This window comes from Streptomyces sp. NPDC058371 (assembly GCF_042723265.1).
In the GTDB taxonomy this organism is placed as follows: Bacteria; Actinomycetota; Actinomycetes; order Streptomycetales; family Streptomycetaceae; genus Streptomyces.
The window spans coordinates 1-115,343 of record NZ_JBHXJC010000011.1; the positions used below are offsets into that span (position 1 = coordinate 1).

General features: G+C 70.4%; 92 protein-coding genes and 1 pseudogene (1 of these 93 running past the window's edge). 58 read left to right on the top strand and 35 right to left on the bottom strand.

The window, feature by feature from the left end; genetic code table 11:
• Positions 1-108 (top strand): annotated as a pseudogene (locus tag ACFWM2_RS27560) (alpha/beta hydrolase); the annotation flags it as partial.
• A 34-nt stretch (positions 109-142) separates the two neighbouring features.
• Positions 143-874, top strand: coding sequence for a PIG-L deacetylase family protein (locus ACFWM2_RS27565; protein ID WP_383285384.1), 732 nt, complete (start codon positions 143-145; stop codon positions 872-874).
• A gap of 6 nt (positions 875-880) precedes the next feature.
• Here ACFWM2_RS27565 and ACFWM2_RS27570 read toward each other — a convergent pair whose 3' ends face one another.
• The 5 genes from ACFWM2_RS27570 to ACFWM2_RS27590 form a co-directional block, all read right to left on the bottom strand.
• On the bottom strand, positions 881-1,549 hold the full coding sequence (locus tag ACFWM2_RS27570) for a DNA methyltransferase (RefSeq protein ID WP_383285387.1): 669 nt from the start codon (positions 1,547-1,549) through the stop codon (positions 881-883).
• Positions 1,550-1,638: 89 nt separating this feature from the next.
• Positions 1,639-2,172: a DUF6879 family protein gene (locus ACFWM2_RS27575; protein ID WP_383285390.1), complete on the bottom strand. Its 534-nt coding sequence runs from the start codon at positions 2,170-2,172 to the stop codon at positions 1,639-1,641.
• A gap of 302 nt (positions 2,173-2,474) precedes the next feature.
• Positions 2,475-2,723, bottom strand: a complete 249-nt coding sequence (locus ACFWM2_RS27580; protein WP_383285393.1) for an acyl carrier protein — start codon at positions 2,721-2,723, stop codon at positions 2,475-2,477.
• 139 nt (positions 2,724-2,862) lie between these two features.
• Positions 2,863-3,318, bottom strand: a complete 456-nt coding sequence (locus ACFWM2_RS27585; RefSeq protein WP_383285396.1) for a Zn-ribbon domain-containing OB-fold protein — start codon at positions 3,316-3,318, stop codon at positions 2,863-2,865.
• A gap of 131 nt (positions 3,319-3,449) precedes the next feature.
• Positions 3,450-4,127, bottom strand: coding sequence for a TetR family transcriptional regulator (locus ACFWM2_RS27590; protein ID WP_383285977.1), 678 nt, complete (start codon positions 4,125-4,127; stop codon positions 3,450-3,452).
• 238 nt (positions 4,128-4,365) lie between these two features.
• Here ACFWM2_RS27590 and ACFWM2_RS27595 point away from each other — a divergent pair, with 238 nt between their 5' ends.
• The 6 genes from ACFWM2_RS27595 to ACFWM2_RS27620 all read left to right on the top strand — a co-directional run bounded on the left by ACFWM2_RS27595 (position 4,366) and on the right by ACFWM2_RS27620 (position 8,895).
• Positions 4,366-5,037 carry a hypothetical protein gene (locus tag ACFWM2_RS27595; RefSeq protein WP_383285399.1) on the top strand — a complete coding sequence of 224 codons (672 nt, stop codon included), beginning with the start codon at positions 4,366-4,368 and terminating at the stop codon, positions 5,035-5,037.
• 35 nt (positions 5,038-5,072) lie between these two features.
• Positions 5,073-5,828 carry a YcnI family protein gene (locus ACFWM2_RS27600; protein WP_383285402.1) on the top strand — a complete coding sequence of 252 codons (756 nt, stop codon included), beginning with the start codon at positions 5,073-5,075 and terminating at the stop codon, positions 5,826-5,828.
• Positions 5,829-6,057: 229 nt separating this feature from the next.
• A complete protein-coding gene (locus ACFWM2_RS27605; protein WP_383285405.1) occupies positions 6,058-6,447 on the top strand; it encodes a cell division protein SepF in 390 nt (129 codons plus the stop codon).
• 107 nt (positions 6,448-6,554) lie between these two features.
• The gene (locus ACFWM2_RS27610) at positions 6,555-7,760 is read left to right on the top strand and encodes an AAA family ATPase (RefSeq protein ID WP_383285408.1); all 1,206 of its coding nucleotides are present in this window, start codon (positions 6,555-6,557) and stop codon (positions 7,758-7,760) included.
• Between the two features lie 86 nt (positions 7,761-7,846).
• Positions 7,847-8,230: a nucleotide pyrophosphohydrolase gene (locus tag ACFWM2_RS27615; RefSeq protein WP_383285978.1), complete on the top strand. Its 384-nt coding sequence runs from the start codon at positions 7,847-7,849 to the stop codon at positions 8,228-8,230.
• A 182-nt stretch (positions 8,231-8,412) separates the two neighbouring features.
• The gene (locus ACFWM2_RS27620) at positions 8,413-8,895 is read left to right on the top strand and encodes a DUF6099 family protein (RefSeq protein ID WP_383285411.1); all 483 of its coding nucleotides are present in this window, start codon (positions 8,413-8,415) and stop codon (positions 8,893-8,895) included.
• 335 nt (positions 8,896-9,230) lie between these two features.
• On the opposite strand, the gene ACFWM2_RS27625 is transcribed toward ACFWM2_RS27620, so the two are convergent.
• Positions 9,231-9,899: a TetR/AcrR family transcriptional regulator gene (locus tag ACFWM2_RS27625; protein WP_383285414.1), complete on the bottom strand. Its 669-nt coding sequence runs from the start codon at positions 9,897-9,899 to the stop codon at positions 9,231-9,233.
• A 56-nt stretch (positions 9,900-9,955) separates the two neighbouring features.
• On the opposite strand from ACFWM2_RS27625, the gene ACFWM2_RS27630 reads away from it, so the two are divergent.
• Complete coding sequence (locus ACFWM2_RS27630) at positions 9,956-11,404, top strand: MFS transporter (protein WP_383285417.1); 1,449 nt, start codon at positions 9,956-9,958, stop codon at positions 11,402-11,404.
• Positions 11,401-11,796: a cupin gene (locus ACFWM2_RS27635; RefSeq protein ID WP_383285420.1), complete on the top strand. Its 396-nt coding sequence runs from the start codon at positions 11,401-11,403 to the stop codon at positions 11,794-11,796. Before ACFWM2_RS27630 ends, ACFWM2_RS27635 begins: the two co-directional genes overlap by 4 nt.
• A 636-nt stretch (positions 11,797-12,432) precedes the next feature.
• Here ACFWM2_RS27635 and ACFWM2_RS27640 read toward each other — a convergent pair.
• Positions 12,433-12,621 carry a hypothetical protein gene (locus ACFWM2_RS27640; RefSeq protein WP_383285423.1) on the bottom strand — a complete coding sequence of 63 codons (189 nt, stop codon included), beginning with the start codon at positions 12,619-12,621 and terminating at the stop codon, positions 12,433-12,435.
• Positions 12,622-12,856: 235 nt separating this feature from the next.
• Here ACFWM2_RS27640 and ACFWM2_RS27645 point away from each other — a divergent pair, with 235 nt between their 5' ends.
• From ACFWM2_RS27645 to ACFWM2_RS27655, 3 genes are all read left to right on the top strand, one after another.
• Positions 12,857-13,780: an LLM class F420-dependent oxidoreductase gene (locus ACFWM2_RS27645; RefSeq protein WP_383285427.1), complete on the top strand. Its 924-nt coding sequence runs from the start codon at positions 12,857-12,859 to the stop codon at positions 13,778-13,780.
• A gap of 94 nt (positions 13,781-13,874) precedes the next feature.
• A complete protein-coding gene (locus ACFWM2_RS27650; protein WP_383285430.1) occupies positions 13,875-15,506 on the top strand; it encodes a 3' terminal RNA ribose 2'-O-methyltransferase Hen1 in 1,632 nt (543 codons plus the stop codon).
• Entirely contained in the window at positions 15,503-18,100 is a 2,598-nt protein-coding gene (locus tag ACFWM2_RS27655) for a polynucleotide kinase-phosphatase (protein ID WP_383285433.1), read from the top strand. The genes ACFWM2_RS27650 and ACFWM2_RS27655 overlap by 4 nt, the downstream gene beginning before the upstream one ends.
• 48 nt (positions 18,101-18,148) lie before the next feature.
• Here ACFWM2_RS27655 and ACFWM2_RS27660 read toward each other — a convergent pair whose 3' ends face one another.
• On the bottom strand, positions 18,149-19,048 hold the full coding sequence (locus ACFWM2_RS27660) for a hypothetical protein (RefSeq protein ID WP_383285436.1): 900 nt from the start codon (positions 19,046-19,048) through the stop codon (positions 18,149-18,151).
• Complete coding sequence (locus ACFWM2_RS27665) at positions 19,045-20,118, bottom strand: SPFH domain-containing protein (protein ID WP_383285439.1); 1,074 nt, start codon at positions 20,116-20,118, stop codon at positions 19,045-19,047. Before ACFWM2_RS27665 ends, ACFWM2_RS27660 begins: the two co-directional genes overlap by 4 nt.
• A 211-nt stretch (positions 20,119-20,329) precedes the next feature.
• Here ACFWM2_RS27665 and ACFWM2_RS27670 point away from each other — a divergent pair, with 211 nt between their 5' ends.
• The 3 genes from ACFWM2_RS27670 to ACFWM2_RS27680 all read left to right on the top strand — a co-directional run bounded on the left by ACFWM2_RS27670 (position 20,330) and on the right by ACFWM2_RS27680 (position 24,388).
• Positions 20,330-21,553, top strand: coding sequence for an arginine deiminase (locus tag ACFWM2_RS27670; RefSeq protein ID WP_383285442.1), 1,224 nt, complete (start codon positions 20,330-20,332; stop codon positions 21,551-21,553).
• A gap of 151 nt (positions 21,554-21,704) precedes the next feature.
• Positions 21,705-22,712 carry an ornithine carbamoyltransferase gene (gene argF, locus ACFWM2_RS27675; protein ID WP_383285445.1) on the top strand — a complete coding sequence of 336 codons (1,008 nt, stop codon included), beginning with the start codon at positions 21,705-21,707 and terminating at the stop codon, positions 22,710-22,712.
• 200 nt (positions 22,713-22,912) lie between these two features.
• Positions 22,913-24,388, top strand: a complete 1,476-nt coding sequence (locus ACFWM2_RS27680) for an amino acid permease (RefSeq protein ID WP_383285448.1) — start codon at positions 22,913-22,915, stop codon at positions 24,386-24,388.
• On the opposite strand, the gene ACFWM2_RS27685 is transcribed toward ACFWM2_RS27680, so the two are convergent.
• The gene (locus ACFWM2_RS27685) at positions 24,348-24,800 is read right to left on the bottom strand and encodes an ATP-binding protein (RefSeq protein WP_383285451.1); all 453 of its coding nucleotides are present in this window, start codon (positions 24,798-24,800) and stop codon (positions 24,348-24,350) included. The two genes, ACFWM2_RS27680 and ACFWM2_RS27685, sit on opposite strands and share 41 nt — an antisense overlap.
• A gap of 275 nt (positions 24,801-25,075) precedes the next feature.
• Between ACFWM2_RS27685 and ACFWM2_RS27690 the strand changes: the two genes are divergently transcribed.
• Together ACFWM2_RS27690 and ACFWM2_RS27695 are read left to right on the top strand one after the other, a co-directional pair.
• Positions 25,076-25,903: an enoyl-CoA hydratase family protein gene (locus ACFWM2_RS27690; protein WP_383285454.1), complete on the top strand. Its 828-nt coding sequence runs from the start codon at positions 25,076-25,078 to the stop codon at positions 25,901-25,903.
• Positions 25,888-28,233 carry a bifunctional salicylyl-CoA 5-hydroxylase/oxidoreductase gene (locus ACFWM2_RS27695; protein ID WP_383285457.1) on the top strand — a complete coding sequence of 782 codons (2,346 nt, stop codon included), beginning with the start codon at positions 25,888-25,890 and terminating at the stop codon, positions 28,231-28,233. Before ACFWM2_RS27690 ends, ACFWM2_RS27695 begins: the two co-directional genes overlap by 16 nt.
• A gap of 27 nt (positions 28,234-28,260) precedes the next feature.
• On the opposite strand, the gene cysC is transcribed toward ACFWM2_RS27695, so the two are convergent.
• From cysC to ACFWM2_RS27725, 6 genes are all read right to left on the bottom strand, one after another.
• Positions 28,261-28,812, bottom strand: coding sequence for an adenylyl-sulfate kinase (gene cysC, locus ACFWM2_RS27700; protein WP_383285460.1), 552 nt, complete (start codon positions 28,810-28,812; stop codon positions 28,261-28,263).
• The gene (locus ACFWM2_RS27705; RefSeq protein WP_383285463.1) at positions 28,809-30,038 is read right to left on the bottom strand and encodes a glycosyltransferase family 4 protein; all 1,230 of its coding nucleotides are present in this window, start codon (positions 30,036-30,038) and stop codon (positions 28,809-28,811) included. Before ACFWM2_RS27705 ends, cysC begins: the two co-directional genes overlap by 4 nt.
• Complete coding sequence (locus ACFWM2_RS27710; RefSeq protein ID WP_383285466.1) at positions 30,035-30,451, bottom strand: hypothetical protein; 417 nt, start codon at positions 30,449-30,451, stop codon at positions 30,035-30,037. Before ACFWM2_RS27710 ends, ACFWM2_RS27705 begins: the two co-directional genes overlap by 4 nt.
• Positions 30,448-31,332: a sulfotransferase family protein gene (locus ACFWM2_RS27715; RefSeq protein WP_383285469.1), complete on the bottom strand. Its 885-nt coding sequence runs from the start codon at positions 31,330-31,332 to the stop codon at positions 30,448-30,450. Before ACFWM2_RS27715 ends, ACFWM2_RS27710 begins: the two co-directional genes overlap by 4 nt.
• A gap of 225 nt (positions 31,333-31,557) precedes the next feature.
• Positions 31,558-32,382, bottom strand: a complete 825-nt coding sequence (locus ACFWM2_RS27720; RefSeq protein WP_383285472.1) for a PaaX family transcriptional regulator C-terminal domain-containing protein — start codon at positions 32,380-32,382, stop codon at positions 31,558-31,560.
• A gap of 15 nt (positions 32,383-32,397) precedes the next feature.
• A complete protein-coding gene (locus tag ACFWM2_RS27725; RefSeq protein WP_383285474.1) occupies positions 32,398-34,221 on the bottom strand; it encodes an AMP-binding protein in 1,824 nt (607 codons plus the stop codon).
• A 187-nt stretch (positions 34,222-34,408) separates the two neighbouring features.
• Between ACFWM2_RS27725 and ACFWM2_RS27730 the strand changes: the two genes are divergently transcribed.
• The 3 genes from ACFWM2_RS27730 (at position 34,409) to dnaN (ending at position 37,536) form a co-directional block, all read left to right on the top strand.
• The gene (locus tag ACFWM2_RS27730) at positions 34,409-35,560 is read left to right on the top strand and encodes an acyl-CoA dehydrogenase family protein (protein ID WP_383285477.1); all 1,152 of its coding nucleotides are present in this window, start codon (positions 34,409-34,411) and stop codon (positions 35,558-35,560) included.
• Positions 35,557-35,955, top strand: coding sequence for a RidA family protein (locus ACFWM2_RS27735; RefSeq protein WP_383285480.1), 399 nt, complete (start codon positions 35,557-35,559; stop codon positions 35,953-35,955). The genes ACFWM2_RS27730 and ACFWM2_RS27735 overlap by 4 nt, the downstream gene beginning before the upstream one ends.
• A gap of 441 nt (positions 35,956-36,396) precedes the next feature.
• Entirely contained in the window at positions 36,397-37,536 is a 1,140-nt protein-coding gene (gene dnaN, locus ACFWM2_RS27740) for a DNA polymerase III subunit beta (protein WP_383285483.1), read from the top strand.
• Positions 37,537-37,644: 108 nt separating this feature from the next.
• Here the strand turns inward: dnaN and ACFWM2_RS27745 are convergent, their stop codons facing one another.
• A complete protein-coding gene (locus ACFWM2_RS27745; RefSeq protein ID WP_383285486.1) occupies positions 37,645-37,836 on the bottom strand; it encodes a DUF5999 family protein in 192 nt (63 codons plus the stop codon).
• Positions 37,837-38,359: 523 nt separating this feature from the next.
• On the opposite strand from ACFWM2_RS27745, the gene ACFWM2_RS27750 reads away from it, so the two are divergent.
• Complete coding sequence (locus ACFWM2_RS27750) at positions 38,360-38,824, top strand: DUF6299 family protein (protein ID WP_383285489.1); 465 nt, start codon at positions 38,360-38,362, stop codon at positions 38,822-38,824.
• A gap of 53 nt (positions 38,825-38,877) precedes the next feature.
• Here the strand turns inward: ACFWM2_RS27750 and ACFWM2_RS27755 are convergent, their stop codons facing one another.
• A complete protein-coding gene (locus tag ACFWM2_RS27755; protein ID WP_383285492.1) occupies positions 38,878-40,605 on the bottom strand; it encodes a glycosyl hydrolase family 28-related protein in 1,728 nt (575 codons plus the stop codon).
• Positions 40,606-41,303: 698 nt separating this feature from the next.
• Here ACFWM2_RS27755 and ACFWM2_RS27760 point away from each other — a divergent pair.
• The 10 genes from ACFWM2_RS27760 (at position 41,304) to ACFWM2_RS27805 (ending at position 56,468) form a co-directional block, all read left to right on the top strand.
• Positions 41,304-41,438 carry a hypothetical protein gene (locus ACFWM2_RS27760; RefSeq protein WP_383285495.1) on the top strand — a complete coding sequence of 45 codons (135 nt, stop codon included), beginning with the start codon at positions 41,304-41,306 and terminating at the stop codon, positions 41,436-41,438.
• A complete protein-coding gene (locus ACFWM2_RS27765; protein WP_383285498.1) occupies positions 41,423-42,520 on the top strand; it encodes a Gfo/Idh/MocA family protein in 1,098 nt (365 codons plus the stop codon). Before ACFWM2_RS27760 ends, ACFWM2_RS27765 begins: the two co-directional genes overlap by 16 nt.
• Before the next feature lie 86 nt (positions 42,521-42,606).
• Positions 42,607-45,633 (top strand): alpha-mannosidase, encoded by a 3,027-nt coding sequence (locus tag ACFWM2_RS27770; protein WP_383285501.1) that lies wholly within the window; start codon positions 42,607-42,609, stop codon positions 45,631-45,633.
• A 177-nt stretch (positions 45,634-45,810) separates the two neighbouring features.
• Positions 45,811-46,080, top strand: coding sequence for a hypothetical protein (locus ACFWM2_RS27775; protein WP_383285504.1), 270 nt, complete (start codon positions 45,811-45,813; stop codon positions 46,078-46,080).
• A gap of 312 nt (positions 46,081-46,392) precedes the next feature.
• Positions 46,393-47,370, top strand: a complete 978-nt coding sequence (locus ACFWM2_RS27780; protein ID WP_383285507.1) for an ABC transporter permease — start codon at positions 46,393-46,395, stop codon at positions 47,368-47,370.
• The gene (locus ACFWM2_RS27785) at positions 47,367-48,308 is read left to right on the top strand and encodes a carbohydrate ABC transporter permease (RefSeq protein WP_383285510.1); all 942 of its coding nucleotides are present in this window, start codon (positions 47,367-47,369) and stop codon (positions 48,306-48,308) included. The genes ACFWM2_RS27780 and ACFWM2_RS27785 overlap by 4 nt, the downstream gene beginning before the upstream one ends.
• Positions 48,309-48,316: 8 nt before the next feature.
• Positions 48,317-49,984, top strand: a complete 1,668-nt coding sequence (locus tag ACFWM2_RS27790) for an ABC transporter substrate-binding protein (RefSeq protein ID WP_383285513.1) — start codon at positions 48,317-48,319, stop codon at positions 49,982-49,984.
• Positions 49,981-52,032, top strand: a complete 2,052-nt coding sequence (locus ACFWM2_RS27795) for a DUF2264 domain-containing protein (protein WP_383285516.1) — start codon at positions 49,981-49,983, stop codon at positions 52,030-52,032. Before ACFWM2_RS27790 ends, ACFWM2_RS27795 begins: the two co-directional genes overlap by 4 nt.
• A complete protein-coding gene (locus ACFWM2_RS27800; RefSeq protein ID WP_383285519.1) occupies positions 52,025-55,126 on the top strand; it encodes an alpha-mannosidase in 3,102 nt (1,033 codons plus the stop codon). Before ACFWM2_RS27795 ends, ACFWM2_RS27800 begins: the two co-directional genes overlap by 8 nt.
• Before the next feature lie 139 nt (positions 55,127-55,265).
• On the top strand, positions 55,266-56,468 hold the full coding sequence (locus ACFWM2_RS27805) for an ROK family transcriptional regulator (RefSeq protein ID WP_383285980.1): 1,203 nt from the start codon (positions 55,266-55,268) through the stop codon (positions 56,466-56,468).
• A 192-nt stretch (positions 56,469-56,660) separates the two neighbouring features.
• Here ACFWM2_RS27805 and ACFWM2_RS27810 read toward each other — a convergent pair whose 3' ends face one another.
• The 3 genes from ACFWM2_RS27810 to ACFWM2_RS27820 form a co-directional block, all read right to left on the bottom strand.
• On the bottom strand, positions 56,661-57,662 hold the full coding sequence (locus ACFWM2_RS27810; RefSeq protein WP_383285522.1) for a methyltransferase: 1,002 nt from the start codon (positions 57,660-57,662) through the stop codon (positions 56,661-56,663).
• Positions 57,663-57,877: 215 nt separating this feature from the next.
• On the bottom strand, positions 57,878-58,471 hold the full coding sequence (locus tag ACFWM2_RS27815; protein WP_383285525.1) for an ester cyclase: 594 nt from the start codon (positions 58,469-58,471) through the stop codon (positions 57,878-57,880).
• 135 nt (positions 58,472-58,606) lie between these two features.
• On the bottom strand, positions 58,607-59,167 hold the full coding sequence (locus ACFWM2_RS27820) for an NADPH-dependent FMN reductase (protein ID WP_383285528.1): 561 nt from the start codon (positions 59,165-59,167) through the stop codon (positions 58,607-58,609).
• A gap of 120 nt (positions 59,168-59,287) precedes the next feature.
• Between ACFWM2_RS27820 and ACFWM2_RS27825 the strand changes: the two genes are divergently transcribed.
• The 3 genes from ACFWM2_RS27825 to ACFWM2_RS27835 all read left to right on the top strand — a co-directional run bounded on the left by ACFWM2_RS27825 (position 59,288) and on the right by ACFWM2_RS27835 (position 61,136).
• On the top strand, positions 59,288-59,743 hold the full coding sequence (locus ACFWM2_RS27825) for a MarR family winged helix-turn-helix transcriptional regulator (RefSeq protein WP_383285531.1): 456 nt from the start codon (positions 59,288-59,290) through the stop codon (positions 59,741-59,743).
• A gap of 28 nt (positions 59,744-59,771) precedes the next feature.
• Positions 59,772-60,809 carry an LLM class flavin-dependent oxidoreductase gene (locus tag ACFWM2_RS27830; protein ID WP_383285534.1) on the top strand — a complete coding sequence of 346 codons (1,038 nt, stop codon included), beginning with the start codon at positions 59,772-59,774 and terminating at the stop codon, positions 60,807-60,809.
• A gap of 111 nt (positions 60,810-60,920) precedes the next feature.
• Positions 60,921-61,136, top strand: coding sequence for an NUDIX domain-containing protein (locus ACFWM2_RS27835; protein WP_383285537.1), 216 nt, complete (start codon positions 60,921-60,923; stop codon positions 61,134-61,136).
• Here ACFWM2_RS27835 and ACFWM2_RS27840 read toward each other — a convergent pair.
• Positions 61,093-62,622: a helix-turn-helix domain-containing protein gene (locus ACFWM2_RS27840; RefSeq protein ID WP_383285540.1), complete on the bottom strand. Its 1,530-nt coding sequence runs from the start codon at positions 62,620-62,622 to the stop codon at positions 61,093-61,095. The two genes, ACFWM2_RS27835 and ACFWM2_RS27840, sit on opposite strands and share 44 nt — an antisense overlap.
• Before the next feature lie 117 nt (positions 62,623-62,739).
• Positions 62,740-62,937 carry a DUF4236 domain-containing protein gene (locus ACFWM2_RS27845; RefSeq protein WP_383285542.1) on the bottom strand — a complete coding sequence of 66 codons (198 nt, stop codon included), beginning with the start codon at positions 62,935-62,937 and terminating at the stop codon, positions 62,740-62,742.
• 245 nt (positions 62,938-63,182) lie between these two features.
• On the opposite strand from ACFWM2_RS27845, the gene acnA reads away from it, so the two are divergent.
• Together acnA and ACFWM2_RS27855 are read left to right on the top strand one after the other, a co-directional pair.
• On the top strand, positions 63,183-65,897 hold the full coding sequence (gene acnA / locus ACFWM2_RS27850; RefSeq protein WP_383285545.1) for an aconitate hydratase AcnA: 2,715 nt from the start codon (positions 63,183-63,185) through the stop codon (positions 65,895-65,897).
• A gap of 181 nt (positions 65,898-66,078) precedes the next feature.
• Entirely contained in the window at positions 66,079-66,339 is a 261-nt protein-coding gene (locus ACFWM2_RS27855; protein WP_383285547.1) for a hypothetical protein, read from the top strand.
• A gap of 31 nt (positions 66,340-66,370) precedes the next feature.
• On the opposite strand, the gene ACFWM2_RS27860 is transcribed toward ACFWM2_RS27855, so the two are convergent.
• A complete protein-coding gene (locus ACFWM2_RS27860; protein WP_383285550.1) occupies positions 66,371-66,703 on the bottom strand; it encodes a hypothetical protein in 333 nt (110 codons plus the stop codon).
• Between ACFWM2_RS27860 and ACFWM2_RS27865 the strand changes: the two genes are divergently transcribed.
• A complete protein-coding gene (locus tag ACFWM2_RS27865; RefSeq protein ID WP_383285982.1) occupies positions 66,702-68,171 on the top strand; it encodes an ATP-binding protein in 1,470 nt (489 codons plus the stop codon). The genes ACFWM2_RS27860 and ACFWM2_RS27865 overlap by 2 nt on opposite strands.
• A 364-nt stretch (positions 68,172-68,535) precedes the next feature.
• Entirely contained in the window at positions 68,536-71,814 is a 3,279-nt protein-coding gene (locus ACFWM2_RS27870; protein ID WP_383285553.1) for a GH92 family glycosyl hydrolase, read from the top strand.
• A 103-nt stretch (positions 71,815-71,917) separates the two neighbouring features.
• Here the strand turns inward: ACFWM2_RS27870 and ACFWM2_RS27875 are convergent, their stop codons facing one another.
• Positions 71,918-72,916: an alpha/beta fold hydrolase gene (locus ACFWM2_RS27875; protein ID WP_383285556.1), complete on the bottom strand. Its 999-nt coding sequence runs from the start codon at positions 72,914-72,916 to the stop codon at positions 71,918-71,920.
• Positions 72,917-73,095: 179 nt separating this feature from the next.
• Positions 73,096-76,896 carry a GH92 family glycosyl hydrolase gene (locus ACFWM2_RS27880; protein ID WP_383285559.1) on the bottom strand — a complete coding sequence of 1,267 codons (3,801 nt, stop codon included), beginning with the start codon at positions 76,894-76,896 and terminating at the stop codon, positions 73,096-73,098.
• 440 nt (positions 76,897-77,336) lie between these two features.
• Between ACFWM2_RS27880 and ngcE the strand changes: the two genes are divergently transcribed.
• The 10 genes from ngcE to ACFWM2_RS27930 all read left to right on the top strand — a co-directional run bounded on the left by ngcE (position 77,337) and on the right by ACFWM2_RS27930 (position 91,064).
• Positions 77,337-78,785, top strand: a complete 1,449-nt coding sequence (gene ngcE / locus ACFWM2_RS27885) for an N-acetylglucosamine/diacetylchitobiose ABC transporter substrate-binding protein (protein WP_383285562.1) — start codon at positions 77,337-77,339, stop codon at positions 78,783-78,785.
• A 62-nt stretch (positions 78,786-78,847) separates the two neighbouring features.
• Positions 78,848-79,771: a carbohydrate ABC transporter permease gene (locus ACFWM2_RS27890; protein ID WP_383285564.1), complete on the top strand. Its 924-nt coding sequence runs from the start codon at positions 78,848-78,850 to the stop codon at positions 79,769-79,771.
• The gene (locus ACFWM2_RS27895; protein WP_383285567.1) at positions 79,772-80,695 is read left to right on the top strand and encodes a carbohydrate ABC transporter permease; all 924 of its coding nucleotides are present in this window, start codon (positions 79,772-79,774) and stop codon (positions 80,693-80,695) included.
• A 293-nt stretch (positions 80,696-80,988) separates the two neighbouring features.
• Positions 80,989-82,188, top strand: a complete 1,200-nt coding sequence (locus ACFWM2_RS27900) for an ROK family transcriptional regulator (RefSeq protein ID WP_383285570.1) — start codon at positions 80,989-80,991, stop codon at positions 82,186-82,188.
• Positions 82,189-82,321: 133 nt separating this feature from the next.
• Complete coding sequence (locus ACFWM2_RS27905) at positions 82,322-83,419, top strand: substrate-binding domain-containing protein (RefSeq protein ID WP_383285984.1); 1,098 nt, start codon at positions 82,322-82,324, stop codon at positions 83,417-83,419.
• A 182-nt stretch (positions 83,420-83,601) separates the two neighbouring features.
• Positions 83,602-84,390, top strand: a complete 789-nt coding sequence (locus ACFWM2_RS27910) for an ATP-binding cassette domain-containing protein (protein WP_383285573.1) — start codon at positions 83,602-83,604, stop codon at positions 84,388-84,390.
• On the top strand, positions 84,387-85,679 hold the full coding sequence (locus ACFWM2_RS27915) for a sugar ABC transporter permease (RefSeq protein ID WP_383285576.1): 1,293 nt from the start codon (positions 84,387-84,389) through the stop codon (positions 85,677-85,679). Before ACFWM2_RS27910 ends, ACFWM2_RS27915 begins: the two co-directional genes overlap by 4 nt.
• Before the next feature lie 201 nt (positions 85,680-85,880).
• Entirely contained in the window at positions 85,881-87,812 is a 1,932-nt protein-coding gene (dxs, locus tag ACFWM2_RS27920; protein ID WP_383285579.1) for a 1-deoxy-D-xylulose-5-phosphate synthase, read from the top strand.
• Positions 87,813-87,960: 148 nt separating this feature from the next.
• Positions 87,961-89,484 carry an amino acid permease gene (locus tag ACFWM2_RS27925; RefSeq protein WP_383285582.1) on the top strand — a complete coding sequence of 508 codons (1,524 nt, stop codon included), beginning with the start codon at positions 87,961-87,963 and terminating at the stop codon, positions 89,482-89,484.
• Between the two features lie 74 nt (positions 89,485-89,558).
• Entirely contained in the window at positions 89,559-91,064 is a 1,506-nt protein-coding gene (locus ACFWM2_RS27930) for an ArnT family glycosyltransferase (RefSeq protein WP_383285585.1), read from the top strand.
• Between the two features lie 123 nt (positions 91,065-91,187).
• On the opposite strand, the gene ACFWM2_RS27935 is transcribed toward ACFWM2_RS27930, so the two are convergent.
• Positions 91,188-91,559: an NTP pyrophosphohydrolase gene (locus ACFWM2_RS27935; protein WP_383285588.1), complete on the bottom strand. Its 372-nt coding sequence runs from the start codon at positions 91,557-91,559 to the stop codon at positions 91,188-91,190.
• Positions 91,560-91,703: 144 nt separating this feature from the next.
• Here ACFWM2_RS27935 and ACFWM2_RS27940 point away from each other — a divergent pair, with 144 nt between their 5' ends.
• Complete coding sequence (locus ACFWM2_RS27940; protein ID WP_383285591.1) at positions 91,704-92,822, top strand: hypothetical protein; 1,119 nt, start codon at positions 91,704-91,706, stop codon at positions 92,820-92,822.
• A 199-nt stretch (positions 92,823-93,021) separates the two neighbouring features.
• Here the strand turns inward: ACFWM2_RS27940 and ACFWM2_RS27945 are convergent, their stop codons facing one another.
• Positions 93,022-94,122 (bottom strand): LCP family protein, encoded by a 1,101-nt coding sequence (locus tag ACFWM2_RS27945; RefSeq protein ID WP_383285594.1) that lies wholly within the window; start codon positions 94,120-94,122, stop codon positions 93,022-93,024.
• A 452-nt stretch (positions 94,123-94,574) separates the two neighbouring features.
• On the opposite strand from ACFWM2_RS27945, the gene ACFWM2_RS27950 reads away from it, so the two are divergent.
• The 6 genes from ACFWM2_RS27950 to ACFWM2_RS27975 are packed head-to-tail and all read left to right on the top strand — an operon-like array spanning position 94,575 to position 104,545.
• A complete protein-coding gene (locus tag ACFWM2_RS27950) occupies positions 94,575-96,209 on the top strand; it encodes a stealth family protein (protein ID WP_383285597.1) in 1,635 nt (544 codons plus the stop codon).
• 15 nt (positions 96,210-96,224) lie between these two features.
• Entirely contained in the window at positions 96,225-97,838 is a 1,614-nt protein-coding gene (locus ACFWM2_RS27955; RefSeq protein ID WP_383285600.1) for a sugar phosphotransferase, read from the top strand.
• Positions 97,835-99,598, top strand: a complete 1,764-nt coding sequence (locus ACFWM2_RS27960) for a stealth family protein (protein ID WP_383285603.1) — start codon at positions 97,835-97,837, stop codon at positions 99,596-99,598. The genes ACFWM2_RS27955 and ACFWM2_RS27960 overlap by 4 nt, the downstream gene beginning before the upstream one ends.
• Positions 99,595-101,691 (top strand): glycosyltransferase family 4 protein, encoded by a 2,097-nt coding sequence (locus ACFWM2_RS27965; RefSeq protein ID WP_383285606.1) that lies wholly within the window; start codon positions 99,595-99,597, stop codon positions 101,689-101,691. Before ACFWM2_RS27960 ends, ACFWM2_RS27965 begins: the two co-directional genes overlap by 4 nt.
• Positions 101,688-103,655, top strand: coding sequence for a PIG-L family deacetylase (locus tag ACFWM2_RS27970; RefSeq protein ID WP_383285610.1), 1,968 nt, complete (start codon positions 101,688-101,690; stop codon positions 103,653-103,655). Before ACFWM2_RS27965 ends, ACFWM2_RS27970 begins: the two co-directional genes overlap by 4 nt.
• A 23-nt stretch (positions 103,656-103,678) precedes the next feature.
• Positions 103,679-104,545: an endonuclease/exonuclease/phosphatase family protein gene (locus tag ACFWM2_RS27975; protein WP_383285613.1), complete on the top strand. Its 867-nt coding sequence runs from the start codon at positions 103,679-103,681 to the stop codon at positions 104,543-104,545.
• An 83-nt stretch (positions 104,546-104,628) separates the two neighbouring features.
• Here ACFWM2_RS27975 and ACFWM2_RS27980 read toward each other — a convergent pair whose 3' ends face one another.
• The 5 genes from ACFWM2_RS27980 to ACFWM2_RS28000 form a co-directional block, all read right to left on the bottom strand.
• Positions 104,629-106,755 carry a 3-hydroxyacyl-CoA dehydrogenase NAD-binding domain-containing protein gene (locus tag ACFWM2_RS27980; protein WP_383285616.1) on the bottom strand — a complete coding sequence of 709 codons (2,127 nt, stop codon included), beginning with the start codon at positions 106,753-106,755 and terminating at the stop codon, positions 104,629-104,631.
• On the bottom strand, positions 106,752-107,978 hold the full coding sequence (locus ACFWM2_RS27985) for a thiolase family protein (RefSeq protein ID WP_383285619.1): 1,227 nt from the start codon (positions 107,976-107,978) through the stop codon (positions 106,752-106,754). Before ACFWM2_RS27985 ends, ACFWM2_RS27980 begins: the two co-directional genes overlap by 4 nt.
• 392 nt (positions 107,979-108,370) lie before the next feature.
• Complete coding sequence (locus ACFWM2_RS27990) at positions 108,371-109,651, bottom strand: HRDC domain-containing protein (protein ID WP_383285621.1); 1,281 nt, start codon at positions 109,649-109,651, stop codon at positions 108,371-108,373.
• Between the two features lie 152 nt (positions 109,652-109,803).
• Entirely contained in the window at positions 109,804-110,463 is a 660-nt protein-coding gene (locus tag ACFWM2_RS27995; protein WP_383285626.1) for a LuxR C-terminal-related transcriptional regulator, read from the bottom strand.
• A gap of 390 nt (positions 110,464-110,853) precedes the next feature.
• Complete coding sequence (locus tag ACFWM2_RS28000) at positions 110,854-111,480, bottom strand: DUF3000 domain-containing protein (RefSeq protein WP_383285986.1); 627 nt, start codon at positions 111,478-111,480, stop codon at positions 110,854-110,856.
• Between the two features lie 211 nt (positions 111,481-111,691).
• Between ACFWM2_RS28000 and hemE the strand changes: the two genes are divergently transcribed.
• On the top strand, positions 111,692-112,762 hold the full coding sequence (hemE, locus tag ACFWM2_RS28005) for a uroporphyrinogen decarboxylase (RefSeq protein ID WP_383285629.1): 1,071 nt from the start codon (positions 111,692-111,694) through the stop codon (positions 112,760-112,762).
• 10 nt (positions 112,763-112,772) lie between these two features.
• Here hemE and ACFWM2_RS28010 read toward each other — a convergent pair whose 3' ends face one another.
• Positions 112,773-113,591, bottom strand: a complete 819-nt coding sequence (locus ACFWM2_RS28010; RefSeq protein ID WP_383285633.1) for a rhomboid family intramembrane serine protease — start codon at positions 113,589-113,591, stop codon at positions 112,773-112,775.
• Between the two features lie 126 nt (positions 113,592-113,717).
• Between ACFWM2_RS28010 and ACFWM2_RS28015 the strand changes: the two genes are divergently transcribed.
• Positions 113,718-114,050, top strand: coding sequence for a hypothetical protein (locus tag ACFWM2_RS28015; protein ID WP_383285636.1), 333 nt, complete (start codon positions 113,718-113,720; stop codon positions 114,048-114,050).
• A gap of 188 nt (positions 114,051-114,238) precedes the next feature.
• Here ACFWM2_RS28015 and ACFWM2_RS28020 read toward each other — a convergent pair whose 3' ends face one another.
• Positions 114,239-115,343 carry the 3' portion of an FAD-dependent oxidoreductase gene (locus tag ACFWM2_RS28020; RefSeq protein WP_383285988.1) on the bottom strand. Its footprint extends 266 nt past the window's final position, so 1,105 of the gene's 1,371 nt are visible here — the last part of the coding sequence; its start codon lies off the right edge, out of view; it ends in the stop codon at positions 114,239-114,241.

Below are 115,343 nucleotides of genomic sequence, written 5' to 3' on the forward strand. Positions count from 1 at the left end.
GGCGCGGGCCACAACATCAGCCTCGGCCAGGCCGCCCGCTCCTACCACCTGCGCGCACTCGCCTTCTTCGAGGAGTGCCTGCAATCCGCCCAGGAGACCACTCCGTGAAGGCTCGGCCGACGCGCACCCTTGGAGAGGCACCATGACCAAGCCGTACGAACCGATGCCCGAGGACTGGCAGCGCGCGCTGTGCGTCGTCGCGCACCCCGACGACCTGGAGTACGGGCCCGCTTGCGCGATCGCCAGGTGGACCGCACAGGGCAAGTTCGTCGCCTATGCCGTGGTGAGCCGCGGCGAAGCCGGGATCGCCACCATGGACCCGGAGGCCACCGGCGCGATGCGCGCCGAGGAACAACTGCGGGCAGCGGCCGCGGTCGGGGTGCGGGACGTGGACTTCCTCGGCCACCCGGACGGCATCATCGAGTACGGCCTGCCGCTGCGCCGTGACATCGCGCGTGCGATCCGCAAGTACCGCCCGGACGTGCTGGTCACCATCAACTTCTACGAACGGTGGCGCAGCGGCGACTGGAACACCGCCGACCACCGCAACGTCGGCGTCGCACTGCTCGACGCGGCAAGCGACGCCGGCAATCCCTGGGTCTTCCCCGAACTCGTCGGCGAGGGCTTCAAGCCGTGGGCCGGCGTGCGCTTCCTGGCGGTCGGCGGTTCCCCGGAGTCCGGGCACGCCCTCGACGTCACCGATGGCATGGACGCCGGTATCGAGGCGCTGGCCGCTCACGCCGGCTACCTGGCGTCGCTGCCGCCGGACAACCCGATGGCCGACGTCGCCGGCTACCTCACCACCAAGCTCACGCGCTTCGGCGAGCGCTTCGACAACGTGCCGACCATGCCGTTCGAGATCATCGGTGTCTGATCCGCATCAGGCGTCAGGAGCGGAGAACAGCAGGCAGTAGTCGCCGGTGAGGCTCTCCGAGGGCGTACTCCAGTCGAAGTAGATCTCGCCCTCGAACTCGAGCACCGCGGACAGCGCATGCCCGATGTCGAACGCCAGCGGGGTGACCTTGCCGCTGGAATCACGGAAGTTGCCGACGCAGACGCCGATCCGGCCGCCCGGGCGCAGATGCTTGCCGATGGTGCCGAAGATGTCCGCCAGCTCGGCGAGGTAGTGCCCGTACGAGCCGTCCATGGTGCGGAACGCGGTGAGCGGGTTCTCCGGGTGGTCGTGCCGCGCCATGTACGGCGGGCTGGTCAGGCACAGATCGAACTCGCCGAGCCCGAGCCGGTCCCAGTCGCGCACGTCGCCCGCGAGGAAGCGGCTCGCCGAACCCGCCGGCAGCCGGGCGTTGCTCGACGCGACGCGCTGTTCCTGCAGCTCGATCCCGGTGCCGACGCGGCCGAGCCGGTCGGCGACGACGATGGTGGTCCCATAGCCGGAGAACGGGTCGAGCACCCGGCCGCCCGGCGGACTGAACGCCTCCACGACCGGCCGGATCTGCGCCTCGGTGAAGTGGATGTCGTTGCGCGCACCCGGCGGCCGCTCACGTACCTTGTCCGCGCTGTCCAGGTGGAGCAGCCGGTGTGCCGTCATGATGTCCTCCTACGACGAAGACGACCCGTCTCCCGTCACCGCGGACGATGCCCGCGGTGACGGGGGAGGGGTCGTCGGGCGTGGTGAGCTCAGGCCGCGTCCTGCTCCTTGCGCGGCGGCGTGTAGTCGGCGTGGTCGATGGCGCGCTCCCACACGCTTTCGAACGCCTCTTTGCACTGCTTGATCAGCTTCGGGTCCTCGGAGAACTCGTGCGGGCCCCACGAGCCGTCGCCGTGGAAGTTGGTGAAGCGCACCAGGCTGTCGTCGAACACCCAGAAGTCGTTGCCCGGCAGCAGCAGGTCCGAGGCGCGCTCCCTCGGCAGCCAGCGCACCTTCTCGCCGGCGGGCACGTTGACGATCGTGGTGGTCTCCCACTCGTACTGGATGAAGTCGGTCACCGGCTCGGACACGATCCGCGCCCGTCGCCAGTCGACGCCGCGCTTCGTGACCTCCTGCACCAGGTCGACCCAGTCGGTGTGCCGGTCGTACTCGATCGGGATGCCCTTCTGCCAGTCCACGAAGACCGGCCCCTTCGGGGTGTAGATGTCGCGCGTCTCCAGGTGGAGGGCGGAGTGCTTGGCCTGCGAGATCAACTCGGCGAAGGCCGGGAAGTTGCTCGACATGGGAATCTCCAATCCAAGGTCTTGCGTGGGTGACGTCGAACCGACTGGCGAGCGCCTCGACCGGCAGCTCCACCTGCCGCAGCTCGGCGGAGCGCGACGCGGGCACCGGATCGCCGGCGCCCGTCAGCACCTGCGCGGGCGCAGCCGATTGGCGGCCGCCGGCGATGCTCCCCGTAAGCGGTCGGTCGCCTGCTCGACTTCCGGGGCGCGGTCATCCGAATGCACCGCCCTTCGCCAGTGCCCGCGGTGGGAGGCGAGCCCATGGCCTTGACCCCAGTTGACAGGTTCGGCCTCGAACCGGGCTAGAGGACTGGTCCGGTCCCGAGCCCGAGGAGCAGGCGGTCGGCGAAGGGCGCCATCAACGACTGGAGGCGCCGGCCAGGACGCGGTCCGCCAGCTCGCCGATGGTGACACCGGCCGGTTCGGCGCCGGATGTCCACCCCGTACTCCCGCTTGACCGTGGCCATCAGGTCGGCGACGACGAGCGAGTCGATCTCCAGCGTGTCGATGGTGGTCTCCGCGGAGATGGTCTCCTCCGGTATCACCGGCACCGGCACCGGCACCGGCACCGGCACGGCCGTCCGGACGCGCGACGGCCTCCTGCTGCGGGCGGTGGAGCGGCCGCAGCCCGTGCTCGTGCTCCGGACAGGTATGCGGAGTTCGCTGTGCTCTGCGCGGTGTGGGGGCCGGTCAGTGGCCGAGCCCGAGTCCGTACGGATCGTCGGACAGTTCGAACACAGGCTCGCCGCGTACGGGGTCCTCGGCGACGGTGAGATGGACGCGGCCGCCGGGGTGGATGGCGATGAACGGGCCCTTGACCCGGCCGCGGACGGTGAAGCCCTCGGCCAACTCGATGAGGGAGACGTTGCGGGCGGCCGGGGTGTTGCGGCGGACCACCGAGGTGCTGCGGACGATGCCCGTGCCGCGGCTCTGCTCGGTGCGCAGGTCGCTCGACGCGCAGACCGGACACAGCAGCCGGTGGAACATGGTGGTTCCGCACCAACGGCACCGCTGAAAGGCGAGGGTCTCCTCGTGCCGCGCACCGGGCCGCGTGAAGGTGCTGTTCTCGACGGTGGCGAGGGCGTCGCCCTCGGGGGCGTCGGCGTCCAGTACGTCCGTCGTGATCCCTGTTCCCGGGTGGAACACGATGCCATCTCCCTGCACTCGGCCGGAATCTGAGGTGCCCGGATCGCCGTGCACAAGCGTCAGGTTATGGCACTCAGTGCCAGGCGTAAAGACACTCGGTACCCTTTGATGGGCCGCCGCCAAGCAGGGAGTCAGTCGCCGGCCCAGGCGGACTCGATCTCCTGGACGACCCGCCACATCGGAGCCCCGCGCCGGGAGATGACGACGACCACGTCCTCCCCGTCCGCCGGCTCCTGGGATGCGCCGTCCGGATCGTCCGCGCCGAAGATGCGCCGTACATGGCGCAGTGCCTGGTCGACCTCCACCTCGGCCTCGCCCTTGCCGGCCGAACGCAGCCACGAGCGCAGGGCGTTGTTGTGCGCCGCGACCACGGCGGCGGCGATCACGTCGGCGCGCAGGGAGCCGTCGCGCCGGCCCGAGAAGCGGGCGCGCAGGTGGGCGGCGAGCGCACGTTCGTACCGCCAGACCACGGAGAGCTCGTAGGCGCGCAGGCCCGGGACCTGCTTGGTGAGGCGGTAGCGCTGCACGGAGAACGTCGGGTTCTCGGCGTACATCCGCAGCACGAGCCGGGCCGCGTCGCAGACCCGCTCGATCGGATCGCCTTGGTCGGAGGCGGAGTTCAGGAACGCGGTCATGTCGGCGAGACAGCGCTCGTGGTCGGGGAAGACCACGTCCTCCTTCGACGGGAAGTACCGGAAGAAGGACCTCCGTCCCACTCCGGCCAGCGCCACGATGTCGTCGACCGTGGTCTGTTCGTACCCCCGCTCCAGGAACAGCTGGAACGCGGCCGCGACCAGCGCGTCGCGCATCGGCGGCTTCGGCGCCGGCGCCCCGGCCGACGGGCCCCGGCGGGATGTCTCGCTCATGCGGGGAAACTAGCACCGAAGTCCGCAAATGACACTCAGTGCACCCTGAGCAGGGAACTCAGTGCCATGAGGGTGGCGGATCTGGCTCTCCGTGCTCGCCCGTTCTCCCTGCGTTTCCCCTCCTCTCGTGGATGGGGGAAACGTGCGTGGTGCTCACGGGCGCATGGCAGGATCCGTCGCCATGAGTGTGTCCCTGGTGGTGCGGAGCGTGCGCGCGGCGGTGTTCGCCGTGGTGTGCGTACTGCTCGCGGTCGGGGGACACGCGCTGGCCACGGGCGGTCCGCCGCCGGTGTGGGTGGACGCGGCCTGCTTCCTCCCGGTCTTCGCCGCCAGCTGTGCGCTGGCCGGCCGGGAACGCTCGCTCGCCGCAATAGGCGCGGCGATGCTCGCCGCGCAGAGTGCGCTGCATCTCGCCTTCGACGCCGTCCAGTCGAGGGCGATCGCGTCTCCGCCGCCCGACGGCGGCCCGGGCTCGGCCGGCCCGCCGGGCATGGGGTCCGCCATGGGGCACGGGACGGCCCACGGCGCGGGCATGTCCCCAGGGCACGGCATGCGGATGGCGATGGCGCACACACCGCACGCCATGACCTCCCACGCGGTCGCCGCGCACCTCGTGGCCGCCCTGCTCGCGTCCTGGTGTCTGCGGCGCGGTGAGGCCGCCCTCTGGTCGCTGCTGCGCCGGGCGGGCGCGCTGGTGCCGGGACTGGTCGCCTGGTGGCGACCGCGAACGCTGCCCGTCCGCTCCGCCGCGCGCCGCACGTACGCACCCCCGCCGCTCCCTGCGTGCCGCCTCCTGCTGCGGCACGCCCTGTCCCGCCGCGGCCCACCGGCCCGAATCCCGTATGCGACCTGACCCCCCTCATCCACCAGTACGGAGATTCCCCAGCCATGTCCCCGACACGCACCGCCCCCGGCCGCACCGCCCCCGGCCGCACCGCCCGGCGCCGCGCGACCACCGTCGCCGCACTCGCCACTGCCGGTGTGCTGACCGCCGCGGGCGCCGCCTTCGCCCACGTCACCGTCCACCCGGAGAGCTACCCGAAGGGCGCCACGGACGGCGTCCTGACCTTCCGTGTCCCCAACGAGGAGGACACCGCCAGCACCACCAAGGTGCAGGTCTTCCTGCCCACCGACCACCCGGTCCTCGGGGTGCTCGTCACGCCCCAGGACGGCTGGACCGCGAAGGTGACGACCACGAAGCTCAAGACGCCGGTCAAGACGGACGACGGCACCATCACGGACGCCGTCTCCGAGATCACCTGGACCGGCGGCCGGATCCGGCACGGCCAGTACCAGGACTTCAATGTCGCTTTCGGTCAACTGCCCGACAACACCTCCCAGTTGACCTTCAAGACGCTGCAGAGCTACTCGGACGGAAAGGTCGCCCGCTGGATCGAGGGGGCGCCCGAGGGCGGCGCGGAGCCGGAGAACCCCGCCCCGGTCCTCACGCTCACGGCCAAGTCGGCGGGGGAGGGCGGCACCCCGGCCTCCTCGCCGGCGGACAAGCCGAGCTCCAAGTCCGAGGCGTCGTCCAGTGATTCGACGGCCCGAGGCCTCGGCACCGCGGGCCTCGTCGTCGGCGTCCTCGGTCTGATCGCGGCCGGAGTCGCCCTGACCCGCGGCCGGTCCGCCCGCTCCTCGTAGCCCGAGCCGTCACCATCCCGCCGGCGTCGGCTTCCGTCGGCGGGACGGTGGCCGCTCACCGTTGCTGTCCCTCGGGGAGCGGAGCACCGGCGGACGCGGTGAGTCGCAAAAGTCGACAGAAGTGACAACGGTGCTGTCGCCGACCGTGTCGCTGTTGGGCCGAACGGGTGACCATGCGTAAGAATCGAGCGGTGCAGACAACCAGTGCGAGCCAGGACGGGGATGGCCAGTGAACAGCCACGACGTCACCGATGAACAGTGGGAAGGGCTCGCCCAGGTCGTTCCGTTGCGCGGCCGGAACGCCTGGCCCTCGTCCGTCGACCACCGGTCGATACCCGAGGCGCAGACCGAGGCGCGCCGCCGCTTCGTCGTCCTGCGGGTCAACGTGTTCTCGGACGCCCGCGAGGTCGCCGAGACACTGATGGCCGGCATCCCGGTCCTGCTGGACCTGACGAGCGCGGAGAGCGATGTCGCCAAGCGGGTGCTGGACTTCAGCACGGGCGTCGTATTCGGCCTGGCGAGCGGGATGCACCGGGTCGACCGGAACGTGTTTCTGCTGACACCGCCGGGCACCGAGGTGAGCGGGCTGATGGAGGGAGCGGGGCTGCACGGGACGTGACGTGCGGCGGTCCCGCGGGGCGCGTCGACCCGGGGCTCGTCCCTCGATCGTAGGAAGGTGGCCCCGGCGGAACGGTTCGCCTGCCGACGGAGCCCTACCGTCCGGATATGACCGCGCCATCTTTTGTGCCGTATACGCCAGTTGCCCCTGACGCCGGACCGGTCGGGGCGGATCCCGCCGCGCCCCGACCGGGACGGCCGAGCGTCACGCACCTGCGGCTCTCCGCGTTCGCGGGACACCGAGGGGCCGGATTCGAGCTGGGGCCGCTGACGCTCTTCGCGGGCCCCAGCGGCAGCGGCAAGTCCACAGCGCTACGGGCGTACGAGGCGCTCGCACGGCTCGGCGGCGGAGCCGAACTCGCCGAGGTGTTCCCGGACCCGGCCGCCTGCGTCCCCGAACGGGCCCGCCCGGACGCCCAGCACCGGCGGGGCTTCCGCATCGGCTGTACGGCCGACGGGCCCCAGGGACCCGTACGGCTGGACCTCGCCGTACAGGCCGAGCCCGAACTGCGCATCGTCGGCGAGCGATTGACCGCGGGTGGACTCGTCCTGCTCGAGACCGCCCTGCGGGATCCGAGCCGCCCCGCCGTCCAGGCCGCCTGGTACACCGGCGGAGCCTCCCCGGTGACCCGCGGCCCGCTCCCCGACGACCGCCTCGGCACCGCACTGCTGCCGCTGCGCGTCGCGGGCAGGACGGACGGCCAGCGCCAAGTGCTCGCCGCCGCCGAGCAGATGGTGGTCGCACTGCGGTCCGTCTTCGCCTGCGACCCCCGGCCCCGCCGTATGCGGGCGCCCGTGCCCGTCGGCGGCGGACGGCTGCTGCGTGGCTGCGACAACGTCGCCGACGTACTGTGGCGCACCCGCTCGGAGTGCGGACGGCGGCACGGGCTGCTGGTCGCGGCGGTCCGCGCCGGCTGCACGGGTCCGGTCGCCGATCTGCTGTCCGAGCCGAGCGTCGACGGCAGGATCCGCGGACTGCTCGACCGGGGCGACGGCCGCCGTACGGATCTGCGGCTGCTGGGGGACGGCGAGTTGCGGTATCTCGCCCTGGCCCTGGTGCTGCTCACCGGCCCCGGAGTGCTGGAGGTGGACCCGGCCGGCGAGGTCCCGGCGGCGCTCCAGACCCTGACGGTCCTGGCGGACGGCTTCGACCGCGGTATGGACCCCCGTCAGACCGGAGAACTGCTGCGGCTCGCGGCCCGGATGTGCGAACGGGGCCACATCCGCATGGTGGCCGCGGTGAGCGACACCTCGGCGGTCCCGGGGGCGACAGTGGTGAGCCTGGGGTCGGCGGACGGGGCGGAGGAGGGATGAGGCGGCGACGGCGCGGTGACGGGGTGCCCCCAGTGGGGGTGCCGGATGCCGAGCCGCCGGGCGCGGGCGGCAACTCTGCGACCCCCATGGGGGTGCCCAAGGCAGCGACGAGTGCCACCAATGGTAGATCTGGGAGCGTGAAGGAACTGGACGTAGCGCATCTGCAGCACCGCCTGGCCGAGTTCGCGGCATCGCGGAACTGGGGTCGCTACCACACCCCCAAGAACCTGGTCGCCGCGCTCAGCGTGGAGGCGTCCGAACTCGTGGAGATCTTCCAGTGGTTGACCCCGGAGGAATCGGCGCGGGTGATGGAGAACCCCGATACGGCGCACCGCGTGACCGACGAAGTCGCGGACGTACTCGCCTATTTGCTCCAGCTGTGCGAGGTGCTCGGCATCGACCCGCTCGCGGCACTGGACGCGAAGATCGACCGCAACGAGCGGAGGTTTCCGGCGCCGGAGGGGCCCTGAGCGGGAGCGGGCGCATCCATTTGTCACTCTCCGGAGTCATCGAGTTGTCCACAGCCAACTCTGTGTCCACAGATTTCGGGCTTCCTCTGGCTTTTCGTCCCGTCGACCCTCACTCTGGGTAGTGGACAACGGAGTTCGGGCGGACGTGCGAATTCAGCGCGTCGGACAGACGGGGGCAGCGCATGGACGCTGTGCGGCTCATCGCGGCGAGCAGACGTGCGCTGGCGAGGAGCGGCGAGATACCGGAGACCATGACGGAGGTGTGGCAGGCGCAGGCTCTGGCGCAGGCGATCGGCAGCCGCCTGGCAGTGTCGGGACCACCCGAATTACGGGGCGAGGCGCTGGGTTTGACCGAGCTGGCCGGCAGAGGCTGTGGCGTCCTGGACGTTCCGTCCATCGACGTCGGAGACTTACGCGCCGCCCAGCTCACCGACCTCGGCGACGCCCGCCGGACCCTCCTCGACCTCGGCGGCCTCCTCGGTGAGGTCGGCATCGCCCTCGTCGGCATCGCCTGCGCGGCGGATGACGAGAGCACGTACTGGCAGTGCATGGAGGCCATCGACGCCGCGGACGAGTCCCGCGACCGCGTCCTCGAAATGCTCCGCCGCTTGGCAGCCCGCGACCAGAACCAGGGGGTGGCGGAACGGGATCCAGCACCGGGTTGAGCACCGAGCGAGCCCCAACTGCCCGGCGGGTGGCACGGAGGCCTCAATTATCGCTGGGCACAAATCTGCCGCTCGGGTGTTGCCGGGGCATGGATCAGCCCCTCGGGTGTTGCCGGGGCAAACATCAGCGCATCCGGTGCCGCCGGGGTGAATATCAGACCCTCGGGTGTTGGGCTGTCGTCAACGAGTGGCGAACCAAGTGACAAGTAACCTGCCGGCAGCTTTCAGGGCTTCGCCGCGGCGGTCGTTTTGCCGACACTCGCGGACGCATGAGATCCAGTGCGGAGCGCGTCCGGCCAAGGGGCAGGCGTACACCGCCGAGCGGCGGAGGACCGTCAGCGGACGGTGAGGAGGCCGGCCACCAGAGCCCGGAGCCCGTCCAGGTAAGTGTCCTCGCCGGTCAGCGGTGCCCAGCGGTCCGCGACCTGCGCCAACCGTGGCAGCTCACCCGGGTCGAGATTGCCGAAGACTTGCTCCCTGTAGGTCGCACGGTCATCGTCTGCGCGGCGCCGGGCCGCCGTCGCCCGGACCACGATCTCTCCAGCGGTGTAGTACCAGATCGCGCGGTAACCGTGCACGGCCCGGTCGGGGGACAGTCCGCATTCGACCAGGCCGTCGACGATCTGCTCGACAAACCACAGCGCTGACGTGGACATCAGGTCATCGGCGGTCAGCACTTCCACGATCCAGGGACAGGCGGCGAGCGCCTCGTGGATCGCGGCGGCGGCAACGACGATCCGCTCGCAAGGGTGGGCAGGCAGTTCGGGTCGGCGCAGCGCCCGCGCGGCGTAGTCGTCCAGCAGCAGGACGAGCAGTTCTTCCTTGTTGCGGACGTGGTGGTAGAGCGCCATCGGCGTACTGCCGATCTCCGTGGCCAGCCGCCGCATGGTCAGCCGGTCCACGCCTTCCTCGGTCACGATCCGGCGGGCCGTCCCGATGACCTCCTCGCGGGAGATGCGGGGAGGTCGGCCAGGGGATTTGCGCGGTGCGGACGGCTGCGGCATGCGCCCATCATTCCCCAGGTGTCGACAACGCCGATCCCTGAAGCTAGTTTTCTTACATGTATAAAAACTCGCGTGGGCGACCCGGAGTGGTCCTGGCGGCGGCGGCCGTCGCCCAGTTCGTCTTCGCCCTGGACATGTCGGTGGTCAACGTCGCACTGCCCGCGATCCGCACCGCGTTGGGATTCGCGCCGCTCGACCTGTCGTGGATCGTGCACGTGTACGCGCTCACGTTCGGCGGACTCTTGCTACTGGGCGGCCGGGCTTGTGACTTATACGGCCACCGTCGACTGTTCCTGGCGGGCTTGGCCGTCTTCGGGCTGTGCTCCCTGGTGGGCGGACTGGCCCAGGCGCCCTGGCAACTGATCGCCGCCCGGGCCGGTCAGGGGGTGGGTGCTGCCGCGGCCGCCCCGGCCGCGCTGGGGATGCTCACGACCACTTTCCCGGAGGGCCCTCGGCGCGTCCGGGCGCTCGGGGTATGGAGCGCGGTGAACGCCGCAGGGGGAGCGTTGGGGGTATTGGCAGGTGGTCTGCTGACCGAGTACGCGGGGTGGCGCTGGGTGATGCTGGTCAACCTGCCCGTTGTCGTGGCGGCTGTCGCGCTGGTTCTGGCGGGTGTGGCCGCCGGGGCGCAGCCCGCCCGGGGCGAGAAGGTGGACGTGCTCGGCGCTGTCCTGGCGACCGGAGGAGTCGGGCTGCTGATGTTCGGTGTCGTCCGCACCGACGCCCGAGGATGGGGGTCCCCGGCCACTGTGGCGACCCTTGCCGCCGCGGCCGTGCTCCTGGGCGCCTTCACCTTCGCCGAATCCAGGGCCCCCGCACCGCTGTTGCGCCTCGGCCTGTTGCGCAGTCGCTGGGTGGCCGGCGCCAACGTGCTGGTCTTCTTGGCCGCGGCCGGGCAGTTCACGGCGTTCTACTTCGCGTCCCTTTACATGCAGCAGGTCCTGGGCATGGGTTCGGCGGCGACGGGCGCCGCGTTCCTGCCGTTCTCCGTGAGCCTGGTCGTGGGCACCGTCATCGCGACCCGCGTCACCACGACACGCACCTCCCGAGCCGCCCTGGTTCCCGGCGCTCTGCTGGCCGCCGCGGGCTTGGCCTGGTTCGCCTTCATCAGTCCGCGAGGCGGATTCCTCACCGACGTGCTAGGTCCCTGCGTCATCACTGGTATCGGCGTCGGACTGGTTCTGGCCCCGGTCGCCGCCGCCGCGACCACCGGCGTCGCCTCCCGCGAGGCCGGCATGGCCTCCGGCCTTTTCAACAGCTCCCGCCAACTCGGCGGCTGCGTCGGCCTGGCCGTCCTGGCCACCATCGCCGCACTCCGCACCGGCACGGCCACCGACCCCGCCGCCCTCAACGACGGCTATGCCCTGGGCCTGGCCGTCACCGCCGGCCTCTTCGTACTCGCGGCAGCCGTGGCGATCGGGGTGTTGCCCCGACATCAGGCCGCCATGTCTGCCCCGCAACCCTCCGCCCCCACAAAGAACCGACTGGAAGGAACGCCATCATGACGACGGCCCCCATCGACCTGTTCGTCTCTGCGCTGCAGTTCCACCCCGACGGCGATGTCCGAGCCGCCGACCGGCAGATGACGAGCAGCGACTCCGGCGCCTGGCAGATCGCGACCTTCCACGTGGAGACCGACGTCGACGTCCACGCCGACCACTGGGAGATGCACCCGGAGGCCGAAGAGGCAGTGTGCTGCCTGGCTGGCGGCGTCCGCCTCTACTTCCGTGCCACCACGCCCGGCGGCGCCGAGGACATGGTGCAGTTGGAGGCAGGCACCGCAGTGATCGTCCCCCGCGGCCGCTGGCACCGCCTGGAGCTGAACACCCCCAGCGACCTGATGTCGATCACCCTTCGCCACGGCACTCGCCTCGAAAAGTGCACCAACACTCACTGACCGGGAGGTGGCCCGACAGATTCGCTGCCGGGCCACCACGAGCCTCGCCCAGTCCTCATGCGTTCCAACAGCGCTCCGTTTGACAGCCCTCGTCGACTGCACCGGGATTCCACACTGATGAGCTCGCGAATTCAACTGTCGCCAGTTCCCCTGTCTGGTGGACCTGGACATGACCGCCATGCGCAGGGGTGCCACGGGGCAGGCCGCTTGGCATCCAGCCGTCGCCTGAACTGATCGTCCGACGCCGCTACCAGGCCCGTCCACCCCGCCGGACTGCTTCGCCGATGGTTCGTGCGCCGCGTACAGCTGTGCATCTACCGTCCAGCCCGAATACCGATCACGGGGGCATGCGGAAGGGGCTGTCAGTGGGGCGGAGCCCCAGGTCGGGACGGGGGAAGGGGCGGAGCCCCAGGTCGGGGCGGGAAGGGGCGGAGGGGGCGAGAAGCCCGCCGCAGGCGCGACCCGTTGGCCGGGATACGAGCCGTCGGCCGGGGATGCGACGCGTTGGCCGGGGGTGCGACCCGTCGGCAGGGGATGCGCCCCGCCAGCCGGGACGCGAACCGGGCGCTGGACACGCCCCGTCGGCCGGAGGCGCCCCGTCGGCCACAGGCGCCCGTCGGCCGGAAGGCCGTCGCGTCAGGCGGACTCGGAGTCCTCCGTGGCCACACCCTGGGCCGCCCCGGAAGACTGAAACTGCGCGTCCAACTGGGACAGATCCGCGTTCAACGCCGCCATCAGCTCCTCCATCTGCTGCAACAGCCCCTTCGGCTGCTCAGTACGGGGCTGTTCAGGAACCCCCTGCTGCGGCACGGCTTCCTGGGACATGACGGCCTCCTCGGCCTCGGCCTCGCAAGAGGACCGGCGCGGGTGACGCCCCGGCGACGCCGGCGACGGGTGCCGGGCGGCCCGGCTCCGCCCGAGCCAACGATCACCCCTGAGCCGGGTCACTGGCACGGCCCCGCACCACACCCGGCGTGGACGGATATTCACCCGACCGTGGCAGGCGGCGACCGGCGGGACCGATGGGGTTGACCGGCGTTCGACCGTGCAGGATGGAGGTATGGATCTTCGCATCTTCACCGAGCCCCAGCAGGGCGCCACCTACGACACCCTTCTCACGGTTGCCAAGGCCACCGAAGACCTCGGCTTCGACGCGTTCTTCCGCTCCGATCATTACCTCCGCATGGGCTCGGCCGACGGCCTCCCCGGCCCCACGGACGCGTGGATCACCCTCGCCGGACTCGCCCGTGAGACCCGGCGCATCCGGCTCGGCACGCTGATGACCGCAGGGACCTTCCGGCTGCCCGGCGTGCTCGCCATCCAGGTCGCGCAGGTCGACCAGATGTCGGGTGGCCGGGTCGAACTGGGCCTGGGCGCGGGCTGGTTCGAGGAGGAGCACAAGGCGTACGGCATCCCGTTCCCGAAGGAGAAGTTCGCGCGTCTGGAGGAGCAGCTGGCCATCGTCACGGGCCTGTGGGCGACCGAGGCCGGCGAGACCTTCAGTCACCACGGCACGCATTACGACCTGACCGACTCGCCCGCGCTGCCCAAGCCGGCGCAGGCGAAGATCCCGGTTCTCATTGGCGGCCACGGCGCGACCCGTACGCCGCGGCTCGCGGGCCGGTACGCCGATGAGTTCAACATGCCGTTCGCCTCGATCGAGGACAGCGAGCGCCAGTTCGGCCGGGTCCGCGCCACGGCCGAGGAAGCCGGACGCAAGGGCGACGACCTGGTGTACTCCAACGCGCTGGTGGCCTGCGTCGGCAAGGACGACCACGAGGTGGCCCGCCGTGCCGCGGCGATCGGCCGCGAGGTCGACGAGCTGAAGGCCAACGGCCTGGCCGGCTCGCCCGCCGAGGTCGTCGAGAAGATCGGCCGGTACGCGGAGATCGGCTCCCGGCGCGTCTACCTCCAGATCTTCGACCTCGACGACCTGGACCACCTCGACCTGATCTCGGCCCAGGTCCAGTCGCAGCTGGGGTAGCCGCCTCGGTGGCGCGTCGCAGGTTCGTCCCAGGCCCTCGGGAAGGACGGAAATTCCCTGGTGGGGGCCTGGCGGACCGCACATACTCGGACACGTGTTCCTGACGATCAGTACCACCGGCACCCCAGAGCGCCCCGCGACCGACCTCGGTTTTCTGCTGCACAAACATCCGGACAAAGCGCAGGCGTTCTCCACCTCCTACGGCAAGGCGCACGTCCTCTATCCCGAGGCGTCCGTCGAGCGGTGCACGGCCGCGCTGTTGCTCGAGGTGGATACGGTGGCGCTGGTCCGGCGCGGCAAGGGCAAGGGCCGTGGCGGCGCCCCCGACGCGGCGCTCGCCCAGTACGTCAACGACCGTCCGTATGCGGCGTCGTCGCTGCTCGCCGTGGCGCTGAGCGCCGTGTTCTCCAGCGCGATGAAGGGCCAGTGCAACGCGAAGCCCGACCTGCCGGGTCGGCCGCTGCCCCTGCGGATCGAGGTGCCGGCCCTGCCCGCCCGCGGCGGCGCCGACCTCGTACGCAAGCTGTTCGAGCCGCTCGGGTGGACGGTGAGTGTCGAGGCGGTGGCGCTGGACACCGAGTTCCCCGCGTGGGGCGACTCCCGATACGTACGCCTGGTTCTGGAGGCGGCAGGAAAGCTGACGCTGGCCGAGGCGCTGCGGCACCTCTATGTCCTGCTTCCGGTGCTCGACGACACCAAGCACTACTGGGTGGCCTCCGACGAGGTCGACAAGTTGCTGCGGGCCGGCGAGGGCTGGCTGCCGGATCACCCCGAGCAGACGCTGATCACCAGCCGGTACCTCGCGCGCCGCTGGTCGCTGACGCGTGAGGCGATGGAGCGGCTGGAGCTCGTACGGCTGGCCGAGGCCGACGACAGCGAGGTCGAGGAGATCGACAACGCGGTGGAGGACGTGCCGTACACCGACCTGCCCGAGGAATCCGAGGGCCCCGGCCACGGAAGCGGCTCCGAAGGCACCGTCCGTCCTGCGGACACCGGTCGCGGAGACGCCCCCGAAGGCGCCACTCACAGCACTGACCTTTCCGACGGCGCTGATGCCACCGCCGAACCCGGCAACCCCGGAGAGCCCGAAAGCAAGCCCGTCTCGCTCGCCGTCCGCCGCCGGGACGAGATCCTCGTCGCGCTGCGTGCCGCCGGTGCGGCGCGCGTCCTCGACCTCGGCTGCGGTCAGGGCCAGTTGGTGCAGGCGCTGCTCAAGGACCCCCGGTACACGGAGATCGTCGGGGTCGACGTGTCGATGCGCGCGCTCACCATCGCCTCGCGGCGGCTCAAGCTGGACCGCATGGGCGAGCGGCAGGCCGCGCGCGTCAAGCTCTTCCAGGGTTCGCTCGCGTACACCGACAACCGGCTCAAGGGGTACGACGCGGCCGTGCTGAGCGAGGTCATCGAACACCTCGACCTGCCCCGGCTGCCGGCCCTGGAGTACGCGGTGTTCGGCTCCGCCCGCCCGAAGACCGTGCTCGTGACGACGCCGAACGTCGAGTACAACGTCCGCTGGGAGACGCTCGCGGCCGGGCACTCCCGCCACGGCGACCACCGCTTTGAGTGGACGCGTGAGGAATTCCGTACCTGGTCCCACGAGGTCGCCCGACGGTACGGCTACGACGTGCGGTTCACGCCCGTCGGACCCGACGACCCCGAGGTGGGCCCGCCCACGCAGATGGCCGTGTTCACGCTGACCGCCGCGAAGGAGGAGAAGGCCGCATGACGAACGAGACGCACGCGAAGACCCGCACCCTGCCCGTGACCGACCTCTCCCTCGTGGTCCTGATCGGCGCGTCCGGCTCGGGCAAGTCCACCTTCGCCCGCAGGCACTTCAAGCCGACCGAGATCATCTCCAGCGACTTCTGCCGGGGCCTGGTCGCCGACGACGAGAACGACCAGAGCGCCAGTGGCGACGCCTTCGACGTGCTGCACTACATCGCGGGCAAACGCCTCGCGGCCGGCCGGCGCACCGTCGTCGACGCGACCAGCGTGCAGGAGGAGAGCCGCCGTCAGCTGATCGACCTGGCGAAGCAGTACGACGTCCTGCCCATCGCCATCGTCCTGGACGTGCCGGAGGAGGTGTGCGCCGAGCGCAACGCCTCGCGTACCGACCGCGCCGACATGCCGCGCCGCGTCATTCAGCGCCACACCCGTGAACTCCGCCGTTCGCTGCGGCACTTGGAGCGCGAGGGCTTCCGCAAGGTGCACGTCCTGCGGGGTGTGGCGGAGATCGAGAGCGCCGAGGTCCGCACCGAGAAGCGGTTCAACGACCTGACCCACCTCACCGGCCCCTTCGACATCGTCGGCGACATCCACGGCTGCGCCACGGAACTGGAGTCCCTGCTCGGCAAGCTCGGTTACATCGACGGGGTGCATCCGGAAGGCCGTACGGCCGTCTTCGTCGGCGACCTCGTCGACCGCGGCCCGGACACCCCCGGCGTCCTGCGCCGCGTGATGTCCATGGTCGCGTCCGGCGACGCCCTCTGCGTGCCCGGCAACCACGAGAACAAGCTCGGCCGCCACCTCAAGGGCCGCAAGGTCCAGCACACCCACGGCCTCGCCGAGACCATCGAGCAGCTGGCGGGGGAGAGCGACGAATTCCGGGAGCGGGTGCGGGAGTTCGTCGACGGGCTCGTCAGTCACTACGTCCTCGACAGCGGACGGCTCGTCGTCTGCCACGCCGGGCTGCCGGAGAAGTACCACGGCCGTACGTCGGGGCGGGTGCGCTCGCACGCGCTGTACGGCGACACGACCGGGGAGACCGACGAGTTCGGCCTGCCGGTGCGCTACCCGTGGGCGGAGGACTACCGGGGCCGCGCGGCGGTTGTCTACGGTCACACTCCGGTGCCGCAGGCCACGTGGTTGAACAACACCATCTGCCTGGACACGGGTGCCGTCTTCGGCGGCAAGCTCACCGCGCTGCGCTGGCCGGAGCGCGAACTGGTCGACGTACCGGCCGAACGGGTCTGGTACGAGCCGGCCAGGCCGCTCGCCTCCGAGGCGCCCGGCGGACACGAGGGGCGGCCGCTCGACCTCGCGGACGTGCACGGGCGGCGGGTCGTCGAGACCCGGCACGCGGGCCGGGTGTCCGTCCGTGAGGAGAACGCGGCCGCGGCACTGGAGGTCATGAGCCGTTTCGCCGTGGACCCGCGGCTGCTGCCGTATCTGCCGCCGACCATGGCGCCGACCGCGACCTCGCATCTCGACGGCTATCTGGAGCACCCCGTCGAGGCCTTCGCGCAGTACCGGGAGGACGGGGTCGCGCGGGTCGTGTGCGAGGAGAAGCACATGGGCTCGCGGGCGGTGGCGCTGGTCTGCCGGGACGCGGACGCCGCGCGTGAGCACTTCGGCGTCGGGGAAGGGCCCACCGGCGCGCTGTACACGCGCACCGGCCGTCCCTTCTTCGACGACCCCGCGGTGACCGAGGAGATCCTCGGCCGGCTGCGGGACGCCGCCACCGAGGCGGGACTGTGGAGGGACCTGGCCGCGTCCGCCGGCGCCTCCGCCAGTGCTTCCGACAGCGCCTCCGGCGAGGTCGACTGGCTGCTGCTCGACGCCGAGTTGATGCCGTGGTCGCTGAAGGCGTCCGGGCTGCTGCGCTCGCAGTACGCGGCGGTCGGCGCCGCCTCGGGGGCCGTGTTCCCGGGCGCTCTCGCCGCGCTCGAAGGGGCGGCGGCACGCGGTGTCGACGTCCAGGAATTGCTGGCCAAGCAGCGGGAACGGGCAGCCGACGCGGCCGCGTTCACCGACGCGTACCGCAGGTACTGCTGGACGACGGACGGTCTGGAAGGGGTCCGGCTGGCCCCGTTCCAGATCCTCGCCGTCCAGGGGCGCAGTTTCGCCGCCCTCCCGCACGACGAGCAGCTCGCGCTGATCGACCGGCTCGTGGAGCACGACGGGAGCGGGCTGCTGCAGACGACCCGGCGGTTGTACGTGGACACCGGGGACGCGGAGTCCGTGCAGGCCGGAGTCGACTGGTGGCTGGAGATGACCGGGCGCGGCGGCGAGGGCATGGTCGTCAAGCCGGTCGGCGCGGTGGTGCGGAGCGCCCAGGGACGCCTCGTGCAGCCCGGCATCAAGTGCCGGGGCCGCGAGTACCTGCGGATCATCTACGGCGCCGACTACACGCGGCCGGAGAACCTCGCGCGGCTGCGCGGCCGTTTCCTCAACCACAAGCGGTCGCTGGCCATCCGCGAGTACGCCCTGGGCCTAGAGGCCCTCGACCGGCTGACCGAGGGCGAGCCCCTGTGGCGGGTGCACGAGGCCGTGTTCGGCGTACTGGCCCTGGAGTCGGAGCCGGTGGACCCGCGGCTGTGAGGTGGGGGCCGGGCGGACCGCGGAGGGGGTGAGGGGCTGCCGCGCCCCTCACCCCACCAACCGCAGTCGGACCTCCGCCACCCCCACCCGTACCGTCTGTCCCCACACCAGTTCCACCGCGTCCTTTTCCATCCCGTCGCCGAAGGCGATGAGGCGGTCGGACTCGACGGTGAGCCGGAGGTGGCCGGTGCGGGTGAGGCCGCCGCCGACGAGCGAGGTGCCGGTGGCCGGCGACGGCCAGGCCTCGCGGACGAACCACAGCAGCCGGTCCTCGGTGGGCCCCGGCAGGGGGAACGGCCCGCCCCGCTCCTGCCACACCGACCGGAGCCACCCGCTCGCCCCGGTCCCCGTGCCCACGAGGACCCCGGAGGAGGCTTGGGGCTCGACGACACCCCTGTCGTCGTCGAGCCCCAGCCGGTATCGGGCCGTCTGGTGCCCCGCCGCCCCCAGGTAGATCTCGTTGAGCGCGAGCAGCCGCTGGGTGTCGTCCGCGACCGCCTCGACCATGGTGAGTTCGTCGGCCTGCCCGCCCCGGGCCACCGCGGAGGCGATCAACGCGCCCGCGTCGCCGGCCCGATGGCGTACCAGCACGCCGGGATTGCGGCCCGGGTCGGTGTCGATGCCGACCACGGGCTGTCCGGCCAGGTACTTCGCCACGTTGGCGACCAGACCGTCCTGCCCCACGACGACCACCACGTCCTCGGGGGCGAAGAGGAAACGGTCCAAGTCACCGCGTTCGACCCGGGCCTGACGCCAGGTCAGGGGCACCGCGGAGGCGATGTCGGAGAGCGCCCGCCGGGTCCTGCGGGAGCGCTCCGCGACCTCCTCGATGTCCCGTCCCCGGGAGGACAGGAAGAACGCCGCCTGGCCGTGCGTGCCGTGCCGGGCCACCAACTCCTCGTACTCCGTGGTGCGGTGGACCAGCACGACCCGGGGCGCGAGACTCACGCGGACTCCCTCCCCGAGGGGCAGTCGAGTGTCGATTCGACGGTTCCCGCGCCCAGTTGGGCGAGCAGCCCGGTCAGGACGTCGGGCGAGACCGTGACGCTTCCGATCCGCGGCAGGTTCTCCGCGAGCCGGGTGCCCGTCAGGGCGTTCAACGTGCCCACCGGCACCTCGGCGTGCACCCGCAGCCAGGCGTCCTGGGCCGCGGCCCGCGCCTCGCCGACCTCCCGTGCGGCCTGCGCCTCGGCCCCGGCGAGCCGGACGGTACGGGCCGCCTCGGCGTCGGCGAGCCGGACCGTCCGCGCTGCCTCGGCGCCGGCCCGCACCGCGTCCGCTGCGGCATGCTCCTCCGCCTCGCGGCGCGCGTTCGTACCGCGCTGGTCGACCAACTGCTCCTCGCGCCGGGCGAGTTCGATCTGGCTGGCGAGTTCGTTCTCGGCGATCGCGCGTTCCCGCTCGACGGCCACGGCACGCCGCTCGTACGTCGCCTTGTCCGCGTCCTGCTGGATCTGCTCCCGCGCCGGGGTGCGCAGCGCCCGCTCCACCTCGGGCTCGGGGCGCAGTGCCACCACGCGGGCGGCGACCACCTCGATGCCCGTCGCCGGCAGTCGTGGCTCCGCCGCGAGTCCGCCCGCGATCCGTTCGCGCACCGCCGCGACCCCGTCCACCAGGGCCGCCGCGAGCGACGTCCGGGCCAGCACGTCCAGCGCGTGCTGCTGGGCCGTCTCGGTCAGCAGGGTCCCGAGCTGTTCGAGGGGTGCCCCGCGCCAGACGCCGGTGTCGGGGTCGATGGAGAAGTCGAGACGGCCGGCCGCGAGAGCGGTGTCGCTGATCCGGTAGGTGACGGTCGCCTGCACCGACACGTCCTGGAAGTCGGAGGTGCGGGCGTGGAACGTCATGGCCAGTTCGCGGTCGTCGACCGGGACTTCGGAGAGTGCGGCGCTCAGCGCGCGGTACCAGAAGCTGAGCCCCGGTCCGTCGTGCAGCAGCCGGCCCGACCGGTGGTGCCGTACATGGGCGGTCGGCGCACCGCGCAGATGGCGCCAGCCGAAACGCCTGGTGATGTCGGCCATGGAACAACCCCCTTGCCACTGAGCGGACTCAGCGGCCCCTCGCTCATTGTCGTCAGTGCGACGATAATCGTTCGACCTCGTTATCGTCAAGAGGACGAGATCGGTTGTCGGGGCCGGGGCGGCGATCGACGGGTGCGCGCCGGGCGGATCCGCGCGGGCCGGTCCCGCCGATCAGCGGGTGAACGGGCGTCCCGATGGTCAGGATGGAGACATGGGATTCCATGTCGACTCCGAGGCCGGGCGGCTGCGCCGCGTCATCCTGCACCGGCCGGACCTAGAGCTCAAAAGGCTCACGCCCAGCAACAAGGACGCTCTCCTCTTCGACGACGTGCTGTGGGTGCGCCGGGCGCGCGCGGAGCACGACGGTTTCGCGGACGTCCTGCGCGACCGCGGTGTCGCCGTCCATCTCTTCGGCGACCTGCTCACCGAGGCCCTGGAGATCCCGGCGGCCAGATCGCTCGTCCTTGACCGGGTGTTCGACGAGAAGGAGTACGGACCGCTCGCCACCGACCACCTCCGCGACGCCTTCGAGACCATGTCCGCCCCCGAGCTGGCCGCCGCGCTGGTCGGCGGCATGACCAAGCGGGAGTTCCTGGACGCGCACCTGGAGCCGACGTCCGTGCGCTTCCACGTCATGGACCTCGACGACTTCCTGCTCGGTCCGCTGCCCAACCACCTCTTCACCCGGGACACCTCCGCGTGGATCTACGACGGTGTCTCCATCAACGCCATGCGCTGGCCCGCCCGTCAGCGGGAGACCGTGCACTTCGAGGCGATCTACCGCCACCACCCGCTCTTCCGCGACGAGACCTTCCACCTCTGGTCGGAAGGTCAGGCGGACTACCCGTCCACCATCGAGGGCGGGGACGTGCTGGTCATCGGAAACGGCGCGGTGCTCATCGGCATGAGCGAGCGGACGACCCCCCAGGCCGTCGAGATGCTCGCGCACAAGCTGTTCGAGGCCGGCTCGGCGCGCACGATCGTGGCGCTCGACATGCCCAAGCGGCGGGCCTTCATGCACCTCGACACCGTGATGACGATGGTCGACGGCGACATCTTCACGCAGTACGCGGGGCTCGGCATGCTCCGCTCGTACACCATCGAACCGGGCGTGGGGGACAAGGAGCTGAAGGTCACCGACCATCCGCCGGAGCACATGCACCGCGCGATCGCCGCCGCCCTGGGGCTCAACGAGATCCGCGTGCTGACCGCCACGCAGGACGTGCACGCGGCCGAGCGGGAGCAGTGGGACGACGGCTGCAACGTCCTCGCGGTCGAGCCGGGTGTCGTCGTCGCGTACGAGCGGAACTCGACCACCAACACCCATCTGCGCAAGCAGGGCATCGAGGTCATAGAGATCCCGGGCAGTGAGCTGGGCCGGGGGAGGGGCGGGCCCCGATGTATGAGCTGCCCCGTCCAGCGGGACGCCGTGTAGGAGGCACCGCGCGGGCGGACCCCGTGCGGAGCGGGGCGCCCGGTGCGGTCGTACGGTCGTACAGGGCCGGCAGAGGTCTTCGTATAGAAATGTTGAGCGTCGTATAGAATTCCAAGGGTCCCCCCGTCTTTCGTCACCCTGGAGCGCCCTCATGGCGACAGTCCCGACCGCCCTCGCCGGCCGCCACTTCCTCAAGGAGCTGGACTTCACCGCCGAGGAGTTCCGCGGTCTGATCGAGCTGGCCGCGGAGCTGAAGGCGGCCAAGAAGGCGGGGTCCGAGACGCAGTACCTGCGGGGGCGGAACATCGCGCTGATCTTCGAGAAGACCTCGACGCGGACCCGCTGCGCGTTCGAGGTCGCCGCCGCGGACCAGGGCGCGTCGACCACGTATCTCGACCCGTCCGGTTCGCAGATAGGCCACAAGGAGTCCGTGAAGGACACCGCGCGCGTACTCGGGCGGATGTTCGACGCGATCGAGTACCGGGGCGACAGCCAGGCCGGCGTCGAGGAACTCGCCGCATTCGCCGGGGTGCCCGTCTACAACGGGCTGACCGACGACTGGCACCCCACCCAGATGCTCGCCGACGTGCTCACGATGACCGAGCACAGCGACAAGCCGCTCGGTTCGATCGGCCTCGCCTACCTCGGCGACGCCCGCTTCAACATGGGCAACTCGTATCTGATCACCGGCGCGCTGCTCGGGATGGACGTCAGGATCGTCGCCCCGAAGGCGTACTGGCCGGCCGACGACATCGTCGCCCGGGCCCGTGAGCTGGCCGAGCGCAGCGGGGGCCGGGTCACGCTCACCGAGGAGGTCGCCGACGGCGTCCGCGGCGCCGACTTCGTCGCGACCGACGTCTGGGTCTCGATGGGCGAGCCCAAGGAGGTCTGGGACGAGCGCATCGGCGCGCTGTCCCCGTACGCCGTGACGATGGACGTGCTGCGGGCCACCGGCAACCCGGACGTCAGGTTCCTGCACTGTCTGCCGGCCTTCCACGACCTGGGCTCGAAGGTCGGGCGGGAGATCCACGAGAGCCACGGCCTGGAGTCGCTCGAGGTCACCGACGAGGTCTTCGAGTCGACGTACTCGGTCGTCTTCGACGAGGCCGAGAACCGGCTGCACACCATCAAGGCCGTCCTGGTCGCGACGCTGGCCTGACCGGCCCTCTCGTGGGACGGGGGCATCCCCGCCCCGAGCTGCGGTCACGCCCCCCGCCCGTTCTCCCGTACGATCCTCGGCGGGCCCGGAACCACCCCTTCCGCGGCCCGTCACGCGACCCTCCCCAGCGCTCGGCTCCGCCCGGGCGGGAGGACACCCTCTCGTCGCGCCCCGCACCACCGGAAATGAGCACCACCCGCATGCCCGCTCCACGGAGTCCTCGACTCAAGTCCTCCGAGCTCCTGATCGCCGAATCCGGCGCGGACCTCGAAGGCCATGGCCTCAAGCGCACCATGGGCCTGTTCCAGCTCGTCTGCTTCGGCGTCGGCGCGATCGTCGGCACCGGCATCTTCGTCGGCCTCTCCGACTCGGTCGCCCAGGCCGGCCCCGCCGTCGTGGTCTCCTTCGCCCTCGCCGCGATCACCTGTGTCTTCACCGCGTTCTCCTTCGCCGAGCTCGGCGGCGCGATCCCGGTCTCCGGATCCTCGTACTCCTTCGCCTACGCGGGCCTCGGCGAGGGCACGGCCTTCCTCGTCGGCTGGTGTCTGCTCCTGGAGTACGGCGTCTCCGTGTCGGCCGTCGCGGTCGGCTGGAGCCAGTACGTGAACGAGCTGCTCGGCAGCCTCATCGGCGTGCACCTGCCCGCCGCACTCTCCTCGGGACCGGCCGACGGCGGCGTGGTCAACCTCCCCGCGATCGTCGTGATCGCACTGGCCGCGCTCCTCCTGATGCGCGGAGTGCGCGAGAGCGCCCGGGCGACCGCCGCCATGGCCGTCCTGAAGCTGGCCGTGCTCGTGCTCTTCTGCGTCATCGGGTACAGCGCTTTCGAGGACGGCAACCTCACGCCGTTCTCCCCGGCCGGGCTCGGCGGCATCGGGGCCGGCACCACGGCCGCGTTCTTCTCGTACATCGGGTTCGACGCGATCACCACGGCCGGCGAGGAGGCCAAGAACCCGCGCCGCAACATCCCGATCGCGATCCTGATCTGCATCGGTGTGGTCACCCTGCTGTACTGCGCCGTGGCCGTCGCCGCGATCGGTGCCATCGGCGCGGGAGAGGTCGGCGGCCGGCCCGCCGCGCTGTCCTATGTCGTCAACGAGGTCACCGGCTCCGCCGTCGGCGGCGGGATCGTCGCGTTCGGCGCGGTCGTCGCCATCGCCTCGGTCGTCCTCGCGGTGATGTACGGGCAGACCCGCGTCCTCATGTCGATGGCTCGGGACGGGCTCGTCCCGCGCGTCTTCGAGCGGGTCTCGCCGAAGAGCTCGACACCCGTCACGGGCACGCTCATCGTTGCGGTGGTCTTCGCGGTCCCGGCGGCCTTCGCGCCGCTCGACGCGGTCGTCGATCTGACCACCATCGGGACCCTGGCCACCATGGCCGCGGTCAATGTCGCGGTGATCGCGCTGCGGCGCCGGGAACCGGCCCTCGCGCGTACCTTCCGGGTGCCGCTCTACCCCGTCGTACCGGTGCTCGGCGTCGGCTTCTGTCTCTACCTGATGTACGAGACGGGCTGGACGACCTGGATCCAGTTCGGGGCGTTCCTGCTGGCCGGATTCGTGCTCTACGTGGTCTACGGGCGCCGTCATTCGCGGCTCGCGGCGACGGCGGCACCGGATGCGGAAGCCGCTGCGGAACCTACACGTACCGGCGCTGAGGCGGCACGGCAGGCAGTCTGAACCAGACCGCCTTGCCGGACTCGGTGGGGCGGTGGCCGCAGGACGAGCTGAGGGTGCGGATGAGCAGCAGGCCGCGTCCGTGCTCCTGCCAGGGGTCGGGCGGGCCGAACAGGTGCGGGACGGTGAGGTCGCCGGGCGGCGCGGGGTCGGGGTCGTGGACCTCGACCTGACAGCCCGACGGCAGCAGCTCCACCACCAGCTCTATCGGGCCGGTCCCCGCGGTGTGCTCCACGGCGTTCGCGACCAGCTCCGCCGTCAGCAGTTCGGCCGTGTCGCTGTCGGCCGCGTGCTTCAGCTCGGCCAGCGCCGTACGGACCAGCGCGCGAGCGACGGGCACGGCCGCAGCGGTGTGCGGCAGCGCGATGCGCCAGGAGGCGGGAGCGGGGGGCTCGTGCAACGTGGGTCCGTTCATCAGCAGGCTGTCCTGCTTTCAACATAGGAATGGTACGGCGTTCCGGAACAGAGGCGCTCGGCGGGCGCCGGCCGGGACGTTCGTCCCGGGTACCGGCCGTCGTACCCACGAGAACGGCCCGCCTCGCACGGATGATCCGGTCGTTACGGGGCTATCGACGATCCGTGACTCGGTGACGGGAGCGTCGCTTTCCGGGCAGGGCTATTGCGCACTCATGACGACAGTCACGGATGAGTGATAAATTCGGGGAACAGTGCCCGAGGAGGCCGCACGTCATGAGTCCCTTCACCGGCTCCGCCGCCCGCACCCCCGACTGGCAGCACGTGAGGTGCCGGGTCAGCGACGGGGTCGCGACGGTCACCCTCGCCCGCCCCGAGAAACTCAACGCGCTCACCTTCGGCGCCTACGCCGACCTGCGGGACCTGCTGGCCGAGCTGTCCCGCGAGAAATCCGTCCGCGCCCTGGTGCTGGCGGGGGAGGGGCGCGGCTTCTGCTCCGGCGGTGACGTCGACGAGATCATCGGCGCGACCCTGGCGATGGACACCGCCCAGCTCCTGGACTTCAACCGGATGACCGGGCAGGTCGTGCGGGCCGTACGGGAGTGTCCGTTCCCGGTGATCGCCGCCGTGCACGGGGTGGCCGCGGGTGCCGGGGCCGTGCTCGCCCTGGCGGCCGACTTCCGGGTCGCCGACCCCTCGGCCCGGTTCGCCTTCCTCTTCACCCGCGTCGGACTGTCCGGCGGCGACATGGGCGCCGCGTATCTGCTGCCCCGGGTCGTCGGGCTCGGGCACGCCACCCGGCTGCTGATGCTCGGCGAACCCGTCCGGGCGCCCGAGGCCGAGCGGATCGGCCTGATCAGCGAACTTGCCGACGAGGGCCGCTCCGACCAGGCCGCCCAGGCGCTGGCCCGCCGACTCGCGGAAGGCCCGGCGCTCGCATACGCCCAGACGAAGGCCCTGCTCACCGCGGAACTGGACATGCCGCTCGCCGCCTCGGTGGAGCTGGACGCCGCCACCCAGGCGCTGCTCATGAACGGCGAGGACTACGCGGAGTTCCATGCGGCGTTCACGGAGAAGCGGCCGCCGAAGTGGCGGGGGCGGTGACCGTGGCCCTGCGTGTGGCCGTGATCGGCGGCGGACCCGGCGGGCTCTACACCGCCGCGCTGCTCAAGCGTCTCGATCCGGAGCGGGAGATCACCGTCTGGGAGCGCAACGCGCCCGACGACACCTTCGGCTTCGGCGTGGTCCTCTCCGACGAGACCCTCGGCGGGATCGAGCACGCCGACCCCGTCGTCTACGCGGCGCTGAGCGAGGAGTTCGTCCGCTGGGACGACATCGACATCGTGCACCGCGGAGTGCGCCACACCTCCGGCGGCCACGGCTTCGCCGCACTCGGCCGGCGCCGGCTCCTGGAGATCCTGCACGAGCGCTGCCGCTCACTCGGCGTCGACCTGCGCTTCCGGACCGAGGCCCCGTCGACCGCCCGGCTGACCACGGAGTACGACCTCGTGGTGGCCGCCGACGGTGTGCGCAGCCTCACCCGCGGCGCGCACGCCGAGGCGTTCGGACCGTCCGTCGAGGAACACCGCTGCCGCTACATCTGGCTCGCCGCCGACTTCGCCTTCGACGCCTTCCGCTTCGAGATCGCCGAGACCGAGCACGGCGTGATGCAACTGCACGGCTACCCCTACTCCCGCTCGTCGCCCGACCACACCCCCTCAACGAGGTCCTCCGGGCCACCGAACCAATGCGGCGCGTCGACCGTCATCGTGGAGATGCGCGAAGAGGTCTGGCGGGCGGCGGGCTTCGCCGAGCTGGACGAGCGGGAGTCCGCCGAGCGCTGCGCCAAGATCTTCACGGACGCGCTCGGCGGCCGCGCCCTGCGCTCCCACAGGTCCGCCTGGACCACCTTCCGTACGGTCGTCAACGACCGCTGGTCGCACGGGAATCTGGTGCTCCTCGGCGACGCCGCCCACACCGCGCACTTCTCCATCGGGTCCGGTACGAAGCTGGCGGTGGAGGACGCCCTGGCGCTGGCCGCCTGTCTGGAGGAACAGCCGACGCTCCAGGAGGCGCTGCTCGCGTACGAGGCGGAGCGGCGGCCGGTCGTCGCGTCCACGCAGCGGGCCGCCCGCGCCAGCCTGGAGTGGTTCGAGAACATCGGGCTCTATCTCGACCAGCCCGCCCGCCAGTTCGCCTTCAACCTCCTCACCCGCAGCCGCCGGGTCACGCACGACAACCTGCGGCTGCGCGACCCGCACTTCGCCGAGACCGTGGAGCGCGAGTTCGGCTGCCCGGCCGGCACACCACCGATGTTCACGCCCTTCCGGCTGCGCGAACTGACCCTGCGCAACCGGGTCGTCGTCTCGCCCATGGACATGTACTCGGCGGCGGACGGAGTCCCCGGCGACTTCCACCTCGTGCACCTCGGCGCGCGGGCGCTGGGCGGCGCCGGGCTGGTGATGACCGAGATGGTGTGCGTCAGCGCCGAGGGCCGCATCACCCCGGGCTGCGCGGGGCTCTACACCTCCGGTCAGGCCGACGCGTGGCGGCGGATCACCGACTTCGTGCACGCCCAGGCGCCGGGCACGGCGATCGGTGTGCAGCTCGGCCACTCCGGGCGCAAGGGCTCCACCAAGCTGATGTGGGAAGGCATCGACGAGCCCCTGGAGGACGGCAACTGGCCGGTGGTGGCCGCCTCCCCGATCCCGTACACGGCGAACAACCAGACACCCGGTGAGCTCGACCGCGCCCAACTCGCCGAGCTCCGCGAGCAGTTCACCGCCGCTGCCCGGCGGGCCGCGGACTGCGGCTTCGACCTGCTCGAACTGCACTGCGCGCACGGCTATCTGCTCTCCGGCTTCCTCTCGCCGCTCACCAACCGCAGGACCGACGCCTACGGCGGCTCACTCGCCGGCCGGCTGCGCTTCCCGCTCGAAGTCTTCGACGCGGTACGGGCCGTGTGGCCGAAGGAGCGGCCGATGACCGTACGGATCTCGGCCACCGACTGGGCCGAGGGCGGCAACGGCGCGGACGAGGCGGTCGAGATCGCCCGCGCGTTCGCCGCGCACGGTGCCGACGCCGTCGACGTGTCGACCGGGCAGGTCGTCGCGGACGAACGCCCCGACTACGGACGCTCGTACCAGACGCCGTTCGCCGACCGGATCCGCAACGAGACGGGGATCCCGGTGATCGCCGTTGGCGCGATCTCCTCCTGGGACGACGTCAACTCCCTGATCCTGGCCGGGCGTACGGACCTGTGCGCGCTCGCCCGCCCTCATCTCTACGACCCGCACTGGACGCTGCACGCGGCCGCCGAGCAGGGGTACTCCGGGCCGGGCGTCGCCTGGCCGAAGCCGTACGGTGCGGGCAGCCGGCCCCCGCGGACCGGCCGCACCGACGCCCCCAAACCCCGGCTCACGCTGGGGACTTGATGGGTCTTGGGGTGCAGGGGAGGTCCGTCACGCGAGCCCCTTTGCCGCCAGCAGAGCGTGGACCGAGTCCGCCGACTCCTCGGGTGTCTGCAGCTGCGTCTCCAGGCTGAGCGCGGGGTCGAGCGGTGGCTCGTACGGGTCGTCCACTCCGGTGAGCCCGGTCAGCATGCCCGCTGCCTGACGCGCGTACAGGCCCTTCACGTCCCGCTCGCTGCACACCTCGACAGGGGTCGCCACATGCACTTCGAAATACGGCGTGCCGCTCGCCTCGTGGCGCTTGCGCACCGCCTCGCGGCTGTCGGCGTACGGCGCGATGACGGGCACCACGGCCAGCACCCCGTTGCGCGCGAGCACCTCGGCGACCAGGCCGATGCGCTGCACGTTCGTGTGGCGGTCCGCGCGGGAGAAGCCGAGACCGGCGGAGAGGAACCGGCGGATCTCGTCGCCGTCGAGGACCTCGACACGGTGTCCCTCGGACCTCAGCCGGCCGGCGAGGACACGGGCGATCGTGGTCTTGCCCGCACTCGGCAGCCCGGTGAGCCAGATCGTGGCTCCCTGCGCCCTGGACGTGGTGGTCATGCGTGCTGTCCTTTCGCGGTGCCGCCCGGGCGCCGTTGTGCGTGGAGTTCACGGAAGAGGGCTTCCCACCGGGGATGCACGGCGTCGGGGCCGTACGAGGAGGCCGTCAGGACCGCCGCGACGCCCATGTCCGCCCGCAGTCGCCGGTCGGCCATCAGCCGTCCCATGGCGTCGGCGAGCGCGTCCGGGTCCTCCGGCGGGACGAGCAGGCCGTCGACTCCGTGCGTGAGCACGTCCGCCGGGCCGGTCGGACAGTCGAAGCTCACCACCGGCAGCGAGTGGCTCATCGCCTCGATCATCACCATCGGCAGCCCCTCGAAGCGCGAACTCAGCACATAGAACGACGCCTTGGCGAGCTCGTCGTCGAGGCGGTCGGTGTGGCCCATCAGGAAGACGTGGTTGTAGAGATGGTGCTCCTCGACGAGGGCACGCAGCTCGGCCTTCTTCTCGCCGCTGCCGTAGATCCGCAACTGCCAGTCGGGGTGCGTCTCGACGAGCTTCGCCCAGGCCGGGATCAGCAGGTCGAAGCCCTTCTGCGGGAAGAGCCGGCCGGCCGCGACCGCGATCTTCGACTGGTGGCGGGAGGGCACCTGGTCGAGCGAGTGCACGGCGTTGGGGATGCGGACCACCCGAGTGCCGGGAAGCAGTCGTGCGTACTCCTCGCGGTCGCGTTCCGTCAGGACGGCGACCGTGTCGAAGCGCGGATAGGTCTCCCGGATCCGCCGCCGCACATCGGGTTTGTGCGTCCCGTGGTTCATGTGCTCCTGCGCGACCCGGACCACCCCGCCGGTGGCGTGCTCGGCGGCGAGGAAGTTGAGCGCGGGCCGCGTGGTCACCAGGACGCCGTCGGTCAGCGTGCGCAGATACGCGATGAGCCGCTGCTCGACGTACCGGTTGAAGTACCGGTAGCCGAACTCGCCCGGGGGAACGTGTCTCGCCGGCCGGTCGAGCAGCCGGCCCCGGCGCCACTCGCGCCAACGGCCGACGAGCCCGGTGGCCGGGGTGTGGGCCGCCTCGCGCAGATCGACGACGGTGGAGACCCGCACCCGGGGGTCCAGCGGGAACTGGACGTCGTCCCGGCGGCGCACCGCACTGACCAGTTCGACCTGCCAGCCCGCCGCCACAAGGGAGTTGGCCTGGTTCATCACCGTACGGATGGTGCCGCCGCGGCCGTAGGCGTGCAGCAGCAGATAGCGGACCCGGGGGAGTGACTGACGTCCCGTCATAGGTCGTTCCCTGTACGGCACTTCAGCGACAGGTTGTCCTTGACCGTGTAGTACGGGCGGACCCGCAGGCCGTCCACACACTGTTCCGGAAACACCATGATCTTCTTCTTGTCGCGGATGTCGTCGAGCTGTCGTCCGGCGCGCAACTGCGCCTCGCCGTCGGTGAGATGGATGTCCCACTCCTCGACCTCGGCCTGGCCGTCGGTCGACAGGTCGGCGACGGGCAGCTCGCTCTCGAACCGGTCGCCCGCCAGCCGCACCTTGTACCGCAGACGCTGGTCGGTGCGGGCCCGGCGCACGAGCAGCAGCCGCCAGTCGTCCGTGTCACGCACGGGCCGTCCGTGGAGGTGTCCGACGAGACGTATGTAGCCGTCGCGCGGCCAGACCTCCGCTATCTCGGCGTGCGGCTTCACGAGCTGTAGCCCCAGGCCCGGCACATCGGCCGCAGCAGCGGGGGTATCTCCTCCTCGGCGGGCAGCGCGCGCCCGGACTGCACGCTGCCGCTGCGGATCTTGTCCCGCCAGTCACCGAGGCCCTTGACCAGCCGGCTGGCATCGCGGGTGCCGTAGTCGAGCATGGCCGGCTCGAAGTCCAGGTCCAGGAAGGCGCAGAGCCCGCGCAGTTCCTTCTCGGGGGCGGCGGTGATGTCCTCGTAGCGCACGGTGTGGCCGCCGGTGATGGCCTCGCGCGCGGTGTCGACGGCCGTCATGTAGCGCAGCGCGTCGGCGGCCGCCTCGGCGTAGGTGCGCTTGTCCGGGTCGCCCTCGTGCCACGACTGCGCGATGGAGACGGGGTGGCGCAGCAGGAAGACGAAGCGGGCATCGGGCCAGCAGTCTCTGATGCGTTCGTGGACGAACGCGTTGCTGGGTGTCTTCTCGACGATGAAGTCCTTGCCCGAGCGCGTCAGTTCGCGGTGCATGACCCGGTCCCACAGCAGGTGTTCCAGGTCGCCGCGCTCCAGGTCGAGGGCGCTCATCGCGCGCTGCGAGAGCTTGCTCCCGTAGTCGACCTCCAGACGGCGGATGTGCAACTCGTGCGGGGAGTGCAGCCGTGAGTGGGCGTTGAGCAGCATGCGCAGCAGGGTCGAACCGGAACGCACCGGAGACATGATGAAGACCGGCTGCCGCAGCAACCGGTCCGTGGCGAGCTCCTCGGGGGCCGGACATCGGTACACCGGCGTGGGCCGCCTCGCCGGTCTGGCCGCCGAGACCTTCTGTCCGGGCGGCGCGGCCCGGCGCACCTGGAGGCCCGTGGTGGCGGTGAGCGCCCGGTTCAGACTGCGCAGGAGAGTCATGCGCCCCGACGCTAGGTAAGAAGTCTGAGAGGAGAGACGGAGGAACCTGAGGGTTCCCTTAGCGCGCCGGATTGTTACCGAGGGCACGGTTCCGGGGGGCTCGGGGCCTGTCGGACGGGGTGCGCGTCCGCGTTCCCGGGGTGTCCGGCGTGGCTCGGTCGGGCCGCGCCGGACCACGTTCCCGGGGTGCCCCGCGCATCCGGGCAGCGACGGACCGGCCGCCGCTCAGGCAGCCCGGCGCACGCCCGCGAACTCCGCCCCCGCGTCCCGCAGTCGCTCGTGCAGCGCACCGAAGACGGCGGCCGAGCGGACGCCCGGCCAGTCCTGGGGCAGCAACTCGGCGGGCAGCCCGGGATCGGTGTACGGCAGATGACGCCAGGAGTCCAGGGCGAGCAGATAGTCGCGATACGCCTCCTCGGGCGGGGTGTCCGCGCGCCCCTCCCAGTCGTGCAGCACGCGCGCGTGGCGGTCCAGGAACGCCTCGTGCTCCTTGGCGATCGCGGCCAGGTCCCACCAGCGCGCGACCGCCTCGGCGGTCGCCGCGAATCCCAGGTGCTCGCCGCGGAACAGGTCCACGTACGGGTCGAGCCGCAGCCGTTCCAGGGTGTGCCGCGTCTCCTCGTAGAGGCGGGCCGGCGCGATCCACACGCCCGGGGCCGCCGTCCCGAAGCCGAGGCCGGCCAGCCGGGAGCGCAGCACGTGCCGTTTCTGCCGTTCCGACTCCGGGACGGAGAAGACCGCGAGCACCCACCCCTCGTTCCGCGGGGGCACCGCCGCGTACACGCGCCGGTCGCCGTCGTCGAGCAGTTGGCGCGCGTCGGGCGACAGCGCGTATCCGGCCGCGCCCGCCGGTGTGCGCTCCGGCGCGAGCAGCCCGCGCCGTTTGAGCCGCGAGACCGAGGACCGTACGGAGGGGGCGTCGACGCCGACCGCGGCGAGGAGCCGGATCAGCTCGGCCACCGGCACCGGGCCGGGCGCATGGCGGCCGTACGCGCCGTAGAAAGTGACGATGAGGGACCGGGGGGCGTGCTGCTCGGACACGTTGATCACTCTAGAGGCCGTAGATCATTCCGGCTTACCTTCCACGGGTACGGGACCGCCGGGCGGGGCCGCGCGAGGGCCGGCCGCGGAAGGGTCGGCTGCGGGAGCACCGGCTGGGGAAGGGCCGGCTCCGGGAGCACCGCCGCCGTCCGCCGCCGGGCGGGGGCCTGCCACGGATGCGCGCCCGCCCTCCGCGGGGCCCCGCTCGGCATCGGCCCGCAGCCGGAACCGCTGGAGCTTCCCGGTCGCCGTGCGCGGCAGCGCGTCCAGAAAGACGATCTCGCGCGGGCATTTGTACGGCGCCAGTTCCGACTTGAGGAAGACGCGCAGCTCCTCCGCGTCCCGGTGCGCGCCCGCCCGCAGTACGGCGTACGCCACCACCACCTGACCGCGCGCCGCGTCGGTGCGCCCCACGACGGCCGTCTCCACCACGTCGGGATGGCGCAGCAGCGCGTCCTCCACCTCCGGCCCGGCGATGTTGTAGCCGGCCGAGATGATCATGTCGTCGGCGCGGGCGACATAGCTGAAGTAGCCGTCGGGGTCCCGCACATAGGTGTCACCGGTGATGTTCCAGCCGCCGCGCACGTACTCCTGTTGCCGCGGGTCGGCGAGGTAGCGGCAGCCGACCGGGCCGCGCACCGCGAGCAGCCCCGGCTCGCCGTCGGGCACGGGCTCACCGGACTCGTCCACCACGCGCGCGTGCCACCCCGGCACGGGCACACCCGTCGTACCGGGCCGGACGGCCTCGTCGGCCGCGGAGATGAAGATGTGCAACAACTCGGTCGCGCCGATGCCGTTGATGATCCGCAGCCCGGTGCGCTCGTGCCAGGCCCGCCAGGTGGCCGCCGGCAGGTTCTCGCCCGCCGAGACACAGCGCCGCAGGGACGAGACGTCGTACGAGTCCAGCTCGTCGAGCATCGCCCGGTACGCGGTCGGCGCGGTGAACAGGACCGACACCCGGTGCTCCGCGATCGCGGGCAACAGCTGCCTGGGGCCGGCCTGTTCGAGGAGCAGGGAGCTGGCGCCGGCCCGCATCGGGAAGACGACGAGCCCGCCGAGGCCGAAGGTGAAGCCCAGCGGGGGGCTGCCGGTGAAGACGTCGTCCCGGTGCGGCCGCAGCACATGCTTCGAGAAGGTGTCCGCTGTCGCCAGCACATCGCGATGGAAGTGCAGGCACCCCTTGGGGCGGCCGGTGGTGCCGGACGTGAACGCGATCAGTGCGATGTCGTCGGAGGCGGTGGCCGCGGCCGGGTAGGGCTCGTCGGGCGCGCCCGTGATCCGCAGCAGCAGGTCGTCGGGTGCGTCCCCGCCGTACGTCGTCACCCGCAGTCCGGGGATCTCGGCCTTCACCAGGTCGTCCACGGACCGGATGTCGCACAGCGCATGCGTCACCCGGGCGATGCCGCACATGGTGGTCAGCTCGTGCGGCCGCTGCTGGGCCAGTACGGTGACGGCGACCGCGCCCGTCTTCAGCACCGCCAGCCAGCACGCGGCCAGCCACGGGGTGGTGGGCCCGCGCAGCAGCACGCGGTTGCCGGGTACGACGCCCAGTTCCGCGCTCAGCACATGCGCGATCCGGTCGACACGGGCGAGCAGCTGGCCGTACGTCCACATGTCCCCGGACGGCGTACGGAACACCGGGCGCTCCGCACCGAACCGCTCCACCGTCCGGTCCAGCAGCTCGACGGCACAGTTCAGCCGCTCGGGGTAGCGCAGCTCGGGCAGCTCGAAGCGGAGCTCCGGCCACTGCTCGGGGGGCGGGAGATGGTCGCGCGCGAAGGTGTCGACGTGCGCCGAGACCGATGGCCGTACGGCGTCGGCGGTGTCCGTGGGGTCCCTGGGGTCCATGGCCGTTCGCCCCCTTGTCGTGGTGGGCTCGCACTGGGAGCGTATCGTGTTGGTGACGACAGTCAACAGTTCGCGATACCGTCGCAGGGGCGGCCGCCGGTTCCGGCCGGCTCGCGGAGCCGTGGGGCCGGCCGGCTCGTACGCTTCAGCGGTCCGTGCGGCCGCCCGGCAGGAGAGGGGACCGGCAATGACCGCATTCTCGCTCGATCCGGCACAAACCGCCTGGTGCGCCGAGCTGCGCACCCTGGCCGTGGAGCGGCTGCGCCCCCTCGTGGACAAGACCGAGCCGGGCCGTGTGAACCGCCCGCTCGTCTCGGAACTGGGCCGACTCGGTCTGCTCTCCCGCCTGTTCACCTCGGGCGCGCTCGACCTGTGTCTGATGCGCGAGTCCCTGGCGCAGGTCTGCACGGAGGCCGAGACGGCACTCGCGTTGCAGGGCCTGGGCGCGCACCCGGTGCACGCGTACGGCACCGGGGCCCAGCGGGACCGGTGGCTGCCGCGGGTGAGCGAGGGCAGCGCGGTCGCGGCCTTCGCCCTCAGCGAGCCCGGCGCGGGCTCGGACGCGGCTGCGCTGGCCCTGCGGGCCGACCCGGACGGCTCCGGCGGATGGCGGCTCACCGGTCAGAAGTGCTGGATCTCCAACGCCCCCGAGGCCGACTTCGCCACCGTGTTCGCCCGCACCACCCCGGACGCCGGCGCCCGTGGCGTCACCGCCTTCCTCGTCCCCGCCGACCGCCCCGGGCTCACCGGCACCCCGCTCGACCTGCTCTCGCCGCACCCCATCGGGACCCTCGACTTCGACGCCGTCCGGGTGACGGCCGACGACGTGCTCGGCGAACCCGACCGCGGCTTCCGGGTGGCCATGGGCACCCTCAACCTCTTCCGGCCGAGCGTGGGCGCCTTCGCGGTCGGCATGGCACAGGCGGCACTCGACGCGACGCTCACCCACACGGCTCAACGCCAGGCGTTCGGCGGCACGTTGAGCGCTCTGCAGACGGTGGCCCACCAGGTCGCCGAGATGGCCCTGCGCACGGAGGCCGCCCGCCTCATGGTCTACGCGGCCGCGGCGGCGTACGACGCCGGAGCCCCGGACGTTCCCCAGCGGGCCGCGATGGCCAAACTGCTGGCCACGGAGACCGCCCAGTACGTCGTCGACGCGGCCGTCCAGCTCCACGGCGCCCGCGCCCTGCGCCGCGGCCATCTGCTCGAACACCTCTACCGGGAGGTGCGCGCACCCCGGATCTACGAAGGAGCGAGCGAGGTCCAACGGGCCGTCATCGCCAAGGAGTTGTACAAGAAGCCCATTGCCGACGCCTACCGGGAGGTGGAGGTCCCATGACCGCCGAGCGCATCAATCCGCCGGAACTCTCGCCACCCACCGGCTTCTCGCACGCCGTCGTCGCCACCGGCAGCCGCGTCGTCTTCCTGGCCGGCCAGACCGCGCTCGACACCGACGGCAAGGTGGTCGGGGAGACCCTCCCGGAACAGTTCGAGACGGCTCTCACCGGTCTGCTGACCGCCCTCCGGGCCGCCGGCGGCACCCCCGCCGACCTGGCCCGCGTCACCGTCTACGCCACCGACGTCGCGGACTATCGCGCCCGCGCCGCCGAACTCGGCCGCATCTGGCGGACGTTGGCGGGCCGTGACTTCCCCGCGATGGCCGTCATCGGCGTCGTACGCCTCTGGGACGAACAGGCGCTGGTCGAGCTCGACGGGTTCGCGGTGTTGCCGTAGATGACCGATTCCAAAGGGTCGGTGAGCGAAGGCGATCAGTGAGCGTAGGACGGGTTGTCGCGTGTGGTCGTTGTGCCGGATCGCGGCGGTCAATTCGAGGATCCGCTGCATCATCCGGTGATGACGCCGCGGGGTGTGCGGCCGCGGTGATGTTCGAGATCGAGCTGTAGTTCTTGTCGCCGATCAGCGTCTGACCGGGCAGGGCGGCGGCGATTCCGGGTTCGGCCGTGAGCAGGTCGAGCAGATTCTCGCGCTCGTCGGCCTCGCTCCGGCGCAGGTCGTCGGTTTTCCCATCGAGCGCGGTCGCGAGGAAGTCCAAGTCGGGCGTCACCACGGGATCGTGGGCACCCTCGCCTGGCGTGCCGGGACGGACCGAGCGTTGTCAGTGGCGACATATAGCGTGCGCGGACCAACTGGTGTGACGCGATGGGGGATGTACGGATGGAGTTCCGGATCGAGCGAGGCGCTCTCGCCGAGGCCGTGGCCTGGGCGGCCAAGTCGTTGCCCGCACGTTCGCCCGTACCTGTGCTGGGTGGCTTGATACTGGACGCGGCGGACGGACGGCTGCGTATCTCGGGCTTCGACTACGAGGCGTCCGCGACCATCGAGGTCCCGGCGGAGACGCTGACGGCCGGTCGGGTGCTCGTGCTCGGGCGCAGACTGCTGGACATCTGCCGGGTATTGCCCGATGCGATGGTGACGTGCGCGCTGGAAGGAGCGCGCTTCACGATGGAAGGGGGCGGTACGCGCTTTGGGCTGTCGACCTTGCCCATGCAGGAGTATCCCGCGCTTCCCGCGCTTCCCGCCTTTCGCGGAACGTTGGATGCGGCAGAGTTCGCGGCGGCGGTCGCACAAGTGGTGATAGCCGCCGGTCGTGACGACTACCTCCCGGTGCTCACGGGGATCCAGCTCCGGCTGGATGGCGAGTCCCTGACGTTGGCCGCTACGGACCGATACCGGTATGCCGTGCGTGTGGTGCCGTGGAAGCCGCAGGGGGCGGGTTCCGATGCGGTGGAGGTAGTGGTTCCCGGCCGCAGGCTGGCCGAGATCTCTCGTGCGCTGACGAAGTCGGGGCTGATCCGCATCGGGCTGAGCGGCACGGGTGACTCGGGTGGTGGCTTGATCGCCTTCGAGGGAACCGGGATGCGTACGACACTGCGGTTGCTGGAAGGGCGGCTGCCGCGCTACGACAAGTTGTTCACACTGGACGGTCCGGCAGTCGCGGTCACGGAGCGGGAGGCGCTCGCCGACGCGGTCCGCCGTGTCGCGGTCGTCGCGGAGCCGAACAGCCCGATCCGGCTCGACTTCTCCGCCCAGGGAACCGTCCTCCTGCAGGCGGGGTACGAAGACGACATTGCTTCGCAGCAGCTCGCGGCCACGTTGACCGACGCCGATGACCTGGAGGTCGCCTTCAACCCCGCGTACTTGATGGAAGCCCTCAACTCCTTCGACGCCCCTCAAGTGCGCTTTGAACTTCTGGGCCCCGGCCGGCGGGCACTACTCAGTGGCGTACGGGACGAGGATGACGCGGCACGCGAAGACCACCGCCATCTACTCATATCAGTACGGCAACTGAGCTGACGAACAGCCGGAGCCGCCCCTTGGAATCGATCATCCAGGGCCTGTCCGACGATGCCCGTCGTCGCCCGGAGGGCGGCCTCGTGAGGTGGACGGGAGGATCGCTGAGGATCAGGCGGCGGCGGCGAGCTGTCCGACGGGCAGCCGGCGCGGGGCGACCACACTGCCGTCGGGCAGCAGCTCGCCGGTGTCGTCGAAGACGATCGCCCCGTCGCACCGCAGGCTCCAGCCCTGCTCGGGGTGGGCGGCGACGATGTGCGCGGCCTCGCGGCCGGGACGGTCCGAAGTCTGGTGGGAACACATGGCGCACCTCCACGTCGGATGCGATAGGTGGTCGGCGGCGCTGTCGCCACCTCGCATGGATAGACCATCCTCCCGCCGCGAACTCATCGGAACACCCGGCCCTTGAGCGTGACAACACGCGGACATCACGCGGACGCCGCCAAGACGGTCGCGGCGGATCCGCGCCGAAATCCGTCCGTGGATCTCCCCCGAGCGGCCTCGGGGCCCACTGCCGTCCGAGCCGAGCCGAGCCGGAGCTCACCGTCCCGACCGCCGCGCACGTACGATCCCGGTCCCGCGGAGTCGCGGGCTCCTGGTCCCGCGGGCTCGTGGACCCCGGGCTCACGAGCCCCCGTGCTCGCAGACCCCGGGCTAGCAGGCCCTTGGACGCACAGACCCCCGAGTCCACAGCCCCTTGGACGCACAGACCCCCGGACTCGCCACCGAAGGAGTGACGGTCACCGTCCGCGGTGCGGTGGCCCGGTACCTGTGGAACCTCTGTTCCCCGTCTCCCGTTCCGGGCCCCGTTCCAGGAGGTACTTCCATGTCCTTGCGCCAGGTCGTCGGCGCGGCCACCGGTGTCGCGCTGCTGCTGCTCACCGCCCCCGCCGCCCATGCGCTCATCGACCCCTTCGAGTCGGTCACCGTCGACCCGACCGGCACCGTCGCCCCGGACGGCACGATCACCCTCTCCGGCACCTACCGCTGCACGGACGGCACCGGCGCGGTCTTCGTGAGCTCGTCCCTGCGCCAGGGCGACAGCAACGTGCGGCACGGCATTGGCGGCACCAGCGCGGTCTGTGACGGCGCGGAGCACCGCTGGACGAACTCGGACCGCCCCGAACTCGGCCGCTTCAAGGCCGGGGCGGCCGATGTCGAGGCCACGCTGATGGAGCTGCGCCCCACCTCCAGCGGCCTCCCGCTGCCGCGCTTCCACGCGGCCCGGCAGCAGCAGGTCACCCTCGTACCGGCCTGGGGGCAGGGGATCGCCGCGCCCGCCCAGCCCTGAGAGACCGTCACACCGGAGCCGCCGTCCCCTGCGGGGGCGGTGGCTCCGCGCGCTCAGCCGGTGATCTTGAACGTGGCCGGTGAGTCGTTCTGGGTCGCGACTTGGCCCGGGAACAGATTCGTGACCGTGTTGCCCGTGAAGGTCCCTGTGCCGGTGACTCCCGAGGGGATCCAGATGCCCTGCTTGGCCGGCCGGTCGATCGTGTTGTTCTTCAGCGTCGCGTTGACGCGCGTTTTGTCGATGTAGATGCCCGAACGGAGAGCACCTCGCAGGACGTTGTCGGTCATGGTGACGTTCGAGTACGCGGTCGGGAACAGCGAGGTGCTGGACGGAGAACTGATCCGCGCACCGTGCCGGGTGCCGTTCCAGCCTCCGCCGCCGTTCAGGACGTTTCCGCTGACCGTGACGGACGTCAGGGGGTTCCCCGTGTCGCCGAACACGCCGAGGTCCAGTGCGCTGTTCGACGACACGCTGTTCACCAGGTTGTTCTTCACCTCGATGTTCTGCCCGCCGGCCACCCGGATGCCGTTGGCCCACCAGGGTGCGATCGCGGTGTTGTTCAGGATCTTTGTACCGTTGACCTGCGGGTTCGTGCCGCCGGCGCCGGCGTCGGAGTACGTCGCGAAGGAATCGTCACCGGTGTTCCGGGCGAAGTTGTTCTGCACCGTGATGTTCTTGCCGAGCTTGTCCGGATTCGGCGTGTTGCCGTTGTTGACGTTGAAACCGTCACCGTAGGTGTCCGCTGTCCGGCTGTTGCGCACGATGCCGTTGGTGCCGGACAGCCAGTTGGCGTCGACGTGTCGCGTCCAGATCCGGTCGACCAGCCAGCCACCGGCGCCGCTGGCGTTGATTCCGTAGTCCGAACCGCCGTTGCCGCCGACACCGCGCCAGGTGGCGTTGGCGTCGATCTGGAGATCCGTCAGTGTGGTGCCCGAGCCCACCAGGATCTGCGAACGCCATCCGGCGGGGGTCGGCAGAGGAACCTTGCGATAGATGGTGGTGTGCCACATGCCGGCGCCCTGCACCTTCACGCCGGTGAAGTTCAACGTCGTGGACGTCAGGCTGTTCGTCAGGTACTTGCCCGGCGGGATCCACACGGACTTTCCCTGTGTCTTGGCGGCGTTCACCGTGTTCTGGATCGCGACCGTCGAATCCTTCACGAAGCTGGGATCCGCTCCGTAGCTGACGACGGAGAGCGAGTTGGCCGGCTGGGCCAGGGCGCCCCCGACGTTCTCCAGATCGACGGAATCGATGTCGTAGACGGCTGCCGTGTTGGCAGCGTCCTTCTGGAGTTTGATCGTGCTGCCCGCCGCGATGGGAGCACCCGTGACCCAGACGGGGAATTCGTTGTAGAAGCGGTAGGGCGACCCGCCGGCCTTGGGGTCGTCCGGATTGGTGGTCGCATCGCGGTAGTTCCACGCCTGCTTGGAGCTGAGCGAGATCGCCTGGCGGTACACGCCGTTCACGTACAGGTTCAGCGACGCGGTGATGCCGCCACCTGCCGCCGCGTCCGGAATCGAGGCGCGGACCACGAGGGTATTGGCGCTCTTGCCCGTGTTGTTCGACATCGACACCGAAGAGCCGGTGGCCTTCAGCTCGACCAGGGAGTAGCCCGAGGCTTCGGTCTCCAGCGAGGCCGCGGTCGGTGCAGCCGCTCCCGGGGTGAGGGAGCGGAGGGCGGCGCCGCCGCCACGCGTCCCGGTTTCGGCTTCGACCGTGGTGAAGGGTGTGGTGGCACCAGCCGCTGCGGCAACCGCCTCGGCATCGGTCCCCGAAGTCACTTCCGCGTGACCTTTGGTGCCCGGAAGAGCGAACAGAGTGCCGGCGACAAGCATGGCGATGCCAGGAAGCCATATGGAGGCTCGTCGGACTTTTCTGTGCATGTTTCACCTCGTGGTGGGGTCAGCGACAGGGCGGGATCAGCGCGCCGCGAGCAAGAGGACTCATCTGCCGGAGGTCTGACACGTTGTCGATGAAGGTGCTCGAAGTCGTTGTGCCGCGCCAAGTCCTGCGATGTGCGGGCATGTTGGGGTATGCCGAGCAGCTGGTTCAGGGGTGGGGGGAGAGCAGGTGCGACGGGCGGCGCGGCCGCGCCGTCATGTAAATCCATCAAGTTGCTTTAGTCAATGTGTCTGACGGTTCGAATGCGGGGCGCAGCAGGGAGCGGGTCTTGGGGTTCGCTACGAACGGGACGGTTCACCGGCCGATGTCCCTTTCCGGGTGCGGACTGACGTGGAGCTGCGGGACAGGGGTCGCGGTGGGGCCCGGTGGTAGGGCTCGGGGGAGGGTCGACGGCCTCGCTTCAGAGTTCATCCAACGTATTGACAAACTCCGGCGCCGGTTCATAAGTTCGGATGGCCACCTGTGCGACATCGTCCGAGCAGCGGTAATTCCAGGGTCGGCCGACCTGTTGGCCGACACCACTCACCCCGAACCGCCACGCGCTGCCGCGCGGCGTCGATGGGAGCGTGCAATCACCTTGACCACTGGTATCCCGCGGGCGCTCGTCGTCCGCGGAGGTCGGGACGGGCATCAGCCCGCGGCGATCAGCGACTTCGACGTGCCGGAGGTCCGCACGTCGACCGAAAGGGGACTGCTGTGGGCGAGCCGCTGAAGCCTTTGAACATCGGCATCGTGGGCGCGGGAAAGATCAGCGGTGCCTACCTCTCGACCCTGGCGCGTCTGACGTCCGTGCGGTTGACCGCGGTCACCGACCTCGACCTGAGCCGCGCGCGGTCCGTCGCGGCGCAGGCCGGGGCGGAGGTGGCCGTGGCGCCGTCCGCGGCCGCCCTGGTGACCAGGGACGACGTGGACGTCGTCCTCAACCTGACGATCCCGGCCGCGCACGCGGAGGTCGCCCTGGCGGCGCTCGCCGCGGGCAAGCACGTGTACGGCGAGAAGCCCCTCGCGGCCAACCGCAAGGAGGCCGAAGCCGTACTGGCGGCGGCGCACGAGGCGGGGCTGCGGGTCGGCTGCGCACCCGACACCGTCCTCGGCACCGGAACCCAGACCGCGCGCAAGGCGGTCGACGACGGTCTGATCGGCACCCCGGTCGCGGCCACCGCCTTCATGACCAGCGCGGGCCACGAGAAGTGGCACCCGGATCCGGAGTTCTACTACCGGCCGGGCGGCGGCCCGTTGCTCGACATGGGGCCCTACTACCTCTCGGCCCTGGTCCATCTGCTGGGCCCGGTGGTCCGGGTGACCGGAGCGTCCTCCCGGCCGCGTGCGCAGCGGACGATCGGCAGCGGCGCCCGCGCGGGGCACACCTTCCCGGTGGAGGTGGACACCCACATCACCGGGATCCTGGAGCACGCGGGCGGAGCTCTGTCCACCCTGGTCATGAGCTTCGACATCCGCGCCGCGCGGCTGCCGCGCATCGAGGTGCACGGCACCTCCGCCTCGCTGTCCGTGCCCGACCCGAACGGCTTCGACGGTCCCGTCGAGATCCACCGCGGTGACGGCTGGGAAACCCTGCCGGTGTCGGCCGGCTGTCCGGACGCGGGGCGCGGCGCAGGCCTCGCCGATCTGGCCGAGGCCCTGTCGGCGGGGCGTCCGCACCGTGCGTCGGCCGAACTCGCCGCGCACGTCCTGGACATCATGCTCACCCTCATGGACGCGGCGGACCAGGGCCGCGCGCTCCCGGTGACCACCATCTGCGAGCGACCCGACCCGGTCTCCGGCGCCGACCGCTGACCGACCCCGTCCGACATCCCCGCCGATCCTCCACCCGAGCATGCTCTCGGGAACGCGCATGCTCGCGGGAACAGGAGAAGTACCTCATGCACGACGACCGGAACCTGGTCGAAGCCCGCCTGGAGCGGGTCCTCAGGGAACGCATCCGCCCGTCCGTCCACCCCGAGTCGACACCGCTGTCCGTGGAGATCTGGTCCACCCCGGGCGAACCCGTCCCCGTGGCCGAGGGACTGGCAGCGCCGACCCGCCCCATCGCCCCCGGGACTCCGTGGGGCACGCCGTGGGGGACCAGCTGGTTCAAGGTCACGGGCACGGTTCCGGCCGAGTGGTCGGGCCGTACCGTCGAGGCCGTACTCGACCTCGGCTTCACCCCGCGCACCCCGGGCTTCCAGTGCGAGGGCCTCGTCCACCGACCCGACGGCACCCCGGTCAAGGGACTCCACCCGCGCAACGCGTACGTCCGTGTCGGGTCGCCGGTGGCCGGCGGGGAGCAGGTGCACTGGCGCATCGAGGCCGCCTCCAACCCCGATCTCGACGCGAGCGGAGTGCCGTTCCAGCCGACCCCGATGGGCGACAGGGCGACCGCCGGCGACGCGCCCCAATACGTGCTGGGACAGATGCGGTTGGCCGTCTTCGACGAGACGGTGTGGAACCTCGCCATGGACCTGGAAGTGCTCGGCGAGCTGATGCCCGAACTGCCCCTGGACGGCAGTCGCCGCTGGGAGATCCTGCGTGCGGTCGGCCGGGCGCTGGACGCACTGGACCTCCAGGACGTGAACGGCACGGCACAGGCCGCACGGGACGCACTGGCCGGCGTGCTCGCCACACCCGCCGCCTCCGCCGCGCACCGCATCAGCGCCGTCGGCCACGCCCACATCGACTCGGCGTGGCTGTGGCCGCTGCGCGAGACGGTCCGCAAGGTCGCCCGGACCGCGTCGAACATGACGGCCCTGCTGGAGGAGGAGCCCGACTTCGTCTTCGCCATGTCGCAGGCCCAGCAGTACGCGTGGCTCAAGGAGCACCGGCCCGAGGTGTACGCCCGGGTCAAGAAGGCGGTCGCGGACGGCAGGTTCGTACCCGTGGGCGGGATGTGGGTGGAGTCCGACACCAACATGCCGGGCTCGGAGGCGATGGCCCGTCAGTTCGTGTTCGGCAAGCGGTTCTTCCTGGAAGAGTTCGGCATCGAGAGCGACGAGGCCTGGCTGCCCGACACCTTCGGCTTCGCCGCCGGGCTGCCGCAGATCATCAGGGCGGCCGGAGCCAAACGGCTGCTCACCCAGAAGATCTCGTGGAGCCGGACCAACAAGTTCCCGCACCACACGTTCAACTGGGAGGGCATCGACGGCACCCGCGTCTTCACCCACTTCCCGCCCGTCGACTCGTACAACTGCGAAATGACGGGGCATCAGATTGCGCACGCGGCACGGAACTTCAAGGAGAAGGGCGTCGCAACCCGATCCCTCGTGCCGACCGGCTACGGCGACGGCGGGGGCGGTACCACGCGCGAGATGGTCGCCAAAGCGGCCCGGATGCGCAGTCTGGAGGGTGCGCCGACCGTCGCGTGGGAGGCCCCGGCCGACTTCTTCGCCAAGGCCGAGGCCGAATACCCCGACCCGCCCGTGTGGGTCGGCGAGCTCTACCTCGAACTGCACCGCGCCACGCTCACCAGCCAGGCGGGGACCAAGCGCGGCAACCGGCGCAGCGAGTCCCTGCTGACGGAGGCCGAGCTCTGGGCCGCCACGGCGGCGGTGCGCACCGGCGCCTCCTACCCCTACGAGGAGCTCGACCGGATCTGGAAGACGGTGCTGCTGCACCAGTTCCACGACATCCTGCCCGGCTCCTCCATCGCCTGGGTGCACCGCGAGGCACGCGAGACCTACGCACGGCTGGCCGAAGAACTGGAGGCCATCATCGCGGGTGCGCAGCGTGTCCTGGCGGGGGAGGGGACGCGGGAACTGGTCTTCAACTCGGCCCCGCACGCCCGCGGTGGCATCCCGGCCGGCGGTGCCTCGGCCGAGGCCGCTCGGGGCGGCGGGGTGGTTCCCGTCCCGCGCGAAGGCGGCGGGTACGTCCTGGACAACGGCCTGCTGCGGGTCGAGATCGACGGACGAGGCCTGGTGGTCTCCGCGTACGACATCGCCGCGGGCCGGGAGGCGATCGCGCCGGGGCAGGCAGCCAACCTCCTCCAGCTCCACCCCGACTTCCCCAACCAGTGGGACGCGTGGGACGTCGACGCCTTCTACCGGAACGTGCGCACCGACCTCACCGACGTCGCCGAACTGGCTGTCGAGGGGCCTTCGGTGCGGGTTGAGCGGACGTTCGGCAGCTCCCGGGTCAGCCAGCTTCTGTCACTGCCGACGGACGCCAAGCGGCTCGACATCGACACCGAGGTGGACTGGCACGAGCGGGAGCGCTTCCTGAAGCTGGCCTTCCCGCTGGACGTGAAGGCCGACCGGTACGCCGCCGAGACGCAGTTCGGGCATGCGTACCGGCCCACTCACCAGAACACGAGCTGGGAGTGGGCCAAGTTCGAGGCGTGCAACCACCGCTTCGTGCACGTCGACGAGCCGGGCTGGGGCGTCGCGGTCGTCAACGACGCGACCTACGGTCATGACGTGACCCGCTCGGTACGGACCGGTCCCGACGCCGGCACGACGACCACCGTACGGGCGTCGCTGCTGCGCGCGCCCCGCTACCCGGATCCGGAGACCGACCAGGGTGTCCACCGGTTCCGGCACGCGCTGGTGCCGGGCGCGACGATCGGCGACGCGGTCCGCGAGGGTCACCGGGCGAACCTGCCCGAGCGCCGGGTCGACGGGGCCGCAGGCGAGGTGGCGCCGCTGGTGACCGTGGACAACGACGCCGTCGTGGTGAGCGCGGTCAAGCTGGCCGACGATCGCAGCGGCGACCTGGTGGTGCGCGTCTACGAGGCGCACGGCGGACGCGCCCGCGCCACGGTCCGCGCCGACGGATTCGCCGCCGGGCGGGCCGTCCTGACGGATCTGCTGGAGCGCCCGTCGCCGGGCGTCGAGCGGCCCGGGGAGGTGGACGCTGGTGTCGCGCTGACCCTGCGGCCCTTCCAGATGGTGACTCTGCGCCTGCCGCGAGCCTGAGGTCACGTCATGTCACGACGTGAACGACGCGACGTGACGTGCGCGGTCGGTGCCGGGCTCCGCGCGCATGCCGGATCTTGGTCAGCGGCTGGGGCTGCCCGCGCGGCACGGCCGACGTCCTGGCGCGCGCACCCCGCCTGCGCACCGTGATGCACTGCCGGCAGCGGCAAGTCGCTGATGAGCGAAGCGGCGTGGGAACGCGGCATCCTCGTGTCGTCGGCGGCCGATGCCCATGCCGGCCCCGTCGTCTCCTACTCGCCGGCCCTCATCACGCTCGCCGCGCGGCGCACCCTGACCCTGGCGGCCGGCTATGCGACGGTCGGCCGACGTGCCACGGCCGTTCGGGCGCCGACGGCAACACGGTGGGCATCGCGGGCGCCCCGGGTGTCGGTCGCGGTGCGCCGGCCGGACTGCGCCGGTCCGACGCGGGCCACCGACTGCTGCTGAGCGACCCGTACGTGACCGACGAGGAGGCGCGCCGACTGGCGCGGAACGGGTGCAACTCGCCGAACTGTGCCGTCGATCGGCGGTGGTGAGCGTCCATGCGCCGCTTCTGCCGGAGACGACCGGCCCCACTCGCCGGTCCGCACAAGCGCTTGCTGTCGGCCGAGGCGGACCCCGGCCGCACAGGAAAGCCGCCGCATGAATTTACGTGTCGGAAGCATTGACGTTAGCCAATCGATTGGATTTACATACTCGTGCCGGTGCCCGGGGGGATGGCCGGACAACGCCCGTCTCACGGCGAAAGGGCTTCTCGTCATGACAACGCTGCAACATCCGGCCGCCCGACCGGCCGAGGAGGGTGGGGCACCGGACAAGGGCCGTCTGCGGCGACTGCGTCCGCGCCGCCGTCGGGACATGGCTCTCTTCTGGTTCCTGATACCCGGCCTCGTGGTGCTGCTGCTGTTCCAGTACGTCCCGCTGCTCGGCAACGTCATCGCGTTCCAGGACTACCAGCCCTACATCGGCATCATGCACAGCCCGTGGAGCGGGCTCGACAACTTCGACGTCATCTTCAACGGAGACCAGCAGTTCCTGCACGCACTGGTCAACACCCTCGAACTGACCCTGATCCAGGTCGTGTTCGTCTTCCCGGCGCCGATCCTCCTCGCACTCGCCCTCAACAGCCTGGTCAGCGAACACGTCAAGAAGTGGGTACAGAACGTGCTGTACCTGCCGCACTTCCTGTCCTGGGTGGTGGTCGTCTCCCTGTTCCAGCAGCTGTTGGGCGGCAGCGGCATGGTCAACCTGTTCCTGCAGGCCCACGACATGGGCACCTGGAACATCATCGGCAACCCCGAGCTGTTCAAGTCCTTGCTGACCTCGCAGGTCATCTGGAAGGACACCGGCTGGGGCACGATCCTCTTCCTCGCCGCCCTCTCCCGCGTCGACAACAACCTCTACGAGGCCGCCGCCATGGACGGCGCCAGCCGCCTGCGGCAGACCTGGCACGTGACCCTGCCGGCGCTGCGCGGACTGGTGATCCTGCTGCTGATCCTCCGGCTCGGTGACGCGCTGTCCGTCGGCTTCGAGCAGATCCTGCTCCAGCAGACCGGCGTCGGCCTGGACAACAGCGAGGTGCTGGACACCTACGTCTACAACCACGGCCTGATCGCCGGGGACTGGGGCGTCAGCGCCGCCGTCGGTCTCGTCAAGGGCCTGGTCGGTGTGGTGCTCGTACTGGGCGCCAACAAGATCGCCCATCTCTTCGGGGAAGAAGGTGTCTACCGGTCATGACAACGCTCTCGCCGGCCCGTCCCGGGCGCCGCGCACCGCGCCGCGCCTACAGCGCCGTCCCCGGGGAGACCCCGGGCTCGCTGCCCTGGCGCTCCGTCAAGTCGCTGATCCTGCTGATCTGCGTGACCCTGGTCGTGCTGCCGTTCGTGGCGATCCTCTCGACCTCGCTCGCCGACTCCGCCGAGGTCACCAAGGCGGGCGGCTACGTCCTGTGGCCCGACCACCCCACCTTCACCGCGTACCAGGCACTGCTCAACGGCGGGATCGTCTCCAAGGCCATGCTCGTCAGCGTCGGGATCACCGTCGTCGGCACCGCCCTCAGCCTGGTCTCGTCCATCATGCTGGCTTACGGCCTCAGCCGGCCCGGGTCCTTCGGGCACAAGCCCGTACTGCTCCTGCTGCTGATGTCCATGCTGTTCGTGCCGGGTGTCATCCCCAGCTATCTGATGGTCAAGCAGCTGGGTCTGATCAACAGTTACTGGTCGTTGATCCTGCCCACCATGATCAACGCGTTCAACGTGATCGTGCTGCGTTCCTTCTTCATGAGCGTGCCCAAGGAGCTCATCGACGCGGCCCGCATCGACGGCGCGTCCGAGCCGAACATCCTCATGAGGATCGTGCTTCCGCTGTCCAGGGCCTCGGTCGCCGTCATCGGCCTGTTCTACGCGGTGACGTACTGGAACGCGTTCTTCAACGCCCTGCTGTACATCAACGACGCGTCGAAGTGGCCCATGCAGCTGGTGCTGCGGACCTACGTCGTCAACAACGCGCAGCTCGGCGGCGGTCAGGTGGATGTCGCGGCCGGGGCGCCGCTGCCGCCGGCCCAGTCGCTGCAGGCGGCGATCCTGGTTCTGTCGATCGTGCCCATCGTGGTCATCTACCCCTTCCTCCAACGGCACATGAACAAGGGCGTCATGATCGGGGCGGTGAAGGGATGAGCAGCCCTATGAAGCCACTGCAGCCACTGCAGCCACTGCAGCCACTGCCACGCCCAGCACTGAGCCGTCGCGGCTTCCTCGCCTCCGCCGTCGGCGTCACGGCGGGCCTGACCCTGGCCGGCTGCGGGGACTACCGCCTTGCCACCGGGCGGGACGCCAACGCCCAGGCCCAGCTGCCCGCTTACATCCCTTACAAGGGCGTGACGACGTCGATGCCGGCCACCGCGGACGGTGTCGCGCCCGGCTATCTGAACTACCCGGCCGACCCCGTCAAGGCCTTCCCGGACGGCCCGCCCGCCAAGGGGCCCGGCATCGACATCATGACGCTGATATTCAACCCGGTGCCGCCGCCGGAGGGACGCAACGTCCTGTGGCAGAACCTGAACGACAGCGTGGGCTGCGACCTCAACTTCGCGATCACACCGGTCGGTGACTACCCGGCCAAGTTCGCCGTGACGATCGCGGGCGGCGATCTGCCCGACGCGATGCTGATGCTCAGGCCGGACCAGAATTCGGCGGCCACGCCGGACATGCTGGACACCCTTTTCGAGGACCTCACCCCGCATCTGTCCGGCGACAACATCCGGGACTACCCGTACCTGGCCAACATCCCCTCCGCCTCCTGGGCGCCCTGCGTGCGCAACGGCGGCATCTACGCGCTGCCCATGCCCCGCCCGCTCTCCGGCGGCCCCACCTACACCCGGCTCGACCTGATCAAGAAGCGGGGGCTCGACCCGAATCCGAGGAGCTGGGACGAGTTCGTCCAGCTGTGCAAGGACGTCACGGACCCGAAGGCCAACCAGTACGCCCTGGGCGACAGCGTCACCGCGTGGGAATTCGTCATGAAGATGCTGAAGGCCCCCAACAACTGGCGTGAGGAAAACGGCAGGTTCACCTGGTACTACGAGACCGAGGAGGCCAAGCAGTCCCTGGACGCGGTCAACCGGCTCACCAAGGCCGGCGTGATGCACCCGGACACGTACAGCGTGCTCGGCAAGGCGAAGGAGTGGTTCGGCAGCGGACAGACCGTCATGAACCCCGATGCCCCGGCCGCCTGGAACGACTACTACACCAACTTCGGCCCGGCCACGGAGGGTTTCGATCTCGGCTACATGATGGCGCCGGGCTTCGACGGCGGCGAGGGCGGCCAGTGGCAGGGCTCGGCGAACTACGCCACGCTCATCATCAAGAAGGCGTCCAAGTCCCGTATCCAGCAGATCCTGCGCGCGATGAACGCGCTCGCCGCCCCCTTCGGGACCGACGCCTACCTGCTGCGCAAGTACGGGGTCCAGGGCCCGGACCACACCCTGAAGGGCACCGACCCCGTCCTCACCCCGCAGGGCCAGGCCGAGGCCACGCTGCCGACCATCTTCGCGACGGACGCGCCGTTCACGCTGTACTACCCGGCCAAGCCGGACATCGTGCACGACCAGTACGCCTTCCAGAAGGAAGCCGTCAAGGTGCTGATCCCCAACCCCGCCGAGCCGCTGTACTCGCCGACCGACTCCAAGAAGTCCAAGCTGTTCGGCACCCTCCTGGACGACACCCGCAAAGGCATCATGCAGGGCCGCCTCCCGCTCAAGGAGTGGGACGACGCGATGAAGAACTGGCGCAAGGAAGCCGGCGACCAGATCCGCCGCGAGTTCGAACAGGCATGGGAGACCCGGAACTCATGACCCGCACCCCCGCCGAGGACCGTGCCCACTGGGAGCGGACCGCGGACCAACTGCTGCTCGCCGTACGGCCGTACGGCACCGACGGGCACGCCCTGATCAACCTGCCCGGCGTGCCCAGCAGCAGCGGCGCGCGCAGCGACGGACTGGAGGGCTTCGCCCGCACCTTCCTGCTGGCCGGCTTCCGGCTGGCGGGGGCGGGCGGGGCCGATCCGCACGACCTCGCCGGCTGGTACGCGGCGGGCCTGGCCGCCGGCACCGACCCGAAGAACCCGGACCGCTGGCCGACGTTCGCCGAATGCAACCAGGCCAAGGTCGAGGCCGCGTCCATCGCGCTCGCGCTGCACGAGACGCGGCCGTGGATCTGGGACCGTCTCGACGACAGGGCCAGACAGCACGTCCTCGACTGGCTCGCCCCGATGGTCGGCGACCCGATGCCCGGCAACAACTGGATCTGGTTCCAGGGCGTCACCGAGGCGTTCGCCCGCACCGCCGGAGGGGAGTGGCGCCAGCAGGACCTCGACCGCACCATCGCGCTCACCGACGGCTGGTACGCGGGCGACGGCTGGTACTCCGACGGGCTCACCGGCGGCGAGCACCGCAACTTCGACCACTACAACGGCTGGGCGATGCACCTGTACCCGTTGTGGTTCTGCCGGATCCTCGGCGACGCCGCACCCAGCGGGCTCCTCGACCGCTACCGGGCCCGGCTGCGCCGCTTCCTGGGGGACCAGCGGCTCCTGGTCGGGGCGAACGGCTCGCCGCTCGTCCAGGGCCGCTCGCTCACCTACCGGCACGCCGCGCTCGCCTCGCTGTGGACCGGCGCCCTGTTCGACGCCACACCCCTTTCGCCGGGGGAGACCCGGGCGATCGCGAGCCGGATGCTCGACCACTTCACCGGCCACGGGGCCACCGACGGAGCGGGCCTGCTCACCCTGGGCTGGCACCGGCCCTTCCGCGGCATCCTCCAGGTGTACTCGGGGCCCGCCTCGCCGTACTGGGCGAGCAAGGGCTTCATCGGTCTCGCCCTGCCGCCCGAACACCCGGTGTGGACCGAGGAGGAGACCCCCCTCGCCGTCGAACGGACCGACTTCACGCGCACCCTGGCCGCGCCCGGCTGGCTCGTCTCCGGCACCGTCGCCGACGGTGTCGTCCGCGTCGTCAACCACGGCGGGGACCACGCCGACCCGGCCCGCCCGCACGCGGACGACCCCTGCTACGCGCGCTTCGCCTACTCGACGCACACCGCTCCCGAGACCCCCGGCGACCCCACCTTCGACACCGGCGGCAGCGCGGACGCCGACCCGCTCGACAATGCGGTCGTCCTGCTCGACGCGGCGGGACGCGCCTCCCACCGGCGTCCGGCAACCCGGATCTCCGTGGACGGCGCCACGGCCGTCTCGCGCTCCCGAGCGCACTGGCCCCAGGACGCGACCTGGGACCCGTTCGGCGGCCCCGACACCCGGTACGCGCTCGGCCCCTGGATCACCGTCGGTTCCGCACTGCGCGGATCGATCGAGGTACGGGCCGTACGCGTCGACCCCGCCCTCGACCTCGCTGCCCCCGCACCTGCCCCCGCACCCGCCCCAGCTTCCGCTTCCGGCGACGACGCGGCAGGGGCCGGGACCGGATACGTCCTGCGGATCGGCGGCTGGGCTCTGGCCGTCGATCCGCGGTCCGCCCCCGCTCCCGGCCCGGTGGACGGCGACACCGCCCGGGTCGCGGGCGCCGACGGCCTGGTCTCCGTCATCGTCGGCGCGCACCAACTGCCCAGTGCCTCCTTGGTACTTGGAACCGACAGCAATGCCCTCGGTGCCGCATCCGCGACCCCCGTCGTGGAAACGGACGGCCCTGTCGCGCACGGCACCGCCCACGTCGCCCTGATCCACCTCGGCGGCACCGACCCCATCGCCCTGCCCCAGGTCACCACCCGCGCCCAGGGCGCCACCCTGCTCGCGGACGTGACCTGGCCCGACGGCGTACGGGACACGATCCGACTGCCCGCACCCGACTCCGCGTACGACCCGTGGAAGGACCAGCACCGTGCATGACGACCGCCGGATCATCGAGGCACGGATCCGCAAGCTGCTGGACCGGGTCGTCCGCCCCGCCCTCTACAGCGCCGTGCACCCTCTCACCCTGAGCGCCTGGCGCGTCGACGGCGAACCCGTTCCCGTGGCCGACGCTCTGCACGCCGACTACGAGCCGTTCACGCTCGGCTCCACCTGGGGCGGCCCCTGGGCGACGACCTGGCTACGGGCGAGCGCTGAGATCCCGGCGGAGTGGTCGGGGCGCCGCGTCGAGGCCGTCTTCGACCTCGGCTTCGACCTGACCAAGGGACCGGGCGGCCAGGCGGAGGGCCTGGTCCACGACGCCCAGGGCTCGCCGATGCAGGGCCTGCACCCGTACAGCCGCAGCGCGCTCCTCACCGACTCCGCCACCGGCGGCGACCGGGTCGACCTGCTGATCGAACTGGCCGCCAACCCGCCCATCGTCGCCAGCGCCGCCCTGCACATCCACCACGGCTCGCTGGAGACCGCGGGCACCGCGGACCTCTACCGGCTCGAACAGGCCGAGATCGCGGTGCGCGACGACGACGTATGGCACCTCATCCACGACATCGAGGTGCTCGACGAGTTGATGCACGAGCTTCCGCTGGGCTCCTCCCGACGCCACGAGATCCTCCATGCCCTGCGCCGAGCCGCCGCCGCCGTCGACCCGACCGACGTGGCGGCATCCGCGGCGGCGGCCCGGGACCGGCTGGCCGATGTGCTGTCCCGGCCCGCGCACGCCTCCGCGCACACGATCGCCGCGGTCGGCCACGCCCACATCGACTCGGCCTGGCTGTGGCCGGTGCGGGAGACCGTCCGCAAGTGCGCGCGCACCTTCACCAACATGACCACCCTGGCGCAGGAGTACCCCGAGCTCGTCTTCGCCTGCTCCTCGGCCCAGCAGTACGCGTGGATGAAGGAGCAGCGGCCGGAGATCTTCGCCCGTATGAAGAAGGCGGCGGCCGACGGGAACTGGGTGCCGGTCGGCGGCATGTGGGTCGAGGCCGACGGCAATCTCCCCGGCGGCGAGGCCCTGGCCCGCCAACTCGTGTACGGGCGGCGGTTCTTCGCCGAGGAGTTCGGCGTCGAGCAGCACGGCGTGTGGCTGCCCGACTCGTTCGGGTACACCGCCGCTTACCCCCAGCTCGCCAGGCTGGCCGGCGCCAAGTGGTTCCTCACCCAGAAGCTCTCGTGGAACGAGACGAACCGGCTGCCGCACCACACCTTCGACTGGGAAGGCATCGACGGAACACGGATCTTCACCCACTTCCCGCCCGTCGACAGCTACGTCGCGTCCCTCACCGCAGGTGAACTCGCCCACGCGGAAAGCAACTTCGCGGACAAGGGGGTGGCCACCCGCTCGCTGGCCCCGTTCGGCCACGGCGACGGCGGTGGCGGTCCCACCCGCTCGATGCTGGAGAAGGCGCGCCGCCTGCGCGACCTCGAAGGCTCGCCCAAGGTCGTGATCGAGTCGCCCGACACGTTCTTCGCGAAGGCCCGTGCCGAGTGTGACCAACTACCCGTTTGGCGCGGCGAGTTGTACCTGGAGAACCATCGCGGCACCTACACCAGCCAGGCCCGCACCAAGCGCGGCAACCGGCGCAGCGAGGCGCTGCTGCGCGAGGCCGAACTCTGGGCGGCCACCGCTGCCGTCCAGGCCGGCGCACCGTACCCGTACGAGCGGCTGGAATCGCTGTGGCGGCGAGTCCTGCTCAACCAGTTCCACGACATCCTGCCGGGCTCGTCCATCGCCTGGGTGCACCGGCAGGCCGAGCGCGAGTACGCGGAGATCCACGCCGAACTCGAAACGGTGATCGCCGACGCGGTCGGCCATCTCCCCGGACGTCCCGCGCTCCTCAACGCCGGACCGTGCGCACGCCGTGAGGTCGCCGTGCTCGACGACGCCGAATTCCCCGGTGGGCAGCGCCTGTCGGGCGGCCGTACCGCGGTCCTCGCCGAGGTCGCTCCCCTCGCCTCGGGCGGCACCGTGGACACGCCCCGGGCCGCTGTCACCGCCGATGCGAAGGACGGTGGGTTCGTCCTCGGCAACGGGGTACTGACGGTCGTCGTGGACCGGCGCGGGCTGCTCACCTCCGTGTACGACCACACCGCCGAGCGGGAGGCGATCGCTCCGGGCGCCGTCGGCAACCTCCTCCAACTCCATCCCGACGACCCCAATCTGTGGTCGGCGTGGAACCTCGACTCGTACTACCGCGACGTCGTGCGCGACCTGGACCGGGCCGAGTCGGTGACGCTCGTGGACGAAGGACCCCTGCTGGCGTCGGTGCGGGTCGAGCGAGCCCACGGATCCTCCCGGTTCGTCCAGTACGTCGAACTCGCCGCCGAGAGCCGGCAGGTGACCGTCCGCAACGACATCGACTGGCAGGAGCGCGACACCGTACTGAAGGCGGCCTGGCCGCTCGACGTGCACGCGGAACGGGAGAGCGCCGAGATCCAGTTCGGCCATGTGCAGCGGCCCACACACGAGAACACCAGTTGGGACGCGGCGCGCTTCGAACTGTGGGCGCACCGCTGGGTGCACGTGGGCGAGCGGCGCTGGGGCGCGGCCCTGCTCACCGACTCCACCTACGGTCACGACGTACGCCGCGACACGCGGGAGGACGGCGGCACCACCACGACGGTGCGGCTCTCCCTGCTCCGGGCGCCGCACAGCCCCGACCCGGAGGCCGACCGCGGCCGCCACAGCTTCGGCTACGCGCTGCTCGCCGGCGCCGGGATCGAGGAGGCCATCGCCGGGGGCTACGCGCTGAATCTGCCCCTGCGCCCCGCCCCGGCCACGGCTCGGGCCCTGGTCGCACTCGACACCACCGATGTGCTGGTCGAGTCGGTCAAGCTCTCGGACGACCGCAGCGGCGATGTCGTGGTCCGCCTGTACGAAGCGTGCGGGGGAGCGGCCTCGGCGCGGCTGTCGGCGGGGTTCGCGCTTGCCGCCGTATTCGACTGCGACCTGCTGGAGCAGCCGGAACGGGAGGTGACACTCGCGTCCGACGAGACGGCCGACCTCAGGCTCAGGCCCTTCCAGATCCGCACGCTGCGCCTGCGCCCGGCAGGCGAAAGGACAGAAAGCGTCTGATCCGTAGCGCCGCTGCCCGGAACGGGCAAGATCCACCCAGGGCTGCACAGCTGTGTCATAGGATTCTACTAATGGGATGCGTCGGAGGAGCGGATGCAGGGTGCCGCCGCCCGAGGCTGGGAGAAGAACGTTGACGAGTATGACGGCGGGCACCGGGAAGTCCACGATCCGGCGCGGTACCAACCTGCCGCGCGTGGGTGACTTCAACGAGTCGGTGATCCTGGACGCCATTCGCCGGCACTCCGCGGGGCTGAGCCGGGTCGAACTAGCCCACGCCACCGGCCTGTCCGCGCAGACCGTCTCGAACATCACCCGTCGGCTGCTCGACCAGGGCGTGGCGCGGGAATCGGGGAAGCGGAGCACGGGCAGCGGGAAACCTCGCACCCTCCTCGAAATCGTCCCCGCATCCCGTTACGCGGTGGGAGTGCACCTCGACCCGGCGGTCATCACCTGCGTACTGGTGGACCTGCTCGGCACGGTCGTGGCGCAGCGCAGCGAAGGCACCCCGAGCGGCGGCGACACCGACGGGGTCGTCGCGGACATGGCCGCTTCGGTGGCCGCGATCGTGGCGGAGTCGGGCGCCGACCGTGACCGGATACTGGGCCTGGGGATCGCCGCACCGGGGCCCATCGACGCGGCCGCCGGCTGGGTCGTGGACCCTCCCGAGCTGCGCGGCTGGGGCCGTTACCCGCTGCGCGACAAGCTCAGCGAGGCGACCGGATTCCCGGCCCTCCTCGACAAGGACGTCACGGCCGCCGTCGTCGCCGAGCGCTGGACCGGAGCGGCCAACGACAGCCGCAACCTGCTCTTCTTCTACCTCGGCACCGGATCCGGGATGGGACTCGTGGTGGAGGACACCGTGCTGCGCGGCGTCTCCGGGAACGCGGGCGAGGTCGGCGGACTCGGCGCGGCCTGCTCGACACGGACGCTCGTCGAGGAGGCCATCGCCCTGGGCGTGCTCGGCGCCGAGTACACGGTGACGAATCCGGCCGACGCCCAGCGCGGTCTGGAGCGGCTGGCGGCGCTCGCCGCCGACGGCGAGAGACAGGCGGACGGCATCATCGAGCGCCTGGCGATCCGGATCGGCCGGGGCGTCTGCGCGGCGGCGACGCTCCTGGACGTGGACACCGTCGTCTTCGGCGGACCGACCTGGCAGCTGCTCGCCGACCGCCTCCTGGCGACCATCGAGCCGATGGTCGCACGGTCCCCGTTCGTGCGGGCCACCCATCCGACCACCGTCGTCTCGACCACGCTGGGCGAGAAAGTCGCCGCCGTGGGAGCGGCATCCCTGGTCCTCGACCGGGCGCTCTCCGCGCAGCCCAGGTCACTGCTGCTGGGCTGAAAGCCCCGAGGTCAGGTGGCGGTCGGCCCGTTTCGGGTCGGCCCCGTCGGTGCCACCGTCGCTGGATCCGTGCTGGATGTCCTGACGTGCCGTCACCTGTGGTCATCCCGGTGTACGTCCGAACTACGGCGACTGGTCTCGATTTTGCTCCTCGCGGCTAAGCGAACTCCCGCGTTCTGTCGGGCGGCCTCGTCAGCTCCGCGTTGCCTCAATGAGCCAGACGGGGGACGGCCGTTCGATGATGCGGTCCAGGGTGAAGCCGCCGGCGTGCAGCAGGGCGGACCATTCCTTGGCAGTACGCTCACGGCCGCCGAACAGGGCCATCATTGCCACATCAAGCACCTTGGCAGGATGGGGGGAGCTGTCCTCGGGAATCACCATTTCCGCGAGTACCAGACGGGCTCCACCGGGTGCGGCCTTGGCGATGTTGCGGAGGATCTGCACGCTCTTGTCATCGTCCCAGTCGTGCAGGACCACCGACATGAAGTAGACGTCGGCTGCAGGGACGCCGTCGAAGAAGTCGCCTCCTGCTACCCCTATCCGTTCTGACAGGCCGGCGGCGGCGATACGGGTGTGGGCTGCGGCGGCCACTTCCGGTAGGTCGAACACGATGCCACCGCGGTTGGGCGTGGCGTCGTCGCTGAGCAGTTGCACCAGATGGCTTCCGTCAGCTCCGCCGATGTCAGCGACCGTACCTGTGCCCGGAAGTTGGTAGCCGTCCAGCGCAGCGCCGCGCAGTCCGACCGATGACATCGCCGCGTTCTGGATCTCGACCCGCTGCGGGTCCTCGGCGATCCAGTCGAAGAAGGGCTTGCCGAAGAAGTGAGTTGCAGCGTTCTCTCCTGTCTTGACGTTGTGCAGGAGGTCGTTGAAGGGCGCGTAATGTGTGTGCATCCAAAAGCGCGCGATCGCCCGGACCGAGTGAGAAGGCCCGTCGGCCAGCGTGGTGCCCAGTTCAGTGACCTCGACCGTGTCCTCATCCATCCGGAACACGCCGAGGGGCTCCAGGGAACGGATGACTCGCCGCAGCGCGTCGGTGTTGGCGTCTGTGGCCTCTGCCAGCTGCTGGACCGTGAGGGGCCCCTGCAGCAGGAGCGTGGGGACATTGAGCTCTGCCATCGTGTACAGAGCTTGTGAGACCTGATAGCCCGAAAGTAACTGCAGCATTTTCACGGACGGGGGAAGGTCGCTCATTGGGAGTCCTTAACGTGGTCAATAGTCGAAGACAGTTCTGAATGACGCCCCAGTGGAATGCGTAAGGAGAGCATTCCGGCAGGCGTGAGACGCACTTCCGCACTTCCGTTCTCGGCCTGCGAAATGCAACGCTGCGACGGCCCGTCCACGGGAGCAGCCGCTCGGATGCGGAAAAAGATTCGGGGCCTCGGGCGGATGCGTGAGTGTCGTGCAACTCAGAGAGCGTCAGGTGCTGCGTTCCTGTGCGACGCATCCTGCAGGAGAGCGGCCGCCTCGGCCGCCTGCGCCGAGACCCGGGCGGCCGCGCGAGCGGCTCGCCCGGAGACCCGCCAGGCGAGCATGCGTAGAGCCGTGGCCGGGGCCGGCGGGAAAACGCCGAGCTGGCCGAGCATGGTGATGTCGTCCCGTACCGCCTCGTGCTTGACCACCTTGCCGTCACGCACATCGAGCACGTGTGTTTGCTCGAAGTCGATCTCGCGGTGGGTCGGGGGTACGGCTTGGTCGAGCGCACCGTCCCGGAAGCGTACGAAAGGGCCGGTGTGCCGCCCCTGCATGCGCAGTCGCACCCATACCTGGTCATCGTTGCGGGCAATGCCGAGGATGGGGAAGCGCAGGTCGCTGAAGGCAGAACGCATCCATGCAGCCGAGGCCAGAACTCCTGCCGGTCCTGGGATCGCGCAGGCCGGGGGTGAGACAGACGCTTCGCGGTTGTGGAAGTCCTCGCCCACCGTGTCGGCGGCCAGAGACGGATCGCCAGTCTCAAGTACCCGGAAAAGCCCGTGGGCCAGATCCGTTGCATCTATTCCCATTGCGCACCTTTCGCGGGTTCCGTTGCGTACCTTCGCGGGTCCTGTTGCGTACCTTTCGCGGCCGGCGGCGGAGGGGGCGAAGCAGCCTTCCCGCGCTCCCTTAAGCAGCCTTCCCGCGCCCCCCTCAAGCGGCCCTCAGGCAGCCCTCAGCGGCGCCAACGCCTGGCTCCAGGCCACGACCTGGTCAAGCGTGGTGCCCAGTGATTCCCGCTGAAAGTCGCTGGGCTTGAACACACTGAAGTTCTCGAAGTCCGTGAACAGCGACAGCGCGACCTGGGCCCGCACATCGGCCATCTGCAGCTCGCCGGCTATCAGCCGCAGGTGTTCCACCGCGCGCGTACCACCGGCCGAGCCGTAGCTGACGAACCCGACGGCCTTGTTGTTCCACTCGGCATAGAGGAAGTCGATGGCGTTCTTCAGCGCGCCGGAGGTGGAGTGGTTGTACTCCGGCGTCACCATCACGAAGCCGTCGAACGAGGCGATCTTGCGCGCCCAGTTCAGGGTGTGCGGCTGCGTGTACTGGCCCAGTGACGGCGGGTACGCCTCGTCGAGGTGCGGGAGCTTGTAGTCGAGCAGATCGACCAGCTCGAACTCCGCGTCGGTGCGCTGCGTGGCGACCTCATGCACCCAGCGGCCGACGGCCTCCCCGTTGCGTCCCGGACGGGTACTGCCGAGGATGATCCCGATCTTGGTCATGACTGTTCCTCCATGAACCGTTGCTGATCCATCCGCGCATACTGACTCCATCCGCGGATCTGCTTGTCGCGTCAAGTAAATCCTGTGATACTTGTTGCGTCAAGGAAGTAATATGAAGGCATGCCGAGCGCCGAACAGCCACTGCACCCCCTGAGCCCGTACGAGGAAGCGCTGTTGCGTGAACTCGGCAGGGTGATGATCGTCCTGCCCCGAGTGATCGACACCGACATGATGCGTGAGCAGCGCCTGCCGCTCTCCGAGTACACGACGCTCATGCATCTGTCCGAGGCCCCGGACCGGCGGATGCGCATGAGCGAGCTCGCCGCCATCGCCAACCTCTCGCTGAGCGGGATGACCCGCATCGTCACCCGACTGGAGAACCAGGGCCTGATCGAACGCGCCAGGTGTGACGAGGACGCCCGCGGGTGGAACGCCGTCCTCACCGACGCCGGCCTCGCCCGCTTGCAGGAGGCATGGCCCGCCCACCTGGCCAGCGCCCGACGCCACGTCTTCGACCATCTCGAAGGCACCGACCTCACCCAGCTCATCCACGCACTGAGGCGCATCGCGACCTGAGGCCCGGTGCAGACCCGAGGAGTACGACATGGCCAGAGACATCACGCTCGGGCTCGACACCTTCGGCGACGTGACACATGACGCCGAGGGCACACCGCTGACGCACGGCGAGACCCTCCGCGGACTGGTCGAGGAAGGCGTCCTCGCCGACCAGGTCGGCTTGGACCACTTCGCGATCGGCGAGCACCACACCGAGACGATGCCGCTCTCCGCCGCCGACGTCGTGCTCGCGGCCGTCGCGGCCCGCACCTCGCGCATCCGTCTCGGCTCCGCGGTGACGGTGATCAGCTCCGACGATCCCGTCCGGGTGTTCCAGCGATACGCCACGCTCGACGGTGTGTCCGGTGGCCGCGCCGAGGTGATCCTCGGCAGGGGATCGAGCACCGAGTCCTTCCCGATCTTCGGCTATGACCTGAACGACTACGAGGAACTGTTCGAGGAGAAGCTCGACCTGTTCGCCGAGTTGCTGCGGGAGAAGCCCGTCACCTGGTCGGGCAAGACCCGCGCATCGCTCGACGGCCTCTCCGTCTACCCGCGCAGCGAGTCGGGGGCGATCCCGACCTGGGTCGGCGTCGGCGGCAGCCCCCAGTCGGTCGTCCGGACCGCCCGTTACGGGTTCTCGCTGATGCTCGCGATCATCGGGGGCGACACGGCCCGTTTCGCGCCGTTCTCCCAGCTGTTCCAGCAGTCGCTGGAGAAGTTCGGACAGCCCCGGCGGCCTGTGGGCGTTCATGCGCCCGGCCATGTAGCTGCCACCGACGAGCAAGCGGTGGAGGAGTTTCTGCCCGCGTTCGAAGCAGTGATTCGCGGCGTGGCCAAGCAGCGTGGTTTCCGTACCCCCACCCGCGAGAGCCTCATGCGTGATGTGGGCCCGGGTGGCGCGCTGCACGTGGGATCACCCGAAACCGTGGCCCGCAAGATCACCGCGACACTCAAGGAACTCGACGCGACCCGCTTCGACCTCAAGTACGCGATGACCGGCATGCCGCACAGCGCGCTCCTCACCAACATCGAGTTGTACGGCACCAAGGTGGCACCCCTGGTACGCGAGATGACCGGCGGCTGACGCGACCGCCCCGGCCCGAGCCTCTGAGCGGTTGGCTCCGGAAGTCCTTCGGGGGTTGATCAGGCCGTCGCCGTCGGAGGCTCGTCGTACTCGCACCGCCGGCGTGGGCGGGTGGCGCCGGGCGGCAGGGTGGATCCGGGAGGGACGCCACGAGAGGCGGCCAGGCGGGAGCTGTTCGAAGAGACCGGGCCGACGGTAGACCAGAGAAGTCCCCCGGACACCGCCGCACCCTCCCCTGAAGCGTCTCACCGCATGTCAGGCGGGGTGCGGCGGCATTCGCCCATCAGATGTCGCGGAAGATCTCGATCTGCGCGCCGATCGTGTTGAGGCGCTCCGCCAGATCCTCGTACCCGCGGTTGATGACGTACACGTTCCGCAGCACGGACGTGCCCTCGGCCGCCATCATCGCGAGCAGGACGACCACGGCCGGCCGCAGCGCGGGCGGGCACATCATCTCGGCGGCGCGCCAGCGGGTGGGGCCCTCGACCAGCACCCGGTGCGGGTCGAGGAGTTGGAGCCGGCCACCGAGGCGGTTCAGGTCCGTCAGGTAGATCGCGCGGTTGTCGTAGACCCAGTCGTGGATCAGCGTCTTGCCCTGCGCGGAGGCCGCGATGGCCGCGAAGAACGGGACGTTGTCGATGTTCAGGCCCGGGAACGGCATCGGGTGGATCTTGTCGATCGGCGCCTCCAGCTTGGAGGGCCGCACCGTCAGGTCCACCAGCCGCGTACGGCCGTTGTCGGCGAAGTACTCGGCCGTGCGGTCGTGGTCGAGGCCCATCTCCTCCAGGACCGCGAGCTCGATCTCCAGGAACTCGATCGGCACCCGGCACACCGTCAGCTCGGACTCGGTGACCACCGCGGCGGCCAGCAGGCTCATCGCCTCGACCGGGTCCTCGGAGGGGGAGTAGTCCACGTCGACGTCGATGTTCGGCACGCCGTGCACGGTGAGCGTGGTGGTGCCGATGCCCTCGACCCGGACGCCCAGCGCCTCCAGGAAGAAGCAGAGGTCCTGGACCATGTAGTTGGAGGACGCGTTGCGGATGACGGTCACGCCCTCGTGGCGGGCGGCGGCCAGCAGCGCGTTCTCGGTCACGGTGTCGCCGCGCTCGGTCAGCACGATCGGGCGGTCGGGCGAGACCGAGCGGTCGACCTGGGCGTGGTAGAGCCCTTCGGTCGCCGCGATGTCCAGACCGAAGCGGCGCAGCGCGATCATGTGCGGCTCGATCGTGCGCGTGCCGAGGTCGCAACCGCCCGCGTACGGCAGCTTGAAGCGGTCCAGGCGGTGCAGCAGCGGCCCCAGGAACATGATGATCGAACGGGTGCGGCGGGCCGCGTCCGCGTCGATGGTGCCCATGTCGAGGTCGGCCGGGGGCACGATCTCCAGGTCGACGCCGTCGTTGATCCAGCGGGTGCGTACGCCGATCGAGCCCAGCACCTCCAGAAGGCGGTACACCTCCTCGATGCGGGCGACCCGGCGCAGCACGGTGCGGCCCTTGTTGAGCAGCGTCGCGCACAGCAGCGCGACACAGGCGTTCTTGCTGGTCTTGACGTCGATCGAGCCGGACAGACGACGTCCGCCGACGACCCGGAGATGCATGGGACCCGCGTACCCCAGCGACACGATCTCGCTGTCCAGGGCTTCACCGATTCGAGCGATCATCTCAAGGCTGATGTTTTGGTTGCCGCGCTCGATGCGATTGACGGCGCTCTGGCTGGTGCCGAGTGCCTCGGCAAGTTGCGACTGTGTCCAGCCCCGGTGCTGCCGGGCGTCGCGAATGAGCTTGCCGATACGTACGAGGTAGTCGTCTGCCATGGAGGTGAGGCTATCTCAGATATGAGATGGCACATCCCAGGGGGTCCGTACGAGTGACGGGCCGTCAGTGGCGCCTCGGGGTACGCGGGTCGGGGGTGCGCCGAGTGGTGCGGCCGGTCAGCGGCGCTTCGCGCTGCGCGTCCGGCGCCAGCCGAAGGGGCCGGGCAGGTCCATCGACGTCGTACGGCGTCCGGTGCTGCTGCGGGTGTGCCGCGGCCCGTGCTCGCCGCCGGTCGAGATGGACCAGGAGCGGCGGTTGATGTTCAGGCGCACCCCGGGAAGGATGCGGAAACTCTTGCGGAACGTGAGCGCCATGGGTTCCCCCTCTGCGGTTACCCCGGGTGGTTCCCGGTGGACTCCGGGTACCCCGAAGAAGGCCGCGCATGACCAGGCGGCCCCCATGTACTAGAGTTATCTCGACATCGAGATATCTGCCGAGGCGCGCCGCAGCCGCCACCCCGGTAAGGGTTACCTAACTTAGCCTTACCTTAGCGGATAGGGCAATCGTCGTGGCGGCAGGATTCTGCGGTGGGTACGCGCAATCAATGAAGGAGACTGTCGTGTCGGCGAACAGCTTCGACGCCCGCAGCACGCTGCAGGTGGGCGACGAGTCGTACGAGATCTTCCGGCTGGACAAGGTGGAAGGCTCGGCTCGCCTTCCGTACAGCCTGAAGGTGCTGCTGGAGAACCTGCTCCGTACCGAGGACGGCGCGAACATCACCGCCGACCACATCCGGGCGCTCGGCGGCTGGGACTCCCAGGCGCAGCCGTCGCAGGAGATCCAGTTCACGCCGGCCCGCGTGATCATGCAGGACTTCACCGGCGTGCCCTGCGTCGTGGACCTTGCCACGATGCGTGAGGCCGTGAAGGAGCTCGGCGGCGACCCGGCGAAGATCAACCCGCTGGCCCCGGCCGAGCTGGTCATCGACCACTCCGTCATCGCCGACAAGTTCGGCACGCACGAGGCCTTCGCGCAGAACGTCGAGCTGGAGTACGGCCGCAACAAGGAGCGCTACCAGTTCCTGCGCTGGGGCCAGACCGCCTTCGACGAGTTCAAGGTCGTCCCCCCGGGCACCGGCATCGTCCACCAGGTCAACATCGAGCACCTGGCCCGTACGGTCATGGTCCGCAAGGGCCAGGCCTACCCCGACACGCTGGTCGGCACCGACTCGCACACCACCATGGTCAACGGCCTCGGTGTCCTCGGCTGGGGCGTCGGCGGTATCGAGGCCGAGGCCGCGATGCTCGGCCAGCCCGTCTCGATGCTCATCCCGCGCGTCGTCGGCTTCAAGCTGACCGGGGAGCTGCCGGCCGGCACCACCGCCACCGACCTGGTGCTGACCATCACCGAGATGCTCCGCAAGCACGGTGTCGTCGGCAAGTTCGTCGAGTTCTACGGCGAGGGTGTGGCGGCCACGAGCCTCGCCAACCGCGCCACCATCGGCAACATGTCGCCCGAGTTCGGCTCCACCGCCGCGATCTTCCCGATCGACGACGAGACGCTGAAGTACCTGCGCCTGACCGGCCGTGACGAGCAGCAGGTCGCGCTCGTCGAGGCGTACGCCAAGGAGCAGGGCCTCTGGCTCGACCCGGCCGCCGAGCCCGACTTCTCCGAGAAGCTGGAGCTCGACCTCTCCACGGTCGTCCCGTCGATCGCCGGCCCGAAGCGCCCGCAGGACCGCATCGTCCTCGCGAACGCCGCCGAGCAGTTCAAGGCGGACGTCCGCAACTACGTCGAGGACGACGACGAGGCCGGCAAGGAGTCCTTCCCCGCCTCCGACGCCCCCGCCGCCGCCAACGGCGTGCCGACCCGCCCCACGCTGGTCACGGCCCCCGACGGCTCGACGTACGAGATCGACCACGGCGCCGTCACCGTCGCCGCGATCACCTCCTGCACCAACACCTCGAACCCGTACGTCATGGTCGCGGCCGCGCTGGTCGCCAAGAAGGCGGTCGAGAAGGGCCTGACCCGCAAGCCGTGGGTCAAGACCACGCTCGCCCCGGGCTCCAAGGTCGTCACCGACTACTTCGACAAGGCGGGCCTGACCCCGTACCTCGACAAGGTCGGCTTCAACCTCGTCGGCTACGGCTGCACCACCTGCATCGGCAACTCCGGCCCGCTGCCGGAGGAGGTCTCCAAGGCCGTCAACGACCACGACCTCGCGGTCACTTCGGTCCTCTCCGGCAACCGGAACTTCGAGGGCCGTATCAACCCCGACGTCAAGATGAACTACCTGGCCTCCCCGCCGCTGGTCGTCGCGTACGCCCTCGCGGGTTCCATGAAGGTGGACATCACGAAGGACGCGCTGGGCCTGGACCAGGACGGCAAGCCGGTCTACCTCGAGGACATCTGGCCGACCGAGGCCGAGGTCAACGACGTGGTGGCGAACGCCATCGGCGAGGACATGTTCAACAAGTCCTACCAGGACGTCTTCGCGGGCGACGCCCAGTGGCAGGCGCTGTCGATCCCCGAGGGCAACACCTTCGAGTGGGACCCGCAGTCGACGTACGTCCGCAAGCCCCCTTACTTCGAGGGCATGACGATGGAGACCACCCCGGTCTCGGACATCGCCGGCGCGCGCGTCCTCGCCAAGCTCGGCGACTCGGTCACCACCGACCACATCTCCCCGGCCGGTGCGATCAAGGCCGACACCCCCGGAGGCAAGTACCTCACGGAGCACGGTGTCGAGCGTCGTGACTTCAACAGCTACGGCTCGCGCCGCGGCAACCACGAGGTCATGATCCGCGGCACGTTCGCCAACATCCGCCTGCGCAACCAGATCGCGCCGGGCACCGAGGGCGGCTACACCCGCGACTTCACCCAGCCGGACGCGCCGGTGTCGTTCATCTACGACGCCTCGCGCAACTACATCGAGCAGGGCATCCCGCTGGTCGTCCTGGCCGGCAAGGAGTACGGCTCCGGCTCGTCCCGCGACTGGGCCGCCAAGGGCACCGCGCTCCTCGGCGTGAAGGCCGTCATCGCCGAGTCGTACGAGCGCATCCACCGTTCGAACCTCATCGGCATGGGCGTCCTGCCGCTCCAGTACCCGGAGGGCGCCTCGGCCGAGGCCCTCGGCCTGACCGGTGAGGAGACCTTCTCCTTCACCGGTGTCGAGGAGCTGAACAACGGCACCACGCCGCGCACGGTCAAGGTCACCACCGACACGGGTGTCGAGTTCGACGCGGTCGTCCGCATCGACACCCCCGGCGAGGCGGACTACTACCGCAACGGCGGCATCATGCAGTACGTGCTGCGCAGCCTGATCCGCAAGTAGGCGGTCCGGCAGGTGCGGTGACGCACCTGCGGCGTACGGCAGTCGAGGGCCGCATTCCCGGAGACGGGGGTGCGGCCCTCGGGCTTGTCCCTGGCGCGGCTCTTCGCCGTTCATTTACGGACATGGGTGGGCCTCAGACGGAACACAGGGTTCTGCCAGGTGCGGGCGACACCCTCTTCTCATGTCTGGCACCCGAAGTGACCGCGTCCGTGTGGTGAACGTCGTCGACGAGCCGGGCCGCACCGACGGGCTGCGCCGCCTGCGGTACGGGCATCCGGGGCGGCCCGTCCGCACGCTCACCGTCCGGGACGCGTCCGGGCGTCCCGCCGACGGGCTCGCCGCGGGTGCCCAAGGCGCTGTGCCGAAACCTTTCTCCTCGGAGGAGCTCCACGCGGCGCGTGGAGCGGGGTACGCCACCAGGCCGGCGGGGGAGGGGAGATGACAGGGATATGGGCGCGGGAGCGGCTGCACGGTCAGCCGGACGGGCGGAGGCCGCGGACGCGGCCGCACGGTCGCCCGTCGGCGCCGGAGACGTCGCCGGAGGAGCGGTCCCCGTCGGCCCGTGGGACGGAGCACGCGCCGACGAGGCAGCGGCAGAACCGCTCGCTGCCGCAGGACCGGCCGGGGGAGGCGCGCTCGCTGCCCGGGCCGCTGAAGCGGCGGTTGCTGCCGAGGAGGCCGACGCGGTGGTTGCCGTCGGGGCGGCTGAAGCGGTGGTCGCTGCCCACGCGTCCGGCAGGGCGCTCGCTGAGGACCCGCCTCCTGGTGTTCATCGCCGTCGCGCTCGCGGCCGTCTGCGCGACCATGGCGCTCACCTCGGTGTTCGCCCAACGCGCCTACCTCCTCGGCAACCTGGACCACCGGGTCACCGACGCCGCCGAACGCAGCCAGGGCGGACTCCAGACCCGGGCGGGGCAGGAGCGGGACACCGGTCTCGGCTTCCTCGACGAGCGGGGGCAGGCCGTCGGGACGCTCGCCGCCCGCGTCGACGACCAGGGCACCGTCACCGCCGCCGAGGTCGTGACCCAGGACGGCGGTCAGCGGACGCTCACGGCCGCGCAACGGGCCGCCCTCGACGGCATCACGGCCGACGGCACCCTGCACACCCGCACCGTCCCGGGCGTCGGCACCTACCGGGTGACCGTCCTCGGCGGCGACGGCATCCCTGTCCTCACCGGGCTTCCGACGAGCGAGGTCCAGGACATGATCCGCCGGCTGGTCATGATCGAGTCCTTGGTGGCCGGCGCGGGGCTGGCCGTCGCGGGCTGTGTCTGCGCGGTCGTCATCCGGCGCCAGCTCCGCCCCCTCGGACGGGTCGCCGCCACCGCCGTCGAGGTGTCGCGCGCGCCGCTGGGGCACGGGGAGGTCACCGGGCTCGTCCGTGTGCCCGACCGGGACACCGACCCGGCCAGCGAGGCCGGCCAGGTCGGCGCCGCGCTCAACCGCATGATCGACCACGTCGAGTCCTCGCTCGCCCAACGCCTGCGCGGCGAGGAGCAGTTGCGCCGCAGCGAGGAACGCATGCGCCGCTTCGTCGCCGACGCCAGCCATGAACTCCGTACGCCGCTCGCCTCCATCGCCGGATACGCGGAACTCATGAACCGTGGTGCCGGGAAGATCGAACCGACGCTCGCCTGGCGCCGGGTGTCCGCCGAGTCGGCGCGGATGACCGGTCTCGTAGAGGATCTGCTCCTGCTCGCCCGGTTGGACGAAGGGCGGCCCCTGCAGTCCGGCGAGGTCGATCTCGCGGCCGTGGTCACCGAGGCCGTGTGGGACGCGCGGGCCGGCGGGGACGGGCACAACTGGCAACTGGCGCTGCTGCTGGACGCCCCGGCCCTGGTCCTCGGCGACCAGGCACGACTGCAACAGGTGGTGGCCAACCTGTTGGCCAACGCGCGTATGCACACACCTGTTGGCACGACGGTCGTCACCTCGGTGGAGGCCACGGGCGCCCACTGCGTCGTCCGTGTGATCGACGACGGCCCCGGCATCCCCCAGCACCTGCTGCCCACGGTCTTCGAACGCTTCACCCGGGGGGACACGTCCCGCTCGCGCGGCGACCCCGCCCAGGGCGGCTCCGGCCTCGGCCTCGCCATCGTCGCGGCCATCTCGGCGGCGCACGGCGGCCGTGTCCAGGCCGAAAGCGTCCCCGGCCGCACGGAGTTCAGGATCGAGCTGCCGGCGGCGCAGGGCGCGACCGCCGAGCACGCCGGAGCGGCCGAGCCGGCCGCTCGGTTCCGGGCCGCGGACGCGACGGGGCCGGCGGGCAGATGACAGGGCTGTGCTGTCGGCTCAGGGCGGACCGGGTGAATGCTGGAGGACTCACCCGGTCCGCGAGCCCGGGAGGCTGAGGGGGGAAGGCCGCCCGGGATGGTGCGTGGCTTGTGACGACCGTGGCGTGCGACAACGTTGTCTCATGGTCTTCTCATGACTCTATCGCTTCAACCGACAACGATGTCAAGCCAGTTGGTACGGCAACTGCGGGGCCCCGGTGGGCCGGCGGAGTGCGCGGTACGAGGGCCCTGCGCGCCGCCCGCGGCGTATGCGCTCTTCCGTGGTACGGGTGGCGCACGCTACTGTCCCTGCGGCTTGTGCGACCTGTGGTGCGCGACCCGTCCGAAGGAGGAGGGGCCGCGTCATGCGTTTCCGTCCGTCATCCGTGCTGCTCGCCGTCGCCCTGACGGTCGGCGGTGCCACTCCGGCCCTTGCCGCGCCCGCGTCCGGTCCGCCGGACCTCGTCAAGGACCCCACCGCGTACGTCGATCCGCTCATCGGCACCAAGAACGGCGGCAATGTCTTCCCCGGCGCCGTCACGCCCTTCGGCATGCTCTCCTGGAGCCCCGAGAACACCAGAGGGAGCGCGACCAGCACGGCCGCGCCCGGTGGCTACCAGTACGACGCCACCCGCATCCGCGGCTTCAGCCTCACGCACATGTCCGGCACGGGCTGCGCGGGCGGCAGCGGCGACATCCCCTTCTTCCCGTACGCCGGCGAGGTCACCTCCTCCCCGGCGAGCGACACCAAGGACGCGGTGTACGCGTCCGACTTCAAGCACACCGACGAGACCGCAGAGCCCGGTCACTACAAGGTCGGTCTCGCCTCCGGCGTCACCGCCGACCTCACCGCGACCACGCGCACCGGCTCGGGCCGCTTCACCTTCCCCGCGGACAAGCCCGCCTCGCTGCTGATCCGCACCGCCAACTCCGAGATCGGGTCGACGGCTTCGGACGTACGCATCGACCCGGCCACCCGTACGGTCTCGGGCTCCGTCACGTCCGGCAACTTCTGCGGATATCTCGACCCCGAAGGCCAACGCAGCTACTACACGCTGTACTTCACCGCCCGCTTCGACCGGGACTTCAAGACCACCGGCACCTGGCAGGACGACAAGCTGAGCCCGGGGTCCACCGAGGCGAACGGCGGCACGGGCGGCTTCTCCAACGGAGGCCGGCCCGTCGCGGGCAAGGGCGCCGGCGGCTATGTGGAGTTCGCACCCGGCGCCGGCCCGGTGAACGTCAAGGTCGGCATCTCGTACGTCAGCCGGGCGGGCGCGACGGCCAACCTCGCCGAGGAGAACCCGCCGTCGCGGTCCTTCGCGGCCGTGCGGGACGCGGCCGGGCGTGCCTGGCGGGAGCGGCTCGGCGCGATCAGGGTCGGCGGCGGCACCGACACCGACCGCACCACGTTCTACACCGCGCTCTACCACGCCCTCCTGCACCCGAACGTCATCAGTGACGCCGACCGCAGATACCGGGGCAGTGACGACAAGGTCCATGTCGTCGGGCGCGGCCACCAGGCCCAGTACGGCACCTTCTCCGGCTGGGACGTCTACCGCTCCCAGGTCCAGCTGCTGACCCTCCTCAACCCGGACGTGGGCTCCGACATCGCGCAGTCGCTGCTCGAACTCGCCCGGCAGAACGGGGGAGTGTGGGACCGCTGGCTGCACGGCGCGAGCGGGACGCACGTCATGAACGGCGACCCGTCGCCGGCCGCACTCGCGGGCATCCGCGCCTTCGGCGGCACCGACTTCGATCTGCGCGGCGCGCTCGACTCGCTGGTCAAGGCGGCGACCGTGCCGACGGAGCAGGACAAGTCGTCGGCGGGCAAGCCGGTGCTGTCGGTGGGCCAGCGGCCCTCCCTCGACAAGTACCTCGACCAGCACTACATGCCGTCCGTCTCCAACGCGTGGGGCGGCGCGGCCGAGACGCTGGAGATGTCGGGAGCGGACTTCGCGATCTCCCAACTGGCCACCGCCGCCGGGCAGAAGAAGACGGCGACGGACTTCGCCGGACGTTCCCAGTGGTGGCAGAACAACTTCAACCTCGCGGCCGACCCGACCGGCGGCTACATCGCCAACCGCAAGGCGGACGGCAGCTGGGTCACCGGCTTCACCCCCGGGACCGGCAACGGATTCGTCGAGGGTACGGCGGCCCAGTACACCTGGATGGTGCAGCACAACCCGGCCGGCCTCTTCGCCGCGATGGGCGGCCGTGACAAGGCGCTCGACCGCCTCGACACCTTCTTCCACAACGCCGACGGCAGCTGGGCCTTCACGGGCAGCGGCGGCGACAAGTCCGAGCTGGACAACGAGCCGTCGATCAACGTCCCCTACCTGTACGCCTACGCGGGCACGCCCTACAAGACGCAGGACACGGTCCGCGCTGCCATGCAGCAGCTCTGGTCGACGCAGCCGGGCGGCATCCCCGGCAACGACGACCTGGGGGAGATGTCCTCCTGGTACGTCTTCTCGTCCCTCGGCATGTACCCCCAGGTGCCCTCCCGCGGCGAACTGGTGCTGTCCTCACCGCTGTTCCCCCGGGTGGAGATCTCGCGCCCGGGCGGCAACGACATCAGGATCCGCGCGGCCGGAGCGGCGGCGGACGCGCCCTACGTGCAGTCGTTGAAGGTCAACGGCCGTTCCAGTGACCGTCCTTGGCTCCCGGCCTCCTTCGTCCGCAAGGGCGGCACGCTCGACTACACGCTGAGCGGCACCCCGGACAAGACGTGGGGCAGCGCCGAGGCCGACGCCCCGCCGTCCTTCCGGACCGGCGAGCAGCCGTACCAGATCGGTGTCGGCCCGACCACGGCGACGCTCGCGCCGGGCGGCAGCACGAAGCTCGACATCCGCGCCCTCGCGCTGAGCGGCGGCGCGGGACCGGAGGTCCGTTTCCATGTGGACGTGCCGGACGGCGTCACGGCCAGTCCCGCCGAGGGGACGGTGACGGACGGCGCGCAGCAGATCGTCCTGACGGCGGCCGACAGCGCCCGGCAGGGCTTCTACGACGTCAAGGTGTCGGTGACGTCCGCCGACTCGTCGTACGAGCAGCCAGTGGCCCTGACGGTGGCGGCGCCCGGCTCGCTCCTCGCCGCCTACAACAGCACGGGTGTCTCGGACGACGCGGGCGACCACGACGAGGCCGACTACGACGGCGGCGGCTGGAGCTACTCCCGCCAGGCGCTGGCCACCGCGGGCCTGACCCCCGGCAAGCAGGGCACGGTACCCGGCGGGCTCGCCTTCACCTGGCCGGACTCCCCGTCGGGCCGCCCCGACAACGCCTCGGCCGCGTCCCAGACGATCGATCTGCCCACCCCGTCGGCCAAGTTGAGCTTCGTCGGCAGCGCGGTCAACGGCAATCAGCAGACCAAGGCGACCGTCACCTACACCGACGGCAGCACCGACACCGTCGACCTCTCCTTCACGGACTGGACCGTCGGCGGCGGAGGCGGCACCGTCCAGTACGGCAACGAGGTCGTCGCCAAGGCCCTGTACCGCAATGTCGCGGGCGCCGACAAGGACCCGGTGGTGACGTACGTCTTCGCCACCAAGCCCTTCGAGGCCCCGGCCGGCAAGACCATCAGGAGCGTGAAACTGCCCGACAACGGGGATCTGCACGTCTTCACCCTCGCGGTGAGCTGACCTGCCCCCGCGGGCCGGCCCTGTCACTCGCCGAGGACAGTGCCGGCCCGCTCGGGCGGTCGCATCCGGCCCGGCGAGCCGTGGCGGCCATGCGCCGTGGTGGCTACGCGCCGATGAGCCGCAGCCAGTCGGTCAGGAGCCGGTTGACCTCGTCGGGGCGTTCCTGCTGGATCCAGTGGCCGCAGCCTTCGAGGATGTGCGAGGCGGTCAGCCCCGGCAGGGTCGTCGGGAAGGCCGCGACGGCATCGGCCAGCCAGGTCGTGGTGGAGTCCAGTTCGCCGCCGAGGAACAGTGACGGCTGGGTGATCGGCGCGCCGTCCCAGGGGGCGAGGTCCGCCCAGTCCCGGTCGACGTTGCGGTAGCGGTTGAGCGCCCCGGCCATTCCGGTGCGCTCGAACTCGCCCGCGTAGACGTCGAGTTCTTCCTCGGTGAGCCACGACGGCAGCCTGCCGGCGTCGAAGCGGTCGCGCAGCCGCGCCCCCTTCGGCACGAAGAAGAGACTGCTCGCGCCGGCCGCCGGCATGGTGTCGCCGGAGAGCCCGGCGTAGAAGCCGGCCAGCCAGCCGCGCACATCGGGTTCGATCTCGGCCTCGGCCCGGCCGGGCTCCTGGAAGTAGCTGACGTAGAACTCCTCGTCCCCGCCGATCCGCGCGAAGACCTCGCTGGGGCGGGGGCCCGAGCGCGGGCTGTAGGGCACCCCGAGCAGTCCCACGGCCGTGAAGACGTCCGGCTGGAGCAGCGCGCACTGGGCGGCGATGGTCGCGCCCCAGTCATGGCCCACGACGACCGCCGACGACTCGCCGAGGGCGCGGACGACGGCGGTGTGGTCGTCGACGAGCTCCAGCATCCGGTAGGCCGCCACCTCGCGCGGCTTCGACGAGCGCCCGTAGCCGCGTACGTCCACGGCCACCGCCCGGAAGCCCGCCGCGGCGAGGGCCGGCAGCTGGTGGCGCCAGGAGTACCAGGACTCGGGAAAGCCGTGCACGAGCAGGACCAGGGGGCCGGTGCCCTGCTCCACGAGGTGAACGCGGCCGCCGGGCACGCGCACCAGGCGGTGCCCGGCGGTCTGCGTCGGGGCGGGCGGCTGGGTGGGCTGTGACATGGGTACTCCCGCTGGCTCCGTCGGCTGTCCCGACCAACATCGCAGCAGCCCATGGCAGTCGACGAGGAAGTTGCCGGTCCGGCAAAACGGCGGCCGGAACACCACGCGGACGGGCCCCCGAAACGACGAAGCGGGCGCGGAGAATGCTCCGCGCCCGCTCCGTTCCCGTGGGGGGAAGATCAGGACAGCAGTTCCACCTCCGCCAGCGTCGCCTCGCCGGTGAGGACCAGGCGGTAGTGCGTGAACGACCGCGGAGCCGGCACGGAGAACGCCCGGGTCTGCTTGTCCCAGGTGAACGACTCACCGGAGCGCTTGTCGAGCGACGACCAGGTGGTGCCGTCCGAGGAACCCTGCAGGGTCCAGCCGGTCGGCGCCTTGGTGTGGTCGGCGGAGGTCAGCGTGTACTGAACTCCCTTGGTGCGCGCGGCGACCGGCAGGTCCACCGACGTCACGCTCGCGTTCGTCGCCGAGGTGTTGTCGAAGAGCGCGCCGTCACCCTTGAGGGCGTCCGAGCGGGGAGCGGGCACCTTGTCGTCGTCGGTGATCGACACGGGCGCCGCGTTCTTGCCGGTGCCCCACGAGGACGGCTTCGCGCCCATGTCGAACTCCAGGACACCGCCCTTGGCGATCAGCGAGTGCGGCAGGGAGGTCGACGTCCACTTCTTGCCGTTGACCTTCAGCCCCTGCACGTACACGTTCTTCGTGCTGTTCTTCGGCGCCTTGACCACCAGGTCCTTGCCGTTCTCCAGGTGGACGGTCGCCTTGGTGAAGAGCGGGGAGCCGACGGCGTACTCGCCGCTGCCCATCACCAGCGGGTAGAAGCCCAGCGACGAGAAGAGGTACCAGGCCGACTGCTCGCCGTTGTCCTCGTCGCCGTGGTAGCCCTGGCCGATCTCGCTGCCCGTGTAGAGGCGGGAGAGGACCTCGCGGACGTTCTTCTGCGTCTTCCAGGGCTGGCCCGCCGCGTCGTACATGTAGTTGACGTGGTGCGCCACCTGGTTGGAGTGCCCGTACATGCCCATCCGTACGTCGCGGGCCTCCGTCATCTCGTGGATGACCCCGCCGTACGAGCCGACGAACTCCGGAGAGGCCGTCTCGGGCGTGGCGAAGTACGTGTCGAGCTTGTCGGCGAGACCGCTGCGGCCGCCGTACAGGTTCGCCAGGCCACGGCTGTCCTGCGGGGCCGTGAAGGCGTACCCCCAGCCGTTCGTCTCGGTGTAGTCGTAGCCCCACACGCGCGGGTCGTACTTCGAGGACTCGACCCGCCAGTTGCCCTTCTCGTCCCGGCCCTGGAAGAAGCCGGCCTTGGAGTCGAAGAGGTTGACGTAGTCCTGGGCACGGTTGAGGAAGTAGGCGGCCTCTTCCTTGTAGTGCTTCTTGCCGGTCTTCTTGTAGAGCGCCTGGCCCATCTCGGCGATGCCGTAGTCGTTGAGGTAGCCCTCCAGCGCCCACGACAGGCCCTCGTGCGTGTCGGTGCTCGTGTAGCCGAGGAACGGTGAGGTCGTCATGCCCTTGCGGCCCACGCCGGAGGAGGGCGGGACGACCGTGGCGTTCTTCAGAGCCGCGTTGTACGCCGACTCCGCGTCGAAGTCGACACCCTTCACGTACGCGTCGGCGAACGCCACGTCGGAGGACGTGCCGGTCATCAGGTCCGCGTATCCGGGCGAGGACCAGCGCGAGGTCCAGCCGCCGTCCTTGTACTGCTGCACGAACCCGTCGACCATCTCGCCGGCCTTGCCGGGTGTCAGGAACGAGTAGGCAGGCCACGTCGTCCGGTAGGTGTCCCAGAAGCCGTTGTTGACGTACACCTTGCCGTCGACGATCTTCGCGCCCGTGTGGGTCGGGGTGTCCGGACCCGGCATGGGGGAGAACGGCGAGGCGTACTGGTACTTCGAACCGACCTTCTCGAAGCCGGAGTTGGGGTACAGGTACAGCCGGTACATGCTGGAGTACAGCGTGGTCAGCTGGTCCGGCGTGGCACCCTCGACCTCGACCTTGCCGAGGATCTTGTCCCACTGCTGCTGGGCCCGGGTCCTGACGGACCCGAAGGACGTCCCGTCCGGGATCTCCTGCCGCAGGTTGTCCTTGGCCTGGTCGACGCTGATGAGCGAGGTGGCCAGCCGCAGGGTGACCGAGTGGTCGGCGCCGGGCTTGAACTTCAGATAGCCCTTGACGCCCGACGAGCCCCCGTCCGTCACCGGCGCGTCGAAGACGCCGTACACGAACATCCGGGTGGCCCCCGTGGACAGCCCGGACTTCACGTCCGAGTAGCCGGTGACGATCCCGTTCTCCTTGTCGAGCGTGAGCCCGGCCTGGTCGGTGACGTTGTCGAAGAGCACGCTCGCGTCGTCACCGGGATAGGTGAACCTCAGCGCGGCCGCGTGGTCCGTGGGCGCCATCTCCGCCTTGAGGCCGTTCTCGAACGTCACGCCGTAGTAGTACGGGCGCGCCGTCTCGTTCTCGTGCTTGAAGGCGAGCGCACGGGCGGTGCGGCCGGTGTCCGGGGTGCCGGACGCGGCCGACGGCATCACCTGGAAGGTCTGCCGGTCACCCATCCAGGGGCTGGGCTCGTGACTCGCGCTGAACGCCTGGATCGTGGGCAGATTGTCCGAGTTGTTCGCGCGAGCGTAGTCGTAGAGCCAGCTCTGGGAGCCCGCGTTGGTCACCGGCGTCCAGAAGTTGAAGCCGTTCGGCACGGCGGTCGCCGGGAAGTCGTTGCCCCGCGAGAAACCGCCGCTGGAGTTGGTGCCGCGCGTGGTGGAGGCGTAGTCGGACAGGTGCGCCTTGGGCTTCTCGGGCGCGGCGGTCTTCAGGGCGATGTCGTCCAGCCAGCCGCGGAACTTCGCCGGCCCCTTCGGGGAGTCGTACGCCACCAGTATCCGGTCCACCGTCCGGCCTGCCGCGACGGACCCGATCCGCGACTGGACGTTGTTCCACTGGTTGACGTACAGCACCTTCGACGCGCCCTGGCCCTGCGGGGTCAGCGCGAATCCGTGCTGGTCGGTGGCCTTCAGGTCACTCAGATAGGTGCCGTCCGTGAAGACCAGGTCCACGGACACGTTCGTGGCGTCGTAGTCCAGATCGCCGTCCGCCATCGAGGGGAAGATCCGGTACGACAGCTCGGTGTCCCGGCCGACGGCCACATTGACGTCGAAGACCTTGTTGTACGAGTAGGCGCGCGCGTCGGCCTTGTGCGACCCGGCGTAGCGCAGGGCCCGCTTGCCGGTGAATCCCGCGCCGGCCTTGGCGGTCGGGGAGCCGCTCGGGCCGCGGTCGACCAGCGACAGCATGTCCTTCGGCGTCGGGTCGGTGCTGCCGCCCGTGGAGAACTGGACATCGGCGAGTTGCAGGATGTCACCGGAGTTGTTCTTGGTGACGTCCAGCCGGAAGTGCGCGTACTCCGCCGGCGCCGCGAGGTCGTACGTCTTGGTCTGGAAGCGCTCGGAGAAGGACTGGTCCGAGCGGCTGTCGAGGGTCTTCCAGTCCTTGCCGTCGGTGGAGCCCTGAAGGGTCCAGTCCTTGGGGTCGCGCTCGTCGTGGTCGTTCGCGGACGTCAGCGCGTACGTGACCAGCTCGACCGGCGCGTCCAGGTCGAACTCGGCCCAGCCGGTCGGCGAGAAGGTCAGCCATTTGGTGCTCGGCTCGCCGTCGACGAGGTTCTCCTTCACCTCCCCGCCGCCGGTGTTCTCGTCGTTGGCCCGGACATCGGTGACGTGGTCGGTCACATTGCCGGGAATGCCGCTGCTGTATCCGCCGTCGACTCCGGCGGAGCGTTTCGTCCCGTCCGGTGCCGTATCCACCGTATTGAGCCAATCGGGTGCGGGTTCACCGGTCTCGAACGAGGAGGCGAACTCCCGGTCGGCCGCGGCCGCTTGGGCGGGCCTGGCGACGGCGGCCCCCTGCGAGGCCACCACCACGACGAAGGCGGTCGTTGCCACGACCGCCGAGGAACTCCATCTGTGCCGAGCTCTGAGATGCATGCGCGAGCACCCTCCCTGCGCCTTGGACAACGTTGTCAACTTCGCTGCGCATGGACCAGTAGGGAGTCAAGTTGCCAGTGATGTCAAGGGTGTTGAATGTGGCATTCGGGCTCGATGTTGTTGATTTCTCTCGGAAGCGGCACAGAGACGTCCCATATTTCCGTGAGGTCTCAACTCGGGAAAGAACGTCGGACAAACCTGCATTCGATCTTGCTCCGTTGGCGGGAAGTGGACTATACCTGTCGGCATCTGCCCCCGCCGTTCCATGGTCGTGGACAGGCAGGACCCGGGGGGAATCGCGATGTCACGGTCTGCGTCGAGCATGTCGAATGCCGTGCCGACCAGCTGAATCCCCCATGCACGACCCCAGCTTCACCAACCGCGGTGCCGGGGAGGATCCGGTTCACCGCCTGAGTCCTGGAGAAGGCGAGGACTTGAGCATGGGATCCACTTCCGCCGAGAACAGCAACACCGGAGGCATCGGCCGCCGCGACCTGATCAAGCGGTCCGCGGCGCTCGGCCTGATCTCCGTACCCACGATGAGCTTCTTGTCCGCTTGTGCGAGCAGCGACAGCGGTTCGAAGGACAAGGCCAAGACCGGCAAGAAGACGGACAAGAATCCGCTGGGCGTCAACGAGACCGCCCCGCTTGCAGTTGTCATCTTCGACGGCGGTTTCGGCACGAAGTACGCGACGGACGCGAACGCCGAGTACAAGAAGGCGTTCCCCAAGGCCAAGATCGATTTCCACCCGACCCAGAAGATCCAGTCCGAGCTGCAGCCCAAGTTCAACGGGGGCACCCCGCCGGACCTGATCGACAACTCGGGCGCCCAGCAGATGGACATGGGTGTCCTCGTCGGCAAGAAGCAGCTGACCGACCTCACGCCGCTCCTCGACGCGCCGTCGATCGACGACCCGGCGAAGAAGGTCCGCGACACGCTGCGCCCCGGCATCGTCGAGATGGGCCAGTTCGACGGCGACCCTGTCTGGATCATGTACTACGCCTACACGGTCTACGGCGTCTGGTACTCGCAGACCGCCCTGGACAAGCTCGACTCGACGTACCCCGAGGACTGGGACGCGATGCTCGCGCTCTGCGCGAAGGCCAAGAAGAAGGGCATCGCCGGCTGGACGTACGCGGGCAAGTACCCGTACTACCTGCCGTTCTCGCTCTACCCCTTCATCGCCAAGATCGGCGGCCGCGAGGTTCTCGACAAGATCGACAACCTGGAGCCGAACGCCTGGAAGGACCCGGCCGTCAAGTCCGCCTTCGAGGCGTACTACGAGCTCTACAAGAAGGGCTACATCCTCAAGGGCACCCCGGGCATCGACCACATCCAGTCGCAGACCGCCTGGGCCAAGGGCGAGGCCCTGTTCATCCCGAACGGCTCCTGGGTGGAGAACGAGTCCGCGAAGGTCATCCCGAAGGACTTCAACCTGGCCGTCAGCGGGCCCTCCAGCCTGGACAGCTCCGACAAGATGCCGTTCGGCACCATCTGGGCGTCCGGCGGCGAGCCCTTCATCGTGCCCGCCAAGGCGAACAACCCCGAGGGCGGCATGGAGCAGCTGCGCATCATGCTCAGCGAGGCCTCGTCGAAGAACTTCACCAGCCAGGTCAAGTCGCTCAGCGCGTACAACGGCGGCACCGACGGCATCGAGCTGACCCCGGGCCTGAAGTCCGGTGTCGCGGCGCTGGACAAGGCCGGCGACAACGTGGTCAACCCGCGTCTGCAGGACTGGTACGTGAAGCTCCAGAAGGAGCAGATCGGTGTCTCCGGTCTCGGCGAGATGATGGCAGGGCGACTGACCCCGGCCGAGGCCATCAAGAAGATCCAGGGCTACGCGGACGCGGCGGCCAAGGACCAGTCCATCAAGCACTACAAGCACTAGTAGCAGCACGTGCGGACGCGTCACCAGCGGCGGCACCCGCGAAACGATCGGGGTCGGTAACCATGCAACACGGCAAGTACAGGTTCATTGTGGGGTTCTTGGTGGCCCCCTTGGCGTTGTACGCGATCTTTGTGATCTGGCCGTTCATCCAGGCGATCTACTACTCGTTCACGGACTGGACCGGCCTGAGCCCGGACTTCAAGATGGTCGGGTTCGCGAACTACACCAGAATGCTGGACGACGACGTCTTCTGGAAATCGTTGCAGCACAGCCTGGTATTCGCGTTGTTGCTGCCGCTGATGACGCTGGGCCTTGCGCTCTTCTTCGCCTTCATGCTCAATGTCGGTGGGCGGCGCCGTAAGGGCGCCGCCATCACCGGAGTGCGCGGTTCCGGTTTCTACAAGATCGCCTATTTCTTTCCGCAGGTACTGTCGATCTCGATCGTCGCCCTGCTCTTCCAGTTCGCGTACAACCCCAATGACGGCGTTATCAACGGAACGTTGCAGGCCATTGGCCTGGACAGCGTGCAGCCCGACTGGCTGGGCGACCCGAATCTCGCCCTCTGGTGTGTGATGGCGGCGCTGCTGTGGAGCACGGTCGGATTCTTCGTCGTGCTCTTCTCCGCCGGAATGGCCTCCATTCCGAAGGACTTCTACGAAGCGGCACTCCTGGACGGCGCGAGCCGTTTCACGACGTTCTTCAAAATCACCCTTCCGCTGCTCTGGGACACCGTGCAGTCCGGCTGGGTCTACATGGGCATCCTGTCCCTCGGCGCCGAGGCATTCGCCGCCGTGCAGATCATGACGGTGGGCCCCGGTGGTCCCGACTACTCGACCACGGTCCTTCCGCTGTACGTGTACCAATCGGCGTTCCGCGACGCGAACGCCGCCTACGCAACGACGATTGGTGTCGCCCTGCTCATCGTCACGCTGCTCTTCGCGGTGGTCGTGATGCGGCTGGGCCGGCGCGAGCGGCTGGAGTTCTAGATGAAGACCACTGAGACCCCGCCGCCCGCGGGTCCGGTCGAGGACCACCCCCGGATCTCGAAGACGCCGGCCGTGCCTCAGAAGGCGAAGAGCAGCGAGGGAGGCATCCTCAACGTCTTCTCGCACGGCGCTTTGATCCTCTGGGCGATCATGGTCGTGATGCCGCTCCTCTGGGCGGTGATGACGTCCTTCAAGGACGACGCATCCATCTTCAGCTCGCCCTGGTCGCTGCCCGACAAGCTGCACTTCGACAACTGGTCGCGCGCCTGGTCCCAGGCGCACATGAGCGACTACTTCGCCAACACGCTGATCGTGGTGGGCTTCTCGCTGGTCGGCACGCTCGTCCTCGGCTCGATGGCGGCCTACGTCCTGGCCCGCTTCGAGTTCCCGGGCAACCGCTTCATCTACTACCTCTTCGTCGGAGGCATGAGCTTCCCGGTGATGCTGGCCCTGGTGCCGTTGTTCTACGTGTTGAACAACATGCGACTGCTGAACACGCTGCCGGGTCTGATCCTCGTCTACATCGCCTACTCGCTGCCGTTCACGGTCTTCTTCCTGACCTCGTTCTTCCGGACGCTGCCGTCGTCGATCGCCGAGGCGGCCTTCGTCGACGGCGCGTCGCACACCAGGACGTTCTTCCAGATCATGCTGCCGATGGCGAAGCCAGGTCTGATCAGCGTGGGCATCTTCAACTTCCTCGGGCAGTGGAACCAGTACATGCTGCCGACGGTGCTGATGAACGGCGACCCGAACAAGAAGGTGCTCGCCCAGGGCCTGGTGGAGCTCGCGACGAGCCAGGGCTACAAGGGCGACTGGTCGGGACTGTTCGCGGGCCTGGTGATGGCGATGCTGCCCGTCCTCGCCGCGTACATCATCTTCCAGCGCCAGGTGGTGCAGGGTCTGACCGCGGGAGCGCTGAAGTAGCTGCGTAATGCACGGAAATGGCCCGTACGGTCCTGAGCGGCGGTCGTACGGTGCCCTGAGCAACCACTTGTCGCATACGCCGGCGTCGCGCCCGTGAACCCGGGGCGGCGTCGGCGCAGCCATGTGCCGTCCGACCGGTTGTCCCCGATTTTCCGTCAAGGACTTGACTGCGGTAACCCGTTCAGCGGAGCTTGGAGTTCACAACTTGTAAGTGACCCGGGTTCCGCAGGTGTGACCTGGGCCACACGGACGGCATCGGCGCCGTCCGGCTGACGGCAGGAGTGGATGAGTCGATGGAGACTCCGGGGTCGCAGTCGTCGCTGCACCGAGCAAATCTGGAGCGCGTCGTCCGTGCGGTGCGCCTTGCCGGGTCGCTCACGCAGGCGGAGATCGCGAGGACGACCGGCCTGTCCGCCGCAACGGTCTCCAACATCGTGCGCGAGCTCAAGGACGGGGGAACGGTCGAGGTCACGCCCACTTCGGCGGGCGGCCGCCGGGCCCGCAGCGTCTCGCTCAGCGGCGACGCCGGCATCGTCATAGGTGTCGACTTCGGGCATACGCATCTGCGCGTCGCGGTCGGCAACCTCGCCCATCAGGTGCTGGCCGAGGAGTCCGAGCCCCTCGATGTGGACGCCTCCGCCGCGCAGGGCTTCGATCGGGCCGAGGAGCTGGTCAGCCGCCTGATTGCAGTAACGGGAGTCGACCGTTCGAAGATCGCCGGCGTCGGCCTCGGCGTGCCGGGGCCGATCGACGTCGAATCCGGAACGCTCGGCTCCACCTCCATCCTGCCGGGCTGGACCGGCACGAAGCCCGCCGAGGAGCTGCGGGGGCGGCTCGGCGTGCCCGTGCACGTGGACAACGACGCCAACCTGGGCGCGCTCGGTGAGCTGGTCTGGGGCAGTGGCCGGGGAGTCAGGGACCTGGCGTACATCAAGGTCGCGAGCGGTGTCGGCGCAGGCCTCGTGATCAGCGGCAAGATCTACCGGGGCCCGGGTGGCACAGCGGGAGAAATCGGGCATATTACTCTTGATGAGTCCGGCCCCGTCTGCCGCTGCGGAAACCGGGGCTGCCTGGAGACCTTCGCGGCCGCGCGCTATGTGCTGCCGCTCCTCCAGTCCAGCCACGGCACGGATCTGAGTATGGAGGGCGTCGTCAGGCTGGCGCGGGACGGCGATCCGGGCTGCCGTCGGGTGATCGCCGACGTCGGCCGCCACATCGGCAGTGGAGTCGCGAACCTCTGCAATTTGCTGAACCCGAGCCGGGTGGTTCTCGGCGGCGATCTCGCCGAGGCCGGAGAGCTGGTTCTGGGGCCCATCAGGGAGTCTGTCGGCCGCTATGCGATCCCCAGCGCCGCGCGTCAACTCTCGGTGTTGCCAGGGGCCCTTGGGGGCCGTGCGGAGGTGCTCGGAGCACTCGCTCTCGCGCTCAGCGAGATGGGCGATTCGACCCTTTTGGATGGCTCGCTGTCAGCAGTGACCCCTGTCTTCACTTAGAGAACGGATGGCACCGTTGCCATCTCGTTAAGGATTTACTTCTTGACGTCGCACGTGCGGCCGAGTTGACTTCCAGCCACCTCGGCCGCAACGTCGCGGCCTCGTCAGGGAGGTTTCTGAAGTGAACACGCGTATGCGTCGTGCCGCCGTTGCCGTTGCCGCAGGTGCGATGGCCGTTTCGCTGGCCGCCTGTGGCAGTGCCAAGGATTCCGGCGGTGGCAGTGACAGCTCGAGCTCGAAGAAGGGTGACGCGATCAAGGTCGGTCTGCTCCTTCCGGAGAACCAGACCGCGCGTTACGAGAAGTTCGACAAGCCGATCATCGAGAAGCAGGTCAAGGACCTGACCAACGGCAAGGGCGAGGTCGTCTACGCCAACGCCAAGCAGGACGCCAGCACGCAGAACCAGCAGGTCGACACGATGGTGACCAACAAGGTCGACGTGCTGATCGTGGACGCGGTGGACTCCAAGGCGATCGCCACCTCGGTCAAGAAGGCCAAGGAGGCCGGCATCCCGGTCGTCGCCTACGACCGCCTGGCCGAGGGCCCGATCGACGCCTACACCTCCTTCGACAACGAAGAGGTCGGTCACGTCCAGGGCAAGGCCCTCCTGAAGGCGCTCGGCGACAAGGCCAAGCCCTCCGCCAAGATCGTCATGATGAACGGCGCGATCACCGACCCGAACGCCGCCTTCTTCAAGAAGGGCGCGCTTGCCGAGCTCAAGGGCAAGGTCGACATCGCGAAGTCGTACGACACCAAGGAGTGGAAGCCGGAGAACGCCAACGCCAACATGGAAGGCGCCATCTCCGCCCTCGGCAAGAACAACATCGTCGGCGTCTACTCCGCCAACGACGGCATGGCCGGCGGTATCATCACCGCGCTCAAGGCCGCGGGCATCAAGGTCCCGGTCACCGGCCAGGACGCCGAGCTCGCCGGTGTGCAGCGCATCGTCACGGGTGACCAGTACATGAGCGTGTACAAGTCCTACCCGGAAGAGGCCGCGGTCGCCGCCAAGATGGCCGTCGCGCTCGCCCAGGGCAGCAAGCTGGACGACATCGCCAAGGACAAGGTCGACAGCCCCACCACCAAGGCCGTCCCCTCGGTCATCGTCCCGGTCGTCTCGCTGACCCAGGACAACATCAAGGACACCGTCATCAAGGACGGCATCTACACGATCGACGACATCTGCACCGCGAAGTACAAGGCGGCGTGCGACAAGATCGGTCTCAAGTAAGTAGCTGCAAGTCCCTTACCGCGTACGGGAATTCGCTATTGAATTCCCGTACGGGGCTTGCGCACTCCAAACCCCTCCGGCGCCCCGCATCCATCAGCCCCGCAAAGCTAGGGCGGGGCGCCGGACGGAACACCCTTCCCAAACTTCTGCACAACCTCCCGCCGGGTCAGGCGGCGAAGGAGATGGTTCACGTGTCCGCTACGCCGGTGCTGGCGTTGCGCGGGATCTCGAAGCGGTTCGGTGCCGTCCAGGCGCTCACCGACGTAGAGCTTGAGGTCCACGCCGGTGAAGTGGTCGCCCTGGTGGGCGACAACGGAGCCGGAAAATCCACGCTGGTCAAGACGATCGCCGGCGTGCATCCCATCGATGAGGGCGTCATCGAGTGGGACGGCAAGTCCGTCCAGATCAACAAGCCGCACGACGCCCAGAACCTGGGCATCGCGACCGTCTACCAGGACCTCGCGCTGTGCGACAACATCGATGTGGTCGGCAACCTCTACCTGGGACGCGAGCTGGTCAAGCGCGGCATCCTGGACGAGGTCGAAATGGAACGCCGCTCCCGTGAGCTGCTCCAGACGCTGTCGATCCGTATCCCCAGCGTTCGCATCCCGATCGCCTCGCTCTCCGGCGGTCAGCGCCAGACCGTGGCCATCGCCCGCTCCATGCTCGGCGAGCCCAAGCTGGTCATCCTCGACGAGCCCACCGCGGCTCTCGGTGTCGAGCAGACCGCCCAGGTCCTCGACCTCGTGGAGCGGCTGCGCGAGCGCGGCCACGCCGTCATCCTCATCAGCCACAACATGGCTGACGTGAAGGCCGTGGCCGACAAGGTCGCCGTCCTGCGCCTCGGGCGCAACAACGGCGTCTTCGAGGTCAAGTCGACCTCGCAGGAAGAGATCATCTCCGCCATCACGGGTGCCACGGACAACGCCGTGACCCGTCGTGCGGCCCGCAACGGGGAGGCTCAGAAGTGAGCATCGACAAGACCTCCGCCACCGCGGACAAGCAAGCCGTCGAGAACCCGGAGGCAGCCGCGGGCGCGGACGTCGCCATCGACCCCCGGCTGCTCGTACGCGAGCAGGGCTTCGCCGGATACCTCTCCGAGTTCAAGCGCAAGATCCGCGCCGGTGACCTCGGATCCATTCCGGTCGTCATCGGTCTGATCGTCATCTGGGCGATCTTCGCCGGCCTGAACGAGAACTTCCTCACGGCGGGCAACCTCTCCGACATCGCCGTCGCCATGGTCGGCACCGGCATGATCGCCGTCGGTATCGTCTTCGTGCTGCTGCTCGGCGAGATCGACCTCTCGGTCGGCTCGGTCAGCGGTGTCGCGGGCGCCACCTTCGCCGTCCTCAACATCACCCACGGCATGGCCGAGTGGCTGGCGCTGATTCTCGCCATCCTCACGGGCGCGGCCGCGGGCACCATCCACGGCTTCTTCTTCGCCCGGGTCGGTGTCCCCGCCTTCGCCGTCACGCTGGCCGGTCTGCTGTTCTGGAACGGCTTCATGCTGCAGATCCTCGGCAGCAACGGCACGATCAACCTGGACGACTCGGGCCTGGTCGCCAAGCTCAGCGGCTACTACTTCAGCGATGTGGCGGCCGCCTACGGCCTGGCCGTGGTCGCCGTCGTGGTCTTCTTCCTCACCTCGTTCTTCGACAACCGCCGCCGCGAGGCAGCCGGTGTGCCGTCGCGTCCGGTGAGCGAGATCATCGTCCGTACGGTGCTCCTCGCGGTGGTTGCCTTCGCGGTCGCGGCCGTGTTCAACCAGAACAAGGGCCTGCCCCTGGCCGTCGTGCTGTTCCTGGCGGTCCTGGTGATCACGGACTTCGTGCTGCGCCGTACCGCGTACGGCCGCAAGATCTTCGCGCTCGGTGGCAGCATCGAGGCGTCCCGCCGTGCCGGTATCAACGTCACGGGGATGCGGATCTCGGTCTACGCGATCTCGGGCACCTTCGCCGCCATCGGCGGTCTGTTCCTCGCCTCCAAGATCACCGCGGCCAACCAGGGCGCGGGTGGCGGTGACCTCCTGATGAACGCCATCGCGGCGGCCGTCATCGGCGGTACCAGCCTCTTCGGTGGCCGCGGCCGCACCTGGAACGCGCTGCTCGGCGTGCTCGTCATCGTCTCGATCCAGTACGGCCTGGCCCTCGAGGGCATCGCCTCGCCGGTCCAGTACATGATCACCGGTGGCGTGCTGCTGGCGACCGTCGTGATCGACGCGGTCACCCGCAAGACGCAGAAGTCGGCGGGCCGCGCCTGACGGCTCCCACCCCTGCACACGAAAGTGCCCGGCATCCATGAGGTGCCGGGCACTTTCGTGCGCGTGAGGGAACACGCGTACGGTGTTTTACGGCCAATCGCGTGACGTACAACGCAGAGGCCGGGCGCCGTCATGAAAGGCGGAACATTAGACTCGACAGACCCGTCACAGCTCGAACAGCTCTACTGCAAGGAGGCACGGGTGCCGCTGCTGACCCGCATCAGGGGACCGCGCGATCTGGACCGGCTCAGCCTGGAAGAGCTGAACCAGCTGGCCGAGGAGATCCGGAGCTTCCTCGTCGAAGCGGTCTCCAAGACCGGCGGCCACCTCGGCCCCAACCTCGGTGTCGTCGAGCTGACCATCGCCCTGCACCGCGTCTTCGAGTCGCCGAAGGACAGGGTGCTGTGGGACACGGGCCACCAGTCCTACGTCCACAAGCTGCTCACCGGCCGCCAGGACTTCTCGCAGCTGAAGATGAAGGGCGGCCTCTCGGGCTACCCCGCGCAGGCCGAGTCCGAGCACGACGTGATCGAAAACTCGCACGCCTCCACGGTCCTCGGCTGGGCCGACGGCCTCGCGAAGGCCAACGAGGTCCTCGAGCGCGACGACCACGTGGTCGCGGTCATCGGAGACGGCGCCCTCACCGGCGGTATGGCCTGGGAGGCGCTCAACAACATCGCGGCCGCCAAGGACCGCCCCCTGGTGATCGTCGTCAACGACAACGAGCGTTCGTACGCCCCCACCATCGGCGGCCTCGCGAACCACCTGGCGACCCTGCGCACCACCGACGGCTACGAGCGCTTCCTGGCCCGCGGCAAGGACCTCCTGGAGCGCACCCCGGTCGTCGGCAAGCCCCTCTACGAGACCCTGCACGGCGCCAAGAAGGGCCTGAAGGACTTCATCGCCCCCCAGGGCATGTTCGAGGACCTGGGCCTGAAGTACGTCGGCCCGATCGACGGCCACGACATCGAGGCCCTGGAGTCGGCGCTGGCCCGCGCCAAGCGCTTCGGCGGCCCGGTCATCGTGCACTGCCTCACCGAGAAGGGCCGCGGCTACCAGCCCGCCCTCCAGGACGAGGCCGACCGCTTCCACGCCGTCGGCAAGATCCACCCGGACACCGGCCTGCCGGTCGCCTCCTCCGGCGCCGACTGGACCTCGGTCTTCGGCGAGGAGATGCTCCAGCTCGGCCGGGAGCGCGCGGACATCGTCGCCATCACCGCCGCGATGCTCCAGCCGGTCGGCCTCGACAAGTTCGCCAAGGCCTTCCCCAAACGGGTGTACGACGTCGGCATCGCCGAGCAGCACGCCGCCGTCTCCGCGGCCGGCCTCGCCACCGGCGGCCTCCACCCCGTCTTCGCGGTCTACGCGACCTTCCTCAACCGCGCCTTCGACCAGGTGCTGATGGACGTGGCCCTGCACAAGTGCGGTGTCACCTTCGTACTGGACCGGGCCGGCGTCACCGGCACCGACGGCGCCTCCCACAACGGCATGTGGGACATGTCGATCCTCCAGGTCGTGCCGGGCCTCAGGCTGGCCGCGCCGCGCGACGCCGACCAGGTCCGCGCCCAGCTGCGCGAGGCCGTCGAGGTCGACGACGCGCCCACCGTGGTCCGCTTCTCCAAGGGCGCGGTCGGCCCGGCCGTGCCCGCCGTCGGCCGGATCGGCGGCATGGACGTCCTGCGCGCGCCGGGCACCGACGCGCCCGACGTGCTGCTCGTCTCGGTCGGCGCCCTCGCGCCGATGTGCCTGGAGATCGCCGGCCTCCTGGATCAGCAGGGCATCTCCACGACGGTCGTCGACCCGCGCTGGGTCAAGCCCGTCGACGAGGCCATGGCCCCGCTCGCCGAGCAGCACCGGGTGGTCGTCACGGTCGAGGACAACTCCCGCGTCGGCGGCGTCGGTTCGACGATCGCCCAGGCGCTGCGTGACGCGGGCGTCGATGTCCCGCTGCGCGACTTCGGCATCCCACCGCGGTTCCTCGACCACGCCTCCCGGGGCGAGATCCTCACGGAGATCGGCCTGACCGCCCCGGATATCGCCCGCCAGGTCACCGGCCTGGTCTCCAAGATCGACGGCCGGTTCGAGGGAGAGACCGCGCAGTCCGTGGACGCGGTGGAGCCCGCCCGCGACTGACGTACCTCCACAGGGCCAACGGGCCGCTTTCAGCACCCTGTACGGGTGGTGGAAGCGGCCCATTCGCGTGAAGCGGCTCGCGCCGGGGCATACGGAGCAGCAGCCCCCTCGATCATGTCGAGGACGACAAAGCGTGGGAGGTACGCCCGTGAGCAGCACCCTCTTCAGGACGAAGAAGGTCGAACAATCGATCTTGGACACTGAGGAGCCGGAGCACGCACTCAAGAAGTCGCTGTCCGCTCTGGATCTCACCGTCTTCGGCGTCGGCGTCATCATCGGTACCGGCATCTTCGTTCTCACCGGCACGGTCGCCAAGAACAACGCGGGCCCGGCCGTCGCCCTGGCCTTCGTGGTGGCCGGGGTAGTCTGCGCGCTCGCCGCGCTCTGCTACGCCGAGTTCGCGTCCACGGTCCCGGTGGCCGGCTCGGCGTACACCTTCTCGTACGCCTCACTCGGTGAACTGCCCGCCTGGATCATCGGCTGGGACCTGGTCCTGGAGTTCGCGCTCGGCACGGCGGTGGTCGCCGTCGGCTGGTCCGGCTACATCGCCTCGCTCCTGGACAACGCGGGGTGGCATCTGCCGGACGCGCTCAGCGGGCGGGAGGGGGCCGACGGCTTCGGTTTCGACATCCTCGCGGCCGCCCTCGTCCTGGTGCTCACCGCCATCCTGGTTGTCGGCACGAAGCTCTCCGCGCGGGTCACCGCCGTCGTGGTCGCCATCAAGGTGACCGTCGTCCTCGTCGTGATCATCGCGGGCGCCTTCTTCATCAACGGCGACAACTACGACCCGTTCATCCCCAAGGCGCAGCCCGTGGCCGCGGGCGGGGATCTGAAGTCCCCGCTCATCCAGCTGATGTTCGGCTGGGCCCCCTCCAACTTCGGTGTGATGGGCATCTTCACCGCCGCCTCGGTCGTCTTCTTCGCCTTCATCGGCTTCGACGTCGTGGCCACGGCGGCCGAGGAGACCCGTAACCCCCAGCGGGACATGCCACGCGGCATCCTCGGCTCGCTCCTCATCTGCACCACCCTGTACGTCGCGGTGTCGGTCGTCGTGACCGGTATGCAGCACTACACCAAGCTGTCCGTGGACGCCCCGCTAGCCGACGCGTTCAAGGCCACCGGGCATCCCTGGTACGCGGGCTTCATCAGCTTCGGCGCCGCCGTCGGCCTGACGACGGTCTGCATGATCCTGTTGCTCGGCCAGACCCGGGTCTTCTTCGCGATGAGCCGCGACGGACTGCTGCCCCGCTTCTTCTCGCGCGTCCACCCGCGGTTCAGGACCCCGCACCGCCCGACCATCCTGCTCGGTGTGATCATCGCGATCGTGGCCGGCTTCACCAGCCTGAGCGAGCTCGCGGAACTGGTGAACATCGGCACGCTGTTCGCGTTCGTCGTCGTCGCCATCGGCGTGGTCATCCTTCGCCGCACCCGGCCCGAGCTGCCCCGCTCGTTCCGCACCCCGCTGGTGCCGATCCTGCCCATCGTGTCCGTTCTCGCCTCGCTCTGGCTGATGGTCAACCTGCCGGCCGAGACATGGCTCCGGTTCGGCATCTGGATGGTCATCGGCTTCGTCGTGTACTTCCTGTACGGGCGTACGCACAGCCGGCTCGCGAAGCGCGAGGAGGCCGCGGCGGCCGGTGTCGCACCTCCGCCGGGCCGCGACGGCGAGTAATCGGCCCCGGTTGATGCTCCGGCCCCGTATGTCCTGCTTCGGTGGAGACTGCGGGGCCGGATAGCGTGCACCATATGCTCGTCGAGCCCCTCGGCGGTGTCGGGGAAGTGCGGGCACGCCCCCGACGCCACTCGGTCCCGCCACGCTCCGTATCCGCGATACAGCGCCCCCGCCCGGCGCGCGGCTACTGGCGCCGCCTGCTCCCGCTGCTCGCGGCCCTGGCCGCCGTGACCCGCGTCCCGTCCTTCGCGCGCCCGCTCTGGAATCCGGACGAGGGCTATCTCGCGGTCCAGGCGCGGCTGTTGGCGAACGGCGGAGAGCTGTACGGGACGGTCGTGGACCGCAAACCGCCGCTGGTGCCATGGCTGTACGAGGCCGCCTTCGCGGTGTCCGGCTCGGGGTCGCTCACCTCGGTACGGGTCCTCGCGGTCGTGGCCCAGCTGCTGACCGCGGCACTGCTGGCCTCCCTGGCCCGGCGCCGCTGGGGCGACGGTGCGGGCCGTACGGCGGGGGTGCTGTATCTGCTGGTCTCGGTCGGGCTCAATCCCGAGGACGCGCAGGCGGCGAGCTTCGAGGTCTTCATGCTGCCGTTCACCGCGCTGGCCATGTGGTGTGCGGACAGGCGACGTTGGAGAGCGGCGGGAGCCGCCGTCGCCTTCGCGTTCCTGGCGAAACAGACGGGCGGCGCGGTGCTGGTGCCGGTGGCGTGGCTGCTGTGGCGGTCCCGCGAGCCCGGCGCGCTGCGGCTGGCGGTGGGCGCCGTCCTGCCGGTCCTCGCGGCGGCCCTGCTGACCGACCCGTCGGGTTTCGTCTTCTGGACGGTGACGGGCTCGGGCGCGTACGCCTCCTTCACGGGCTCCGAACTCCACGTACTGACACGGGGGTTGACCAACACCGTGATCCTCGCCGTGGCCTGCGCGGGCCTGCTGCCGCCGGTCGTGCGCGTGCTGCGCATCGCGCGTACGGGGTCGGGGGACCTGTGGCTGTGGCTGGGCTCCTCGGCGGCGGCCGTGTTGCTGGGGTTCCATTTCTTCGGGCACTACTACCTGCAACTCATCCCGCCGGTCGCCTTGTTGGCGACCGCCGCACTGCAGATCCTGCCGCGCGAGCGGCTGGTGAAGGCGGTCCTGACGTCGGTCTGCTGTTGCACGCTGTTCCTCGCGTGGGGCCTGCTGGCGCCCCGCTCCGACCTCACGCACGCGCAACGTCTCGCGGACACCATGGCCCGTCGCACGGACCCCGGCGACCGGGTCCTGGTGTGGGGCATACACCCGGAGACGTACTGGCTCGCCGACCGCAGCCCCGCCAGCCGCTATCTCACGGCCGGCCTCCTCACCAACTACAGCGGTGGCCGCAACGGCCCGCAGGTCGGTGAGAAGTACGCGGTCGAGGGCGCCTGGCCGGTCTTCCGCGACGAGATGGCCGAGCATCCGCCGGTCCTCGTCGTCGACGACTCCCGGGACAAGCCGTACGCGCCGGAGAAGGTCCCCTCACTGCGCCGGCTCCTCGCGGCGCGGTACGAGGAGGCGGGAGTGGTGGACGGGGCCGTGCTGTATGTGAGGGCCGACGGGCGGGGGTGAGGAACGGCTCCCTTCCCGAGAGCGTGCCGGGCGGTGGCCGCCGGGCGCTTCGGGCCCCCGTACGGTCCCTTCGTGCCACCGTATGGCCGCTTCGGGCCCCGTACGGGTCCGGTCCGCGTCACGTCACCCGTCCCCGAGCACCGCGCGCGGGCCGGTCACCTCGGCTCCCCATTCGCCTACTCTGCGGCGCAGTTCACGGTCGGCCGTCACCACGAGCCGGTCCCTTCCGCGGGTGCCGGCGACCAGATCGGTGATGTGGTCGTCGCCGCTCCCGGCCGCCGACTCGACGCGTACGCCGGGCACCGACTCGACACCACGGGCCTTGCCCTCGACCACGAGCACGATCTCCAGGGGACCCTCGTGGCCGGGGACTCCGTGCGCCGCGAGCCGGTCGCGCAGCCGCTCCGCGGCACCCTTCCGGTCCCGCCACCAGCCGTCGGGCACGGACCCGACGACATTGGCGCCGTCGATGATCACGAGCAGGGGTTCGTCCATGTGGCCAGGGTCGCACGCAGGACCGCCACACCGTCTTCGTCGAACGTTCATCCTATGATGGGGCGCGCTCGGCCTCCCCCACACCGGTACGGGGAGGCGGCAGGGGAGCCGCGCCGAGCGTCATGGGAAGGGGCAGGTCACGTCATGCGGACCAGATCCGGGCGCGCCGCCGCCCAGGGGAGGGCGGCGTCCGACGCCGTCGAGTACACGGGAACCGATCGGCCCCAGGCCGCGGTCGGCGGTCCCTGGCTCGCCCTCGGCAAGGACGGCAGGTTCACCGCCTTCGCCCGCACCCGTACGGGACTTCTGCGCTGGACCGAGACCCGGCCGGGCGGCCCGCGGTGGACGGGACCCGAGTTCTTCCCGGTGGGGGACCTGACCCACCTCTCGGTGACCCAGGGCGCGGACACCTACCTCCACTTCCTCGGCCGGCGCGAAGTCCGCAAGGGCGACGGCCCGCCCACCGTCGACATCGTGCACGCCATCCAGTACCAGACCGGCCGTCCGGTCACCGAGTGGCGCTCCCTCGGGAACCCGCACAAGGATCGGGAGAAGGCCGCCCGCTTCGGCGTCCCGGTCGGCGCGGTCAGCGCGTCGGGCCGGGTGAACGTCTTCGTGCGCAACGCCGGCGGCGGGCTCATGCTGCGCCGCGAGGGACCCACCGGAAAGTGGGAGGCGTGGGCGGACCTCAAGGGCAGCCGGGTGCGGGACGGACTCGCCGTGGTCGCGCACACCTCAGGGCGGATCGAGGTCCTGGCCGGCGGCGACAGCGACGCCATGCGGTGGCTGCAGCCCGAGGCCGACGGCGACTTCCACCAGGACCACAACATCCCGCTCGTCCTCGCCCCCGGCACGGCATCGGTCCTGGAGACCGCGCCGGACCGGGCCACGTACTACTGGACCGATCCGGCGACCGGCGGGATTGTCGCCCACCGTCCCGGCGGCTGGGTGGTCCCGCTCGGCGGTGCGCCGGGCGGCGACCCCGTCGCGGTGCTGCGGGCGGTGCTGGACGGATACGACTGCACCGTGCTGGCCCATCGCGACCTCGACGGGCAGATCATGCTCGCCGCCTGCGGCACGGAGAACGAACAGGCGGGCCTGTGGTGGTCGCCGACCGGTGAACGGTGCGTGGGCGCCCCGGCGCTGGCACTGGACGGGTACGGCCGCGTCGTGCTCGGGCTGATCGGCGCGGACGGCGCGCTGTACATCGCCCGGCAGAACGACGAAGCGGGCCTGGCGATGGCGCCTTCGACCCGCGTGTGACGGCACCCCGGGCGTGACTTCCGTGGACGCGGGCTTCGTCGCTCGGCCGGGGTCCGCCCTCGTACGACCTGCGCCCGACGCGGACGCCGCCAATGCGGACGTCGCACGACCTGCGCCCGACGCGGACGCCGCCAATGCGGACGTCGCACGACCTGCGCCCGACGCGGACGCCGCCCGAACAGCGCCCTCTCGCCCGCCCTCAGGAGGCGGTGCCGCCCGTGGCCGGGGACTTCTTGGCCGACTCGGGGATCGTCTCGTCGCCCCGCAGGGCCTTCCACAGCTGGTTCGCCTGTGGCTGGGCGGCGACGACCCGGTTGGGGTCGGTCTTGTCGTACGCCACCGGCAGCATGATCGTCTCCATGGTGGCCGGGTCGACGCCGTTCATGCTGCGGCCGAAGTCGGCCAGCTTGGTCAGCGAGGCGAGCCCGGAGTCGGTGGTCAGCGACTCCGTGAGATTGTCCGCGATCTTGTACGTCCTGGTCGGGCTGCCGAGCAGGTCCTGCTTCTTGATCTCCGAGAGCAGGGCGACCATGAACTTCTGCTGGAGGCCGATACGTCCCAGGTCGCTGCCGTCGCCGATGCCGTGCCGGGTGCGGACGAACTGAAGGGACTCGGTGCCGTCCAGCTTGTGGGTGCCGGCCGTCAGGTCCAGGCCGCTGGACGTGTCGTGGATGTCCTGGTCCACGGTGACGGTCACACCGCCGATGGCGTCCACGAGCCCCTTGAAGCCCGCGAAGTCGATCTCCATGAAGTGATCCATCCGTACCCCGGACATCTGCTCCACGGTCTTGACCACACAGGCCGGACCGGCCAGCGAGTACACGGAGTTGAACATCACGCGCTTCGCCGAGGGCAGCGTGGAGCCGTCCGACTTGGTGCACTCGGGACGGGTCACCAGGGTGTCGCGCGGGATGCTGACGGCGACGGCCTTCTTGCGGCCCTCGGGTATGTGCATCACCAGAGCGGTGTCGGAGCGCGCCCCGGAGACCTTGCCCGTGTTCAGCGAGGCGTTCGCTCCCGCGCGCGAGTCGGAGCCCAGCACCAGGATGTTCTGGCCCGAGGTGGGCAGCTGCTCGGGCCGGTCGTCACCGATCGCCTTGTCGAGGTCGACGCCCTTGATGTTGCCGTTCAGGCTGCTGTAGAGCCAGTATCCGGTGCCGCCCGCGGCCAGCGCCAGGACGACGAGACCCAGTGCGATCCAGCGCCAGACCCGACGACGCCGACGGGGCGGCTTGGCCCGGCGGTTGGACGGTGCGCGCCTCGATCTCCGGGGGCCCGTCTCCGTCAGGGCGTGCGTCATGGCTCGGCGTCCTCTCGCTGCGTGGCTCGGTGCCTTGGACCGAACGTGGTGAAGGGCACGAGTGGGGGGAGAGGCCGGGCCCGTGCGGCGAAGAACGCCGCGCTGTGTTCGAACTATAGACCGACAGCCGGATCGGGAGGGGCGTATCCGTCTTCACCCGACGGACTCCGAAAGTTCAGCCTTTCTGTGAAGCCCTGTGTGTTTTCTGTCATTTGCGACTGCTGTTGACAGTCGCGCAAATGCCTAGTGATGATGTGGCTGACCTGTGAAGGTTAAATCTTTGGTGTGAATGACGTCGACAGCGTTGTCGGCAGGTAAGTGGTCGCTGATTCGAGCCGGGGGGCACGAGGGGGCGAACGACCACTGGTGCTCACCGTCGGTTTCGGCCCGGTGAGGAACGAGGGGAGGGGTGGCTGTGCTTCCGCATGCGTCGGCCCGTGAAGGGCGGCGGTGTGACGACTGTTTCTGACCCCGCCGTCCATCGGGCGGCGGGCGGCTCCGGCATGCCCGCACAGGCACGATCCGGAACCGGTGGGCAGAGCTCTGCCCCGCGCGACCGCACCACGCTGACTCCCGAACACGGTGACGTCTACGTCGAGCCGGGGCTCACCCCGCTCGCCGCCCGGGAGGCGAACCGCTCCGCGCTCGTCGCGCTCCTCGACTCGGCCGGCGTCCCGCACTTCGCCGTCCGCGGCACCTCCGACCACGGCACGGTCGTCGCCGTCGCCGAGGAGGACCGCGAGCGGGTGCTCGGCGCGGTGTTCCGCGGCCTCGGCCAGTACGCCGGGCACCTGAGCGTGATCGACCCGGACGCGCCCCGGCCCGCCCGCCCCGTCTCCTCGCGCGACCCGAAGGCCTGGCGCGAGATCGCCACCGCACGCGTCCTCCAGGTCAGCTGGTACCGCACCGACCCCGGACGCCATCTGCTGCTCGGGCACGAGTACGGCTGTGCCGTCGAGTTCTGGCAGCGACAGGGCACCCACCTCGTCGCCCCCCGGGCCAACCGGGCCACCTGGGCGGTCACGAGCGAGGGCGTGAACGTGCTCGGTGCCGCCCGGCTGTTCAGCCGCTTCGTCTCGGACTGGACCCCGCAGCACCTCGCGCCCGCGCTCGCCACCCGCCCCGAGTTCCTGGTGAACTGCGCGGACGACATCGCCTTCCCCGTCGACGCCGTCTACACCTGGGTCGACGGCGACGACCCTGCCTGGCAGCGGCGCAAGGCGCAGGCGAAGGGCGAGGTCTACCACGCCGAGTCGGCGAGCGACGCGCGCTTCATCAGCCGCGACGAGCTGCGCTACTCGGTGCGCTCCCTGCACCTGTTCGCGCCCTGGATCCGCAACGTCTACATCGTCACCGACGACCAGGTCCCGGACTGGCTGCGCGAGGACCTGCCGGGCCTGCGCATCGCCACCCACCGCGAGATCTTCCGCAACCCCGCGGACCTGCCGACCTTCAACTCGCACTCGATCGAGAGCCAGTTGCACCACATCGAAGGGCTCGCCGAGCACTTCCTGTACTTCAACGACGACATGTTCGTCGGCCGCCCGGTCGCCCCGCACGCCTTCTTCACGCCGAGCGGCACCGCGCGCTACTTCCCCTCGCGCAACCGCATCCCGCAGGGCCCGGTCGTCGAGACCGACACCCCGGTCGACGCGGCCTGCAAGAACAACCGCGCCCTGCTGCTGGAGCGCTTCGGCCGGGTGATCACCCAGCCCATGGAGCACATCCCGTACGCCCTGCGCCGTTCGGCGATGCACGAGGCCGAACGCGACTTCCCCGAAGCCTGGGGCCGCACCTCGGCCAGCCGCTTCCGCGCGATGACGGACCTCTCGCCGACCTCCTCCTTCGCGCTCTACTACGCGGCCCTGACCGGACGCGCCCAGCCGGGCTCGATGCCCTTCACCTACCTGCAGCTCGCCGTGCCCGATCTGGCGGACCGGCTGCAACGGCTGCTCGACGGCAGGGACCAGGACTCGTTCTGTCTCAACGACGCCTTCTCGACACCCGAGGACATCGAGGCACAGCAGGAGCTGCTGGACGGCTTCCTCAACTCCTACTTCCCCACCCCAAGCCCCCATGAGCGATGAGACGGAGTTCGTGACGTGTCCGACCCGACATCGATGAGCTCCGCGGCCCTCGTCTACCAGCGACTCGTTCCCCAGCCCGTACGCTCCGCCGCCGCAAGCACCGTGCCCGGACCCGTCCGCCGCAAGGTCAAGCGCGGACTCGCCCGCACCCTCAGCCGACGGGAGGCGCGGCTGCACCGGCGCGCCCTGCGCCGGGTGCGCAAGGTGGACTTCGGGCACTCGCAGCGCCGGACCACGTCGCCCGACGGCCGGGTCGGGCACGTCCACGCCGGGCTCACGGTCGACCTGGCACGCCGCCTCGACCACGACCTGGTCACCTACGCGCTCGACGCCGCCGACATCCCCTGGTTCGCGGTCCCGGCACTCGACGACCGCCGGATCTGCCTGGCCGTCGAGACGCGCGACAAGGGCGCCGTACGCAGGGCGCTACGCGCGTTGCTGGAGGAACACACCGGATACGTCGTCTCGGTGTCGCCCGCGAACAGCGACACCCAGGAGATTCCCGGCAGCCATGTGAAGGCGTGGAAGCACTACGGCAAGGCGAAGGTGATCCGCCTCACCTGGCTGCGCACCGAACCCACCGAGAACCTGTGGGTCGGCGAGGACCAGGGCATCGAGATCGAGTTCTGGACGGTCAACACCGACCTGCCCGGCGAGCGGCTCGCCGGTCCGCGCCCCAACCGCGTCCAGCGCACCGTTCCCAGCGACGCCCTCGGCATCGAGATCGGCCTTGACCGGCTCTCCGGCTACTGCGACATCGACGGCGACATGGAGCCGACGATCACGCTGGAGGACTTCGACATCCCGCGCCTGGAGGAGATCACCTTCCCCGTCGACGCGGTCCTGCTGTGGCAGCACCCCACGCCCTGGGGCGAGGAACTGCTGCGGGCCGCGCTGCGCTCGCTGCACCAGTACGCGCCCTGGGTCGACGTCGTCCACGTCCTGGCGCAGGCGCAACCGCCGGCCTGGCTGGTCGCCGACGAGCGGCTCAGTGTCGTCCCCGCGGGGCCGGGCGCCGAGTGGCGGCTGCACGAACTGCCCGACATCGCGGACAACTTCCTGCACCTGCGTCCCGGGGCCGTGCTCGGCCGGCCGGTCCGGCCCTTCGACTACTTCACCCCGCACGGCGGGACCCGCCCCCGGCGGGGGCCCTGGACCGCCGAGGAGTCCTTCGCCCCGTGGACCCGCGCCGCCTACTCCGCGACGGGTCGCGTCACCGCCCACGGCTATGCCGAAGGGCCCCAGCCCTACAGCTGCGAGACGCTCGCCCGGCTCGCGGCCGCGGGTTACGCACCCCCGCAACTCGCCGACGGACAACGGCTGCCCGCCGTACCCGGCACGCATCCGATGGACGGACTCGTCCACCACTTCGGCCAGGTGGCCGGGCTGGCCGACCCCTCCGGTGAGGCGTCCGTCGCGCTGCACGCCGCCCTCCCCGGCATCAGGAACCACCTGGACCGGCTCCTGGTACGCCGGGACACCCAGCAGATCCAGTTCTTCGGCCTCGGGACCGAAGAGGCCCACAGCCGGGGTGGCACCGAGGCCGTCGTGCACTTCCTGCGCCGCTACTTCCCCGTCGCCTGCGTCTTCGAGCGCGGCCAGTCCGAGGACCGGGACAACCTTTCGTGAGCATCGGCAACCCCGAGGCATCCGCCGCGGTCGGGGCGTATCGCACCCTGGTCCCCGCCGGCCTCAGACGCCGGATCGCGCGCCGCGTACCGCCGCGGCTGCGCATGGGACTCAAGCAGCTGCTGCGCCGTCTCCAGACCCTCACCCTGGGCGCCCGCACGGTGCGCGGCATCCGCGCGCGCCGCCGCTGGCCGCACCTGTTCGGGGCGGACGAGCGGCTCGCCGTCCTCGCCGGGCACGGCGCCCAGATCGCCCTCGTACGGGAGACGGTCTCGCCCCTCGGGCTGCGCGAGGCCAACCTCGAACTCGTCGTGACCCTCCTGGAGGAGGCGGGCATCGACTACTTCGCGATCCGCGGCAACTCCGACTTCCGCTCCTGCCTCGCGGTCGCCGAGGCCGACCGGGACCGGGTGCGCCAGATCCTCGACCGCTGCACGCGCACCGGACCCGTCTATCTGCAGGCCTGTCATGGCGAGACGCCGCGGGGCGGTGCCGCGCTGTGCGGTTCGCGGCGCGGCCGGCACCTCGCCCGGGGGGCCGTCGTGCTGCGGGTCGGCATGGTGTGGAGCGATGCGGCCGGTTCGCTGGTCCTCGGTCTGGAGCACGGCTGCGACATCGAGTTCTGGCGGCCGGCGGACGGCCGCCTGGTGGCGCCGCGTCCGAACCGTGTCACCGAGGACGTCGCCCTCGACGAGCCACGTGTCACCATCCCGGTCAGCCGCCTCACCGGCTTCGCCGCGCTGCACACCCGCCGCACCCGCTCGGTGCGCACCATCCGGCCGTGCGCCGACGCCCTGCCCGAGGACGTGCGCTTCCCGATCGACGTCGTCTACACCTGGGTCGACGGCAACGACCCCGCCTGGCAACGGCGCCGCGCCGACTACGGCCAGGGCGGCTACCACACCGAATCCGCGAACGCGGCCCGCTACATCAGCCGTGACGAGCTGCGCTACTCCCTGCGCGCGCTGGAGCAGAACGCCCCCTGGGTGCGCCACGTCTACCTGGTGACGGACCGTCAGCGGCCGTCCTGGCTCAACGAGCGCCACTCCCGCATCACCGTCGTGGACCACTCCGAGATCTTCGAGGACCAGGCGGCGCTGCCCACCTTCAACTCGCACGCCATCGAGAGCCGGCTGCACCACATCGAGGGTCTGTCCGAGCACTTCCTCTACTTCAACGACGACATGTTCCTGGGCTGCCCGGTCACCCCACAGGACTTCTTCCTGTCCAACGGCATGACCCGGACGTTCCTGTCCCCGTCCCAGGTGCCCCGGTGGGACCTGACGCTCGGCGACCGCCCGGTCGACGCCGCGGGCAAGAACAACCGCCGGATCATCCTGGAGAACTTCGGCTCGGCCATTGTCCAGAAGCTGCGGCACGCACCCTACGCACTGCGCCGCAGCGTGCTCCTGGAGATCGAGCGCGAGTACGCGGAGGTGCACCGGCAGACCTCGCGCAGCAGGTTCCGCAGCCCGACCGACATCTCGATCCCGTCGTCGCTGTACCACTACTACGCGTACTTCACGGGCCACGCGGTGCCCTCGAACATCAGCTTCGCCTACCTCGACCTGGCGAAGCCGGAGATCCAGCGGCGGCTCGGCATCCTGCTGGCCCGCCGCGACCGGCAGGCCTTCTGCATCAACGACACGATCTCCGACGGCCACGACACCGACCACCAGACGGTGATGCTCAAGCGGTTCCTCAAGTCGTACTACCCCGTGCCGAGTCCCTTCGAGCGGAAGGAGCACGAGGTCCGGTGAAGATCTCCTTCCTGATCAACAACATCTACGGCATCGGGGGCACCAACCGCACCGTCATCAACCTCGCGGAGGCGCTCGCCGTCCATCATGACGTCGAGATCGTCTCGGTCTTCCGGCGCTCGACCGCCACGAAGTTCGAGATCTCGCCGCGGATCACCGTGCGCGCCCTGGTCGATCTACGCCCCGGCTCGGCCGACCGCACCGCCGCCGGCAGCGACGAGCCCAGCGAAGTCGTGCCGCGCCAGGAGGAGTTCTACGCGCAGTACAGCAGGTTCACCGACGGACGCATCATCCGTGAGCTGCAGAAGTCCGACGCCGACGTGGTCGTCGGCACCCGGCCCAGCCTCAATCTCTTCGTCGCCGCCCACACCCGCGACGGCGCGCTGCGGATCGCCCAGGAGCACATGACCCACCTGGCGATTCCGCCCGCCGTCCGCGCCGAGATGGCCCGGGTCTACCCGCGGCTCGACGCCATCACGACGGTCACGGAGGCCGACGCCGGATCCTTCCTGGAGAACACGCCCATCCCCGGCATCCCCGTGGTGGGCATCCCCAACAGCGTGCCCCAGCCGGTCGTACCGCCCTCGGACTGCTCGCACAAAGTCGTGGTCAGCGCGGGCCGGATGCACCGGATCAAGCGGTACGACCTGCTGATCCGCGCCTTCGGCAGGCTCGCGGACGAGTTCCCCGACTGGCAGCTGCGCATCTACGGCGACGGCGGCGAGGCCGGGAAGCTGCGCGCGCTGGTCACCGAACTCGGCCTGGCGGGACGGGCGTTGCTCATGGGCGGCTTCTCGCCCATCGAGTCGGAGTGGGCCAAGGGATCCATCGCGGCCGTCACCTCCAGCGCCGAGTCCTTCGGCATGACGCTGGTCGAGGCCATGCGCTGCGGTCTGCCGGTGGTGTCCACCGACTGCCCGGTGGGACCGCGGGAGATCCTGCGCGACGGCGAGGACGGTTTCCTCGTGACCAACGGCGACGTGGACGCGATCGCCTGGGGCCTGCGGCGGCTGATGGCCGACGAGTCGCTGCGCCGGGACATGGGCGCGGCCGCGCTGCGCAACGCCGGCCGGTACGACCCCGCGGCCGTCGCCGCCCGGTACGTGGAGCTCTTCGAGGACGCCGCCCGCCGACGGGCCCGGAACGTCCGCGGCTACCGCACACCCGCGGGCCCGCGCGAGTCCGCGACCGCCCAGGCCACCGTGGCGCCGGTGTCCCTCGGCGCGGCCACCGTGGACGTCACCGCCGACGACGCGGGGTGGCTGCGGTTCGCCGCCGACGGCCCCGGCGAGGGCCGGCACCGCTGGCAGTTCGTCCTGCGGCACAAACCCTCCGACGGCAAGCCCCGCCCCGACCTCCCGCTGCGGACCGTGCGCAAGGCGCTGGACAACGGCGGCACCCGCTACACGGCCGCGCTCACCCCCTCGGCCCTGGACGAACTCGGCGACGGGCGCTGGCAGGTGGCCATGCAGAACCCCAGGTCGTCGGCCATTCACATGAAGGCGGGCATCCGGGACACCCGGGCGCTCATCGACGCCCGGGCCCGGCTCGTCGCCCGCCCCACCGTCGGATCCGTCGGCTGGAACCTCCCCTACGCACAGCCCAACGGCAGACTCATGCTGCGTACGGTGCTCAGGCCGGAGCACGCCGAGTGCACCGGCGTCGAGGTGGGCGACGGCGCCATCACCCTGGCGGGTGTGCTGTGCGGCGAGCGCCGGATCGAGCCGGGCGCGCTCTTCATCGTCGGCCGCCGGGGCACGTACGCGAAGACGTTCTCCGTGCCGGTGCAGATCCTCGGCCGGCAGGCGTTCCGGGCCGAGGTGCCCGTGCGCCGGGTCGTCGACCACCGGCTGGCGCGCTGGGAGGACTGGGACTGGTGGCTGCAGCCGGACCCCTTCGACCGGCGCAAGGTGCGCGTCTGCCGGCTGCTGGAGGACTTCCCCGACGTCAAGGGCGCGTACGCGTATCCTTCCGTCCCTCTCGTCGGCGACGAGACCTCCGCCTACTCCGTCGTCCACCCGGCCCGTCCGGTGTGGGTGCGTCCTTACTGCTCGGCTTCAGGAGCCATGGCCATGAATGTGGTGGACCGATGACCCCGGCGTCCCGCTCGATTCTGCACATCGTCGCGCACCAGGACGACGACCTGTACTTCATGAACCCCGACCTGGTCCGGTCCCTCCAGGACGGCGACCCGATCACCACGGTGATCCTCACCGCGGGCGAGGGCGACGGCATCAACGCCGACACCAACGACCCCGAACGCACCTCCGTACCACCGGACTTCGCCCGCTACAGCACCGAGCGCGGCTGCGGGCTGCGGTCCGCGTACGCCCGGATGGCGACCGGCGACCGGAACGTACCCTGGCTGCGCGAACCCGTCGACCTGGTACCGGGCTTCGCCGCGGAGCGGTTCACCCTCGCCGACCGCGACGACGTCTCCCTGTACTTCCTGCAACTGCACCAGGGCGCGCCCACCCAGCGGGGCACCCGCACCCGGATCCACGAGCTGTGGGAGGGCGCCCTGCGCACCCAGGCCACGCTGCCGGCGCACGGCTGCACGGTCGGTGAGGTCCAGCACGTCACCCGCGAACAGGTCATCGCCGGGCTGACCGCGCTGCTCGCCCACGTCCGCCCGAGCGCGGTGCGCACCATGGACCCCGACCCCGAACACGACGGAGGCAAGCAGGAGTTCGTCTGCTCGGACCACGTCGACCACACCACCACCGCGCAGTTCGCGCTCGCCGCCCTCACCCGCCACCGCGACGCGGGCCACAACCCGGTCGTGGAGCACTACCGCGCGTACGCCAACCGCTTCTGGGGCTACAACCTCGACTCCGTGGCGGTGGCGGAGAAGGCCGAGTACCTCGCCACGTACGCCGGCATCGACGCACCGCCCGTCTGCCCGCACGGCACCTGCGAGCGGTGCGGCGACCGGCAGTTGGGGCCGGACCCGTACCGCAGTACGCACATGATGAGCGCCGCCTACCGCTACTCGCCGGCCACCGACTGGCTGCGCCTGGGGCCCGGCGGGCGGTTGAACGCCTTCGGGGTGCTGGCAGGCAGGCTCGCCTTCTGGACGGAGACCGGGCCGGCCAGTGGGGAGTGGAAGGGCCCCTTCGTGCTCGGCGACGGCTGGCTCACGCCCACGCTCGCCGTCACCGGCCTGCCCGGCGGGCCGGCCGAACTCGTCGGACTGCGCCGCCAGTCGGTGGTGGGCGGCGGGGTCACCGTCGATGTCGTGCACACTGTGCAGGACCCGGACGGCAACGGCTTCAGCGGCTGGCAGTCCCTGGAGAACCCGGACTGGGCCCAGGGCGACGGCCGGCGCCAGCGGGAGGTCGGCGTCCCGTCGGCCGCGGTCGACGCGGCCGGCCGGCTGTACGTCTTCGTCCGGAACTTCGAGCAGGGCATCGCTCTGCGCCGCCGGGACACCGACGGCAGCTGGGCGCCCTGGGAGAGTCTCGGCGGCGCCTTCGTCCAGGACGCGGGCCAGGCGCTCACCACCGAGAGCGGCACCGTGGAGCTGTATGTGCCGGGCAAGAACTCCGTCTGGCGCTGGCACCAGACCGAGCAGGGCGGGCCGTTCGTCCTCGACGACACCCTGAAGACCGGCCGACCCGCGACCGGCGGGATCACCGCGGTCGACTCGGGCGGCGGCCGCACCTGCCTCTACTTCCGCGAGGCCGGCACCCAGCAGGTCATGGCCTACCGCCGGCATGCCGACGGCCGCTGGCCGGGATCCGGCGCCGGACTCGGCGGCCAGGGCGGCACCGGTGCGGTCGCCGCGCTGTGGGCCCCCGAGCGCGGTGCCCGTGAGGCCTTCCTCGCGCACCGCGGCAGCGCCGGCAGGCTCGTCGTGTCGTTGCCCGACCGGGACAAGAACGCCTCGGGCACGCACTGGCGCGCGTCGGGCGAGATGTTCACGCACGCTCCCGCGATGGCGTACGACGCGTCGGGCGCGGTGGTCGTGGCGGTCATCGGCACGGACGGCCGGCTGCACATCAGACGCCAGTTGTCACCGCTCGTGGGCAGCCCGCTCGGACCGTGGCGCTCTTGACGGGCCGCTGCCACCCTAGGGGAGTGCCACGCGCCGGAGCCCTGTTCGTCGGGAGCGTCGTCGCCGTCCTGGTGGCGGCGACGACGTCGGCGTGCGGCGCGCCCGGACCGAAGGAGACCGACCGTCCGGCGCCGGGGCACCCCACGCTGCGGGTCCTTCAGTACAACCTGTGCGGGGCCGCCGCCCACTGCACCTGGAACGCGGGCGGGTCGGGAGCCGATACGTCCGTTGCCCGCGTCGTCAGCGAGGCGCGGGACCTCGAGCCCGACATCATCACGCTCAACGAGATCTGCCTCACCCAGTACGCCTCCCTCAAGCGCCAACTGGCCGCCGCCGGCCGGCGGATGGACGGGACGTACGCGTCCTTCCACGACAACGTCCCGAACTGCGGCGGCACGGGACAGTACGGCGAGGCGGTCCTCAGCCGGACGGACGTGCCCGACGACGTCCAGGACTTCCGCCCGTTCGTCCACACCGGCGGGGAGCGCTACACCAACGCGGGCCGGACGGTTCCCGTGCACCGCGGACTCCTGTGCGCCCACACGCGGTTCGCGGGCCGGCCGTTGACCGCCTGCACCGCGCACGCGTACGCCGGTGCCCCCGAACAACTGCGGGAGATCAGGGACTGGACCCTGGAGCCGTCGCGGGACACACCCACGGTGATGGCCGGCGACCTCAACCTCCCGCCGGACTCGTCCGCCCTGGACTACCTGACCCCGCACTTCGCGGAGGCCGACCACGACGAAGAGCCCACCGCCGACGGCCGGAAGATCGACTACGTCTTCGCGGACAGGCGCCACTTCACCGTCGTGACCGGTGACGCACGCAAGTTCCCCGAGTCCGACCACGCCTTGCTGACAGGGCAGTTCACCTTCGATCCGCAGGAATGAGGACGCGTTCGCGAGAGGTGACGGGTGCCGCGTACGAATGAGGGCCCCCGCGACGGCGGAGGCCCTCTTCGTGCAACGGTCGGTCACGCAGGAACGGACGCCACGCCCTGCTCCAGGAACGTCTTGCCGTTCACCCGCTGCGAGACGCCCTCGCGGTCCAGGTACGGCGTGATGCCGCCCAGGTGGAAGGGCCAGCCGGCACCGGTGATCAGGCAGAGGTCGATGTCCTGGGCCTCGGCCACGACACCCTCGTCGAGCATGAGCCCGATCTCCTGGGCGACGGCGTCCAGGACGCGGTCACGGACCTGCTCCTCGGTCAGGACGACATCGCCCTGCTTCAGAAGCGCGGCGACCTCGGGGTCGAGCTCCGGCTTCCCGGAGTCGTACACGTAGAAGCCGCGCTTGCCCGCCTTGACGACGGCCGCGAGGTTCGGGGAGACCGTGAAGCGGTCCGGGAAGGCCCGGTTGAGGGTCTCCGAGACGTGCAGACCGATCGCGGGACCGACCAGTTCGAGCAGGACGAGCGGAGACATCGGCAGACCGAGCGGCTCCACCGCCTTCTCCGCGACCTCGACCGGGGTGCCCTCGTCGATGACGTTCTGGATCTCGCCCATGAAGCGGGTGAGGATGCGGTTCACGACGAACGCCGGAGCGTCCTTCACCAGAACCGCCGTCTTCTTCAGCTTCTTGGCGACGGCGAACGCCGTGGCGAGCGAGGCGTCGTCCGTCTGTTCGCCACGCACGATCTCCAGGAGCGGGAGGATCGCGACCGGGTTGAAGAAGTGGAAGCCCACGACCCGCTCGGGGTTCTTGAGCTTCGACGCCATCTCGGTCACCGACAGCGAGGAGGTGTTGGTGGCGAAGATCGCGTGCGCCGGGGCGACCGCCTCGACCTCCGCGAACACCTGCTGCTTGACGCCGATCTCCTCGAAGACGGCCTCGATGACGAAGTCGGCGTCGGAGAAGCCCTCGGCCTTGTCCAGGACACCGGAGACCAGCGCCTTGAGACGGTTCGCCTTGTCCTGGTTGACCCGGCCCTTGAGCAGCAGCTTGTCGATCTCGGCGTGGACGTAGCCCACACCCTTGTCGACGCGCTCCTGGTCGATGTCCGTGAGGACGACTGGCACTTCGAGGCGGCGCAGGAACAGCAGCGCCAGCTGGGAGGCCATCAGACCGGCGCCCACGACGCCGACCTTGGTGACCGGGCGGGCGAGCGACTTGTCCGGCGCACCCGCCGGGCGCTTGCCGCGCTTCTGGACGAGGTTGAAGGCGTAGATGCCGGAGCGCAGTTCGCCGCCCATGATCAGGTCGGCGAGCGCCTGGTCCTCGGCGTCGAAGCCCTGCTGGAGGTCGCCGTTCTTGGCCGCGGCGATGATGTCCAGCGCGCGGTACGCGGCCGGGGCCGCCCCGTGCACCTTGCTGTCGGCGATGAACCGGCCCTTGGCGACGGCCTGGTCCCAGGCCTCGCCGCGGTCGATCTCCGGACGCTCGACGGCGATCTCGCCCTTGAGCACGGCCGCCGTCCAGAGCAGCGACTGCTCCAGGAAGTCCGCGCCCTCGAAGATCGCGTCGGCGATACCGAGGTCGTAGACCTGGCCGCCCTTGAGCTGCTTGTTCTGGTTGAGCGAGTTCTCGATGATCACCGAGACGGCCTTCTCCGCACCGATCAGGTTCGGCAGGATCGTGCAGCCGCCCCAGCCCGGGACCAGACCGAGGAAGACCTCGGGGAGCGAGAAGGCCGGCAGAGCCGCGGAGACCGTGCGGTACTGGCAGTGCAGACCGACCTCGACGCCGCCGCCCATCGCCGCGCCGTTGTAGTACGCGAAGGTCGGGGCCGCGATGCCCGCGAGACGCTTGAAGACCTCGTGACCGCCCTTGCCGATGGCGAGCGCGTCGTCGTGGTTCTTCAGGAGCTCGACGCCCTTGAGGTCGGCGCCGACCGCGAAGATGAACGGCTTGCCGGTGATGCCGACACCGACGATCTCGCCGGCCGCGGCCTCCTTCTCGACCTGGTCGATGGCGGTGCTCAGGTTCGCCAGCGAGGCCGGGCCGAAGGTGGTCGGCTTGGTGTGGTCGAAGCCGTTGTCCAGGGTGATGAGCGCGAAGCGCCCCGCACCGAACGGCAGATCGAGGTGGCGTACGTGCGCGGACGTGACGACCTCGTCGGGGAACAGCTCGGCCGCGCCCTTCAAAAGTTCAGCGGTGCTCACTTGTTGCCTCCGGCGTCCTTGTGGTGCGGGTTCTCCCAGATCACCGTGGCGCCCATGCCGAAGCCGACGCACATGGTGGTGAGGCCGTAACGGACCTCCGGCTGCTCCTCGAACTGGCGGGCCAGCTGCGTCATCAGACGGACGCCGGAGGAGGCGAGCGGGTGGCCGTACGCGATGGCGCCGCCGTACTGGTTGACGCGCGCGTCGTCGTCGGCGATGCCGTAGTGCTCCAGGAAGGCGAGCACCTGGACGGCGAAGGCCTCGTTGATCTCGAAGAGGTTGATGTCCTCGATCGACAGACCGGCCTGGGCGAGGGCCTTCTCGGTGGCCGGGATCGGGCCGTAGCCCATCACCTCGGGCTCGACGCCCGCGAAGGCGTACGAGACCAGGCGCATCCGGACCGGCAGATCGTGCTCGCGGGCGAAGTCCTCGGACGCGATGATCGACGCGGTGGCACCGTCGTTCAGACCGGCGGCGTTACCGGCGGTGACGCGGCCGTGGACGCGGAACGGTGTCTTCAGACCGGCCAGGTTCTCCAGCGTCGTACCCGGGCGCATCGGCTCGTCGGCGGTGACCAGGCCCCAGCCGGTCTCACCGACCTCCGCGTTGGTGTTGCGCACCGAGATCGGCACCAGGTCCTGCTGGATCTTGCCGTTGGCGTACGCCTTGGCGGCCTTCTCCTGCGAGCGCACGGCGTACTCGTCGGCGCGCTGCTTGGTGATGCTCGGGTAGCGGTCGTGCAGGTTCTCCGCGGTCATGCCCATGAACAGGGCCGACTCGTCGACCAGCTTCTCGCTGACGAACCGCGGGTTCGGGTCCACGCCCTCGCCCATCGGGTGGCGGCCCATGTGCTCGACACCACCGGCGATGACGGCGTCGTACGCGCCGAAGGCGATGGAGCCCGCGGTGCTGGTGACGGCGGTCAGCGCGCCCGCACACATGCGGTCGATGGAGTAGCCGGGCACCGACTGGGGGAGCCCGGCGAGGATGCCGGCCGTGCGGCCGAGCGTCAGACCCTGGTCACCGATCTGCGTGGTCGCGGCGATGGCGACCTCGTCGATCTTCTTGGGGTCGAGGCCCGGGTTGCGGCGCAGCAGCTCCCGGATGGCCTTCACGACGAGATCGTCGGCGCGGGTCTCGTGGTAGATGCCCTTCGGGCCCGCCTTGCCGAACGGGGTGCGGACGCCGTCGACGAAGACGACGTCCCTGACGGTACGAGGCACGATGGCTCTCCTCCAGATGCGGGATGGCACTGCTGCGCGGCGCACACGCCCTGAGCGCGCGCTCACCCCATCATGCTACTTGCGGGTAACCATGCTGCCCAGTCCCGGAGGCCGGAGCGGCGAAGGTCACATCCGGAAGGGTCACGCCGCCCTTCCCGTCCCTCGCCGCACCGCCCGGATCTTGGCGTGATCTCGACGGTGCCGTTCCCCTCCGGGGGGCTGCCAGGCGTACATGAGGAAGCCGGTCCCGCCGCCCGAGCCCCGTCCAGGGTCGCGGGGAACGGCGCGCGCAACCCACGCGCAACGCACAAACGCCCCGCACACGCCCGAGCGGCACCCGCGCCCGCACCGGTGGATCGGCCCGCGCCCGGTGCCCGGCGGGCCCGCTTCCGTCAGTCCTTGGCCGCCCGGGCGGACAGCGCCGCGACCAGCACCGGCGTCACCTGCTCGACCTGCCAGGGCCGCGCCCCGTACCCGGCGAGGGCCGCCGCGACGGAGTCGGCCTCGGCGGCCGGCGGCTCCCAGCAGACACGGCGCACCGTGTCGGGAGCGATCAGGTTCTCCTGCGGCATGTTCAGCTGCTCGGCCAGCGCCGACACTGCGGCACGCGCGGCGGAGAGCCGGGCCGCGGCCTCCGGGTCCTTGTCGGCCCAGGCGCGCGGCGGCGGGGGACCGGTGACCGGCTGCCCGGGCTGCGGCAGCTCCGCGTCCGGCAGCGTCTTCGCGCGGTCCACGGCCGCCTGCCACTGGTCCAGCTGCCGGCGGCCCATCCGGTGTCCGAAGCCGTTCAGCGCGGCCAGGGCGTGCACATTGGCCGGTACGGCCAGCGCTGCCTCCACGATCGCCGCGTCACCGAGCACCTTGCCGGGCGAGATGTCCCGGCGCTGGGCGACCTGGTCACGGGTCTCCCACAGCTCCCGGACAACGGCCATCTGGCGACGGCGGCGCACCTTGTGCATCCCCGACGTGCGGCGCCAGGGGTCCTTGCGCGGCGGCGCCGGGTCGGCCTGCGCGATCGCGTCGAACTCCTGCCGGGCCCACTCCAGCTTGCCCTGCCGGTCGAGCTCCTTCTCCAACGCGTCCCGCAGGTCGACGAGCAGCTCCACGTCGAGCGCGGCATAGCGCAGCCACGGCTCGGGCAGCGGGCGGGTCGACCAGTCGACGGCGGAGTGCCCCTTCTCCAGTACGAAGCCCAGGACGCCCTCGACCATCGCGCCGAGGCCCACCCGGGGGAACCCGGCGAGGCGGCCGGCCAGCTCGGTGTCGAACAGGCGGGAGGGGATCATGCCTATCTCGCGCAGACACGGCAGGTCCTGGGTGGCGGCGTGCAGCACCCACTCGACGCCGGAGATCGCGTCGCCGAGCCCCGAGAGGTCGGGGCAGGCCACGGGGTCGATCAGTGCGGTGCCGGCGCCCTCGCGGCGCAACTGCACCAGATAGGCGCGCTGGCCGTATCGGTACCCGGACGCACGTTCGGCGTCGACGGCCACGGGTCCTGACCCGGCGGCGAAGGCGGCGATCACCTCGGCGAGCGAGGCGTCGTCGGCGATCACGGGCGGAATGCCGTCTCGGGGCTCAAGCAAAGGGATCGGCGCCGATTCGACGTCGTCCGGAGGGCCGCCTCCGGTGGTTCGCAGTGAGCTGTCTGCTGCGGTCTCTTGGGCGTCGGTCACCTGTCAAGAGTATCTGTGTATGGACAACGCCCGCCGACGGAACGTTCCGTCGACGGGCGTCTGAGGGTCGTAAACCAGTCACGTCAGTGAAAGATCCGGTTCACGGTCGGGGGACGACCCGCTGGGGGGCGTCGGGGAGGGGCGGTCGGACGTCAGTGGATGATGCCGGTCCGCAGGGCCACCGCCACCATGCCGGCGCGGTCACCCGTGCCGAGCTTGCGGGCGATACGGGCGAGGTGGCTCTTGACGGTCAGCGCGGACAGGCCCATCGAGACGCCGATGGCCTTGTTGGACTGGCCCTCCGCGACGAGGCGCAGGACCTCGACCTCGCGGCCGGACAGTTCGCGGTAGCCGCCCGGGTGGCTCGGGGCGCCCGGGGGGCGGCGGTGCATGCGGTTGGCGCCGCCGAGAGGGGAGGCGCCGGGGCGGGAGGGGAGTCCCAGGTTGGTACGCGTACCGGTGACGACATAGCCCTTCACACCGCCGGCGAGGGCGTTGCGTACGGCGCCGATGTCGTCGGCGGCGGAGAGGGCGAGGCCGTTGGGCCAGCCCGCGGCTCGGGTTTCGGACAGGAGAGTGAGGCCGGAACCATCCGGCAGGTGGACGTCGGCGACACAGATGTCGCGCGGGTTGCCGATTCGGGGGCGAGCCTCCGCTACGGACGACGCCTCGATGACGTCGCGCACTCCGAGCGCCCAGAGGTGGCGGGTGACGGTGGAACGGACCCGTGGGTCTGCCACGACCACCATGGCGGTCGGCTTGTTCGGGCGGTAGGCGACCAGGCTTGCGGGCTGCTCAAGAAGAACGGACACCAGGCCTCCTGGGGTGCGGGACGGGGACCGGCTCAGGGGATGAAGCCGGGACGAACCGTGCTTTCAAGGTCACAGACGTCTTCGGCACCAAACCCGTCCGCCTTTAGAGAATGATCACGATTTGGTGAGTAACAATCCGTGCAATTCGGACGCACGATCGATCACCCGAAGATCGAACCGAGTCGATCGAGGTCGTTACGCGTCCGAAAGTGGTCGTATCGACAAAGGGACGACAAAGGAACACCACAGGAGTACCGGGCGTCGGGAGAAGGCGGAGAGGGGTTGTTGACGGGTGGCGCGGCGGGGAACGCCGGCCTGCGCGGTGCGCACACGCGAAAGCGCACCGGACCCGGAGGCCGGTGCGCCTTGTCGACCCGCGCCAGACGCGGTTCAGCGGGACTGCGGGCCCCGCCGCTGCGGCAGGGTGACCACCGAGGCGTCGCCCGGGGGAACCGGCGGCAGCCCCCCGATCTGGCACAGCAGATCGCACCAGGCGGCGAGATGCGCGGCCGTGTCCGGTACGCCTCCCAGTCCCTCCCGGGGCGTCCACGAGGCCCGGATCTCGATCTGGGAGGCGGCCGGGCGCTCCGCGAGGCCGCCGAAGTAGTGCGAACTGGCGCGGGTGACGGTGCCGCTCGGCTCGCCGTACGACAGTCCGCGGGCCTGGAGCGCACCGGTCAGCCAGGACCAGCACACCTCGGGAAGGAGCGGGTCGGCCGCCATCTCCGGCTCCAGCTCGGCGCGCACCAGCGTCACCAGCCGGAAGGAGCCCTGCCACGCGTCGTGTCCGGCCGGGTCGTGCAGCAGGATGAGCCGCCCGTCGGCCAGATCCTCCTCGCCGTCGACGACGGCGGCCTCCAGGGCGTACGCGTACGGAGCCAGGCGCTGCGGCGGGCGCGTCGGGTCGATCTCGATCTCCGGCCGCAGCCGCGCGGCCTTCAGCGCATCGACGGCGGCCCGAAAGGGCGGCGGAGCCGTCTGACTCGTATCCCGGTCCCCCTCCTTCGCGTCGTCCATCCCGCCAGCGCCGTCCGACAGTCGTCCCTGAGCCGCAGCCATGCGGGGAAGGTTAAGGGGAACGGAGCCTCCGCGCAGGGAGGGACACCCTGCGCCGGGCCACTGTCCGTATTGCGCTGCGCGAACACGCCCTCGGCGCGGCGTGATCCGGCCACATCGGTGACCGGTGCCCGGGGCGGGGCGCTCACCGGGCCGTGCGAGACTTTCCGTCGTGAGTGCCAACGATCGCCGCCCCTCGGGCCAGCCGCCGACAGCCACGTACGAGTCCGCCTTCCTGAAGGCGTGCAGGCGCGAGCCCGTGCCGCACACGCCGGTGTGGTTCATGCGGCAGGCCGGTCGCTCGCTGCCCGAGTACCTCAAGCTGCGCGAGGGCATCCCCATGCTGGAGTCGTGCATGCGGCCCGAGCTGGTCGCCGAGATCACGCTCCAGCCGGTCCGCCGGCACAACGTGGACGCGGCGATCTACTTCAGCGACATCGTCGTCCCGCTGAAAGCCATCGGCATCGACCTCGACATCAAGCCGGGCGTCGGCCCGGTCGTCGAGAAGCCGATCCGCACGCGCGCCGATCTCGCGCAGCTGCGCGATCTGACTCCCGAGGACGTCTCGTACGTCACCGAGGCGATCAAGCTGCTGACGGCCGAGCTGGGCGAGACCCCGCTCATCGGGTTCGCGGGCGCGCCCTTCACCCTCGCGAGCTACCTCGTGGAGGGCGGCCCGTCCAAGAACCACGAGCACACCAAGGCGCTCATGTACGGCGACCCGCAGCTGTGGGCCGACCTGCTCGACCGCCTCGCGGAGATCACCTCCGCCTTCCTCAAGGTCCAGATCGAGGCCGGCGCGAGCGCCGTCCAGCTCTTCGACTCCTGGGTCGGCGCGCTGGCACCCGCCGACTACCGCCGCTCGGTGATGCCCGCGTCCACGAAGGTCTTCGAGGCCGTCGCCGGATACGGCGTCCCGCGCATCCACTTCGGTGTCGGCACCGGTGAGCTGCTCGGCCTCATGGGCGAGGCGGGCGCGGACGTCGTCGGTGTCGACTGGCGCGTCCCGCTCGACGTGGCCGCCCGCCGCGTCGGCCCCGGCAAGGCGCTGCAGGGCAACCTCGACCCGGCCGTGCTCTTCTCGTCCACCGAGGCCGTGCGGACGAAGACACGTGAGGTGCTGGACGCGGCGGCCGGCCTCGAGGGGCATGTCTTCAACCTCGGCCACGGTGTCCTGCCAACCATCGACCCGGACGCGCTGACCCGGCTCGTGGAGGACGTCCACACGCAGACCGCGCGCTGACGCCGCCCGCTCACCAGCTGTGCCGCGCACGCCTGCCCCACAGCAGGTTGCGCGGCTCCGGCGGGGGCGGGGTGCCGGCGCGCAGCGGCCAGGCCAGCAGCATGCCGGCCAGGAAGCCGACCACGTGGGCCGCGTACGCCACGGTTCCGGCGGTGGAGACCGCACCGCCGGACGAGTACACCGCCTGGAGCGCGAACCAGAAACCCAGCACGATCCAGGCGGGCAGCCGCAGCGGCAGGAAGACCAGGAACGGGACGAGCACCCAGACCCTGGCCTTCGGATAGAGCACCAGGTAAGCGCCCAGGACCCCGGCGATCGCTCCGGAGGCGCCGATCAGCGGGTCGCCGGAGTCGGCGTTCACCAGCGAGAAGCCGTACGCGGCCGCGTAGCCGCAGACGACGTAGAACAGTGCGAACCGCACATGGCCCAGCCGGTCCTCGATGTTGTTGCCGAAGATCAGCAGGAAGAGCATGTTGCCCAGCAGGTGCAGCCAGCTGCCGTGCAGGAACATCGCCGAGAGCACCGAGAGCGCCGGCGACTTGTCGTAGTCCGGGGGCGCCACCACGCAGCCCGCTCCATGCGTGCCGACGCCGGTCTCGCCCGTGGGCACCAGCTGCGGCATCCGATGATGGATCAACTCCTGCGGGACCACGGCGTAGTGGTCAAGGAACGCCTGGAGATGGCACAGCTGCGCGAGCCCGCTGTCGCCCGCCACGGAGCCCGCGATGCCCGGCGTGCAGAGGAAGACGACGACGTTGGCCGCGATCAGCGCGTACGTCACATAGGGCGTGCGACGGACGGGGTTCACGTCATGGACGGGGATGACCACAAAGAAGTAGTGCCCTCGATGCGTGCGGCGAATCGGTGAACACCGCCGGGAGTGCGTGCGTATGACTCCTAGACCGTCCGTGGCGCGGGGAAGCCGCGACGCGAAAAAGACGTGAGGACACAGGCGATGAACGACCGAGTCAATCCTCCGATGCAGGCCCTGCCCGACGGTGAGGCCGAGATCGCCCTGGTGCTGCACCTGCCCTGGGAGGACGTCGCCGCGCTCGGCCAGGAGGCCGGCCGGCTCGCCGCGCGTATGCAGCGCCCGGTGACCCTCGACGAGGCCGTCAGCCAGCGGCTGCGCACCAGCAGGCCCGCCGCGCACGCGAAGCCCGCCCAGTCGCAGCCCGCCGCCGTCGCGCCGGCCTCGGTCTCCTCGCTCCCCGCGCGGCCGCCGGCGGAGCAGGCCCGCCAGGCGATCGACCGGATCAACGGGTCGGCGGGACACGAGACGGCGTAGCCGCGCCGACGTCGCGCCCTCGCGCGGGCCGGCAGCGTGCGGCACGCGTGCGTGCCGTGCGTCGTGGCGTACACGTACGCGTGCGTGCATCGTGGCGTACGCGTGCTGGGCGTCGTGGCGTACGCGTTGGCGTGCCGGTCCCGCGCCCGGACCCCGCCGCCACGCGCCCCCGCGCGCGTGGCGTGGCGTCAGGCGCCTCGCGCGCGTACCGCGGCGGACGCCTTGCGGGCCGCCACCAGGACGGGGTCCCACACCGGTGAGAACGGCGGGGCGTAGCCCAGGTCCAGGGCGGTCATCGCGTCCACCGTCATACCGGCGGTGAGCGCGACCGCACCGATGTCGACGCGCTTGCCCGCGCCCTCGCGGCCCACGATCTGCACACCGAGCAGCCGTCCCGTACGGAGCTCGGCGAGCATCTTCACCGTCATGGGGGCGGCCCCCGGGTAGTAGCCCGCGCGGCTGGTCGACTCGATGGTGACCGCCTCGAACCGCAGCCCCACGCGGTGCGCGTCCTTCTCGCGCAGTCCGGTACGGGCGATCTCCAGCTCGCAGACCTTGCTCACCGCGGTGCCGACGACACCGGGGAAGGTGGCGTACCCGCCGCCCACGTTGCTGCCGATGACCTGCCCGTGCTTGTTGGCATGCGTGCCGAGCGCGATGTGCCGCTCGCGCCCCGAGACCAGGTCGAGGACCTCGACGCAGTCCCCGCCCGCCCAGATGTTCTCGTGTCCGCGCACCCGCATCGCCAGGTCGGTGAGCAGCCCGCCGTGGTCGCCCAGCGGCAGCCCCGCGGCCTCGGCGAGCGTGGCCTCGGGCCGGACGCCGATGCCGAGCACGACGACGTCCGCCGGATACTCCGCGTCCTGCGTGGCGACCGCGCGCACACGGCCGTCCTCGCCGGTGAGGATCTTGGAGACCTCGGCGTCGTTCACCATGGTGATGCCCATGCCCTCCATGGCCGTGTGCACCAGGCGGCCCATGTCCGGGTCGAGTGTCGACATCGGTTCCTTGGCGCGATTGACGACCGTCACCTCGTAGCCGCGGTTGATGAGCGCCTCGGCCATCTCCACGCCGATGTAGCCCGCACCGACGACCACCGCGCGGCGCCCCTCGGTGGCGGCGAGGGTGTCCAGGAGCGCCTGGCCGTCGTCCAGGGTCTGCACGCCGTGGACACCGGGCGCGTCGACGCCGGGCAGGTCGGGGCGGACCGGCCGGGCGCCGGTGGCGATCACGAGCTTGTCGTACGGCGTCCACGCCTCGGCCCCGGAGTCGACGTCCCGGGAGCGGACGCGG

Excerpts from the sequence above, each read along its gene's own strand:
- ACFWM2_RS27705 (WP_383285463.1), bottom strand. The coding sequence starts at position 30,038 with ATGACGGGACGTCAGTCACTCCCCCGGGTCCGCTATCTGCTGCTGCAC.
- ACFWM2_RS27640 (WP_383285423.1), bottom strand. The coding sequence starts at position 12,621 with ATGTCCCAGGAAGCCGTGCCGCAGCAGGGGGTTCCTGAACAGCCCCGT.
- ACFWM2_RS27840 (WP_383285540.1), bottom strand. The coding sequence starts at position 62,622 with ATGGCAGACGACTACCTCGTACGTATCGGCAAGCTCATTCGCGACGCC.
- ACFWM2_RS27575 (WP_383285390.1), bottom strand. The coding sequence starts at position 2,172 with ATGTCGAGCAACTTCCCGGCCTTCGCCGAGTTGATCTCGCAGGCCAAG.
- ACFWM2_RS27590 (WP_383285977.1), bottom strand. The coding sequence starts at position 4,127 with ATGCGCGACGCGCTGGTCGCGGCCGCGTTCCAGCTGTTCCTGGAGCGG.
- ACFWM2_RS27930 (WP_383285585.1), top strand. The coding sequence starts at position 89,559 with ATGCTCGTCGAGCCCCTCGGCGGTGTCGGGGAAGTGCGGGCACGCCCC.
- ACFWM2_RS27595 (WP_383285399.1), top strand. The coding sequence starts at position 4,366 with ATGAGTGTGTCCCTGGTGGTGCGGAGCGTGCGCGCGGCGGTGTTCGCC.
- ACFWM2_RS27750 (WP_383285489.1), top strand. The coding sequence starts at position 38,360 with ATGTCCTTGCGCCAGGTCGTCGGCGCGGCCACCGGTGTCGCGCTGCTG.
- ACFWM2_RS27775 (WP_383285504.1), top strand. The coding sequence starts at position 45,811 with ATGAGCGAAGCGGCGTGGGAACGCGGCATCCTCGTGTCGTCGGCGGCC.
- ACFWM2_RS27630 (WP_383285417.1), top strand. The coding sequence starts at position 9,956 with ATGTATAAAAACTCGCGTGGGCGACCCGGAGTGGTCCTGGCGGCGGCG.
- ACFWM2_RS27825 (WP_383285531.1), top strand. The coding sequence starts at position 59,288 with ATGCCGAGCGCCGAACAGCCACTGCACCCCCTGAGCCCGTACGAGGAA.
- ACFWM2_RS27655 (WP_383285433.1), top strand. The coding sequence starts at position 15,503 with ATGACGAACGAGACGCACGCGAAGACCCGCACCCTGCCCGTGACCGAC.
- ACFWM2_RS27860 (WP_383285550.1), bottom strand. The coding sequence starts at position 66,703 with ATGGTCGCGCAGACGGCCGCGAGCGCGACGGCGATGAACACCAGGAGG.
- ACFWM2_RS27855 (WP_383285547.1), top strand. The coding sequence starts at position 66,079 with ATGTCTGGCACCCGAAGTGACCGCGTCCGTGTGGTGAACGTCGTCGAC.
- ACFWM2_RS28015 (WP_383285636.1), top strand. The coding sequence starts at position 113,718 with ATGAACGACCGAGTCAATCCTCCGATGCAGGCCCTGCCCGACGGTGAG.
- ACFWM2_RS27945 (WP_383285594.1), bottom strand. The coding sequence starts at position 94,122 with ATGACGCACGCCCTGACGGAGACGGGCCCCCGGAGATCGAGGCGCGCA.
- ACFWM2_RS27565 (WP_383285384.1), top strand. The coding sequence starts at position 143 with ATGACCAAGCCGTACGAACCGATGCCCGAGGACTGGCAGCGCGCGCTG.
- ACFWM2_RS27600 (WP_383285402.1), top strand. The coding sequence starts at position 5,073 with ATGTCCCCGACACGCACCGCCCCCGGCCGCACCGCCCCCGGCCGCACC.
- ACFWM2_RS27875 (WP_383285556.1), bottom strand. The coding sequence starts at position 72,916 with ATGTCACAGCCCACCCAGCCGCCCGCCCCGACGCAGACCGCCGGGCAC.
- ACFWM2_RS27635 (WP_383285420.1), top strand. The coding sequence starts at position 11,401 with ATGACGACGGCCCCCATCGACCTGTTCGTCTCTGCGCTGCAGTTCCAC.
- ACFWM2_RS27895 (WP_383285567.1), top strand. The coding sequence starts at position 79,772 with ATGAAGACCACTGAGACCCCGCCGCCCGCGGGTCCGGTCGAGGACCAC.
- ACFWM2_RS27725 (WP_383285474.1), bottom strand. The coding sequence starts at position 34,221 with ATGGACCCCAGGGACCCCACGGACACCGCCGACGCCGTACGGCCATCG.
- ACFWM2_RS27910 (WP_383285573.1), top strand. The coding sequence starts at position 83,602 with ATGGTTCACGTGTCCGCTACGCCGGTGCTGGCGTTGCGCGGGATCTCG.
- ACFWM2_RS27665 (WP_383285439.1), bottom strand. The coding sequence starts at position 20,118 with ATGGCCGACATCACCAGGCGTTTCGGCTGGCGCCATCTGCGCGGTGCG.
- ACFWM2_RS27735 (WP_383285480.1), top strand. The coding sequence starts at position 35,557 with ATGACCGCCGAGCGCATCAATCCGCCGGAACTCTCGCCACCCACCGGC.
- ACFWM2_RS27815 (WP_383285525.1), bottom strand. The coding sequence starts at position 58,471 with ATGGGAATAGATGCAACGGATCTGGCCCACGGGCTTTTCCGGGTACTT.
- ACFWM2_RS27830 (WP_383285534.1), top strand. The coding sequence starts at position 59,772 with ATGGCCAGAGACATCACGCTCGGGCTCGACACCTTCGGCGACGTGACA.
- ACFWM2_RS27970 (WP_383285610.1), top strand. The coding sequence starts at position 101,688 with ATGACCCCGGCGTCCCGCTCGATTCTGCACATCGTCGCGCACCAGGAC.
- ACFWM2_RS27645 (WP_383285427.1), top strand. The coding sequence starts at position 12,857 with ATGGATCTTCGCATCTTCACCGAGCCCCAGCAGGGCGCCACCTACGAC.
- cysC (WP_383285460.1), bottom strand. The coding sequence starts at position 28,812 with ATGACCACCACGTCCAGGGCGCAGGGAGCCACGATCTGGCTCACCGGG.
- ACFWM2_RS27905 (WP_383285984.1), top strand. The coding sequence starts at position 82,322 with ATGCGTCGTGCCGCCGTTGCCGTTGCCGCAGGTGCGATGGCCGTTTCG.
- ACFWM2_RS27795 (WP_383285516.1), top strand. The coding sequence starts at position 49,981 with ATGACCCGCACCCCCGCCGAGGACCGTGCCCACTGGGAGCGGACCGCG.
- ACFWM2_RS27570 (WP_383285387.1), bottom strand. The coding sequence starts at position 1,549 with ATGACGGCACACCGGCTGCTCCACCTGGACAGCGCGGACAAGGTACGT.
- ACFWM2_RS27690 (WP_383285454.1), top strand. The coding sequence starts at position 25,076 with ATGAGTCCCTTCACCGGCTCCGCCGCCCGCACCCCCGACTGGCAGCAC.
- ACFWM2_RS27865 (WP_383285982.1), top strand. The coding sequence starts at position 66,702 with ATGGCGCTCACCTCGGTGTTCGCCCAACGCGCCTACCTCCTCGGCAAC.
- ACFWM2_RS27730 (WP_383285477.1), top strand. The coding sequence starts at position 34,409 with ATGACCGCATTCTCGCTCGATCCGGCACAAACCGCCTGGTGCGCCGAG.
- ACFWM2_RS27745 (WP_383285486.1), bottom strand. The coding sequence starts at position 37,836 with ATGTGTTCCCACCAGACTTCGGACCGTCCCGGCCGCGAGGCCGCGCAC.
- ACFWM2_RS27625 (WP_383285414.1), bottom strand. The coding sequence starts at position 9,899 with ATGCCGCAGCCGTCCGCACCGCGCAAATCCCCTGGCCGACCTCCCCGC.
- ACFWM2_RS27880 (WP_383285559.1), bottom strand. The coding sequence starts at position 76,896 with ATGCATCTCAGAGCTCGGCACAGATGGAGTTCCTCGGCGGTCGTGGCA.
- ACFWM2_RS27790 (WP_383285513.1), top strand. The coding sequence starts at position 48,317 with ATGAAGCCACTGCAGCCACTGCAGCCACTGCAGCCACTGCCACGCCCA.
- ACFWM2_RS27785 (WP_383285510.1), top strand. The coding sequence starts at position 47,367 with ATGACAACGCTCTCGCCGGCCCGTCCCGGGCGCCGCGCACCGCGCCGC.
- ACFWM2_RS27770 (WP_383285501.1), top strand. The coding sequence starts at position 42,607 with ATGCACGACGACCGGAACCTGGTCGAAGCCCGCCTGGAGCGGGTCCTC.
- dnaN (WP_383285483.1), top strand. The coding sequence starts at position 36,397 with ATGGAGTTCCGGATCGAGCGAGGCGCTCTCGCCGAGGCCGTGGCCTGG.
- ACFWM2_RS27805 (WP_383285980.1), top strand. The coding sequence starts at position 55,266 with ATGACGGCGGGCACCGGGAAGTCCACGATCCGGCGCGGTACCAACCTG.
- ACFWM2_RS27940 (WP_383285591.1), top strand. The coding sequence starts at position 91,704 with ATGCGGACCAGATCCGGGCGCGCCGCCGCCCAGGGGAGGGCGGCGTCC.
- ACFWM2_RS27620 (WP_383285411.1), top strand. The coding sequence starts at position 8,413 with ATGGACGCTGTGCGGCTCATCGCGGCGAGCAGACGTGCGCTGGCGAGG.
- ACFWM2_RS27780 (WP_383285507.1), top strand. The coding sequence starts at position 46,393 with ATGACAACGCTGCAACATCCGGCCGCCCGACCGGCCGAGGAGGGTGGG.
- ACFWM2_RS27870 (WP_383285553.1), top strand. The coding sequence starts at position 68,536 with ATGCGTTTCCGTCCGTCATCCGTGCTGCTCGCCGTCGCCCTGACGGTC.
- ACFWM2_RS27715 (WP_383285469.1), bottom strand. The coding sequence starts at position 31,332 with ATGACTCTCCTGCGCAGTCTGAACCGGGCGCTCACCGCCACCACGGGC.
- ACFWM2_RS27615 (WP_383285978.1), top strand. The coding sequence starts at position 7,847 with ATGGGGGTGCCCAAGGCAGCGACGAGTGCCACCAATGGTAGATCTGGG.
- ACFWM2_RS28000 (WP_383285986.1), bottom strand. The coding sequence starts at position 111,480 with ATGGACGACGCGAAGGAGGGGGACCGGGATACGAGTCAGACGGCTCCG.
- ACFWM2_RS27935 (WP_383285588.1), bottom strand. The coding sequence starts at position 91,559 with ATGGACGAACCCCTGCTCGTGATCATCGACGGCGCCAATGTCGTCGGG.
- argF (WP_383285445.1), top strand. The coding sequence starts at position 21,705 with ATGGCGACAGTCCCGACCGCCCTCGCCGGCCGCCACTTCCTCAAGGAG.
- ACFWM2_RS27670 (WP_383285442.1), top strand. The coding sequence starts at position 20,330 with ATGGGATTCCATGTCGACTCCGAGGCCGGGCGGCTGCGCCGCGTCATC.
- ACFWM2_RS27680 (WP_383285448.1), top strand. The coding sequence starts at position 22,913 with ATGCCCGCTCCACGGAGTCCTCGACTCAAGTCCTCCGAGCTCCTGATC.
- ACFWM2_RS27845 (WP_383285542.1), bottom strand. The coding sequence starts at position 62,937 with ATGGCGCTCACGTTCCGCAAGAGTTTCCGCATCCTTCCCGGGGTGCGC.
- ACFWM2_RS27685 (WP_383285451.1), bottom strand. The coding sequence starts at position 24,800 with ATGAACGGACCCACGTTGCACGAGCCCCCCGCTCCCGCCTCCTGGCGC.
- ACFWM2_RS27890 (WP_383285564.1), top strand. The coding sequence starts at position 78,848 with ATGCAACACGGCAAGTACAGGTTCATTGTGGGGTTCTTGGTGGCCCCC.
- ACFWM2_RS27810 (WP_383285522.1), bottom strand. The coding sequence starts at position 57,662 with ATGAGCGACCTTCCCCCGTCCGTGAAAATGCTGCAGTTACTTTCGGGC.
- ACFWM2_RS27900 (WP_383285570.1), top strand. The coding sequence starts at position 80,989 with ATGGAGACTCCGGGGTCGCAGTCGTCGCTGCACCGAGCAAATCTGGAG.
- ngcE (WP_383285562.1), top strand. The coding sequence starts at position 77,337 with ATGGGATCCACTTCCGCCGAGAACAGCAACACCGGAGGCATCGGCCGC.
- ACFWM2_RS27610 (WP_383285408.1), top strand. The coding sequence starts at position 6,555 with ATGACCGCGCCATCTTTTGTGCCGTATACGCCAGTTGCCCCTGACGCC.
- ACFWM2_RS27820 (WP_383285528.1), bottom strand. The coding sequence starts at position 59,167 with ATGACCAAGATCGGGATCATCCTCGGCAGTACCCGTCCGGGACGCAAC.